Annotated in this window: 109 protein-coding genes, 1 tRNA gene and 4 pseudogenes (1 of these 114 running past the window's edge); 100 read left to right on the forward strand and 14 right to left on the reverse strand. The window is 39.1% G+C overall.

Annotated elements, in window-relative coordinates; genetic code table 11:
* Positions 1-135: 135 nt before the first annotated feature.
* From GKE48_RS08540 to GKE48_RS14820, 4 genes are all read left to right on the forward strand, one after another.
* Positions 136-408: an AbrB/MazE/SpoVT family DNA-binding domain-containing protein gene (locus GKE48_RS08540; RefSeq protein ID WP_206671574.1), complete on the forward strand. Its 273-nt coding sequence runs from the start codon at positions 136-138 to the stop codon at positions 406-408.
* Positions 409-418: 10 nt separating this feature from the next.
* Positions 419-634, forward strand: a complete 216-nt coding sequence (locus GKE48_RS08545; protein ID WP_154300860.1) for a PF20097 family protein — start codon at positions 419-421, stop codon at positions 632-634.
* A gap of 373 nt (positions 635-1,007) precedes the next feature.
* Positions 1,008-1,634, forward strand: coding sequence for a M15 family metallopeptidase (locus GKE48_RS08550; protein WP_154300861.1), 627 nt, complete (start codon positions 1,008-1,010; stop codon positions 1,632-1,634).
* 388 nt (positions 1,635-2,022) lie between these two features.
* Entirely contained in the window at positions 2,023-3,549 is a 1,527-nt protein-coding gene (locus tag GKE48_RS14820) for a right-handed parallel beta-helix repeat-containing protein (protein ID WP_243138480.1), read from the forward strand.
* A gap of 126 nt (positions 3,550-3,675) precedes the next feature.
* Here GKE48_RS14820 and GKE48_RS08560 read toward each other — a convergent pair whose 3' ends face one another.
* Entirely contained in the window at positions 3,676-5,025 is a 1,350-nt protein-coding gene (locus GKE48_RS08560) for an MATE family efflux transporter (RefSeq protein WP_154300862.1), read from the reverse strand.
* A gap of 181 nt (positions 5,026-5,206) precedes the next feature.
* Between GKE48_RS08560 and GKE48_RS08565 the strand changes: the two genes are divergently transcribed.
* From GKE48_RS08565 to GKE48_RS08575, 3 genes are all read left to right on the forward strand, one after another.
* Positions 5,207-5,277: transfer RNA gene (locus tag GKE48_RS08565), tRNA-Gly, on the forward strand.
* A gap of 274 nt (positions 5,278-5,551) precedes the next feature.
* Entirely contained in the window at positions 5,552-6,784 is a 1,233-nt protein-coding gene (locus GKE48_RS14825) for a hypothetical protein (protein ID WP_243138481.1), read from the forward strand.
* Positions 6,785-6,815: 31 nt separating this feature from the next.
* A complete protein-coding gene (locus GKE48_RS08575; protein ID WP_154300863.1) occupies positions 6,816-8,171 on the forward strand; it encodes an MATE family efflux transporter in 1,356 nt (451 codons plus the stop codon).
* 38 nt (positions 8,172-8,209) lie between these two features.
* On the opposite strand, the gene GKE48_RS08580 is transcribed toward GKE48_RS08575, so the two are convergent.
* Positions 8,210-8,734, reverse strand: coding sequence for a TetR/AcrR family transcriptional regulator (locus GKE48_RS08580; protein WP_154300864.1), 525 nt, complete (start codon positions 8,732-8,734; stop codon positions 8,210-8,212).
* Positions 8,735-8,864: 130 nt separating this feature from the next.
* On the opposite strand from GKE48_RS08580, the gene GKE48_RS08585 reads away from it, so the two are divergent.
* From GKE48_RS08585 to GKE48_RS08665, 17 genes are all read left to right on the forward strand, one after another.
* The gene (locus tag GKE48_RS08585; RefSeq protein ID WP_012739953.1) at positions 8,865-9,692 is read left to right on the forward strand and encodes a DegV family protein; all 828 of its coding nucleotides are present in this window, start codon (positions 8,865-8,867) and stop codon (positions 9,690-9,692) included.
* A 110-nt stretch (positions 9,693-9,802) separates the two neighbouring features.
* Complete coding sequence (gene acpP / locus GKE48_RS08590; protein ID WP_012739952.1) at positions 9,803-10,033, forward strand: acyl carrier protein; 231 nt, start codon at positions 9,803-9,805, stop codon at positions 10,031-10,033.
* A 29-nt stretch (positions 10,034-10,062) separates the two neighbouring features.
* Positions 10,063-10,515, forward strand: coding sequence for an acetyl-CoA carboxylase biotin carboxyl carrier protein (accB, locus tag GKE48_RS08595; RefSeq protein WP_055286670.1), 453 nt, complete (start codon positions 10,063-10,065; stop codon positions 10,513-10,515).
* Positions 10,516-10,529: 14 nt separating this feature from the next.
* Positions 10,530-11,885, forward strand: coding sequence for an acetyl-CoA carboxylase biotin carboxylase subunit (gene accC, locus GKE48_RS08600; RefSeq protein WP_330583109.1), 1,356 nt, complete (start codon positions 10,530-10,532; stop codon positions 11,883-11,885).
* Entirely contained in the window at positions 11,882-12,655 is a 774-nt protein-coding gene (locus GKE48_RS08605; RefSeq protein WP_022097949.1) for an acetyl-CoA carboxylase carboxyltransferase subunit beta, read from the forward strand. Before accC ends, GKE48_RS08605 begins: the two co-directional genes overlap by 4 nt.
* On the forward strand, positions 12,652-13,443 hold the full coding sequence (gene accA, locus GKE48_RS08610) for a carboxyltransferase subunit alpha (protein WP_055286674.1): 792 nt from the start codon (positions 12,652-12,654) through the stop codon (positions 13,441-13,443). Before GKE48_RS08605 ends, accA begins: the two co-directional genes overlap by 4 nt.
* Complete coding sequence (locus GKE48_RS08615) at positions 13,440-14,375, forward strand: beta-ketoacyl-ACP synthase III (protein ID WP_055286677.1); 936 nt, start codon at positions 13,440-13,442, stop codon at positions 14,373-14,375. Before accA ends, GKE48_RS08615 begins: the two co-directional genes overlap by 4 nt.
* 14 nt (positions 14,376-14,389) lie before the next feature.
* Complete coding sequence (locus tag GKE48_RS08620; protein WP_012739946.1) at positions 14,390-15,319, forward strand: nitronate monooxygenase; 930 nt, start codon at positions 14,390-14,392, stop codon at positions 15,317-15,319.
* Positions 15,276-16,382, forward strand: a complete 1,107-nt coding sequence (locus GKE48_RS08625; RefSeq protein WP_330583110.1) for an NAD(P)H-dependent flavin oxidoreductase — start codon at positions 15,276-15,278, stop codon at positions 16,380-16,382. The genes GKE48_RS08620 and GKE48_RS08625 overlap by 44 nt, the downstream gene beginning before the upstream one ends.
* Before the next feature lie 44 nt (positions 16,383-16,426).
* On the forward strand, positions 16,427-17,170 hold the full coding sequence (fabG, locus tag GKE48_RS08630) for a 3-oxoacyl-[acyl-carrier-protein] reductase (RefSeq protein ID WP_154300866.1): 744 nt from the start codon (positions 16,427-16,429) through the stop codon (positions 17,168-17,170).
* Positions 17,167-18,399 carry a beta-ketoacyl-ACP synthase II gene (fabF, locus tag GKE48_RS08635; RefSeq protein WP_154300867.1) on the forward strand — a complete coding sequence of 411 codons (1,233 nt, stop codon included), beginning with the start codon at positions 17,167-17,169 and terminating at the stop codon, positions 18,397-18,399. The genes fabG and fabF overlap by 4 nt, the downstream gene beginning before the upstream one ends.
* 2 nt (positions 18,400-18,401) lie before the next feature.
* Positions 18,402-18,827, forward strand: a complete 426-nt coding sequence (gene fabZ, locus GKE48_RS08640) for a 3-hydroxyacyl-ACP dehydratase FabZ (protein ID WP_055215868.1) — start codon at positions 18,402-18,404, stop codon at positions 18,825-18,827.
* Positions 18,828-18,878: 51 nt separating this feature from the next.
* Positions 18,879-19,316: a MarR family winged helix-turn-helix transcriptional regulator gene (locus tag GKE48_RS08645; protein ID WP_012739941.1), complete on the forward strand. Its 438-nt coding sequence runs from the start codon at positions 18,879-18,881 to the stop codon at positions 19,314-19,316.
* A gap of 96 nt (positions 19,317-19,412) precedes the next feature.
* The gene (locus GKE48_RS08650; RefSeq protein ID WP_154300868.1) at positions 19,413-20,342 is read left to right on the forward strand and encodes an AEC family transporter; all 930 of its coding nucleotides are present in this window, start codon (positions 19,413-19,415) and stop codon (positions 20,340-20,342) included.
* Between the two features lie 24 nt (positions 20,343-20,366).
* Positions 20,367-20,792: a DUF2752 domain-containing protein gene (locus GKE48_RS08655; RefSeq protein WP_154300869.1), complete on the forward strand. Its 426-nt coding sequence runs from the start codon at positions 20,367-20,369 to the stop codon at positions 20,790-20,792.
* A gap of 15 nt (positions 20,793-20,807) precedes the next feature.
* Complete coding sequence (locus GKE48_RS08660) at positions 20,808-21,476, forward strand: DUF4234 domain-containing protein (RefSeq protein WP_055286690.1); 669 nt, start codon at positions 20,808-20,810, stop codon at positions 21,474-21,476.
* A 143-nt stretch (positions 21,477-21,619) separates the two neighbouring features.
* Positions 21,620-22,663 (forward strand): ATP-binding protein, encoded by a 1,044-nt coding sequence (locus GKE48_RS08665; RefSeq protein ID WP_055215872.1) that lies wholly within the window; start codon positions 21,620-21,622, stop codon positions 22,661-22,663.
* 7 nt (positions 22,664-22,670) lie between these two features.
* Here GKE48_RS08665 and GKE48_RS08670 read toward each other — a convergent pair whose 3' ends face one another.
* On the reverse strand, positions 22,671-23,546 hold the full coding sequence (locus GKE48_RS08670) for a helix-turn-helix transcriptional regulator (RefSeq protein WP_055286692.1): 876 nt from the start codon (positions 23,544-23,546) through the stop codon (positions 22,671-22,673).
* A gap of 112 nt (positions 23,547-23,658) precedes the next feature.
* Here GKE48_RS08670 and GKE48_RS08675 point away from each other — a divergent pair, with 112 nt between their 5' ends.
* The 13 genes from GKE48_RS08675 to truA all read left to right on the forward strand — a co-directional run bounded on the left by GKE48_RS08675 (position 23,659) and on the right by truA (position 42,203).
* Positions 23,659-25,938, forward strand: a complete 2,280-nt coding sequence (locus GKE48_RS08675; RefSeq protein WP_243138482.1) for a glycogen/starch/alpha-glucan phosphorylase — start codon at positions 23,659-23,661, stop codon at positions 25,936-25,938.
* 92 nt (positions 25,939-26,030) lie between these two features.
* Positions 26,031-27,575, forward strand: a complete 1,545-nt coding sequence (locus tag GKE48_RS08680) for a response regulator transcription factor (protein ID WP_012739935.1) — start codon at positions 26,031-26,033, stop codon at positions 27,573-27,575.
* Positions 27,572-29,329 carry a sensor histidine kinase gene (locus tag GKE48_RS08685; protein ID WP_154300871.1) on the forward strand — a complete coding sequence of 586 codons (1,758 nt, stop codon included), beginning with the start codon at positions 27,572-27,574 and terminating at the stop codon, positions 29,327-29,329. Before GKE48_RS08680 ends, GKE48_RS08685 begins: the two co-directional genes overlap by 4 nt.
* A gap of 114 nt (positions 29,330-29,443) precedes the next feature.
* A complete protein-coding gene (locus GKE48_RS08690) occupies positions 29,444-30,697 on the forward strand; it encodes an extracellular solute-binding protein (RefSeq protein ID WP_022097964.1) in 1,254 nt (417 codons plus the stop codon).
* A 36-nt stretch (positions 30,698-30,733) separates the two neighbouring features.
* Positions 30,734-32,071, forward strand: coding sequence for a carbohydrate ABC transporter permease (locus tag GKE48_RS08695; protein ID WP_055215877.1), 1,338 nt, complete (start codon positions 30,734-30,736; stop codon positions 32,069-32,071).
* Positions 32,068-32,916: a sugar ABC transporter permease gene (locus GKE48_RS08700; RefSeq protein ID WP_012739931.1), complete on the forward strand. Its 849-nt coding sequence runs from the start codon at positions 32,068-32,070 to the stop codon at positions 32,914-32,916. Before GKE48_RS08695 ends, GKE48_RS08700 begins: the two co-directional genes overlap by 4 nt.
* 4 nt (positions 32,917-32,920) lie before the next feature.
* Positions 32,921-34,621 (forward strand): extracellular solute-binding protein, encoded by a 1,701-nt coding sequence (locus GKE48_RS08705; RefSeq protein ID WP_154300872.1) that lies wholly within the window; start codon positions 32,921-32,923, stop codon positions 34,619-34,621.
* Between the two features lie 73 nt (positions 34,622-34,694).
* Entirely contained in the window at positions 34,695-36,161 is a 1,467-nt protein-coding gene (locus tag GKE48_RS08710; protein WP_012739929.1) for a sodium-dependent transporter, read from the forward strand.
* 3 nt (positions 36,162-36,164) lie between these two features.
* Positions 36,165-36,806, forward strand: coding sequence for an endonuclease III domain-containing protein (locus GKE48_RS08715; RefSeq protein WP_154300873.1), 642 nt, complete (start codon positions 36,165-36,167; stop codon positions 36,804-36,806).
* 74 nt (positions 36,807-36,880) lie between these two features.
* The gene (locus GKE48_RS08720; RefSeq protein ID WP_022097969.1) at positions 36,881-37,930 is read left to right on the forward strand and encodes a type IV pilus twitching motility protein PilT; all 1,050 of its coding nucleotides are present in this window, start codon (positions 36,881-36,883) and stop codon (positions 37,928-37,930) included.
* 154 nt (positions 37,931-38,084) lie between these two features.
* The gene (locus GKE48_RS08725; RefSeq protein WP_154300874.1) at positions 38,085-39,704 is read left to right on the forward strand and encodes a GGDEF domain-containing protein; all 1,620 of its coding nucleotides are present in this window, start codon (positions 38,085-38,087) and stop codon (positions 39,702-39,704) included.
* Complete coding sequence (locus GKE48_RS08730; RefSeq protein WP_154300875.1) at positions 39,697-41,352, forward strand: RecQ family ATP-dependent DNA helicase; 1,656 nt, start codon at positions 39,697-39,699, stop codon at positions 41,350-41,352. Before GKE48_RS08725 ends, GKE48_RS08730 begins: the two co-directional genes overlap by 8 nt.
* Before the next feature lie 101 nt (positions 41,353-41,453).
* Entirely contained in the window at positions 41,454-42,203 is a 750-nt protein-coding gene (gene truA, locus GKE48_RS08735; RefSeq protein WP_055286713.1) for a tRNA pseudouridine(38-40) synthase TruA, read from the forward strand.
* Between the two features lie 739 nt (positions 42,204-42,942).
* On the opposite strand, the gene GKE48_RS08740 is transcribed toward truA, so the two are convergent.
* Together GKE48_RS08740 and GKE48_RS08745 are read right to left on the reverse strand one after the other, a co-directional pair.
* Positions 42,943-43,689, reverse strand: a complete 747-nt coding sequence (locus tag GKE48_RS08740) for an amino acid ABC transporter ATP-binding protein (protein ID WP_118351201.1) — start codon at positions 43,687-43,689, stop codon at positions 42,943-42,945.
* Positions 43,679-45,199 carry an ABC transporter permease subunit gene (locus tag GKE48_RS08745; protein ID WP_173016909.1) on the reverse strand — a complete coding sequence of 507 codons (1,521 nt, stop codon included), beginning with the start codon at positions 45,197-45,199 and terminating at the stop codon, positions 43,679-43,681. Before GKE48_RS08745 ends, GKE48_RS08740 begins: the two co-directional genes overlap by 11 nt.
* A gap of 397 nt (positions 45,200-45,596) precedes the next feature.
* On the opposite strand from GKE48_RS08745, the gene GKE48_RS08750 reads away from it, so the two are divergent.
* Positions 45,597-45,749 carry a hypothetical protein gene (locus tag GKE48_RS08750; protein WP_154300876.1) on the forward strand — a complete coding sequence of 51 codons (153 nt, stop codon included), beginning with the start codon at positions 45,597-45,599 and terminating at the stop codon, positions 45,747-45,749.
* Here the strand turns inward: GKE48_RS08750 and GKE48_RS08755 are convergent.
* Positions 45,742-46,743: a hypothetical protein gene (locus tag GKE48_RS08755; protein ID WP_154300877.1), complete on the reverse strand. Its 1,002-nt coding sequence runs from the start codon at positions 46,741-46,743 to the stop codon at positions 45,742-45,744. The two genes, GKE48_RS08750 and GKE48_RS08755, sit on opposite strands and share 8 nt — an antisense overlap.
* Positions 46,744-46,834: 91 nt before the next feature.
* Here GKE48_RS08755 and GKE48_RS08760 point away from each other — a divergent pair, with 91 nt between their 5' ends.
* From GKE48_RS08760 to GKE48_RS08810, 11 genes are all read left to right on the forward strand, one after another.
* On the forward strand, positions 46,835-47,551 hold the full coding sequence (locus tag GKE48_RS08760; protein WP_154300878.1) for a hypothetical protein: 717 nt from the start codon (positions 46,835-46,837) through the stop codon (positions 47,549-47,551).
* A 52-nt stretch (positions 47,552-47,603) separates the two neighbouring features.
* The gene (locus tag GKE48_RS08765; RefSeq protein WP_022097977.1) at positions 47,604-48,137 is read left to right on the forward strand and encodes a hypothetical protein; all 534 of its coding nucleotides are present in this window, start codon (positions 47,604-47,606) and stop codon (positions 48,135-48,137) included.
* A gap of 93 nt (positions 48,138-48,230) precedes the next feature.
* Positions 48,231-49,403 (forward strand): flagellin lysine-N-methylase, encoded by a 1,173-nt coding sequence (gene fliB, locus GKE48_RS08770; protein ID WP_154300879.1) that lies wholly within the window; start codon positions 48,231-48,233, stop codon positions 49,401-49,403.
* Between the two features lie 16 nt (positions 49,404-49,419).
* A complete protein-coding gene (locus tag GKE48_RS08775; RefSeq protein WP_154300880.1) occupies positions 49,420-51,162 on the forward strand; it encodes an ABC transporter ATP-binding protein in 1,743 nt (580 codons plus the stop codon).
* On the forward strand, positions 51,162-52,913 hold the full coding sequence (locus GKE48_RS08780) for an ABC transporter ATP-binding protein (protein ID WP_154300881.1): 1,752 nt from the start codon (positions 51,162-51,164) through the stop codon (positions 52,911-52,913). Before GKE48_RS08775 ends, GKE48_RS08780 begins: the two co-directional genes overlap by 1 nt.
* Before the next feature lie 15 nt (positions 52,914-52,928).
* On the forward strand, positions 52,929-53,612 hold the full coding sequence (locus GKE48_RS08785; protein WP_154300882.1) for an ABC transporter ATP-binding protein: 684 nt from the start codon (positions 52,929-52,931) through the stop codon (positions 53,610-53,612).
* Positions 53,613-53,630: 18 nt separating this feature from the next.
* On the forward strand, positions 53,631-54,911 hold the full coding sequence (locus tag GKE48_RS08790) for an ABC transporter permease (protein WP_022097982.1): 1,281 nt from the start codon (positions 53,631-53,633) through the stop codon (positions 54,909-54,911).
* Entirely contained in the window at positions 54,911-55,960 is a 1,050-nt protein-coding gene (locus GKE48_RS08795; RefSeq protein ID WP_154300883.1) for a hypothetical protein, read from the forward strand. The genes GKE48_RS08790 and GKE48_RS08795 overlap by 1 nt, the downstream gene beginning before the upstream one ends.
* Before the next feature lie 14 nt (positions 55,961-55,974).
* On the forward strand, positions 55,975-56,946 hold the full coding sequence (locus GKE48_RS08800) for an ion transporter (RefSeq protein ID WP_330583111.1): 972 nt from the start codon (positions 55,975-55,977) through the stop codon (positions 56,944-56,946).
* Between the two features lie 7 nt (positions 56,947-56,953).
* Complete coding sequence (locus tag GKE48_RS08805; RefSeq protein WP_082426002.1) at positions 56,954-57,646, forward strand: 4'-phosphopantetheinyl transferase family protein; 693 nt, start codon at positions 56,954-56,956, stop codon at positions 57,644-57,646.
* A 97-nt stretch (positions 57,647-57,743) separates the two neighbouring features.
* Positions 57,744-58,133, forward strand: coding sequence for a BlaI/MecI/CopY family transcriptional regulator (locus tag GKE48_RS08810; protein ID WP_022097986.1), 390 nt, complete (start codon positions 57,744-57,746; stop codon positions 58,131-58,133).
* 91 nt (positions 58,134-58,224) lie between these two features.
* On the opposite strand, the gene GKE48_RS08815 is transcribed toward GKE48_RS08810, so the two are convergent.
* Positions 58,225-59,838 (reverse strand): CTP synthase, encoded by a 1,614-nt coding sequence (locus tag GKE48_RS08815; protein ID WP_154300884.1) that lies wholly within the window; start codon positions 59,836-59,838, stop codon positions 58,225-58,227.
* A gap of 226 nt (positions 59,839-60,064) precedes the next feature.
* Between GKE48_RS08815 and ftsH the strand changes: the two genes are divergently transcribed.
* The gene (gene ftsH, locus GKE48_RS08820; protein WP_022097988.1) at positions 60,065-62,176 is read left to right on the forward strand and encodes an ATP-dependent zinc metalloprotease FtsH; all 2,112 of its coding nucleotides are present in this window, start codon (positions 60,065-60,067) and stop codon (positions 62,174-62,176) included.
* 39 nt (positions 62,177-62,215) lie between these two features.
* Here ftsH and GKE48_RS08825 read toward each other — a convergent pair whose 3' ends face one another.
* Positions 62,216-62,989 carry a hypothetical protein gene (locus tag GKE48_RS08825; RefSeq protein ID WP_154300885.1) on the reverse strand — a complete coding sequence of 258 codons (774 nt, stop codon included), beginning with the start codon at positions 62,987-62,989 and terminating at the stop codon, positions 62,216-62,218.
* 101 nt (positions 62,990-63,090) lie between these two features.
* Here GKE48_RS08825 and GKE48_RS08830 point away from each other — a divergent pair, with 101 nt between their 5' ends.
* The 16 genes and pseudogenes from GKE48_RS08830 (at position 63,091) to GKE48_RS14565 (ending at position 82,247) form a co-directional block, all read left to right on the forward strand.
* Positions 63,091-66,657, forward strand: a complete 3,567-nt coding sequence (locus GKE48_RS08830) for a DNA polymerase III subunit alpha (protein ID WP_154300886.1) — start codon at positions 63,091-63,093, stop codon at positions 66,655-66,657.
* A 106-nt stretch (positions 66,658-66,763) separates the two neighbouring features.
* Positions 66,764-67,738 carry a 6-phosphofructokinase gene (pfkA, locus tag GKE48_RS08835; RefSeq protein ID WP_022097991.1) on the forward strand — a complete coding sequence of 325 codons (975 nt, stop codon included), beginning with the start codon at positions 66,764-66,766 and terminating at the stop codon, positions 67,736-67,738.
* 25 nt (positions 67,739-67,763) lie between these two features.
* A complete protein-coding gene (locus GKE48_RS08840; RefSeq protein WP_154300887.1) occupies positions 67,764-68,558 on the forward strand; it encodes a TrmH family RNA methyltransferase in 795 nt (264 codons plus the stop codon).
* Between the two features lie 202 nt (positions 68,559-68,760).
* On the forward strand, positions 68,761-69,762 hold the full coding sequence (locus tag GKE48_RS08845; protein ID WP_022097993.1) for a cell wall hydrolase: 1,002 nt from the start codon (positions 68,761-68,763) through the stop codon (positions 69,760-69,762).
* 659 nt (positions 69,763-70,421) lie between these two features.
* Positions 70,422-71,417, forward strand: a complete 996-nt coding sequence (argF, locus tag GKE48_RS08850) for an ornithine carbamoyltransferase (RefSeq protein WP_154300888.1) — start codon at positions 70,422-70,424, stop codon at positions 71,415-71,417.
* A 43-nt stretch (positions 71,418-71,460) separates the two neighbouring features.
* Positions 71,461-71,745 (forward strand): hypothetical protein, encoded by a 285-nt coding sequence (locus tag GKE48_RS08855; protein ID WP_012739900.1) that lies wholly within the window; start codon positions 71,461-71,463, stop codon positions 71,743-71,745.
* The gene (locus GKE48_RS08860; RefSeq protein WP_154300889.1) at positions 71,742-72,755 is read left to right on the forward strand and encodes a biotin--[acetyl-CoA-carboxylase] ligase; all 1,014 of its coding nucleotides are present in this window, start codon (positions 71,742-71,744) and stop codon (positions 72,753-72,755) included. Before GKE48_RS08855 ends, GKE48_RS08860 begins: the two co-directional genes overlap by 4 nt.
* Positions 72,742-73,074, forward strand: a complete 333-nt coding sequence (locus GKE48_RS08865; RefSeq protein ID WP_012739898.1) for a DUF6145 family protein — start codon at positions 72,742-72,744, stop codon at positions 73,072-73,074. The genes GKE48_RS08860 and GKE48_RS08865 overlap by 14 nt, the downstream gene beginning before the upstream one ends.
* Before the next feature lie 2 nt (positions 73,075-73,076).
* Positions 73,077-74,042 carry a tRNA dihydrouridine synthase DusB gene (gene dusB, locus GKE48_RS08870; protein ID WP_055215897.1) on the forward strand — a complete coding sequence of 322 codons (966 nt, stop codon included), beginning with the start codon at positions 73,077-73,079 and terminating at the stop codon, positions 74,040-74,042.
* 108 nt (positions 74,043-74,150) lie between these two features.
* Positions 74,151-74,627, forward strand: a complete 477-nt coding sequence (gene greA, locus GKE48_RS08875) for a transcription elongation factor GreA (protein ID WP_022097996.1) — start codon at positions 74,151-74,153, stop codon at positions 74,625-74,627.
* 44 nt (positions 74,628-74,671) lie between these two features.
* A complete protein-coding gene (gene lysS / locus GKE48_RS08880; RefSeq protein WP_118265593.1) occupies positions 74,672-76,276 on the forward strand; it encodes a lysine--tRNA ligase in 1,605 nt (534 codons plus the stop codon).
* Positions 76,277-76,519: 243 nt separating this feature from the next.
* Positions 76,520-77,080, forward strand: coding sequence for a SpaA isopeptide-forming pilin-related protein (locus GKE48_RS08885; protein ID WP_243080959.1), 561 nt, complete (start codon positions 76,520-76,522; stop codon positions 77,078-77,080).
* 70 nt (positions 77,081-77,150) lie between these two features.
* Positions 77,151-77,498: a helix-turn-helix domain-containing protein gene (locus GKE48_RS08890; RefSeq protein ID WP_055286832.1), complete on the forward strand. Its 348-nt coding sequence runs from the start codon at positions 77,151-77,153 to the stop codon at positions 77,496-77,498.
* A gap of 14 nt (positions 77,499-77,512) precedes the next feature.
* Positions 77,513-77,728: pseudogene (locus GKE48_RS08895) on the forward strand (DUF5688 family protein); the annotation flags it as partial.
* 314 nt (positions 77,729-78,042) lie between these two features.
* Complete coding sequence (locus tag GKE48_RS08900; RefSeq protein ID WP_055286834.1) at positions 78,043-82,071, forward strand: M64 family metallopeptidase; 4,029 nt, start codon at positions 78,043-78,045, stop codon at positions 82,069-82,071.
* Between the two features lie 35 nt (positions 82,072-82,106).
* On the forward strand, positions 82,107-82,247 hold the full coding sequence (locus tag GKE48_RS14565; RefSeq protein WP_156327317.1) for a hypothetical protein: 141 nt from the start codon (positions 82,107-82,109) through the stop codon (positions 82,245-82,247).
* Between the two features lie 153 nt (positions 82,248-82,400).
* Here GKE48_RS14565 and GKE48_RS08905 read toward each other — a convergent pair whose 3' ends face one another.
* Both GKE48_RS08905 and GKE48_RS14830 read right to left on the reverse strand, forming a co-directional pair.
* Positions 82,401-82,601, reverse strand: coding sequence for a helix-turn-helix transcriptional regulator (locus GKE48_RS08905; RefSeq protein ID WP_055286837.1), 201 nt, complete (start codon positions 82,599-82,601; stop codon positions 82,401-82,403).
* Positions 82,602-82,684: 83 nt separating this feature from the next.
* A pseudogene (locus GKE48_RS14830) lies at positions 82,685-82,846 on the reverse strand (S24 family peptidase); the annotation flags it as partial.
* 4 nt (positions 82,847-82,850) lie between these two features.
* Between GKE48_RS14830 and GKE48_RS14835 the strand changes: the two are divergent.
* The 6 genes and pseudogenes from GKE48_RS14835 to GKE48_RS08940 all read left to right on the forward strand — a co-directional run.
* Positions 82,851-82,940 (forward strand): annotated as a pseudogene (locus GKE48_RS14835) (DUF6462 family protein); the annotation flags it as partial.
* Positions 82,941-83,056: 116 nt separating this feature from the next.
* The gene (locus tag GKE48_RS08920; RefSeq protein WP_005609481.1) at positions 83,057-83,770 is read left to right on the forward strand and encodes a lantibiotic protection ABC transporter ATP-binding protein; all 714 of its coding nucleotides are present in this window, start codon (positions 83,057-83,059) and stop codon (positions 83,768-83,770) included.
* The gene (locus GKE48_RS08925; RefSeq protein ID WP_004853398.1) at positions 83,763-84,494 is read left to right on the forward strand and encodes a lantibiotic immunity ABC transporter MutE/EpiE family permease subunit; all 732 of its coding nucleotides are present in this window, start codon (positions 83,763-83,765) and stop codon (positions 84,492-84,494) included. The genes GKE48_RS08920 and GKE48_RS08925 overlap by 8 nt, the downstream gene beginning before the upstream one ends.
* A 1-nt stretch (position 84,495) precedes the next feature.
* Positions 84,496-85,236 carry a lantibiotic immunity ABC transporter MutG family permease subunit gene (locus GKE48_RS08930; protein ID WP_021737750.1) on the forward strand — a complete coding sequence of 247 codons (741 nt, stop codon included), beginning with the start codon at positions 84,496-84,498 and terminating at the stop codon, positions 85,234-85,236.
* A gap of 14 nt (positions 85,237-85,250) precedes the next feature.
* On the forward strand, positions 85,251-85,913 hold the full coding sequence (locus GKE48_RS08935) for a response regulator transcription factor (protein ID WP_006858444.1): 663 nt from the start codon (positions 85,251-85,253) through the stop codon (positions 85,911-85,913).
* A complete protein-coding gene (locus GKE48_RS08940; RefSeq protein ID WP_154300890.1) occupies positions 85,901-87,277 on the forward strand; it encodes a sensor histidine kinase in 1,377 nt (458 codons plus the stop codon). The genes GKE48_RS08935 and GKE48_RS08940 overlap by 13 nt, the downstream gene beginning before the upstream one ends.
* Before the next feature lie 42 nt (positions 87,278-87,319).
* Here GKE48_RS08940 and GKE48_RS08945 read toward each other — a convergent pair whose 3' ends face one another.
* Together GKE48_RS08945 and GKE48_RS08950 are read right to left on the reverse strand one after the other, a co-directional pair.
* Positions 87,320-87,565, reverse strand: a complete 246-nt coding sequence (locus GKE48_RS08945; RefSeq protein ID WP_055286845.1) for a helix-turn-helix transcriptional regulator — start codon at positions 87,563-87,565, stop codon at positions 87,320-87,322.
* A gap of 39 nt (positions 87,566-87,604) precedes the next feature.
* Positions 87,605-88,054 carry a S24 family peptidase gene (locus tag GKE48_RS08950; RefSeq protein ID WP_242854919.1) on the reverse strand — a complete coding sequence of 150 codons (450 nt, stop codon included), beginning with the start codon at positions 88,052-88,054 and terminating at the stop codon, positions 87,605-87,607.
* Positions 88,055-88,320: 266 nt separating this feature from the next.
* Between GKE48_RS08950 and GKE48_RS08955 the strand changes: the two genes are divergently transcribed.
* The 24 genes and pseudogenes from GKE48_RS08955 (at position 88,321) to GKE48_RS09080 (ending at position 109,221) form a co-directional block, all read left to right on the forward strand.
* On the forward strand, positions 88,321-88,530 hold the full coding sequence (locus tag GKE48_RS08955) for a DUF6219 family protein (protein ID WP_118009621.1): 210 nt from the start codon (positions 88,321-88,323) through the stop codon (positions 88,528-88,530).
* A gap of 3 nt (positions 88,531-88,533) precedes the next feature.
* Entirely contained in the window at positions 88,534-88,989 is a 456-nt protein-coding gene (gene bcp, locus GKE48_RS08960; protein WP_055215909.1) for a thioredoxin-dependent thiol peroxidase, read from the forward strand.
* A complete protein-coding gene (gene yaaA, locus GKE48_RS08965) occupies positions 88,989-89,738 on the forward strand; it encodes a peroxide stress protein YaaA (RefSeq protein WP_154300891.1) in 750 nt (249 codons plus the stop codon). Before bcp ends, yaaA begins: the two co-directional genes overlap by 1 nt.
* Positions 89,739-89,866: 128 nt before the next feature.
* Positions 89,867-90,274: a Fur family transcriptional regulator gene (locus GKE48_RS08970; RefSeq protein ID WP_154300892.1), complete on the forward strand. Its 408-nt coding sequence runs from the start codon at positions 89,867-89,869 to the stop codon at positions 90,272-90,274.
* A 66-nt stretch (positions 90,275-90,340) separates the two neighbouring features.
* Positions 90,341-91,291, forward strand: coding sequence for an L-lactate dehydrogenase (locus GKE48_RS08975; RefSeq protein ID WP_055215912.1), 951 nt, complete (start codon positions 90,341-90,343; stop codon positions 91,289-91,291).
* 6 nt (positions 91,292-91,297) lie between these two features.
* Positions 91,298-91,534: pseudogene (locus tag GKE48_RS08980) on the forward strand (desulfoferrodoxin family protein); the annotation flags it as partial.
* 90 nt (positions 91,535-91,624) lie between these two features.
* Entirely contained in the window at positions 91,625-91,780 is a 156-nt protein-coding gene (locus tag GKE48_RS08985) for a rubredoxin (RefSeq protein WP_154300893.1), read from the forward strand.
* The gene (locus tag GKE48_RS08990; protein WP_173016910.1) at positions 91,781-93,037 is read left to right on the forward strand and encodes an HD-GYP domain-containing protein; all 1,257 of its coding nucleotides are present in this window, start codon (positions 91,781-91,783) and stop codon (positions 93,035-93,037) included.
* A 106-nt stretch (positions 93,038-93,143) separates the two neighbouring features.
* Complete coding sequence (locus GKE48_RS08995) at positions 93,144-93,542, forward strand: bacteriohemerythrin (RefSeq protein WP_055288227.1); 399 nt, start codon at positions 93,144-93,146, stop codon at positions 93,540-93,542.
* A gap of 548 nt (positions 93,543-94,090) precedes the next feature.
* A complete protein-coding gene (locus tag GKE48_RS09005) occupies positions 94,091-94,645 on the forward strand; it encodes a DUF5714 domain-containing protein (RefSeq protein WP_119212211.1) in 555 nt (184 codons plus the stop codon).
* On the forward strand, positions 94,638-95,048 hold the full coding sequence (locus GKE48_RS09010; RefSeq protein ID WP_154300895.1) for an arsenate reductase ArsC: 411 nt from the start codon (positions 94,638-94,640) through the stop codon (positions 95,046-95,048). Before GKE48_RS09005 ends, GKE48_RS09010 begins: the two co-directional genes overlap by 8 nt.
* Positions 95,049-95,373: 325 nt before the next feature.
* Entirely contained in the window at positions 95,374-97,431 is a 2,058-nt protein-coding gene (locus GKE48_RS09015; RefSeq protein WP_154300896.1) for a toll/interleukin-1 receptor domain-containing protein, read from the forward strand.
* A 27-nt stretch (positions 97,432-97,458) separates the two neighbouring features.
* Complete coding sequence (locus tag GKE48_RS09020) at positions 97,459-98,418, forward strand: 3-hydroxyacyl-CoA dehydrogenase (RefSeq protein ID WP_022098210.1); 960 nt, start codon at positions 97,459-97,461, stop codon at positions 98,416-98,418.
* A gap of 11 nt (positions 98,419-98,429) precedes the next feature.
* A complete protein-coding gene (locus GKE48_RS09025; protein ID WP_022098209.1) occupies positions 98,430-99,056 on the forward strand; it encodes a methylated-DNA--[protein]-cysteine S-methyltransferase in 627 nt (208 codons plus the stop codon).
* 170 nt (positions 99,057-99,226) lie between these two features.
* Positions 99,227-100,447: a hypothetical protein gene (locus tag GKE48_RS09030; RefSeq protein ID WP_154300897.1), complete on the forward strand. Its 1,221-nt coding sequence runs from the start codon at positions 99,227-99,229 to the stop codon at positions 100,445-100,447.
* Positions 100,448-100,777: 330 nt separating this feature from the next.
* The gene (locus GKE48_RS09040; protein ID WP_012739874.1) at positions 100,778-100,969 is read left to right on the forward strand and encodes a hypothetical protein; all 192 of its coding nucleotides are present in this window, start codon (positions 100,778-100,780) and stop codon (positions 100,967-100,969) included.
* On the forward strand, positions 100,962-102,059 hold the full coding sequence (locus GKE48_RS09045) for an N-acetylmuramoyl-L-alanine amidase family protein (RefSeq protein WP_154300898.1): 1,098 nt from the start codon (positions 100,962-100,964) through the stop codon (positions 102,057-102,059). Before GKE48_RS09040 ends, GKE48_RS09045 begins: the two co-directional genes overlap by 8 nt.
* A 41-nt stretch (positions 102,060-102,100) precedes the next feature.
* Complete coding sequence (locus GKE48_RS09050) at positions 102,101-102,865, forward strand: ATP-binding protein (RefSeq protein ID WP_154300899.1); 765 nt, start codon at positions 102,101-102,103, stop codon at positions 102,863-102,865.
* Positions 102,866-102,877: 12 nt separating this feature from the next.
* A complete protein-coding gene (locus GKE48_RS09055; protein ID WP_118351140.1) occupies positions 102,878-104,071 on the forward strand; it encodes a 2-hydroxyacyl-CoA dehydratase family protein in 1,194 nt (397 codons plus the stop codon).
* Positions 104,072-104,073: 2 nt separating this feature from the next.
* Entirely contained in the window at positions 104,074-105,612 is a 1,539-nt protein-coding gene (locus GKE48_RS09060; RefSeq protein WP_154300900.1) for a 2-hydroxyacyl-CoA dehydratase family protein, read from the forward strand.
* 41 nt (positions 105,613-105,653) lie between these two features.
* Positions 105,654-106,448 carry an acyl-CoA dehydratase activase gene (locus GKE48_RS09065; protein ID WP_041688745.1) on the forward strand — a complete coding sequence of 265 codons (795 nt, stop codon included), beginning with the start codon at positions 105,654-105,656 and terminating at the stop codon, positions 106,446-106,448.
* A complete protein-coding gene (locus GKE48_RS09070) occupies positions 106,445-106,639 on the forward strand; it encodes a hypothetical protein (protein WP_012739868.1) in 195 nt (64 codons plus the stop codon). The genes GKE48_RS09065 and GKE48_RS09070 overlap by 4 nt, the downstream gene beginning before the upstream one ends.
* 48 nt (positions 106,640-106,687) lie before the next feature.
* Positions 106,688-107,401 (forward strand): hypothetical protein, encoded by a 714-nt coding sequence (locus GKE48_RS09075; protein ID WP_012739867.1) that lies wholly within the window; start codon positions 106,688-106,690, stop codon positions 107,399-107,401.
* Positions 107,402-107,511: 110 nt separating this feature from the next.
* Positions 107,512-109,221 (forward strand): HAMP domain-containing methyl-accepting chemotaxis protein, encoded by a 1,710-nt coding sequence (locus tag GKE48_RS09080; protein WP_154300901.1) that lies wholly within the window; start codon positions 107,512-107,514, stop codon positions 109,219-109,221.
* 104 nt (positions 109,222-109,325) lie between these two features.
* Here GKE48_RS09080 and GKE48_RS09085 read toward each other — a convergent pair whose 3' ends face one another.
* Positions 109,326-110,804, reverse strand: a complete 1,479-nt coding sequence (locus GKE48_RS09085) for an AAA family ATPase (protein ID WP_154300902.1) — start codon at positions 110,802-110,804, stop codon at positions 109,326-109,328.
* Between the two features lie 201 nt (positions 110,805-111,005).
* On the opposite strand from GKE48_RS09085, the gene GKE48_RS09090 reads away from it, so the two are divergent.
* Positions 111,006-111,284 carry a helix-turn-helix domain-containing protein gene (locus GKE48_RS09090; RefSeq protein ID WP_154300903.1) on the forward strand — a complete coding sequence of 93 codons (279 nt, stop codon included), beginning with the start codon at positions 111,006-111,008 and terminating at the stop codon, positions 111,282-111,284.
* Positions 111,271-112,398, forward strand: coding sequence for a type II toxin-antitoxin system HipA family toxin (locus tag GKE48_RS09095; RefSeq protein WP_154300904.1), 1,128 nt, complete (start codon positions 111,271-111,273; stop codon positions 112,396-112,398). The genes GKE48_RS09090 and GKE48_RS09095 overlap by 14 nt, the downstream gene beginning before the upstream one ends.
* A gap of 28 nt (positions 112,399-112,426) precedes the next feature.
* Here GKE48_RS09095 and bsh read toward each other — a convergent pair whose 3' ends face one another.
* Positions 112,427-113,422, reverse strand: a complete 996-nt coding sequence (bsh, locus tag GKE48_RS09100) for a choloylglycine hydrolase (protein WP_154300905.1) — start codon at positions 113,420-113,422, stop codon at positions 112,427-112,429.
* A gap of 224 nt (positions 113,423-113,646) precedes the next feature.
* Here bsh and GKE48_RS09105 point away from each other — a divergent pair, with 224 nt between their 5' ends.
* Together GKE48_RS09105 and GKE48_RS09110 are read left to right on the forward strand one after the other, a co-directional pair.
* A complete protein-coding gene (locus GKE48_RS09105; RefSeq protein WP_154300906.1) occupies positions 113,647-115,095 on the forward strand; it encodes an APC family permease in 1,449 nt (482 codons plus the stop codon).
* Positions 115,096-115,343 carry the 5' portion of a Rid family hydrolase gene (locus GKE48_RS09110; protein WP_055287732.1) on the forward strand. It continues 151 nt past the right edge of the window, so the window shows 248 of its 399 coding nt (coding positions 1-248); the start codon lies at positions 115,096-115,098; the stop codon falls past the right edge of the window. It abuts the gene before it with no gap.

The following is a 115,343-nucleotide window of genomic DNA, read 5'->3' on the forward strand; positions in this document are numbered from 1 at the left end:
ATCTACTACCGCTTCATCGGCAAAATCGACTGACCTTTCTTTTTTACCCAACAATATCTTTAATTAAGGGAGACGGGTGAAACAATTCCTGATATTGAAAAATGCGGCAGGCTTGCAGAATTTTATGGCGTGACGATGGATTCCTTAATAAAGGACGATGTGCAGCTTGAAGGGCAGAAGATGGCACCAGCACCGAAAGGCAAACACATGTGGGGTGTTGTCACAGTGAATGACCGCGGTCAGATAGTTATTCCTAAAGAGGCTAGAGAGATTTTTGGACTGGTGAATGGCAGCAGGCTGGTTGTGCTTGGCGATGACAATGAGGGCATAGCGCTTGTTAAAGCGGAGCAGTTTGAAGAAAAACTTAGCATGGCAATGGCAGTTCTTAGCAAAGATATCAAGGAATGAGGTGTTATGTATGATTTGTCCAAAATGTAATAACGAGATGAGAAAAGGTTACCTTTTCAGCAGTAAGGACGGTGCATTCAGCTTTGCCGATGAAGTGCCTGGAGTATTTACAAATGCGAGAACAGCCAAAGGATTTGTTGAAATCACATCGCTTAAGGCGAGCCACAGAACGAAAGTGGAAGCTTGTATATGTGAGAATTGCAGGATAGTTGAATTTGAGTACTAAATACCTGCTGGATTCTGTGCGTATTAATAAGAAAAACCTACGAATTGATGATGCATTGTCAATTTAGTGGGTCAAATCTGAGAAAGATTTCAAGCTTTCAAAAGAAAATGCCTACTATATCGGGAGATTACCTGTTTTTAGTAGGTTTATTTTTTATACTAAATCGACTATTAATATAGATAAGACTTATTGTCAGTGTAAAAAGCCCACTAATACTTCTTTTATATGTAATCTAGTAGGTTTTTCCTGCAGGTTGCTTTTGTAAACATGTTTTATAGACATACTCAATCTTCATTTTGTGACACTTTGGTAGGTCTTATGATAAAATATCTCATATAATGAAGCTATAACCAGAAAAGTAAAGGAGTCACATATGAACACACAATCATTCACAATATCACCAATTCCAGACGACATATTTGCAAAGATGCAGGGGAAATCATTTAAGGACAACTGCACTGTGCCAAGAGAAGATTTGATGTATCTTAAAGTTTTGCATGTCGGATTTGATGGGAAAACGCACACAGGTGAGCTGGTTGTGAACAGGCTGATTGCTGATGCTGTGCTTGATATATTTAAGCAGCTTTACGAGGCTGGCTATGAGATTGAAAAAATCAGACTTATTGATGAATATGATGCTGATGACGAGAAGTCGATGAGGGATAATAATTCTTCAGCGTTTAATTTCAGATACATTTCCTATTCAACGAAGATGTCAAAGCATGCGTTAGGGCTGGCGGTTGACATCAACACGCTTTATAATCCTTATGTGAAATATGTTGATGGCAGAAGAAATGTAGAGCCTGCCAACGCTGAAAAGTATACAGACAGAAGCATTGAATTTCCACACAAAATCGACCATGACGATTTGTGCTATAAGGTGTTTGCAGAACATGGATTTGAGTGGGGCGGCGACTGGGAACATGCAAAAGATTACCAGCATTTTGAGATGCCAGATGAGTGGATTCAGAAAAGTTCATGCAGAAAAAATGTGATATAATATAAAAGTTCGTGCGGAAAAATGTAATGCAACACAAAAATTCGTACATAAAAGTGTGGCAAAATACATTTTTACGTCCATAAAAATGTTGACCTTATCCTCTTAAAGGAATCAAATATTATACATAGGATAACCACTTTCACATCAAGGTAAGTGACAATAAATCAGTTATTAAGTAAAAATGTATTAAGAAAACGGCATATTTCAGAATTAACTATACAAAATGCACAAACACTTGCGTAAATCTTTGTAATTTTAAGCCATTTCATTTTTATCCTTATTATGGTATTTTTAGCATCAGAGGCGATTTATTTTGCATGATATCGGACACTGCCAGCGAAATAACGCCTCTTTTGCTATTTAATCTATAATGTATGGGAGGTTAATAATGATTAAGAAGGCAAGAAGGGTTTTTGCAGCTGTTGTTGCAGTATTATTAGTATGTTTTACAGCGGCACCAGTGTTGTCAGCTAATGCGGCAACACAGAATTCATGGAATTTCAAGAATTCTAATTTTAAGAAGTTAGGAACTATTAAATCAAGTACTACAGTAGACGGACTTGGTCTTATGGCAACAAGCAGTAAGAATATGAAGGTTAAGGCGGAATCTGTAACAGTAGATGGCACAGCATATACATATTGTCTGGCTCTTTCTGGTACAGGCACTACATCATACCGTTCAGTTAAGGTACCAGTGTCAGGTTCTGATACAATAAAGGTAGTGTTAAGAAGCAGTGGAAGCTCTACCCGTAATTTAATCGTAGCTGATTCTAATGGAAAGAAGCTTGGAACTATTGCAGCTAATAAGACAGCTTCTTTAGGAACATATTCATATTCAGGTTCTAAGGGATACATATATCTGTATTCAGAGAACAGCGGAATCAACATTTACAAAGTACAGGTTGATTCTAATGGCAGCTCATCATCTGGTTCTTCATCAGGAAGTTCATCAGGTTCAGGCAGCTCTTCATCAGGAAGCAGCTCATCTTCAGGTTCATCTGTATCAGGTAATTATGTGGTTAAGGCTGGTGGAATGTCTTTAGCAGATGCACTTAAGAAGGCTAAGTCAGGACAGACAGTAGTTATTGATGGAACAGTTAAGTCCGGAGCTGTTTCACTTCCAGCAGGTGTTAATCTTGCAGGAAAGAATAATGCGACAATAGATTTCTCACAGACAAGCGGAAGTTCAGGAAGAGGAATTACATTATCAGGTAATGGAAGCACACTTTCTAACATTACAGTTAAGAATGCTTCTGACAATGGAATCTTTATTTCAGGTTCTAATAATACATTAAAGTATGTAACATGCTGTTATAATGAAGATGCAGGTTTTCAGGTAAGCAACGGAGGAGCTAATAACAAGTTTTATAATTGCAAGTCTCATCATAATGCAGATGCTAAGGGTGAGAATGCTGATGGTTTTGCAGTAAAACTTCATTCAGGTGAAGGCAATTATTTTGAAAACTGTGTAGCTGAATACAATAGTGATGATGGCTGGGATTGTTATGCAGCTCATGGAGCAGTAACACTTGTAAACTGTCAGGCTAACTACAATGGATACTGTGATGGAATATATGGTGATGGTAATGGATTTAAGATGGGTGGAGTAGATAATAAAACACCAGGAAAGGCAGCTCACCTTGATCCTCTTAATCATAAGCTTATAGGTTGTACAGCTAAGGGAAACTATGCTAATGGTTTCGATAGAAACAACCAGAGTGGTGTTGTAACAATGAAGAATTGTATTTCAGATTCTAATAAGGGTAATAATTATCACTGGCCACTTACAGGTAAACCATCTGCACTTGGTTATAAAGTAACATTTGGCAAGGCTATTATTGAAGATTGTACTAATATTAATGGAAAAGTTAATATTACAGGAGCAACTCTTAAGGGTAACTGTAAGGGATTCTAGGATAATGGCTGATTGTAATAATATGGTTTACAATACAATATTATAATTTATAACAAAATAATAAAACGCATGTCCGATTTTTTCAATCTGGCATGCGTTTTTTATCGTTAATCCAATTCGTTAAGATCAGTCAATTATATGATGATTAAGCCATCTGCGGGAGTGGAAACGTATAGTGAACACGATACCGCGCACAGTCCAGTCGGCAAACATTCCAATCCATACAGCAATAGGACCAAAGCCATATACACGGCATAAGAATATAGTAAAGCTTACACGACATAACCACATGCTTGCACATGATGTTATCATTGAAAATTTCACGTCTCCGGCGGCACGCATTCCGTACGCCGGAATGAATGACAATACCCATGATATTGGCTTGGTTATTGTTATGAAAAGAGTCATCTCAAAACACATTCTTGCACTTTCTGCTTCCATTCCACCGAGTATGGTAATCGGCCTGCACAATGCAAATACAACAAGACAGCTTATAATAATGGCAGCTTCAGCCATTTTACTGAGCTTCTTTATATAATATATGGCTTCATCTTTTCTTCCGGCTCCAATGCACTGGCCAACTATAGTCATAAGTCCGATACCTACACCCTGTGCGGCAACTCCGTTAAGGTTTTCAAGAATATTGGTCACAGCATTTGCAGCGATGGCAGCAGTTCCAAGCGTTGAAACTGTTGACTGGATTGCCAGCTTTCCAAACTGGAACATGCTGTTTTCAATACCTGAAGGAATACCAATATATAAGACTCTCTTAATTAAATCCCAGTCGGGACGGATTGTGTAATATCTGTTTACGCAGATAGTCTGAGAAGGGTTTCTTAATTTAATAATTACAACAACTGCACAGAAAACTCTTGATGCAAGTGTTGATAGTGCAGCCCCTGCAACACCCATGCCAAGTCCGAATATAAGAATCGCATTACCACCTATATTAAGGAAGTTGGATATTATTGATATTATCATAGGGCTTTTGCTGTCCTTCTGGGCTCTCATAATGGACGCGCCAGCGTCATACAGACCAATGAATGGAAATGACAACAGGGTAAACAGGAAGTACGCCTGTGAATCAGCCATAACCTCAGCTTCTACCGAACCAAAGATGAACTTAAGCATTGGTACACGAAGAATGAGACATATTGCTGATATGAAAACCGACAGCACTGTCATGACAAGAAATACCTGTCTCGCAGCGCGGTTGGCACCTTTAGGGTTGCTGCTTCCTATGTACTGGGAACACAGGATTGCACCTCCGGCAGCAAGTGCTGACAAGGCCTGTATTACAAGAATATTGATGGAATCAACAAGCGATACTGCTGAAACAGCAGATGCACCTACATTACTTACCATCATAGTATCAACAGTTCCCATAAGTGAAGCCAAGAGATTTTCCAGCATGATAGGAATAAGAAGTTTCCTTATATCTACATTAGAAAAAATGTGGTCAGAATTATTAGTCATTGAAATTACTCCATAATATTTTACAAACTAAAATGCAACTAACATAATTTATTCCTAAGAACAGATAAAGTCAAGTATATATGTTGATAAAACATGTCAGAAAGAACATATTGGCATAAAATACTTGACTTTATAATATAATTATGATATCTTAACAAAGCATTGAGATATCAGTGATTATGCGGGTGTAGTTCAATGGTAGAACACTAGCCTTCCAAGCTAGATACGTGGGTTCGATTCCCATCACCCGCTCTATTTTTTTGTCTAAGTGAATTATTTCAGGGTGATGTGAATCGAACCCACGGGTTCGGTCTCCGCTTCGCTCCGGTCGGTGCCAAGCAGGTGCCACAGGCACCTGGCACCCCATCACCCGCTCTATTTTTTTTTTCAAGTGAATTATTTCAGGGTGATGTGAATCGAACCCTTACTGAATCTTTGCTTTGATTGCTTCATTATATTTGCAGGTCGGGTAAATAAGTGTTATAACAGAAGTGCCAGATATATAAGGGGCAGAAAAGGTGAGTTTATGAAATTAAAGAAAGCAGCGATATGGGGGATTGCAGTGGTTTTGCTTGCAGGAGGTATTGCCGCAGGGGCTGTGGTATTGAATGGCAGACCGGAAACTAAAGATAATCTTATTAATATGGCTAAGATCATAAAACCACGGGGAGATAAAACACATGTAATTGTGAAGGTCTCACAGAATATCGGTACAGAAGATTATACAGAACCTTATGAAGATGATAAGGATTATTCAAATGATACTGTATCAATTGCCTGCTGGGGCGACAGCATGATGGAAGGCTTTGGCTCAGATGATGCTTATATACTTACTAAAGCAGGAAGAGTTGATATAAGTTATTACACTGCACCATATACTTTAGGAAAGCTTACAGGTCTTAATACATTTAATTTTGGTGTATCAGGGGAGACATCAGCGGAGATAGCGAGAAGAGCTGGTGGCCTTAAGATGCATACTGACCGTAATCTTAATCTTAACAAGAATACATATGAAGATGTATGCCTTATGGATGATAAGGGGAATCCTGTTTATATGTATGATTTCAGCGGATATGGTATTGAATATAATGATTATCCTGATACTGTATATATAGATGGCGTATTATGTCAGATTGATAAGAAACGAGATATTGAAGATTACTGGGAAGATATGGAGGATGATGACTATAATATAGAGGATTATATGGTCAGCATCAGAATATGTGATGATACAGGTCTTGAACAGCCTGATTATATGTTTATTCCACAAGGTACTGCTGTTACAACTAAAGCAGCATATGATCATAAGGATGATATTCTTGTGATTGAGATGGGAAGTAACGGTGGATGGGATGACTATGATGAGCTTATTTCCCAGTATCAGGCAGTGATTGATTATACAGGCTGTGAGAATTATATCATAGTTGGGGACACGGATGATCCAGGAACATCTCTTGCAGACAACAGCCAGTCATATCTGGAGGATGGAGATGACTATGTAGGAGCTGATGACACTGCATGGGAAGCAGCGCTAAGAGAAGCATTTGGAGAACATTTCTTTAATACAAGAGTCTATATGATTCAGAACGGGCTGGATGATTGTGGTTTGAAAAAGGAAAAGATAGATGAGTTATATGGAGCGTTTGGGTATATATCTGTGAAACTCCGTTCAGACTGGACACATTTTAATGCGTATGGATATTATTCTAAGGGCGTAGGAATCTATAAAAAAGGTGTTGAACTTGGATATTGGGAATAGTCTGTCCAATGTTTTATAAAGGAAATTTACAATGAGTAAGAATAAATACGAAATAGATATGTGCAATGGCACAATAATGGATAAGTTAATATCGTTCTCAGTGCCATTGATGCTTTCAGGAATATTACAGCTAATGTTTAATGCTGTAGATATAATTGTTGTTGGAAGATTTGCAGGAAGCCAGTCGTTAGCAGCAGTAGGTTCAACGACAGCGCTTATTAATATGTTTGTTAATCTTTTCATAGGAGTTTCTTTGGGAGCAAATGTACTGGCTGCCAGATTCTATGCGTCAGGCAAACATAAAGAGATGTCAGAGACAGTGCATACTGCGATAACATTTGCAGCAATAAGCGGAGTTGTGATGGCGCTGATAGGCGTGCTGATGGCTAAGCCGGCACTTGAGCTTATGGGAACACCGGATGATGTAATTAACCTCTCAACACTGTATATGAGAATATATTTTCTTGGTATGCCATTCTTTATGCTTTATAACTATGGTGCGGCTGTTCTTAGAGCAGTTGGTGATACCAAGAGACCGCTGATGTTTCTTATAGCAGCGGGAATCATAAATGCATGCCTTAATATGGTACTTGTTATTGTGTTTAACTTAGGGGTTGCAGGAGTGGCAATCGCAACAATATTTTCACAGTTTATATCGTGTGTGCTTGTATTAAGATGTCTGAATAAGACAGATGCAAGTTACCAGTTGAGATTCTCAAAGCTAAAGATAAAGGGATACTATCTTAAACAGATATTTCAGGTTGGAATTCCGGCAGGAATACAGAGTACAGTTATTAATTTCTCAAATGCTTTGCTGCAGTCGTCGGTTAATTCATTCGGTTCAACAGCAATGGCAGGATATACAGCAGCCAACAATATTCTTGGCTTTCTATATGCATCAATTAATTCAGTAACACAGGCCTGCATGAGTTTTACAAGTCAGAATTATGGTGTAAGAAAGTTCAAGAGAATGGACAAGGTGCTTATAGATTGTGCAATACTTTCGGTAGGAGCATCACTTGTATTTGGCTGCGGTGCATATATATTTGGTGATAAAGTGCTTATGATATACACTAACAGTGAAGATGTTATCAAATGTGGTGTTGAGATATTATCAATTACTACAGTACCATATTTCTTATGTGGAATAATGGATCTGTTTCCGGGCGCGCTTCGTGGAATGGGGTATTCGCTAGTACCTATGATATTATCGGTTATTGGTACTGTAGGAATGAGAATATTCTGGATATTCGTCATATTCCCAAGTCACAGAACTCTTTATGACCTGTTCATATCATATCCGGCATCATGGACGGCAACGATAATTATGCAGGTTATATGTTTCCTAGTAGTACGTCGAAAAGTGCATTCACAGATTAATAAATGATTATAAAATATTTAAGCCATTCCGGAAGGAGTGGCTTATTAACTATAAAGTTCTTCAAGAGTCCTGGCTATCTCGCCAGCATCACAGTCACATCCGTTTTCTTCCCATTTTAAAAATGTATTAAGCAATCCGCCAGAGTAACAGTATAGTCTGTACTCAGAGTAATTCTTAGGATTCGTAAAATGTTCAGACATAAAATTATTAATACTGTTAATAAGAATAGAATGAAGTCCACATCTTGAAAGAGTAAGAAAATAATCCTTATACCGGTTAAAGAATTCAAGTGCAAAAAGAATGTGGGAATAATCCAGAAAGCTCCCGTTTTCAGGGTTGTTGGCACATTCTTCCAGATATTCAATTATAATAATATTAAGATAGTCGCATAGTGCATCATGGATTGATTCATAATATTTGTAAAAAGTTATGCGTGATACACCGGCACATTTCGCCACACTCGTAATTCGAATCTTATCAAAATCAGTGTTTTTAAGAAGCTTGATTATTGCTTCACCTATGCACATTCGTGTAAATGTATTTTTAGAATCTTTGTTAACTATATTCATAATGTACTCCTGAAATATACAAAAACGCTATTTTTGTATATTGTAACACTATAAGTTATAAAATACAATATGACATAGTATTTAAAACTACATCGAAACGGAGTATATCCGGCAAACAGGAGGATTAATAATGAGATTAGTAGCAGATTCAGCATGCGATATAAAAGAACTTAGGGGAATGGTTTTTAAGGCAGTTCCGCTTACAATATCTACAGATAACGAGGAGTTTTGTGATGATGGGCAGCTTGATATTCACAGAATGCTTGATATTCTTGAAAAACATAAGGGACGTTCATATACTGCGTGCCCTGGAATAGATGCATGGCTTGAAGCTTTTGGTGATGATGATGAGATATTTGTTGTAACAATAACTGCAGGAATGTCAGGAACATATAATTCTGCAATGGCAGCGAGGGCAGTATATTTGGAGGAACATCCACAGGCTAAAGTCAGGGTAATAGATTCTAAAAGCACTGGTCCACAGATGCGTATTATACTGGAACAATTGCAGCAAATGATTGAAGAAGGAAAGAAATTTGAAGAGATAGATGGAGCGATAGATGCATATATGCAGAAAACAAGACTGTTCTGTTCATTAAAATCATTGCATAATCTTGCACAGAATGGTCGTGTAAGCAAGGTTGTAGCATCGGCTGCGGAGGTTCTTGGCATAAGTGTAATAGGAACAGCAAGCAGTCATGGAACATTGGAAGCAATCGGTAAATGCAGAGGTGATAAAAAGCTTCTTGTAAAACTGCAGGCATTACTTGACGATGCAGGATATGAAGGCGGAAAGCTGAGAATATGTCATGTTGAGAATGAAGCTCTTGCAGATAAGATAGCAGATATGATAAAGCAGGCATATGGTACTACGGATGTGTGCGTATATAAAGCAGGAGGATTATGCAGTTATTATGCTGAGCGAGGCGGAATAATACTCAGCTGTGAAACAAAATAAATACTTTGAATATCAAAATAGTATTGACAAACCTGATTTGTGCTCTTATAATTAGCTCAAATATATTAGTTAAATATATTTAGATAAAATTATTTAAGGAGAACAAAACAATGACATTTGAAAAGGTAAAAGAAATTATTATGGATACTATTAACTGCTCAGAGGATAAGATTACATTAGAAGCGAATTTAAAGGATGATCTTGGAATTGATTCACTTGATTCTATGGAACTTATGATGGCAGTTGAAGATGCTTATGGAATTACTGTTCCAGAAGAAGAACTTCCTAATCTTACATCAGTTAAAGCAATTGTTGAGTATGTTGACAAGAATGCAGCTTAATATAAAGATTTTAAGGAAGACAGTTTGTTATGGATATTAATGATATTTATGGGATTATAGATAAGTTTGATGCAAGTGGATGCAGCGAACTGAATCTGGAGATGAATGGCGTATGCCTTGGACTGAAGAAAACAATGCACGAAGCCAAATGTGATGTGCCTGTAAAGAAAGATATTGTTCGCATTAATACAGAACAGGAACAGACCGTTACAACTATTCAGGACGTACAGCCACAGTCAGATGAGCATATTAAAGAAATTAAAGCACCATTGGTTGGAACTTTCTATACAGCAGCAGGTCCTGATGAGGAACCTTTTGTAAAACCAGGGCAGAGCGTTCATGCCGGTGATGTTATTGGAATAATTGAAGCAATGAAGCTGATGAACGAAGTTACAGCAGATTGTGACGGTACGGTTAAGGAAGTGGCAGCAGAGAATGGCACTATGGTTGAGTATGGACAGCCGCTTGTAATCCTTAATTAACGGAGGTAGCAGAAGTGTTTAAGAGAATACTGATAGCAAACCGTGGTGAAATAGCGTTAAGGATAATCAGATGCTGCCGTGAGATGGATGTAGAAACCGTAATTGTATATTCAACAGCCGATAAGGATTCACTTGCTGTTATGGCAGCAGACAAGGCAGTTTGCATTGGACCGGCAAAGGCGGCTGAAAGTTATCTTAATCAGGATGCGATAATAGAAACAGCAATATTGACAGGGTGTGAGGCAGTCCACCCTGGTTATGGTTTTCTGTCTGAGAATGCTGCATTTGCAAGAAAATGTGAGGAGAACAATCTTATATTTATAGGACCATCAGCAGACATAATAAGCAGCATGGGAGATAAACAGTCGGCAAGGCAGCTTATGATTGAATGCGGGGTTCCGGTTGTACCAGGCTCTGATGGTCTGGTTGTAACAGCAGAGGAAGCAGCACACATTGCAGAAAGAATTGGTTATCCGGTACTTATTAAAGCGTCAGCTGGAGGCGGTGGAAAAGGAATGCGCAAGGCATTCAGCAGAGAAGATATAGAAAATGCATTTGAAACCGCTAAGAGTGAAGCTAAAGCTGCATTTGGCAACGATGATATGTACATAGAGAAGCTGATAATCAATCCACGGCATATTGAGATACAGATTCTTGCAGATAAATATGGCAATACAATATATCTTGGAGAACGTGACTGTTCAATCCAGCGTAATAATCAGAAACTTTTAGAGGAAGCTCCGAGTGCAAGATTATGTAAAGATAAGCGGGCAGTCATGGGAGAGACTGCAGTAAGGGCTGCCAGAGCAGCAGGATATTATAGTGCAGGAACTGTTGAATTCGTTGTGAATGAACAGGGTGACTACTATTTTATAGAGATGAATACGAGAATACAGGTTGAACATCCGGTAACTGAGCAGGTTACAGGAATTGACCTTATAAGAGAACAGATAAGAATAGCTGCCGGAATGAAGCTTAATATCACTCAGGAAGATACATGCGTCAATGGGCATGCAATTGAGTGCAGAATAAATGCGGCTACACCGGGAGTTATTAAATTCTTACATTTTCCAGATGGTTATGGAGTAAGAGTTGAGAGCCATCTTTTTGAAGGTTATGAAGTGAGTCCGTTTTATGATTCAATGATTGCCAAGATTATAGTGACTGGAAGCAGCAGACTTGAGGCGGTAAGACGATTAAGAAGAGCTCTTGAGGAACTGATAATTGAAGGAGTTAAGACTAACAGAGAGTTCATGCATCTTCTTACATATCATAAGGATTTTATAAGAGGAAATTACAATACAGGTTTCTGGGAGAAGAATCATACCGAAATTGAAAAGTGGCTTAAGGAAGGAATTACAGTTAAATGAATATCAATGACATTTTCTTAAAGCGTAAGAAAAGGTGGGGTACTATCAACAGATTAAGGGATAGTGAGGAACAGGCAGACGGAAGCCTTACACCATCAAGAAGAATTGCACTTATAAGTGATGACAAAAGTTTCAGGGAATTGTATGCACAGGTTAAGACAGGCAATCCAAACAGCTTTCCGGGATATGAGAAAAAGGTTGAAGCAAACAGATTAAAGACAGGCCAGCAGGATGCAGTAGTTACTGGAACATGCCGAATTGGCGGAGTCAAAACAGCTGTTGCAGTTATGGATAAAAGATTTCTTATGGGAAGCATGGGAATTGCGGTAGGTGAAAAGATTACAAGACTCACAGAATATGCAATGAAAAGAAAACTGCCACTTATAATATTCGCTGCAAGCGGTGGAGCGAGAATGCAGGAAGGTCTTTTCTCGCTTATGCAGATGGCAAAGACAACAGCGGCAATTGAAAAGTTCAAGGATGCTGGTGGATTATTTATATCATATCTCACTAATCCGACAACAGGTGGTGTGAGCGCAAGCTTTGCAAGTCTTGGTGACATTATAATTGCTGAACCAGGAGCACTTATATGCTTTGCCGGGCCAAGAGTTATTGAACAGACTATCGGACAGAAGCTGCCGGAAGGCTTCCAGCATTCAGAGTTTCTGTTAGAACATGGCATGATAGATATGATAGTTGACAGAAAAGATATGAAGCAGACTTTATCAAAGATATTGAAAATGCATGTGAATACCGGAGGAGAAGCATGAACAGTGAAAATGTTTTAACACCATATGAGAAAGTTCTTGCAGCCAGAAAAAGCGACCGTCCGGATATTATGAAATACATAGAAGTGCTTTTTGATGATTTTATAGAAATGCATGGTGACAGATACTATAAAGATGATAAAAGCCTTGTTGCAGGAATTGCTTCATTTAATGGGGAAACGGTAACTGTTATTGGAAACCGTAAAGGAAAGAATATAGAAGAGAATATAAGATATAACTTCGGAATGGCGTCACCTGAAGGGTATAGAAAAGCAGTCCGTGTTATGAAACAGGCTGAAAAATTCAGGAGACCTGTCATAACATTTGTTGACACGCCAGGTGCATATCCAGGCATGGAAGCAGAAAGCAACGGGCAGAGTAATGCGATTGCGGGAAGTATAGCAGCAATGCTTAAGCTTACAGTACCTGTTATATCTGTAATCACAGGCGAAGGCGGAAGTGGCGGTGCATTGGCACTGGCAGCAGCCGACAGAGTGTACATGCTTGAAAATGCAGTATATTCGATTCTGTCTCCGGAAGGGTTTGCGTCAATAATATATAAGGATGCTAAGAAAGCACCACAGGCAAGTGAGATTATGAAGCTTACTGCACAGGAGCTTTTTACTGCCGGACTCGTTGACGGTGTAATAGCAGAAGGAGACAGGTGTTTTTCAGATATAGCAAGAATGTTAGAAAAAGAACTCGGAATTCTTTGCAGGATGAAATCAAAAGAGCTTGTTAATTCAAGATATGACAAATTCAGGAATATAGACAGGGGAGAGATAAAGTGAAAGGCATTCAGATAGTGTCCACAGGGAAAGCACTCCCAGAAGAGATAATTACGAATGATGACTTAAGCCAGATTGTTGATACAAATGATGAATGGATAACAACAAGAACAGGTATTAAGAAAAGATACAGATGTACACAGGAAAATACTACATCACTTGCAGTCAGAGCAGCATATGAAGCGGTAGAAGCATCAGGTGTGGATATTGCAGAAATAGGTGCAGTTATAGTTGCAACTTCAACGGCTGATAATGCATTTCCATCTACTGCAGCAATTGTACAGAAGGAACTCGGATTGGCAGAGAATGTACTTGCATTTGATTTAAGCAGTGCATGTACAGGTTTTCTGCATGCATTAAATGTTGGACAGGCATTGTTTAACAGCACTGATTATAAATACATACTGCTTATTGGCAGTGAACAGATGTCTAAGATATTAGATTATACAGACCGCTCAACATGTGTGCTTTTTGGAGATGGTGCAGGTGCAGTTCTTATAAAAGCGGCTGACAATATGTATAGACAGATTAATTACACAAGAGGCGATACTGATGTACTTGTATGCAGAGGTATAGGTGCACAGGATGCATATGTAAAGATGAATGGAAATGCGGTGTTCCGTTTTGCAGTTGATGTTCTTAAACAGGGAATTGATGAAATATTGAAAAAATCGGACATGACACTTGATGACATAGATTATATTGTGTGCCATCAGGCTAATGAAAGAATTATCAATCATGTAAAGAAAAAATATCCGGGACATGAAGATAAGTTCTATATAAATATAGCGGAATACGGTAATACATCAGCGGCAAGTATCCCAATAGCACTAGATGAGTTAGCACAAAGCGGATGCTTTGACAAAGGCAGAAAGCTGATTCTTGCGGGCTTTGGGGCGGGGCTTAGCTGGAGCAGTGCTTTGATAGAGACATAATAAGGAGCAGCATAATGAGATTAGATAAGATGTTAGGAATAAAATATCCGTTTATACAGGGCGGAATGGCTAATATTGCAACAGGAGAATTTGCAGCTGCAGTTAGTAATGCAGGCGGACTGGGGCTTATTGGAGCTGGTGGAATGAACACGGATATGCTTCGTGAAAACATAAGAAAATGCAGAACACTTACGGATAAACCATTTGGTGTGAATCTTATGCTTATGAATCCGGAAGCTGATGCAATGGCAGAACTGCTTGTGGAAGAAAATGTAAAGATTGTAACAACAGGAGCAGGAAGTCCGGCTAAATATATGGAAAAATGGAAGTCTAATGGAATGATGGTTATACCGGTTGTTTCGAGTGCAGCGCTTGCAATAAGAATGGAGCGTTTCGGAGCTGATGCAGTAGTTGCAGAGGGAACAGAAAGTGGTGGTCATGTCGGCGAGATGACAACTATGACACTTGTCCCAAAGGTAGTTGACAGTGTGAATATTCCGGTTATTGCGGCCGGAGGAATTGCAGATGGCAGACAGCTTGCAGCAGCATTTGCACTTGGTGCGGCAGGTGTACAGATGGGAACTTGTCTTCTGGCAAGTACAGAGTGTCCTATACATGATAATTATAAGCAGGCAATACTTAAAGCAAAGGATAATGACACGATAGTTACAGGAAGAATTGCTGGTACTCCTGTGCGTGTGCTTAAAAATGAGATGTCACGCGAGTATGTAAAGCAGGAGAAGGCAGGTGCTGATAAGATGGAACTTGAGAAATATACATTAGGTTCTCTTCGTAAGGCAGTGTTTGACGGTGACACAATGAATGGCTCACTGATGGCAGGTCAGGTTGCAGGCCAGATTGATAAGATACAGCCAATTGAGAAAATATTTGAACAAATATATGAAGAATATGAGGCTGTGCGAAAGGAATTGTATGCAGATTAAGGACAAGGTACTTGATGTTCCGGTAATTCAGGGCGGTATGGGTGTCGGAGTTTCACTTTCATCCCTTGCAGGTGCAGTTGCAGCAAGCGGGGCATGTGGAGTTATCAGTTCTGTTAATGCAGGTTATGATGAACAGGATTTTGAGAGCAGCCCCTTTAAGGCGAATCTGAGGGCACTTGATTACCATATTAAGAGAGCTAAGCAGATTGCAGCAGAAAGTACAAAGAAGGGACTTGTAGCTGTAAATATTATGACGGCAGTTTCTCATTATGAGGAAAGCTGTAAGACCGCAGTTTCAGCAGGAGCAGATATTATTATCTCAGGTGCAGGACTGCCTCTTAATCTGCCACAGTTTACTAAGGGAACAGATACACTGGCAGCACCCATTGTTTCAAGTGGCAGGGCTGCCAGGATAATTATGAAAACTTATAAGAAGCATTATGATGTGTATCCGGATATGTTCATTATTGAAGGCAGCATGGCAGGAGGACATTTAGGCTTTGGTGCAGATGATATTACACAGGGAAAAACACAGACTAACGATGAAATATTGTCAGATGTACTTGCTGTGATAGAAGAGTCCGGTGCGGATATCCCGGTATTTGTTGCTGGAGGTGTGTTTGATGGCAAAGATATGGCACATTATGTAAATAAAGGTGCTGCCGGGGTACAGATTGCGACAAGATTCATTGCTACCAATGAATGTGATGCTTCAGATACATTTAAACAGGCTGTTGTTAATGCAAAAAGAGAAGACATCCGTATTATTAAAAGTCCTGTTGGAATGCCGGCACGTGCAATTAACAGCCCACTGCTTGAAAGGCTTGATGCAGGAGAAACCTTCACGGCAAGAAAATGTAATGGTTGTCTTACAGCATGTAAGAAGGATGACAGTATACCATATTGCATAAGCAGGGCACTTATAGCAGCAGTTAAGGGTGACTGGGATAATGGACTGTTTTTTGCAGGAAGTAATGCAGACAGAGTTGACCGGATAATGAGCGTACAGGAACTTATTAATGAGATTATGACAGATTATAGATTGAATAAATCGGACATATAAGCTTTGGTTGAGCAAATCTGACATGGATTTGGAAAGGATAGGGAATGACTGAGAGAAGAAAAGCACTTATTACAGGTGCAAGCAGGGGAATAGGAAGGGCTATATGCGTTAAGCTTGCAAGTGAAGGAACGGATATTGTATTCAGTTACCGTTCAGGTGATGAGGCTGCCAGTGAAACAGTTAATTTATGCAGAGAGTATGGAATTGAAATCCATGCAATTAAGGCAGATGTGAGTGATTCAGAGGAATGTGAGCGTTTAATTAGGGAAGCCGTGGATTTACTTGGCGGAAGAATTGATATTCTTGTCAATAATGCAGGAATTACTAAGGACAATCTTATTGGACGTATGAAGGATGAGGATTTCGATGCAGTTATAGATGTGAATCTAAAGGGTACATTTTATATGATGCGTGGTGTCTCAAGACTTATGTTAAGACAGAGAGCAGGAAGAATTATTAATATGAGTTCTGTTGTAGGTGTCATGGGCAATGCAGGGCAGGTTAATTATTCTGCAAGTAAAGCAGGTGTTATTGGCATGACGAAGTCACTTGCAAGAGAGCTTGCGTCAAGACATATTACTGTAAATGCGGTTGCACCGGGAATGATTGAAACTGATATGACCGGAGCAATGTCAGACGCTGTTAAAGAAAAAGTGGTGGAGAATATACCTTTTAAAGAGATGGGAAAGCCGGAAGATATTGCAGAAACAGTAGCATTTCTTGCGGGTGACGGAGCACGATACATAACCGGACAGGTACTTTGTGTAGACGGAGGAATGGCAATATGAGAAGAGTTGTAATAACAGGTATGGGAGCAGTTACTCCTGTCGGAAACAATGTTAATGATATGTGGGAAGCTGTAAAGGCTGGTAAATGTGGTATTGGTAAGATAACACATTTTAATACAGAAAACAGTGCAGTCAAGCTTGCCGGTGAAGTAAAAGGCTTTGACGCAGAGAGTATTGTTGATAAAGCAGAATTAAGGAAGATGGATGATTTCACGATATATGCACTTGCAGCTGCAGATGAAGCAGTGAAAGATTCAGTTATAGATTTTGGCAAAGAAGACACATTAAGATGTGGTGTTATATTATCAAGTGGAATTGGTGGACTTACAACTATACAGAGAGAATGCTTAAGAGGCGAAAGTAAAGGATATGACAGAGTTTCGCCACATTTTGTGCCAATGTCGATAACTAATATGGCGGCAGGACATGTTGCAATCAGATTCGGACTACATGGAATGTGTACATGTGTTGTTACTGCATGTGCCAGTGGAACCAATGCTGTTGGAGATGCATTAAGACAGATCAGGGATGGATATCAGGATGTGATTGTGTGCGGAGGTGCAGAAAGCTGTATAACTGATTTTGGAATTGGTGGTTTTACATCAATGCATGCATTAAGCAAAGCAGAAGATGTCAACAGGGCTTCTATTCCGTTTGATAAAGAAAGAAGCGGATTTGTTATGGGAGAAGGAGCAGGTGTGCTTATTCTTGAAGAGTATGAACATGCACTGAAAAGAGGCGCTAAGATATATTGTGAAATTGCAGGATATGGTTCAACATGTGATGCAAACCACGTTACAGCCCCTCTAGAAGACGGAAGCATGGCGGCACAGGCAATGACTGAGGCTGTTAAGGATGCAGGAATAAAACCAGAGAATATTGATTATATTAATGCGCATGGGACAAGTACAAAGCTTAATGATAAGGGAGAGACTAATGCGATAAAGATGGCATTTGGAGAACATGCGTACAAGCTTGCGGTAAGTTCAACAAAGTCGATGACAGGACATATGTTAGGTGCAAGTGGTGCTGTTGAGGCAATTATATCGGCACTTGCTGTAAAGAATGATATAATTCCACCAACCATTAATTATCAGGTGCCGGATGATGACTGTGATCTTGATATCGTTCCAAATAAGGCAAGAGAGTCAAGAGTTGATTATGCAATGTCTAATTCACTTGGCTTTGGTGGACATAATGCGTCCATCGTGCTTAGAAAGGTGGTGTAATCATGCAGCTTAATTCAGATGAAATACAGCAGATTCTGCCACACAGATATCCATTTCTATTAGTAGACAGGATAACGGAGTGTGAGCCTGGAAAGAAGGCTTGTGGTATTAAATGCGTATCTGCCAATGAAATGCATTTTGTAGGACATTTTCCACAGAAGAAGGTAATGCCGGGAGTACTTATTATTGAGGCACTGGCGCAGACTGGAGCAGTCGCTTTGTTGTCGGAAGAAAAGAATAAGGGGCATATAGCACTTTTTGCAGGAATTAAAAATGCTAAGTTTAAGGCTCAGGTCACACCTGGGGATGTGCTTTCCTTGTCATGCGAGATTATAGCAAGAAAAGGTCCTGTGGGAGTAGGAAAGGCAGAAGCTTATGTTGACGGAAAACTTGCAGTGTCAGCTGAACTTACATTTGCAATAGAATAGAGCTATTGTTATAATAATAAACAATTAAAAAAGCTTTGGAGGTAAAGTAAGGTGCTGCAGGATTCTTTTAGTAAGGTATATACGAAGTTTAAGATGCATTTTTATCAGAAAATGTTTGAAAAGCTACAGGAGAGGGAGACATCTCTTACAACTGTAGAAACTTTCTGCATGGAGATAATATATGCACTTGATAAACCTACTGTGGCACAGTTTGCTGATATGGCAAATATATCATCTCCTAACGCGGCGTATAAGATTAATAACCTTGTTAAGAAGGGATACTTAAAGAAAGTACAGTCTGAGGAAGACAAGAGAGAGTATCATCTCGAGGTAACACAGAAGTATATAGATTATTATAATATCAGCAATACATATCTTAAGACTGTAATGGGCAGGATTGAGGACAGATTTTCTAAAGAAGAGTTAGAGACAATGGAACGTATGCTTAATGTAATAAGTGCAGAGCTTATGCCAGAGATAAAGTATTAGATTTTTACTTGACTTTGCTATTAACATGTTATATATTTCAGAAGATGAAATATATAACATGTTTTTTGCGTGTATGAAAAGGAGGATAAGAGAGCTATGGATTTAGCACTTATTACCGCGAAGCAGGTATTTGAGTTATTCATACTTATACTGTGTGGAGTTGTTATAGGAAAGATTAAGATGGTTAACGAAGAAGGAAAGGGGATGCTTTCTAACCTTCTTATATATTTTGTTGTTCCATTTATGATTATTAATTCTTACATGTCAGGATACAATGCCGAGATTCTTAAGAATATGGGCAGAATGCTTTTTTACAGCATACTTACTATATGCATAGGAATGGCTTTATCGATTGGCATAACATTTTTGATGAAAAAGGAAGTGCGCGGCATTATGAGATTTGCAACTACATTTTCTAATGCGGCTTATATGGGATTTCCACTTATTCAGGCAATGTACGGTTCAGAAGGTGTACTGTATGCGAGCGTATATGTTACTGTATTCAATATTCTTTTATGGACTGTCGGAATTGTGTATGTTTCAGAGAGTATGAGTTTCAAGGAACTTTTAAAGAAGATTGTTACATGCCCACCAATTATATCGGTTGTGGTGGGTCTTGTCATATTCCTTGCAAGAATTCCGGTTGCGGATGTTTTAAAGGATACATTTAATGTTGTAGGAGGCATGAATACCCCGTTGTCTATGATAATAACAGGAATTACTATTTCACAGTTCCCATTATTGAGTATCTTAAAGGATAAAAGAGTGTATTTTACGGTTATTCTCAGGATGTTTATTATACCGGTAATCTGCACTCTGGTTATGTATCTGATACATGCCCGTGGAATGGTTGCTGTTATTACAATTATACTTGAGGCATGCCCATGTGCGGCTATTACAACACTTTTTGCGATTAAGTTCGGTCACGACCAGAAGCTCGCAGTTGGTGCAGTTACTTTGTCTACATTGATTAGCATAATTACGCTTCCTTGTCTTGCATTGCTTGCAGGAGAGATTATAATGTAATAAAAAGCATTATCAGGGGGAATAATGAGCGGAGGCAATGCATATAAAAGAAAATCGCATAGAAGAATAGAAGTGATAACATCAGTTGCGGCAGTTGTTGTGCTGTATGTGATACTAGAAAGCTTCGGGGTTACATGCCCTATAAAATACATAACAGGAATATCATGTGCAGGCTGTGGAATGTCAAGGGCATGGATATCTTTACTGCATTTTAATATTCATGATGCGTTCATGTATCATCCACTTTTTTTCCTGCCACCGGTTGTTGTGATAGTTATGCTTCTTAAATCTAAAATAAATATTAAATTTTATAAAATTTTTATGTTTACAATAGCAGGGGCATTTGTTATAGTTTACTTGTATAGAATGTTTATTGGAGATGGCAATGTAGTGGTTTTTGAGCCACAGAACAATATTGTATTCCGAATCATTCGCAAACTAAACTTATAAGGGGGAGGAAATAATATGTTTTGTACAAAATGTGGAAAACAGATTCCAGATTCAACTAAGTTCTGCCCATATTGTGGAGCAAATTGTTCACCGGAGCAGGATATTGCTGGTCAGGCAGGTCAGGTCTTCAATAAGGTTGAGAAAGAGTTAGGAAGTGCTTTTGATGAAGTAAAGCAGAGTTTCAATGGAAACAGCAATAACCAGAATTATAATCAGGGTTACAATGCTAATCAGAATTACAGCAATGGTTATAATAATGGCACAATTCCACCATACTCAGGTACAAGATTAAAGGATGACAGAGGTCTTGCCTCATACATAATTCTTTCAATTATCACATGTGGAATATACAGCTATTATTTCATTTACAAGATGGCACATGATGTTAATATTGCATGTGATGGAGATGGAGAGAATACATCAGGGCTTGTTGCATTTATCCTGTTATCATTCATAACATGTGGCATATATGCGTGGTTCTGGTACTATAATCTTGGTAACAGACTTGCAGCTAACGGACCTCGTTATGGACTTTCAATCCAGGAGAATGGTACAACTGTTCTTTTATGGCAGATATTTGGTGCTTTTATCTGTGGAATTGGACCATTTGTTGCAATGCATATTCTTATCAAGAATTCTAATAAGATATGTAATGCTTACAACAGAGCACAAGGCTTAATGTAATCTGTTAATAATTAAAATGTTAATCCTGCTTTCAGGTGGTTTGGGCTGCCAGAGAGCAGGATTTTTTATTTCACAATTGATAAAAGTTATAAAAGGTTATATAATAAATAAAAAGTTATAAAAACTTATATAGGAGGCTGCGCATGAATAATCCGTTTACATTATCATTTGGGAAAAAACCAGTGCAGTATATTTCGAGAATTGCACAGACAGAGAGAATAATTGGAGATTTTACAGCGGAAGAATCGCCTAATCAGATATATATGATTACAGGAGTAAGAGGTTCAGGAAAAACTGTAATGATGACTAACATTGCGTCAGAGATACGGAAACGGTCAGATGAATGGATAGTAGTTGAGCTTAATCCTAACCGTGATCTTTTACAGAGTCTGGCAGCAAAGATATATGCAATTCCAGAAATGCATGCAGTATTTGTTAAAGCAAAGCTTGACTTTTCAGTATTTGGACTGGGGGTAACAGTAGAGAATGCTGTTCCTGTTACTGATATTGAAAATGTTATTGAGATAATGCTTTCTCACATAAAACGTCTGGGGAAAAGGTTGCTTATAACAATTGATGAGGTTATTAATTCAGAGAATATTAAAATATTTGCAAGTTCATTTCAGATATTTTTAAGAGAAGAATATCCTATATATCTTTTGATGACAGGATTGTATGAGAATATATATGATTTACAGAATGAAAAGTCACTTACATTTTTATACAGAGCACCTAAGATTATATTAGAGCCGCTTAATTATACAGCTATTAAAAGCCATTACATGAGAATATTTGATATAAATGATGAAATGGCTGACAAGATGACACTTCTTACAAGAGGATATCCATTTGCGTTTCAGGTGCTTGGATATCTTTACTGGGATAATAGAAAAGATCATACACTTGAAGATATTATGCCAGAGTATGATCAGTATTTAGATGAATATGTATACAGTAAGATATGGGCAGAGTTATCATCTAAAGATAAGGAAATACTTAGCGTTATATCTGAGAGCGGTTATCAGTCAGTAAAAGATATTCGTGAAAAGCTTGACATGAAGCCAGAATTATTCTCTGTGTACCGTGACCGTTTAAAGCGAAAGGGCGTTATAGATACAAGACAGTATGGAAAAATAGCAATGGCACTGCCAAGATTTGAAGAATATGTAAAAAACAGATTATATTAATAACACCTTATTTCCTGAATTCCCTCGGAGAAACACCATATTTTTCTTTGAATTTTCTATTAAAGTAAGATATATTATCAAAACCACAATCCGAAGCCACTATAATAACCGGCTGGGTTGTGGTTTTTAATATTCTTGCAGCAATAATAAGCCGGTAGTCGTTTAAGTAAGTGATAAAAGATGTGCCGGTGCAGTTCTTAAAAAACTTCATAAAATGCGACTGGCTGAAATGACACCACTGCGCCATCTCTTCAATGGATATTGCATGCGCGAAGTTCTTTTCAATATAATTAAGTACCAGTTTCAGCTTATCCATCTTATCATCAGACAAGTGTACAGGCATATCCGTATGCGTGTAAAAATGTGCATTAAGCTCAAAAAAGAAATTAAAAAGACATGCACGGATTTTCAGCCTGTACCCGTCAGGGAAATACTTGCATATATTATCAGCTTCATCAATATAATGAATTAAATCAGAATAGTGTGGCGCAGTTTTACTGATAACAGGAGGGCAATACCCATTAAAGCCGGCAATTCCGTTAAAAAAGCTTACGGTATCATAATCACACTGCCTGCTAACAAGCATATCAAGATTAAAAAGAATATTTTCGTATTCGCATGAATCACTTTCGTTCTGGATGATAGAATGGATATGTCCAGGCATGACAACAACAATATCTCCAGCATTTACAACAGAATACTCAAGGTCAACGCTTACGATCATGCGTCCCTTCTTGATGTATATAAGCTCCATCTCATTATGCCAGTGAAGCGGAACTTCCGCAAAATCAAGCGGGATAGAGCATGGGTAAGTGTTATATAAAAAATCTGAATCAAAATGAGATTTGGTTTCTTTCAGTGGTCTGTAATCTGTTATATTCATAAGGTTCTCCTTAAATATGATAGAATAGTACAAGTTTATCCCATTATAAAGCAAGAGAATTTTTCCAGCAACCCTATAATAAAATATAAATACAAGAATGGAGGGCAACGATATGCTTAACACTATATGTTTGGAAGAATATGGAAAAGACTTGCACTTATGCAGCAACGAGGAGTGCTTTCATGCACTTATGAAGCTGGTTGCACAAAAAGGACGTGATAGAATAGTGAAAGACAATGGCAGAAAGGTATACTACATTTCTGCAGAGTTCCTTATAGGAAAGCTTTTATCCAATAATCTTATTAACTTAGGAATTTATGATGAAGTTAAGGAAGAACTTACACAGGCAGGAAAGAATCTTTCAGATATTGAAGAACTGGAAGTAGAGCCGTCACTTGGTAATGGCGGACTTGGAAGACTTGCAGCATGCTTCCTTGATTCAATTGCTAACCTTGGTCTTAATGGTGACGGAATCGGACTTAATTATCATCTTGGACTTTTTAAGCAGGTGTTTGAGAATGGGAAGCAGAAGGAAGTGCCTAATCCATGGATTGGTAAGGACAGCTGGCTTGTTCCGACAGATGTGGCATACACTATCAATTTCGGAGAAATCAGTGTGGTTTCAAGAATGTATGATATCAATGTGTACGGAGAAAAGAGAACGAATAAGCTTCATCTGTTTGATGTGGAGACAGTTGATGAGAGCATCGTAAAAGGTGACAGCATAGACTTTGATAAGTCAGATATTGCCAAGAACCTTACACTGTTTCTTTATCCTGATGACAGTGACGAACAGGGAAGGCTTCTTAGAATCTATCAGCAGTATTTCATGGTAAGCAATGGAGCAAGGCTTATATTAGACGAGTGCAGGGACAAATGTATTAACACCGGAAAAACATTTAAGAATCTGCCAGACCTTGCAGTAATCCAGATTAACGATACGCATCCGACAATGGTAATCCCGGAGCTTATAAGACTTCTTACAGAAAATGGAGATATAGATGGAAGTCCGATAACAATGGACGAAGCAATTGATATTGTATCAAAAAGCTGTGCGTATACTAATCACACAATCCTTGCCGAAGCCCTTGAAAAATGGCCTGTGGATTATCTTAACAAGGTTGTGCCACAGCTTATGCCGATTATAAAAGAACTTGACAGAAGAGTGCGTGAGAAGTACACAGATAAATCAGTGTATATAATTGACGATAATAATCTCGTTCACATGGCACACATCGATATTCATTATGGAATGAGCGTCAACGGAGTAGCAAAGCTTCATACTGAGATATTAGAGAATACAGAGCTTAATAATTTCTACAGGATATATCCAGAGAAGTTCAATAACAAAACTAACGGAATCACATTCAGAAGGTGGCTTATCCACTGTAATAATGGACTTGCGAAATACATTGAGACACTTATCGGAAGTGAATACAGACATGACGCAGAAAAGTTAAAAGACCTTTTAAAGTTTGCCGGTGATAAAAATGTTTACGATAATCTTCTTGAGATTAAGACAGACAACAAGAGAAATCTTGCAGAATACCTTAAGCAGACACAGGGAATAGAGATTAATCCACAGTCAATATACGATATACAGATAAAGCGACTGCATGAGTATAAAAGACAGCAGATGAACGCACTGTATATAATATATAAATATTTTGACATCAAGGCAGGCAACATTCCAAAGACTCCTGTTACAGTGATATTTGGCGCAAAGGCTGCACCTGCATACACAATTGCGAAGGATATAATTCATCTGATACTTACATTGAGTAGGGTTATTGAGGCCGATAAAGATGTAAGTCCTTACCTTAAGGTTGTGCTTGTCCAGAACTACAATGTAACACTGGCAGAGAAGCTGATTCCTGCATGTGATATATCAGAGCAGATATCACTTGCATCTAAAGAAGCATCAGGAACAGGCAACATGAAATTCATGCTTAACGGTGCTGTGACATTAGGAACAATGGATGGTGCTAATGTTGAGATTGCAGAGCTTGTAGGTAAAGATAATATATATACATTTGGCGCAACAAGTGATGAAGTTATTGCACATTATGAAAAATGTGACTATAACGCAAAGAAGCTTTATGAGACAGATGCTCTTATAAAAAAATGTGTGGATTTTATAATATCGGATGCTATGCTTCAGGCAGGTGATTCACATAGTCTTAACAGACTGTATAATGAGATTGTAGGAAAAGACTGGTTTATGGCATTGCTTGACTTACGAAGCTATATAGAAACCAAAGAAAAGGCTCTCACAGATTATGATGACAGATATGCGTGGGCAGAAAAAATGCTTGTTAATATTGCAAATGCCGGATTTTTCTCATCAGACAGAACAATCAAACAGTACAATGAAGATATATGGCATCTTTAATATAACTAAATAAGTTGATAATAATTGCCCCGGAAGCTATAATCATTATAAGAGCAAAAGTTCGTGAATGAGGAAGGTTTCGGGGTAGATTTATGTATAATATACTTATAGTGGATGATGAAAAGATTGAAAGAAGCGGAATAAGAATGCTTCTTAAGAGAATGGGAATTGAGCTTGGAGTATTTGAGGCGTGCAACGGAAAGCAGGCACTGGAATATCTGACATCTGACAAGAATACAGGAATTGGACATATAGATATACTGCTTACAGATGTTAAGATGCCGTTTATGGACGGAATAGAGCTTATTAAGAATGTGATGCACAACGACATCAGTTTAAAGACAATTATATTCTCAGGCTATAACGAGTTTGAGTATGCCAAGCTGGCAGTTAAATTAGGAGTTAAAGATTATATATTAAAGCCGGTTGATCCGTCAGAATTCAGTTCGACAATTACAGGGGTTATAACAGAGCTTGACGAGGAACACAAGAAGGACGAGGACTATAACCGGCAGGCTAACTTTATAAAACAGTACTACATGTATACGCTGCTCAACTCCGGTGATGCATCAGGAATACTTGATAATGGGGATTTTCTGGCAGGGTATAACAGACTTGCACTTATAGAATTCAATACTGATTTCTTTGGGAAATATGATACAGGTGAAGACATATTTAAAGAGATAACCGGGGAACTGGATTATCAGTACCTTAATCTTAACCCGTTACAGTCAGTTATCATATTTTCTGATAAATCATTCACAGCAGATGGTAATATTGATAAGAACATTGAAGAAATGTTTACAAATATTCATGACTATATATATAGAAAGACGGGGCAGTTTATGTATATTGCTGTGTCCGGTTTATTCAACGATTATCATGAGCTTCCACAGGTAATGGATGCAGTTGATACACTGATGAATAATAAGTTTTATGAGACAGGAAGATATATTTTTTCTGATAATATCAGTGAAGATACACCTGTGCTTGTACAGATTGATGATGATGCACTTATGAAGCAGATGAAGCAGGATATCAAGATGAAGGATATCACATTTTTACGGATACATTTTGATGCATTGTGTAAGAAATACAGGGGGCAGTCGAACTTCTCACATATATACATCAAGTTTGTATTTTCCAATCTGTTAAAAGATTTCTATGACAATATTCCGGGTGCTGATGAGGCGGAATTTGGCAGGGAGATTGACAGACTGTATAAGTCGGAGGATTTCTCATGCATTATGGATATAGTGAATAACTATATTGATTTGTTGGAAAAGAGTTTCGGAAAAGAGCCGGCCACGTCACACCGGGAGATTGAGACCGTAAAGAATTATATACATAACCATTATGGTGAGGAGATTGGCGCACAGCAGCTTGCGGATATGGTTTATCTTGCACCAAGCTATTTAAGTTCACTTTTTAAGAAGGAAACAGGACAGAATCTGAGCAAATATATTAAACAGTACAGAATGGAGAAGGCTAAGGAACTGCTTACCGGTACGAACATGAAGATTGTGAATATAAGTGAACAGGTGGGTTATCCAAATGTTTCATATTTTGTACAGAGCTTCAGGGAGTACTTTGGTATAAGTCCTCAGAAATTCAGGGATCAGGGAGAATTGAGTTGAAAAAGATTAAGCAGAAAATCAATGATATAAGATTACAGAACAAGCTTGTCATCATATATGTAGTGACCGGACTTATTCCCCTGATTGTACTTTTTGTTTTTGCATACTGTCAGATGAGAAACATTCTTATGGACAGAGATTTAAAGAGCATCAAAGGGGCAATTGAGCAGTCTGTTACAACGGTGGATGGGCAGATAGAGGTGTATGACAACCTGTCTAATTATATAACATTTAATGATACGCTGTCGGGAGTGCTTTCATACGATTACAAAAGCACATATGAGATGTATAACCAGATTGTCACTACATTTGACCCTATGCTTTCATCATTAAAGTATTTTCACAATGATATTAACAGGGTAACAATATATGTGGATAAAGCTATTAAACATGATACAACTATAGCTCCAATAGAAGAGATAAAAGACAGACCTTTTTATAATTCTGCTGCTGAAAGCACTAAGATACAGTGGTTTGTTGATGAAGACAGCAGGACACTTGTTTCAGCACGAAAAATGTCAACGCTTGACCAGCTAGGGATTCTTGGAATCATGTACATAGATGTTGATTATGACAGCATGATGAGTTCATTTACAGGTGGTCTTGAGCAGAACTGCGGAATGGTGGTGCTTGACGCTGATGGAAAAGTTATATGCAGCAGTGACACATTTGAAAACAATAACACCAGATACAGATTAAACAGTAAGAAACTGCTTTCACTAATCGACGGGGCAGAATGGGATAATAATACATGTGGAAATACAGAGGGTTATTCTGTAGTAAAGAAGGAAAGCCCTGTTACCGGATGGACAGTATATGTCTATGAACCAAGAAAACTTGTGCTCAGGTCAGCTAATTCAATGATTACAATGATTGTAGTTGCATTTGTGGTAGCAGTTGCAGGTGCCGCTGCGGCGAGTATATTTACAACAGGCTTCATTACAAGAAGAATTAATAAATTAAAAAACAGTATGGCAAAGGTTGAAAATGGAGACTTTGATGCGGTAATTAATACACAGGACAAAGATGAAATAGGTGACCTTATTCATAGCTTTAACAGCATGACAACCCAGATTAAGAATCTTATCACGCAGGTATATGAAGGACGTATAAGCCAGAAAGAATCAGAGATGCGGGCATTAAGGGCACAGATTAATCCGCATTTCCTCTACAATTCATTATCGCTTATCAATTGGAAAGCAATAGAATATGAACAGGAGGATATAAGTGAGATAACACTTGCATTGTCTAACTACTACCGTACATCGCTTAATAAGGGAAAGAATATACTAAGCTTTGAGCAGGAATTAAGCAACATGCAGTCGTATCTTAAGATTCAGCAGATAATGCATGACAACTCATTTGATGTGGTGATAAATGTATCAGAGGAAGTTATGCCATGCGAATCTTTAAACCTTATACTCCAGCCATTGGTAGAAAATGCAATAGACCACGGTATAGATCTGCTGACAGACAGGAAAGGTGTAATAACAGTAGAGGCCAAGATGCAGACGGATGAAGAAGGTAAAAAGCTTGTATGTGTAACAGTGTCTGATAACGGTGTAGGAATGGACAAAGAAACTGCACAAAACTTCTTAACAGTCCAGTCAAAAGGGTATGGTGCAAGAAATGTTAATGACAGAATAAGACTTTATTACGGCGAAAGCTATCATCTGGAAGTGCAGAGCATGCCTGATGAGGGAACAACAATAACAATAAAATTCCCGGCAAAACCATACAACACAAAAAACTGATATGTTTCTAAAATATCTTATATTTTAATATTAACCCCTCCTTAATATAATTAGATTATCAAAAGAGGACAGTAATCAAAGCTGTCTCGGATAATTATTAAGGAGGGTTTTTTTATGAAGTTTAAGAGATTAGCGGCTGCGGTGATGGCAGCAACAATGTGTGGGTCACTTTTTGTGGGTTGTGGCAATGCTAAAAAGGATGACACAGCAGCAGGCGAGGAAAAAATCACAGCTACAATCAAGGTATGGGGCTGTGCAGAAGATCAGGCAGATGAGAACGGCAAATGGCTTCAGACAATGTGTGACCAGTTTAATTCAGAGCATCCTGACTGGGATTTAACATTTGAATACGGTGTATGCTCAGAGCAGGACGCAGGAAAGATAGTTCCACAGGATCCAGAGAATTCAGGAGATGTATACTTCTTTGCTAACGACCAGCTTCAGACACTTGTTGATGCTAACGCTATTGCAAAGCTTGGTGGAGAGACAGCAGATTATGTTAAGAAAACTAACTCAGATGCAATTGTGGATTCAGTATCAGTAGATGGGGCTGTATACGGAGTACCATTTACAACTAATACATGGTTTATGTACTATGACAAGAGCAAATTCACAGACAGTGATGTAAAGAGCCTTGATAAGATGCTTGAGAAGAATAAGGTGGCTTTCAATATTACAGAGGGCTGGTATATGTCATCATTCTTCCTTGCTAATGGATGTAAATATTTTGGAAAAGACGGAAAAGATAATTCAGCAGGTGTTGATATCTCAGGAGATAAGGGAACACAGGCAACACAGGCAATGGTTTCACTTGTAAATAATCCTAACTTTGTCAATGACCTTCAGGGTGTTGGTATCGCTGGCTTAAGAGATGGTTCAGTTGGAGCTTACTTCTCAGGATCATGGGATTATAAGAGTGTTAAAGAGATTCTTGGAGACAATTTTGGAGCAGTTTCACTTCCTACAGTAAAGATTGGTGGAAAAGACAAGCAGATGTTAGCATTTGCAGGTTCTAAGGCAATCGCAGTTAATCCTAACTGCAAGTATCAGCAGGTAGCAGTTGCACTTGCAAAGTATCTTGGAAGCAAGGATGCACAGAAGAAGCACTATGAATTAAGAGGTGTTATTCCTTGTAATACAGAGCTTCTTGCAACTGATGAAGTAAAGAAGGATGCCCTTGTAACAGCACAGAATGATACATTTAACAAGACATCAGTAATCCAGCCAACAGTAACAGGCATGAATGATTACTGGGCACCTGCACAGAACTTTGCTAAGGCAATCGTAAATGGTGAAATAACAGCAGATAATGCAGCAGCTAAGACACAGGATTTCTATAAGCAGATTAATACATCAATCGCAAAATAATTGATGGGGATTAAATGCTGAAAGGAGTGGCGCATAATGGCAGTTAAGTTCACTGAATCATTTAGAAAAGGAAATATATTTACGAAGTTAAGCATTCTGATTCCAGGACTTGGTAATCTTGTAGGAAAGCAGATTATAAAGGGAATTATGTATATAGCTATAGAAGCAGCCTTTGTATGCTTTATGATTATGAATGGAATTAACTGCCTTGCGATGCTTCCAGGTCTTGGAAGCAGACCGCAGCAGGAGGTCTGGAATGAGAAGCTTGGAATATATGAGTATGTTGCAGGTGATAATTCACTTCTTATACTTCTGTATGGAATAGCAACAATATTCATTATTATAGCTTATATAATAGTTGCAGCTAGTGCTGTAAAAAGCTCATATAAGCTGGAGCTGTTAAAGGAAAAAGGAAAGCATATAAACACATTTGCAGAAGACGTGAAGTCGCTGTTTAATGAGAATCTTCATAAGCTGCTGCTTACACTCCCGGTATCAGGTGTGCTTATATTCACAATACTTCCGCTTATTTTCATGATAAGCATGGCATTCACTAATTATAGTAAGGTTGACAGCCATCTGGTGCTTTTCGACTGGGTAGGACTTGAGAATTTCAAGCAGATATTCGATTCAGGAAGCATGATAGGACAGTCTTTCTGGTCAGTATTTGGCTGGACTATAGTGTGGGCAATATTTGCAACATTTCTTAATTACATATTCGGAATACTTGTTGCACTGCTTATCAACAGAAAAGGTACGAAATTCAAGGCTTTCTGGAGATTTATATTTATACTTTCAATCGCAATTCCACAGTTTGTTTCACTTCTTATTGTCAGAAGCATGCTGGCACAGGATGGAATTGTAAATGTTGTTTTAAAGAATGCAGGATGGATAACAAAATCACTGCCATTCTTTACAAATGCGACTTGGGCAAGAATCACAGTAATCGTGGTTAATCTGTGGATAGGTATTCCATATACTATTCTGCAGGTTACAGGTATATTACAGAATATACCTATGGAGCTGTATGAGGCAGCAGATGTAGATGGAGCTAATGGATTTGTCAAGTTTATTAAGATAACAATGCCATATATGTTATTTGTAACGGCACCATATCTTATCACGACATTTACTGCTAATATTAACAACTTTAATATTGTTTATCTGCTGACTAAGGGAGATCCGGTTATGGCAGGTGCAACGGCAGGAAAGACAGACCTTCTGGTAACATGGCTGTACAAGATGACAATAGATTATCAGTATTATAATCTTGGTGCTGTTATCGGTATTATGACATTCATATTCTTAGCGATTGGTTCACTGCTTGTATACAGAAGAACGAAAGCGTATAAAGATGAGGAGGGATTCCAGTGAAAAAGAAAAAGACTATTAAAAATATACTGGCACATACAGTGCTTACAATATTAGCGATAGTGTGGGTAAGTCCTCTTTTCTGGATACTCCTCACAAGCTTCAGGGCTCAGAAGGGTGCTTATACAAGCTCCTTCTTCCCAAAGCAGTATTCACTTGATAATTATGTAAAGCTTTTTACAGATACAGGAATACTTAATTTTCCACGAATGTTTACCAATACTCTGATAGTAGCAGTATTCTCATGTATTATATCAACATTTTTTGTACTGTCAGTAGCCTACTGTATGTCAAGGCTTAAGTTTAAGATGAGAAAAGCAATGATGAATATCGCAATGATACTTGGACTTTTCCCTGCATTTATGGCGATGGTTGCCGTATATTATATACTTAAAGCAGTAGGACTTTCAGAAGGAGCAATGATAAGAGTTGCGCTTGTGCTTGTATATTCAGCATCATCAGGAATACAGTTTTACATTGCAAAGGGATTCTTTGATACTATCCCTAAGACAATAGATGAGGCTGCTATGATAGATGGAGCAACGAAGTGGCAGGTATTTACTAAGATAACAATACCTCTCAGTAAACCAATTATAGTGTATACAATACTTACATCATTCATAGCACCTTGGGTAGATTTCATATTTGCAAGAGTAATCTGCAGGGCAAATGCGAAGTATTATACTGTTGCAATCGGCTTGTGGCAGATGCTTGAAAAGGAGTATGTTGATGTATGGTACACAAGATTTGCAGCAGGAGCAGTTCTTATATCAATTCCAATTGCAGCCTTGTTTATGATAATGCAAAGATGTTATAATGAAAGCATGACAGGTGCAGTGAAGGGTTAGATATATGAATAGATTAAAGCAAACATTAAAAAAATGTGTGGCATTTGGTGTCACAGGAATAATGCTTATATTAGCCGGGTGTAAAAGCCCGGCTGGTTTTGTGTCTAATGATAATGAAGAATACAATGCGAGAATGGAAGAAGCGAGGACAACGCCATTCGGAGCTTACCCCGAGACTATAGAATATACACTTGGAAAGATGACAAGTGTTAATAATTCCAATATGCCGGAGAATGACACTTATACGGATAATGCGTACACACGCTATATTAAGTCTGTGATAAATGTGCAGAATGTTGATGTATTTGAAGCAAACGACAGCCAGTATGACACTAATGTTTCAATGGTAATCTCAATGGGAAGCCTTCCGGATATTATGGTTGTATCAAGTCAGGATGAGGTTGAACAGTTAGTGGAAGCAGGACTTATAGAGGACCTTACAGAAAGCTACAATAACTGTATAAGTGACAGAATCAGGAAAATGTATGAAAGCTATGGCGATTCACTTAAGGATATGGTTACATATGATGGAAAGATAATGGCACTGCCGGAGACTAATATAACAGATGGACCTAATCTTGTGTGGTTAAGAAAAGACTGGATGGATAAGCTTGGATTGTCAGAGCCACACACTATTGATGATGTTGTTAATATAGTGAAGCATTTTATATCAGAAGACCCTGGAAATAATGGCGTGGATGCGTCCGGAAAACCTAATACAGTGGGGCTTGCAGTGGATACAGATGTGACAGGTGAATGTGGTTACAGCAGTGAATTTCTGCTGGATATAATATTTGCCTGCTTTGGAGCGTATCCAAAGCAGTGGATAATGAACGATGATGGTGAGATTGTATATGGTTCGGTTACAAATGAGGCAAAAGAAGCACTTTCATATATAAGCAGTCTGTACAATCAGGGCGTTATAGATAATGATTTTCTTCTGCGTACATCAACCAATATATGTGAGCTTATAGAGAATGGTCTGTGTGGCTCGTTTTTCGGACCATGGTGGGCACCGAATAATCCGCTTGCTAATGCAGTAAGCAGGAATCCGGATGCAGACTGGCAGCCATATTTAATAGCAACAGATTCGGATGGGACAACGAGTTATCACAGTCAGAATCCGTGTTACAAATATGTTGTTGTAAGAAAGGGCTATGAACATCCTGAGATTGCAGCAAAGATGATAAGCGTCATGTTCGATAAGGTAAGATTTGACTGTACAGACTCAGAAGAATTCAAGAATTACTATCAGCTTAATGTTGAACCTACGGCAAGACCTTTATCAATAAATGTTGATTACAATAATGCACTTTCAATATGTTACAGGAATATAGATGCCACAATTTCAGGAAGAAAGAATCCTGACAGTCTGGAACTTCTTGAACGCTCATTTTATGATGCGTGTAGTGAGTATATCAAGAATGCTAACAAAACAAGTACGCAATGGGCAGCGTATATGTCAAGAATTAAGGCATGCAGTCTGATTGCACAGGATAATATAAAGGTAGTTGACTCGCTTTATTTTAAGACCACAGACACAATGAAGAGCCATTGGTGGAGACTTAAGGCTAAAGAAAAAGAGGCATATTTAAAGATTATAAGCGGAGAAGAAGATATATCTTACTTCGATAGATTTGTAAAAGAATGGAATGAACAGGGCGGTCAGACTATTACATCAGAAGTCAGTCAGAGTATGAAATAATTGGCTGTGAAAATATAGTAATATATGATACAATCTTAATTAATGTAAATATATTAACTATGGAGGTTTTATTTTGAAAGAGAGAGAAAAATTCGGCTCGCGACTCGGCTTTATCTTAGTGTCTGCTGGCTGTGCGGTGGGACTTGGTAATGTGTGGAAATTTCCATACATATGCGGGGAAAATGGTGGTGCGGCATTCGTGCTTATCTATCTTGTATTTCTTGCAATTCTTGGATTTCCTATTATGTGTGCGGAGTTCACAGTAGGACGAGGAAGCGGTAAAGGTGCTGCAAGGGCATTTGAAGAACTGGAGACTAAGGGAAGTAAATGGCATCATTTCAAATGGGTATCGGTAGTAGGAAGCTACGTATTAATGGCTTTCTATACTATGGTTGCAGGATGGATGCTTTATTATGCATGGCGTGAGGCAAGAGGTTCGTTAGCAGGTTTAGAGCCAGATGAGGTTTCAGGAGCATTTGGAACTATGCTTTCACAGCCTGGTACAATGACAATCTGGATGATTGTTGCAGTTTTACTTTCGTTTGGTGTATGTGTATTAGGATTACAGAAGGGCGTTGAGAAGATTACTAAGGTTATGATGTTACTTCTTCTTATCCTTATTGTGGTACTGGCAGTTCATTCACTTGTACTTCCTAATGCATCAGAAGGTGTTAAATTCTATATGGTGCCTAATCTGGATGCTATTAAATCAAGAGGTTTAGGACCGGTTATATTTGATGCCATGACACATGCATTCTTTACACTTAGTGTAGGCATTGGCGCAATGGAGATATTCGGAAGCTACTTAAAGAAAGACAGAACAATAGGTGGAGAGGCTGTTAATATCATTCTGATTGATACATTTGTTGCTCTTATGGCAGGATTTATAATTATTCCTGCATGCTTTGCATATGGTGTTGCTCCGGGTGCCGGTCCATCACTTTTATTTATAACACTGCCTAACATATTTAATCATATGGCGGGAGGAAGAATATGGGGAACAGCATTCTTTGTATTCATGTCATTTGCAGCATTATCAACTGTAATTGCTGTATTTGAGAACATTATTGCTTTTTATATTGACCTTAAGGGATTTTCAAGGAAAAAGGTTGTTGCAGGTAATGTTATATTCATGATACTGCTTTCACTTCCTGCTGTATTAGGCTTTAACAAGCTTGCAGCTTTCCAGCCTATTGGTCCGGGAAGTTCAATTATGGATCTGGAGGATTTCCTTGTTTCATATAATCTGCTTCCTCTTGGAAGCATGATATTTGTATTATTCTGTACCAAGAAGAACGGCTGGGGCTGGGAAGGCTTCAGAAAAGAAGCTAATGAAGGAAAAGGTCCTAAGCTTCCTGAATGGTTAAGATTCTATATGAGTTATATACTTCCGGCTATTATAGTGGTTGTATACCTTAAGGGTTATTATGATACATTTAAACCAAGGGGAACAGGTTATCTTGTTGGCTGGATGATATTTGCGTGTGTATTGCTTCTTGCAATATTCGGAATTGCTAATTATAAGAAGAAAGATGCGTAATCTATGACTAAGAAAGAACTTGTTTTAGAGGTTATAAGAAGATTAAAGGCAGAATATCCGGATTCGGAGTGCAGTCTTGATTACGATGATGCCTGGAAACTGCTTGTAAGCGTAAGACTTGCGGCACAATGCACTGATGCAAGAGTAAATGTTGTGGTTAAGGGGCTGTATGAAAAATATCCTGATATAGCATCACTTGCTGCAGCATCTCCAGAAGAGATTGAAAAGATTATAAGACCTTGCGGTCTTGGAAAAAGCAAGGCAAGGGATATATGTGCATGTATGCGCATGCTTCATGAACAGTATAATGATAAAGTTCCTGACAGCATGGAAGAATTATTAAAGCTTCCTGGAGTTGGAAGGAAGAGTGCCAATCTTATTATGGGTGATGTGTTCGGAAAGCCGGCAATTGTTACAGATACACACTGTATAAGGCTTTGTAACAGAATAGGTCTTGTAAAAGACGAGAAAGAGCCTAAGAAGGTTGAGATGGCATTGTGGAAGCTAGTCCCGCCAGAAGAAGGAAGTGGATTATGCCACCGGTTTGTAGACCACGGAAGAGAGGTATGTACGGCGCGTACTACGCCACACTGTGAAAGATGCTGCCTTAATGATATATGTAAGAAAAATGGGATAAAAGTGTGATTGAATATGCATTTTTATTATGGTAGTATTTTATTGTGGTTCATACTAATGAACAAAATGTATGGGAGGGGAACATGGAATTAAAAGAATTAATTAAATACGCAAGAGATAACAGGTGTTCAGATCTGCATATTACTGCAGGAGAAGCGGTTGCAGTAAGAAAATATGGTGAACTTGAGCTTCTTGATATAACACCTTCGATAGAAGAAACAGAAGATATGATATTCTCAATTCTTGGTGATGAAGATATACAGAATGTTCAGGCAGGAAAAGATATTGATGTGGCATCTACTGATGAGTCTGGTGGACGATTAAGGATTAATATATATCATCAGAGAAGAAATCTTGCAGCAAGTATCCGTCTTCTTGATTCTGTTATACCGTCGTTTGAAGAATTGGGACATTCAGGAAAACTTTTTTCTAAGCTTGTTGAGAAAAGGTCTGGTCTTATTCTTGTAACAGGTCCTACAGGAAGTGGTAAGTCTACAACACTTGCAGCTATGATTGATTATATTAACAACAATATGTCAAGACATATTATAACAGTAGAAGATCCTATAGAGTATGTATATGGGTTTAAGAAATCTATGATACATCAGAGACAGGTAGGAAGAGATGTACCTGATTTTGCGACAGCACTTCGTTCAGCACTTCGTGAAGACCCGGATGTTATTCTTGTAGGAGAGATGAGAGATTATGAGACTATCAATGCAGCAATTACAGCTGCTGAAACAGGACATCTTGTATTATCAACACTTCATACAAGAAGCGCTACACAGACAGTTGAGCGTATAATCAGTGCATGCCCTATTGAGGCGCAGTCTGCACTTATAATACAGATTGCATCTGTATTAACTGGAGTTATAACACAGACACTTGTACCTCGTGCAGAGCAGGAAGGACGAATTGCTGCAACAGAGATTATGCTTAATAATACAGCAGTATCTAATCTTATTAAAGAGAAGAAGACTAATCAGATTCAGACCGTTCTTCAGTCAAATATGCAGACAGGTATGCACACAATGAATTATTCGCTTGCTAATCTTGTTAAGACAAGAGTTATTTCAAGGGATGTAGCTTTGAAGTATTCAGAGAATCCAACTGAACTTGCTAAAAGTATATAATAGTAACTTGTAGTGCTATGCAGTTTTAAAACTTTGCGAATAGTGTACAAAATACAGAACAACAAAAAATAATTTGAAAATAAAGCCATTCTACTGTATTATAGGGTTAGATTCATTACGGATAACACTATAGTACGGCTGAAAGGCTTTTTTTATGAAAAGAATTAAATTAATTAACAGGATTTTTTACTGTATATTTTTATTAGGATTTCTGCTTTTTATGGCTTCAGGATTTATATTCAGCACTGTAGATGAAGTGACACCGGCAGATAAAAGAACGAGTGTCGTAGTTAAACCAGAGGATACAAGATATATTGGAGATGACACAATTGAATATTATGTGAAGATTAGAGCAGGTGCAGGAAATAATAATGCACTGGCATTTGTAAGCAGGCATCAGGAAGTAGAAGTATATGCAGGTGGAAGACTTATATATTATATAAAAGCGCATAGTTCTATATATGGAACAACCACTGGAACTAATTATACGATTGTGAACCTTCCGCCATATACAACAGATATAACTGTAAGGCTTACTAATGTATATGCTGGTCATAAGATAAGAGGAACAACATTTGAATATGGCGACGAGACAAAACTTGTAAAAGAGCTTATTGCGAAATCTTTACCATCAGCAGTACTTAGTTCGTTTATAATAATAGTTGGATTTGCTATGATTATATTATGGATTTTCTGTAGAAAGAAGATTGCACAGACACAAGCACTGTTTTATTTTGGTATATTTGCAATGATTATAGGTGCATGGGCTCTTAATGAGACTGATATTGCAACGATTCTTGTGCAGGACAGGAAGATAGGTTCACTGATAGGATATGTACTGCTTATGATGATACCTATTCCTTTTATGCAGGCAGAGAAGAATTTTTTCCAGATAGGGAAAAGTGCTGCGAATAATATCTTGTGTGCCATATATGCTGCAACAGCTGTAATACTGCTTGTATGTCATATGACAGGTGTGTGTGAGTTTAAGAACAGCGTGTACATTATACATATGATGCTTGTTATGTCACTTGTATATTTCTGTGCAATTCTTATTAAAAGAGTATGGGTTAAAGGCTTTGACAGGAAAGTAAAAGCTAATATTATAGGTGCAGCTGCACTTGGAATTTCTATGATTGTTGATCTTATTGCATATTATAAGGGAATGCAGCAGACAGATCTTATAGGAAAACTGGGTATTCTTGTATTTATTATTGTGCTTGGTTATGAGAGCATATCAGAAGCATTTGAGAAGATTAAGGAAGGACAGAAGGCAGATTTCTACAAAGAGATGGCTGTAACTGATACTATGACAGGGGTTTATAATCGCTCTGCATTTGAGGAGTGGGAATATGAAACCTCTGATTATGAAGGGTATTCTATAGTGACATTTGACCTTAATAACCTTAAGTGGTGTAATGATAATCTGGGGCATGCAGCAGGGGATGCCTATATACAGGCATCAGCCAGAATTATTAAAGAGATATTTGGCAGACATGGTAAATGTTATCGTATAGGTGGGGATGAATTCTGTACTGTAATTAATCAGAAGCAAAAAAGCTTTGATATTGGAAGACATGTAAAGCAGCTAAGGGAACTTGAAAAGTATACTGAAGAAGAACTTGGAATCAAAGACCTTAATGTGCAGATTGCATGTGGTTATGCTGAATATGATATAAAGACAGATAAGAACTTTGAAGATACAAGAAGTAGAGCAGATAAGAGAATGTACGAAAGTAAGAGAAGATTGAAAAAGAGAGTGATATATGGATAAATACGGAATTTTAAAGCATTATTTTGGGTATGATTCATTTCGTCCGGGTCAGGAAAAGTTAGTTGATGCTATTCTTGCAGGGCAGGATGTGTTAGGAATTATGCCTACAGGTGCGGGAAAATCATTATGTTATCAGGTGCCGGCATTGTTAATGTCCGGCATTACTCTTGTTGTATCTCCACTTATATCGCTAATGAAGGATCAGGTTGGAGCACTTAATCAGGCAGGTGTACATGCAGCTTATATTAACAGTTCTCTTACAGATAATCAGATAGCTAAGGCACTCGCATTTGCAAAGCAGGGACGGTATAAAATTATATATGTTGCACCTGAAAGGCTGGAAACCTGGGGCTTTCTTGATTTTGCCACGCATGTAGAGATATCTATGATTACTGTAGATGAAGCTCACTGTATATCACAGTGGGGGCAGGATTTCAGACCAAGTTATCTGAATATATTGTCATTTGTGAAGAAGCTGGCAAGACGCCCGATAATAAGCGCATTTACAGCTACAGCAACAAGTAAGGTAAGGGACGATATTCTGCAGATTCTTTCTCTTGAAAGACCGGTTATACTCACTACTGGATTTGACAGAAGTAATCTGACATTCAAGGTAAAGCATATCAAGGACAAGGATTCTTATATACTTGATTATCTTGTAAGTCACAGACAGGACAGCGGAATTATATATTGTGCTACAAGGAAAAATGTTGAGAAAGTCTATGACATGCTTAATGCCAACGGACTATCTGTAACTAAGTATCACGCTGGGCTTTCGGCAGAAGAGAGAAAAGAGAATCAGGATTCATTTATATATGATATCAAGCCTGTTGTTGTGGCAACCAACGCATTTGGAATGGGAATAGACAAGTCCAATGTAAGATTCGTAATTCATTATAATATGCCACAGTGCATAGAGAATTATTATCAGGAGGCAGGACGCGCAGGAAGAGACGGCGAGGATTCAGAATGTGTACTGCTCTATTCACCGCAGGACATTATGATCAACAAGTTCTTCATAGAACACAGAGAGCCTAATCCTGATATTGATGCAGAAGAACAGGCAAGGCTGATGATTCTTGATAAAAGAAGACTTAATGCAATGGTTGATTATTGTAAGACAACAGGCTGTTTAAGAGAGTATATACTTAAATATTTTGGAGAAAGACCAGACAATCCAAAGGGTGGAAGATACAACTGCCATAACTGTTCTAACTGTGTTGTTGATGAGGCAGAGCAGGAAGCAGACGAAGCTTATATGTATCCGGGCAACCGTTTTAGTGCACCTGTATCAAGGAATGCTGCAATGGTGGCAGACAGGATGAAGCGTTCTGCAGCAGCTGCAAAATCAGCATATGCAACGTCTAAATCAAAGAAGCCTGAGGATGCACTTAATGACAGAGGCGTTATGTTGTTTAACAGACTGCGCGAGTTAAGAAAACAGATAGCTGTTTCAGTAGGCGTTCCGCCATATGTAATATTTTCAGATAGGACGCTTATAGACATGTGTATTAAAGTACCATTCAGTGAAGAAGAAATGTTGTCAGTAAGCGGTGTCGGCGAAAATAAATATGAGCGTTATGGTAAGGTATTTATGGATGAGATATATGATTTCCTTGATGGAATGAAGCAGAATCTGGCAAGATGATATAAAAGTGTTTATGGACAGTATTTTGCGAGATGAGATTACAGATGTTAATTGTATGAAATTATGTGGGTTCAAATCAGAAGAATGAATGGGAGATATGAATGAAGAATTATAAGATGATAATAACTTATGATGGTACAAGGTATTATGGTTGGGAACATCAGCCAACTACAGATATGACAATTCAGGGCAAGTTAGAATCAGTGCTTTCTGCCATGACAGGAACTGATGTTGAGGTTATAGGTGCAGGAAGAACAGATGCCGGAGTGCATGCAAAAGGAATGGTTGCCAATGTACATATGGAAACTAAGATGAAGGAAGATGAGATATGCGATTATATGAACAGATATCTTCCAGAAGATATCTGTGTGCAGGAGGTCCGTGTTGCATCTGACAGATTCCACAGCCGTTACAATGCGCAGGGGAAAACTTATTGCTATACATGTTATGTTGGGGATAAGAAGCCTGTATTTAACAGAAAATATGTCAACATAATTGAGGGTAAGCTGGATGTTGAAGCCATGAAGAGGGCAGCAGACATACTTACTGGAGAACATGATTTTGCATCATTTTGTGGTAATCCCAAGATGAAGAAATCGACAGTCCGTGAGATATATTCAATAGATGTTTCTTTAAAGGGCTCGTTCCTTAATCTTACATATCATGGAAGTGGATTCCTACAGTATATGGTAAGAATATTAAGTGGTACACTTCTTGAAGTTGGACAGGGAAAGAGAACACCGGAGAGTATGTATGAACTTTTAGAGGCACGAAACAGAAGTCTTGCAGGTGCAACTGCGCCGGCGAAGGGGCTGTGTCTTTTGAAGGTTGACTACTCGAAGGAGGCTTGATAGGCCGGACACCGTACAGTGTGCTGTGGAAGGGTGTGTGGTGTCCTTAGGCATCTGCCCTCAGGATTCTTATGTCTAGTGAAACTAAATGCCGCAATCTGCTAAGTTTATAATGGGACTTGTAATCAAACGCGTTTCGCTTGAACGAGATTACAAGTCCCAACCTTTAGCAGATTGCGGCATTAACTTTCACACGACATAAGAATATTCGGGCATACACCTAAGGACACCACACACCTATCCCACAGCATACTGTACGGCTGACTTCTTCTTCACCAAGTAGTCAGCCTACGGACGAATGCTCGCCTGCGGCATTGCATTTTGGGTGTGGATATGTTTGTTTTGATGGACTTGAACAAAATTTTTCATAACATTTTGCATATAGTGCAGGGATCTATTGCAGATAATGCAGAAGAAATATGGAATGAACATATGGGAATACCAATAGAGATGTAATGTATACTGTACTGCATGTCTGCACTTATTTTGGCTGCCTAGTAGCGGGGTGGTGGCTTTGAGATTGGGAGATGTTATGCAAGACCGATTTATGCCGAACCGTGTGTAAGTTAATGCCGTTATATACAAAAAGTGCTGTGTAAAAATCTCGTTCAAGCGAAGCGCGTTTGATTTTTACACAGCTAAAAAACATTGTATATGACGGCATTTACTTACACTAGGTGCAGGCATCCATGAGGGCTTGTATAACATCTCCCTATTTCAATGCCCACCTTTGTACTAATTAAAGCACCTTCGACAAGAAATCCTTCAATCGCTCACTCTTAGGATTGCCAAAGAATTCTTCCGGAGCCCCCTCTTCATTGATGACTCCATCATAGAAGAACATGCATCTGTTGGCAACTTCTTTTGCAAATCCCATCTCATGAGTTACGACAATCATTGTCATTCCTGATGCAGCAAGTTCCTTCATTATTGCGAGAACCTCACCAACCATTTCAGGATCAAGTGCGGATGTCGGCTCGTCGAAAAGCATTATCTCAGGATTCATTGCGAGTGCTCTTGCAATAGCAACTCGCTGCTTCTGACCACCACTTAACTGGTTAGGATAAGCATCGGCTTTGTCAGAAAGTCCCACTCTTGCAAGAAGCTCATCAGCTTTCTTATCAGCTTCTTCCTTACTCATAAGTCCCAGCTTAGTAGGAGCAAGAGTTATGTTTCTTCTTATAGTCATATTAGGGAAAAGGTTAAAATGCTGGAACACCATTCCAATCTTCTCTCTTAATTCATCCACATTTACACTCTTATCTGTAAGATCCTGCTCATGGAATAATACATGACCTTCTGTAGGAGTTTCAAGAAGGTTAAGTGAACGCAAAAATGTTGATTTACCGCAGCCAGATGGTCCGATAATTGCAATAACCTCTCCTTTGCGGACTGTTGTATTGATTGATTCTAATACAACATGGTCGCCAAAAGATTTCTTCAAATCCTTAACTTCAAGTATGATTTCGTTAGTATTATCGCTCATTGTTTCTTAACCTCCTCTCAAGTTTCTTAACAAGCTGTGAAAGTCCCATAACCATTACAAGGTAGATGATGGCAACACCAATAAGTGGAAGCATTGGATCATAAGTTATGCTTCGGATAATATCGCCGCCTCTTGTAAGGTCGTTAAGACCGATATAACCGCTGATAGATGTTTCCTTTAACAGAACAATGAACTCATTAGCAAGTGCTGGGAGAACATTCTTGAATGCCTGTGGAAGAATAACACTTATCATAGTTGTTTTATAAGAAAGACCAAGGCTTCGTGCTGCTTCAAACTGTCCGTTATCAATAGACATAATACCTGAACGGAATATTTCGGCAACATAAGCACCTGAGTTGATACCAAATGCAAGTATCGCAACAATAAGCTTGTCAATATGTACAGAACTGAATATTACATAGTAGATAATAAGCAGCTGTACCATAGTTGGTGTTCCTCTGATTACAGTAAGATAAATGTTGCAAATGAAGTTAAGAACCTTCATGTGTCCTGTCTTATCATGGTTAGAACGGACAACTGCAATAAGGAAACCAATAACAACACCCATAAGTGCTGCAAAGAATGCAATAATTACTGTGTTTAACAGACCTTTTAGAAGATAAGTGTATCTTGCTTCTTTGATGAAGTCTGTCTTGAACTTCTCAGCAAAACTCATGCCTGATGCAGAAGCATTGTCGTCACGGACAATAATAACCTGCTTAGAAGTTGTATAAGTAGTTGTGAAATCGATATTTTTCTTACGCTCATCAGTAACTGTCATACCAGCCATACCGAAATCAGCTTTACCAGAAGATACGGCAGTGATAATTGAATCAAATTCCATATCCTCAATTTTTAAATTCATTCCGAGGTAATCAGCAATAGCCTGTGCAATATCAGCGTCAATACCAATAATAGAACCCCCTTCATAGTACTCGTATGGCTTGAAGTAAGCATTTGTAGCCATAACAAGAGTTCCATTAGTACGGCTTATACCGTCTGGTGATTTGTAACCAGAAAATGTAGCATTATCGCCAACATAATCGTCAATAAGCTTCTGGATAGTTCCATCTGCCATAAGTACTTCAATAGCCTCATTGAGCTTTGCAGTAAGGGAATTGCCCTTAGCAACACAGATGGCATAATCCTCATTTGCAAATTCTTCTTCAAGAATTGTAAGGTCTGGATTAGCTTTAACAAATGCTAAAGCAGGTTGTTCATCAATAACAACAGCATCAGCTTTACCTTGCTTTAAAGCCTGTATAGCATCAGAACCTTTGTTGTATCTTGATACTGTTGTGCCAGAACCATCAGTTTCGTAATCACTTACGAGAGTATCACCAGTTGTTCCTAACTGAACACCAATAGTCTTGCCTGCAAGATCATCTACAGAAAATACAGTGTTCTTAATCTTTTTGCCCTGACATGAAGTAAGAAGAACAGAAGAGAACAAGAGAGTGAGGGTCGCAAAAACCAAAAGGAATTTCGACCTGTACTTTTTAAAATTCATTAGTAACTCCTTTCCATGCGAACTGTGGTGTATACGGACGCTGCAAAGCGAATATATTTAGCTGCGGAGCACGCTTTCGCTTCTTGTCGCTAGCAACGGACACTAAGTTCACCGCAATTAGGCTTTTTTCAAAAGCCGCTTGCGGTTTACCAAGTGCCGGCTACTCCGAAGAGCATCCACAGCTAAATATATTCACTTTACGACTGTGTATACAACAGTTTAATATAATATATTTCATTAATTATACACACATAGTAGGGAAATTAGCAATTAAAATATTTGCGATGGAAGAAAATGTGAGCGTATAGATTGGGATTGGATGTTGAAGCAGAGGAATGCACAGAGGAAGTCCAAAAGGGAAGAAGCGGCGTGGTGGATTGGACGTTGAAGCGGAGGAATGCACGGAGAAAGTCCAAAAGGAACGAAGCGGCGTGGTGGATTGGACGTTGAAGCAGAGGAATGCACAGAGGAAGTCCAAAAGAAGAAAATATGTACATGGAAACAGCCGCCAGGCAGGCGTCTGTTCCCACAGATTGAGGTTATTAGTTAGTCTTGCTGCATATGCCATTGCAAGGTCCGGTGCATGCACCAGAGGAAGTCTGGCTGTTATTGCCATTATTACATGCGCTCTGGCAGGCTGTGTTGTTAGTGTTAAGAGTGTCGGTGCAGTCATTCATGCAAGGCTTCTTGCAGTCTTTCTTTAAGTTACCTTCGCATGAAGGTGGACTTAAATCGAGAGGCTTGATGGCTCTGTCTAAGAGGTTTCCGCAAACAAACTTGATGCAGTCAGATTCTTCACCGGAAACAATGCTTCCCTTAGGCGTTGAGATTCTGCCGGCACTTGTTACGCGGTATCCACAGAAGTAAAGGCTCTGTAAGATGAGAGTGAGACCTACAGTAACCTCGTCATCTGTAGTATCAAGACCTAAAAGCTTAGGTATTGCATAAAGGTTGAGTCCCTGGGTTACAACATTGGCAGATGACAAGAAACCTATACTGTTAAGTGCAGGCGTATAAACAGGTGGAGTTGCGTTATTCGAGTTGTAGGAAACTCCGTAAGGAGCGAATATTTCAAGGGTGACAGATGTCGGATTGGTATCTTCATCATAAGTTGCAGCAGTAGTTGAGTTAGGAAGGTAGACTGCCGTTGGGGTAAGAGTTGCTAATGCCCTGCATGACTCATCATAAAGCGTTACTGCAAATGTTACAGTAAGGTTGGCAAGTTTCACAGAGTAGCAGTTAGGCCTTCCGGCTATCTGGGTGATTTCAACATTTTCATCACCATAAGTGTAGGCTATATCTATAACACTGACTGATGCGTTGGTAGCTGTTGGATAAGTCGTTGAAATATCTGTGCCGACAGCGAATGTGGTACACAGATTAATACCTATCTCATCATAGATAAGAGGGGCAAGAATACTGAGTTCATCGGGGGAACCGCATATCGGGTTCGTGCATACATCAAAGCAGCCATTAGGCATGTTCTGCACGATATTGCTTACAATGCGGGTAGAACCACATTTGCTGCATTTACATTTAGCCATTATCTTTTCCTTCTTCGTTTCTTTACTACATTATATGTTCTATCTACATTCACGTGACCATATAATAATATAAAAACGGGAGTGTCCTTTTATGGCAAATGTATACACGGCAGGCAGTGACAGACGGCTTATAATCTATAGCATATCACGATATATATTTTTGAGAACGGCGTACATAGACGGTATAGAACGCCCGATAATGCTTGTGTCAGACTTTTTGGACGGACTTTCAGATGTAGTGTTGGGAGACACAATATATTATGCATATCAGAACCAGAACGGAGATATTCTTGTTAAAAATGTGATGAACAACGAAGCGCTTTTTCGTGTGAAAAGCAGCGAGAACCCAGATATGCACTGTCCACAGCTTGTAGTAAATAAAGACAGGTTAATGCTGTTTTATATGGTGACAAACCCGCTTACGGACAGACTGTCGCTGCGAGCTGTCTACCCACTGGAAGAAGGTGACAGTCTTAATATTCCTGTTGATTGTGAAAATGTTGATATGTATGAAGTGTTTGGAATGCAGGGAAAAGCATTTTTGTATGTAGACAGTTTCTACGAAATAACATCAGATGGGAAATTCATTAAATGTCAGGATACAGACATGCTGATGCAGAGTGAACAGAAAATATCAGAGTACGAAAACCAGCTTAATACATATATGCAGGAAAACAGACAGGCAATACAGACAATAAGCCAGCTTGAGGCAACAATAGAAAGTGTAAAGGCACAGTATAATGAACTTATGGAGACGGCAATTGCGTATAGGGATGAGGCAATTAAGTGGCGCAGTAAGTTTATATAAATTACTTGAAATCTTCCTCCATAATTGCGATAATAATGCAAATGGAGGAATTATGGATAACAGGAAGCTAAACAGAAGGAATTTTTTACTATTATTATTTGTTGTGGCGGCATGTATTATGGGTGGCCGCTCTATATTTGGGTTCTTTGCACTGCTTACAGGATATGAGACTGCGACAACAGAAGTGTCTGCATTTGCAGCTTCTGAGATGTATATGATGTTTCTTTTATTTCTTGTATGTATAATTGGAGGCATTGTTATGAGCTGTCTTAGTAAAGCTAAGGTGAGCAGGACATTTTTTCTGATACGCAATACGGTGCTGATTGTGGCACTTGTGCTTGGTAATATGTCTTTTCCTAATATAACAATCATGAGTACGGTTGTTATGTCTAAATATATAGGTGATACGGGAATGTATGATTTTGCAGTCAGCTCACCGCTTCTTGTGTCAGCGTTAAGACAGCCATATCTGTTCTATACATACATGGCAGCAGAGGGACTTATGATTATTCTTGCGTGTGTCACAGTGTATAAGTATATTGTAGACAAGAAAAAGAACAGTAATTATAATAATATGTACATGTAAATGTGTCTGCTACACTAATAAGGTGTGGCAGACAATTTTTGCGTAGTTAACAGATGCACTTAACATGCCGGTTTATATGCGGGAGATAATAAAATGAAAGTAATGACACCACATTATTATAAGGATTTCAGATGCATTGCGGGAGCCTGTACAGATACATGCTGTGCCGGGTGGGATGTCGATGTTGATAAGGATTCTTACAAATATTATAAAACAGTTAAAGGTGCTTTTGGAAAGCGCCTGAAGAGTGTAATGGTACCATCCCAGGACGGAGAATGTACATTTACACTGAAAGAAGGAGGACGATGTCCTTTTCTTAATGATGATAATCTGTGCGATTTATATATAGAACTTGGAGAGGATAAGCTGTGTGAAACATGTGCAGAGTTTCCAAGATTTATTAACGATTATGGCAATATAAGAGAAATTGGAATAGCCCACTCGTGTAAGACGGCTGGTGAGCTGATGTTTTCTTACAAAGATGAACTTACATTTGATACGATTGAGGATAACAGTCTTACGCTGGAGCCTAATGATATAGATGCATATACATATATGCAGCTTCGGCAGGCAAGAATAGTGGCTTTTGGAATAATATCAGACAGGGATATAAGTATATTTGAGAGGCTGATGCTCTATCTTGATTATGCAAAGCGTATCCAGAAGCATCTTGATGCTGAAAGGGACGAGCTTATAGCTGGTGTTGCAAAGCGGTTCTGTGGAGCTGATTACAGAGAGGAGCTGATTGACAGACTAAAAAGCCGGGATGAGAAGCTGCATGGCAAAAGGCTGATAAAGGGATTGAGACATTTCTTTGATGACTTTAAAGGAATGGAGGTAATCAATCCTGACTGGAATATTCATGTGGCGAGAGTAAGACGGTTCCTAGACGGGCTGGCGGATGATTCTGGGCTTGCAGCGGTAATGAAAACTTACCATGCGGGAAGTGAAGCATATGCACATGAATATGAGCAGCTTGCAATGTACTATGTGTATAGATACATGCTTGACGCAGTGAATGATTACGATATCCTGCTTAAAGCAAAGAATGCGGTTATAGGCATACTTGCAGTGGACATTATGGCAGCAGCTAATCAGGCGTCCGGCTGTATGCCAGATTTTACAATGCGCGTTGATATAGCACATTTGTATTCAAGACAGTTTGAACATTCATATTACAATTATGAAGTTTATAGAGAGTACTTTGGCACTAAGAGATGCTATTCGTATGAGTTTCTTATGGATGCTTTAGTGTCACTGAATTAATGGAGGAAGTTTTCTTATGAAAATGATTATGAGATTCCTTAAAGATTACAAGAAGGAATGCGTTCTGGCACCGCTTTTTAAGATGCTCGAAGCAATATTTGAGTTGTTTGTGCCGCTGGTAGTATCATCAGTTATCGATAAGGGTATTGTTAATGCAGACAAGGGATACATTATGCAGATGTGTTTTATGCTTATACTTCTTGCAATCATAGGACTTGTATGTGCCATCACAGCACAGTATTTCAGTGCCAAGGCTGCAGTTGGTGCAGCAACAGGAATGAGACACAGTTTATTTGCACATATCCAGACATTCTCATTCACAGAGATGGATACACTTGGTACATCGACACTTGTAACAAGAATGACAAGTGATATTAATCAGGTACAGAATGGTATCAACATGGTACTGCGACTGTTCCTTCGTTCACCATTTATTGTATTTGGTGCGATGATTATGGCATTTACTATTGATGTGAAGGCAGCCCTTGTATTTGTTGCGGCAATCCCGGTACTTGCACTTATCGTATTCGGTATCATGCTTGCAACAAGACCTATGTACAAAAATGTACAGTCAGGACTTGATAAGATTCTTGGAATAACAAGAGAGAACCTTACCGGTGTGAGAGTTATCAGAGCATTCAATAAGGAACAGGATGAGGTTAAGCGTTTCAAAAATGATAACGAAAGCCTTAACAGATTACAGAAATATGTTGGTAAGATATCAGGACTTATGAATCCGCTTACTTATGTTGTTGTAAATGTATCAATAATTGCACTTATATGGATTGGTGGAGTAAGAGTTAACGCCGGTGCGCTTACACAGGGACAGGTCGTTGCACTTTACAATTATATGTCACAGATATTAGTTGAACTTATCAAGCTTGCCAATCTTATCATTACAATAACTAAGGCACTTGCATGTGCAGGAAGAATTGAGTCTGTATTCGATGTAACATCTGGAATGGCAGATGGCAGCGTTAAGGAAGCTGTAGCTAAGGAAGAACAGCCAGGTGTTGAATTTAAGAATGTTTCACTTACATACAGTGGTTCAGGTGCACCTTCAGTTGAAGGAATTAATTTCAAGGCTATGAAAGGCCAGACAATCGGTGTTATAGGTGGCACAGGTTCAGGTAAATCCAGTCTTGTTAATCTTATTCCGAGACTGTATGACGCTACACAGGGTGAAGTACTTGTTGATGGTGTAAATGTTAAAGATTATGATATTGAGGCTTTAAGAAATAAGGTCGGTATCGTTATGCAGAAAGCAGTACTTTTTAAAGGTACTATAAGAGAGAATATGTGGATGGGAAAGAAGGGTGCTACTGATGAGCAGATAGATGAAGCACTTGAGATTTCACAGTCTAAGGAATTCGTAGATTCTAAGCAGGGACGTCTGGATTATGTTATAGAGCAGGGAGGTAAGAACCTTTCAGGTGGCCAGAGACAGAGACTTACTATTGCAAGAGCAATCGTAAGAAAGCCGGATGTGCTTATTCTTGATGACAGTGCATCAGCTCTTGATTTTGCAACTGATGCAGCACTTCGAAAAGCTATAAGGGGAATGAACAATTCTCCCACTGTGTTCATAGTTTCACAGAGAGCGGCATCACTTATGTATGCTGATCTCATTATCGTATTAGATGACGGACAGGTTGCAGGAATGGGAACACATGACGAGCTTCTTGCAAATTGTGAGGTTTATAAAGAAATATATGAATCACAGTTTAAGAAAGCAGATTCAGAAGGGGGTGTAGCATAATGAAGAAGAATAAATCAACATTTGTAAAACTCCTTAAAAGAATTAAGAAGCACAGCTTTTTTATAATACTATCGCTTATTATGGCAGCAGTAACTGTTGCAACTACACTTTATGTGCCAATTCTTGTGGGTCGTGGAATTGACTGCATTATCGGTGTGAATAATGTGGATTTTGCAAAGATTGTGAATATACTTATAAGAATTGGTATATTTGTTGGAATTACAGCACTTTCACAGTGGCTTATGAACATATGTAACAACAGAATCACATATGAAGTAACAAGAGATATAAGAAATGAGGCTATAGAAAAAATTCAGGTGCTTCCACTCAAGTACATTGACGGACATTCATATGGTGAGATTGTGAGCCGTGTAATAGCTGATGTTGACCAGTTTGCAGATGGTCTGCTTATGGGATTCACACAGTTTTTTACAGGTGTCATGACTATACTTGGAACACTTATATTTATGATTACAATCAATGCTAAGATTACACTTGCTGTTGTTGTTATCACGCCACTTTCGTTTTTAGTTGCAAGCTTTATTGCCAAGAAGACCTTCAGCATGTTCAAACTCCAGTCTGAGACAAGAGGCGAGCAGACAGCACTTATTGATGAAATGATTGGCGGACAGAAGGTAGTTAAGGCTTACGGATATGAAGATGAGGCGGTAAGAAAATTTGATGAGATTAATGAAAGACTTCAGAAGTATTCCTTAAAGGCAATCTTTTTCTCATCTATTACTAACCCTTCAACAAGATTCGTAAACAGCCTTGTATATGCTAGCGTTGCGATTGTTGGTGCATTTTCAGCTATAAATGGCGGTATCACAGTTGGTCAGTTATCAAGTTTCTTAAGTTATGCCAACCAGTATACTAAGCCTTTTAATGAGATATCAGGCGTTGTTACTGAACTTCAGAATGCTCTTGCATGTGCAGCCAGAATATTTGAACTTATTGAAGAAGACCCTGAGATTCCTGATGCAAAAGATGCAAAGGTTGTTGAAGAGGTTGACGGAACAGTTGATCTTAATGATGTATGCTTTTCCTATGTACCTGACAGGAAGCTTATTGAGAACTTCAATCTTCATGTCAAGAAGGGACAGAGAATAGCGATTGTCGGACCTACGGGTTGTGGAAAGACAACAGTTATTAATCTTCTTATGAGATTCTATGATGTTAACAGCGGAAGTATTGATGTATCAGGAACGGATATAAGACAGATGACCAGAAAGTCTTTAAGACAGGGTTTTGGTATGGTTCTTCAGGAGACATGGCTAAAGTCAGGAACTATAAGAGAGAATATCGTAATGGGTAAGCCTGATGCTACAGAGGAAGAGATTATTGCAGCAGCCAAGGCAGCACATTCATATGGATTCATCAAGAGAATGTCTAACGGATTCGACACAGTTATAGGCGAGGATGGTGGAAGCCTTTCACAGGGACAGAAGCAGCTTTTATGTATAACAAGAATTATGCTTGCAAAGCCGCCAATGCTTATTCTTGATGAGGCTACATCTTCTATTGATACAAGAACAGAGATAAAGATACAGAATGCATTTGCAAAGCTGATGGAGGGAAGAACAAGCTTTATTGTAGCCCACAGACTTTCAACTATCCAGTCTGCGGATGTTATTCTTGTTATGAAAGACGGACATATTATAGAGCAGGGTAATCATGAAGAATTACTGGCTAAGAACGGATTCTATCACAAGCTGTATTACAGCCAGTTTGATACAGCAGCCCAGAATTAATGTGGAGATATATGTATGTTTATAGAGGTGGAAAATATTAGAAAATCATATGGCAGGAAAACGATAGTGCTTAACGGCGCTTCGTTTCATGCTGCCAGCGGAGAGTATATTGCCATAGTCGGTGCCAACGGCTGTGGCAAATCTACTCTTCTGGAGATACTGGCAGGAAGTCTTAAGGCAGATGGAGGAAGTCTTAAGATAGATGGCATTGACGCATTTGCAGATGCGTTGGTGTTTCAGAAATATATTGGTTTTGTGCCACAGGAGAATCCACTTATGGAGAAGCTGTCGGCAAGAGATAATCTTAAATTCTGGTACTGTGATACAGGAAGAAACATGGACGCAGACTTACAGGGCGGTGTTCCTGCAGTGTTAGGAGTGTCAGAATATCTTGACAAACGTGTTGATAAGCTGTCAGGAGGCATGAAGAAGCGCTTAAGCATATGCTGTGCACTGGCTAAGAATCCACCCGTACTTATATTAGATGAGCCGGGAGCTTCATTAGATATTGTGTGTAAACAGGATATTATGAATTATCTGTCTGCTTACACGAAAAGCGGAGGTACAGTCATCATAACAAGCCACGAAGAAGGTGAATTAAAGCTTGCTGACAGAATGTATCTTTTAAAGAATGGTAAGCTTAATGAACTTGACCATCCGGTTACCGGCAATGAGCTTTTAGAGATTATTCACAGATAGATTTAATTGGGGGATTAGATGAGAAGGAAACTGGAATTATTAAAATTGCAGATTAAATCCGCATTTTTATCTATACCGAAGATAATTCTGGGTACGATAGTGACGGCAGTGCTTGTTATTGCAATAAGTACATGCATAGGCATTGCAACGGCACAGGACAGCGACATGAGGATGAAGGTTGCTGTTGTGTATCCTGATTATGATGACACAGAAAACTCTGATTCGGCAGATAATAATAAGGAGTTTCGATATATTAAGATGGCATTCAATTATGTCAGCGAGATAGACACAATTAAGAATGTCTGTACATTTGAATATACTGACAGACAGCAGGCTATAGATGGATTAAGAAATAATTATTATGTTATGGCTATTATTGTGCCAGAGAATATGATAAGTGATATTATGTCGGGCGAGAATACACCTGTTGAGGTTGTGTGTCAGTCAGAGGGTGTTAATAATACTTCGATGATATTCCGTGAGATGGTGAGGGCAGGAGGCTCAGACCTTGCAACTGCAGAGGCGGGGATATATACATTTGACGATTTGTTCAATGGTGTGCTTAAGAATTACAGGGGCTTGCGGGGTACACATGAGAATGAGCTTAATGACATATATCTTTCGTATGCACTTAACAGAAGCATATACTTTAAGACAAGAGATATATCGGTTAAAGAAGGCTTGAGTACAGTACAGTTTTATGTATGCACAGCAATTGTGATGCTGCTTTTACTTAGCACAATAACATGTGCCGGCAATATGAAGGGGGAGAGCAGGTCGCTTGCAAAGAGCCTTAAAGGTGCGGGAATATCAGCATTTGATACCGGAATTGCAAGAACTACCGGAGTTGGCATTGTGTATATAATGATATTTGAAGTGCTTTTTATTATAATTAATGTAATGAGGCTGGGGGTGCCTGCAATATCAGGAGTTCTGGCAGTTTCGACAGTTGGAGAATTCATTGCTTCCATACTGGGGATTGTGGTGCTTGTGTATGCGGCAGTTTCATTTATAAACTGTATATTCTCAGTAGTTGACGACACGGTGTATTCAGTTATTACGGTGTGTATCCTTGGAATGGCGTGCATGTATGCATCCGGATGTATTGTTTCATCAGCATTTCTTGCGCCGGGTGTGAGGGTTATTGGCATGTATCTTCCGACTAACGGCTTATTCACACTTGCATGTCAGATAATCAAGGGAACTGTGGATATCAGTACCATTATGACAAATGTTATGTGGATAATTATATTTCAGGCAGCAGGGGCATTGGCGGTTAAGATAAGGAGAGACAGATAATGAAGAGATTGTTATACTGGCTGTATCTGCTTGTTAAAAGGCAGTTAAAGAATCCTGTGATTGTCGTGGTGCTTATTGCAATGCCTGTTGCAGCGTTAATAATTACGAATACAGCGTCTCTTAAGGAGACAGAGCCTGTAAGGGTTGGAATAGTGCTTGAAGATGACGATAAGATTGCCATAATGACAAGAGATTATCTTGTAAATGGCGATTATTCAGTTCAATTTTACGAAGCAGAATCGCAGGAAAAGCTTGAACAGGATATAATGAATAAATACACAGAGTGTGGCTATGTGGTTGGTACCGGGCTTAAGGATAAGCTTGACAGTGGCAGCTACAGAGACATTATAGAGCTTATCATATGCAGGTCAGATTTTGTCAGCTCAATGACTGATGAGATATTCTTTTCTGCTATGTTTAAGGCATATTCGCCTGAGGTTGCAGTTAATTATGTTAATTCTGTAGACATATTTAAAAAGCATTCAGAAAAGGCAGAGGAAGAGATAAGAAAAGGGTACGAGAAATACATATCCGGAGATGACACATTCAGAATTGATTTTAAGGTGCTAGATGGTGTACAGGATAATGGGACACAGCTTGAAGATAAGACAGGAGAGTTTCCGTTAAGGGCATTACTTATAATTCTTGTATATATAGGCGGACTTTTTGGAATCGTGGAATATTATCTTGATAAGAATTCCGGAACATTTATAACACTGCCTCGTATGTACCGTGTGGCAGGAAAGCCGTTGTATGCATTTATATCATGTGTACTTTTTGCAGTATCAGCAATGTTAACACTTGCGGTGGCAGGACAACTTAAGGGGGCAGCAGATATACTTCATATGGTTGTGTATGTAATAGCGGTTACTTTATTTGCATGGCTTGTGGCAATACCTGTAAGGAGAGCCAATGCAATGATTTCAATAATACCGGTGCTTCTTATAGCGTGTCTTATATTATGTCCGGTATTCATTAACATAACGGCATATGTGCCATTTGCAAAATATATAAGAGCATTGCTGCTTCCGTGGTATATGCTTAAGTAGGAGGATGGGATACGGTGAATAATAAGAAAAAACGTATATTTGACATTATCCAGATTGGATATGTGGGTGATGTTGCAAGCCGTACATTTGATATTGCGATAACTGCTGCAATTATAATCAACCTGTTCATTGCGATATTTGATACATTTGAACAGTCAATTCCGTACCAGCCTGTGTTAGATGTTATAGAGTGGATTACAGTTATCGGCTTTACAATTGAATACATACTGCGTGTATGGACGGCAGAATATCTGTATCCTAATAAATGTACAGGTATTGCGAGAATAAAATACATCTTCTCAGGAAGCGGTATTGTTGACCTTTTATCGTTCCTGCCCAATTATCTGCCTGTATTTTTTCCGGCAGGAGCAGTTGCTTTCCGTATGTTCAGGGTTATAAGAATCCTAAGGATATTCCGTGTCAATTCATATTATGATGCGTTAAATGTTATAACAGAGGTAATAAGGCGAAAAAGGGACCAGATATTATCCTCTGTATTCATCATTGTGATGCTTATCATAGCATCATCACTGTGCATGTACAGTTTAGAGCATGAGGCACAGCCGGAAGTGTTTAAGAATGCATTTTCAGGAATATGGTGGTCGGTATCAACACTTCTTACAGTAGGTTACGGCGATATCTATCCTGTGACAGTGCTTGGAAAAATGTTCAGTATTATCATTACATTTCTTGGCGTCGGAATGGTCGCTATTCCAACAGGTATCTTATCTGCAGGTTTCGTTGAGCAGTACAGCCTTATTAAGAAGTCTACAGATTACCTTATGGAGAAGGAACTTAAGTTTATTAAGCTTATTATAACTAAGGACCACAACTGGAATGAAAAGAAGGTATGCGAGCTTAGTCTTCCAAGAGGACTTATTCTTGCAGCAGTATTAAGAAATGGTGAGACATTGATTAAATCAGGTGATATAGTATTCGTGTTCTCAAAGCGTTATATGGCAGATGCACAGACAATAAGTGTATAGATGGTGAATGATTATGATGATATTTGTGACAACGACAGATGCATTAACTGATGAAAAGTTATATGAAAAGGCCTATTCGCTTATTCCGGAATACAGGAAAACTAAGGCTGATAAGATGAAAATGTATGAAAATAAGCTGCAAACCGTGACGGCAGGCCTACTTCTTAATTATGCGGTAGGAAAATGGTCTATAAAAACAGGAGAAAGAGATTATAAAACAGATGAAAATCTATATGAGAAGGTGGATATTATTTCTGTGATTGAAGCGAATAATCAGTACTTTGATTATGAAATAGCATATAATTCGCAAGGAAAACCTTATTTTTTGTCAAATCGTGAAATTTTTTTCAATATCTCACATTCGTCTAATTATGTAGCATGCGTGATAGGCGACAGACCGGTAGGAATTGATATTGAAAAAGCCCGCAAAGGTAGACAGAATCTGGCAAAACGCTTCTTTGACATATCTGAAGCAGAATGGATTAAAGAGTGCGATAGTGATCAAAGATTCTTCAGAATATGGACATTAAAAGAGGCTTATGGCAAGGCTACAGGTCAAGGTGTGCTTGACATTTTGGACAAAATAGTTTATAGATTAGAGAAAGGGAAAATGAAAGCATATATGTGCGGACTTCCCCAGAATTTCACTATTGTAGAAAAGGAAGTTGATGGATTCAGTTTATCGGTAATACAATTGTGAAATCCATATCCGACTATTCATTATACAGTTGAAAAATATTAATAATGGCAGTATAATATAGAATATGTATATCTATGGAAGAGCCTAAGGAGGGTTTATGAGCAGAAATCATTTTAATGAATTAAGTCCATGTGAAGCATTAATTATGAAGCTTATATGGGAAGCACCACAGGATATTCCTGTACAGGAACTTATTGATCAGTTAAGAGACGATTATGGTAAGGATTACGCAAGAACAACAGTTGTTACTTTCGTAGGTAAGTTGAAGGACAAGAGATTTGTTGATACATACCGTAAAGGAAAGGCAGCTTTCATTCATCCACTTCGTTCAGAAGAAGAATATAGAAGACAGCTTTTAAAGGAAGAAGCTGATTTCTGGTTCAACGGAAAGGCTGTTGATATGGTTGCTTCTATTTGTGAATCACAGAAGTTAGAAGACGATGAAGTTAAGAGAATTAAGAAGATTCTTAATGGTCTTAATAAATAATAATTTTATAAGCAAAAGCAATAAAAAACATCACCTGATACGAAAGTCGGATTCGTCAGGTGATGTTTTTTGTTATGCATATATAATATAATTAATGGTTTTTATTCTGATATTCAAGTGCTGCTGTTATGAAGCCTCTGAATAATGGATGTGGACGATTAGGTCTTGACTTTAACTCTGGATGAGCCTGTGTGGCAATAAACCATGGGTGATTCTTTAATTCTATCATCTCAACAATTCTTCCGTCAGGAGATATTCCTGAAAGCATCATACCATTCTCAGTAAGAACTTTTCTGTAATCATTATTAACTTCATATCTGTGTCTGTGACGTTCATGTATAAGCTCTTCGCCATAGAGTTCATAAGCCTTGCTTGTTTTATCAAGTACACAAGGATAAGAACCAAGTCTTAATGTACCGCCGATATCATCAATGCCTTCCTGGTCTGGCATAAGATGTATAACAGGGTGAGTTGTGTAAGGATTAAGTTCAACACTGTGTGCGTCGTCATATCCTATAACATTTCTTGCAAATTCAACAATTGAAAGCTGCATTCCCAGACACAATCCTAAGAATGGAATATTATGTTCTCTGGCATAACGGATAGCTTCAATCTTTCCTTCTGTACCTCTGTCACCGAATCCACCTGGAACTAATATGCCAGATACGTCAGAGAGAAGCTCATCAGCAGTTTCAGGAGTTACAGTTTCTGAATCAATCCATTTGATAGTTACATCACATGAATTATATACACCACCATGCTTTAATGCTTCTACAACACTGATATAAGCATCATGAAGCTGGATATATTTACCGACTAATGCAACAGTTACCTTCTTAGTAGGATTCTTCCAGGCCTTGCACATCGCTCTCCATTCATCAAGGTCTGGTTCTGGACAGTCAAGGTGTAAACATTCACATGCTACCTGTGCAAGATGTTCTTCTTCCATCGCAAGAGGTGCATCATAAAGAATCTCAACATCTAAGTTCTGAAGTACATGAGACTTAGGTACATTACAGAAAAGTGCTATCTTATCCTTGATACCAGCCTCAAGTGGATGTTCGGTACGGCACACAAGAATATCCGGACGGATTCCCATTCCCTGAAGTTCCTTAACACTTGCCTGAGTTGGCTTAGTCTTCATCTCACCAGATGCTTTAAGATAAGGAATAAGTGTTACGTGAATAAGAATTGCGTTCTCATGTCCGACTTCATGCTGGAACTGTCTGATTGCCTCAAGGAAAGGCTGACTCTCGATATCTCCAACAGTACCACCAACTTCTATAATTGCAATCTTAGTTTCATCAGTTGAATAATCTCTGAAAAAACGGCTCTTTATTTCATTAGTAATATGAGGGATTACCTGGACTGTGCCTCCACCGAAATCTCCACGGCGTTCCTTCTGTAATACAGACCAGTATACTTTACCGGTAGTTACATTAGAATTCTTATTAAGGCTCTCATCAATAAATCTTTCATAGTGACCAAGGTCAAGGTCTGTCTCAGCACCATCGTCAGTTACGAAAACTTCTCCGTGCTGGATAGGGTTCATAGTACCTGGATCAATATTAATATAAGGGTCAAACTTCTGCATGGTTACAGAAAAACCACGGGCTTTAAGCAGTCTGCCTAAAGATGCGGCAGTGATACCTTTTCCTAAACCGGAAACAACACCACCTGTTACAAATACATATTTAACAGCCATCTTTTCCTCCAATCTGAATGTGTAATCAAAAAAATATGCAATATTATACAGCCCTGTATTACAAATTTCCATAGTTTAAAGAAAAAAACTAAGAATATAAAGTAAATATAAACATCTTATTAAACACTTAGATTTTGGTTGATTTATATTTTTTCCTTCTTTATAATGAAAACAGACTTATTTGGAAATGCTTAAGATAAGTACAGTATCATATCAGGAGAAGAGTATGGATAATTATAACAACAACGGTTATGACAATGGTTATAATAATAACGATAACCGCAACAATAATCATAATAACAACAATAATAACAAGAAGCCAAAGAATGTTAACCTTATAATATTCATTATTATAGCGGCAGTTGTAACATTTATCGGACTTACGCTTCTTAGCAATATGTTTAGGAATGCAACTTACAAGGAGATAAGCTACGACCAGTTCATGCAGATGATTGATGAAGATAAGGTAAAGAAAGTAGCATTAGAGCAGGACAGAATTCTTATTACACCTGTTGAAGAGGAGAAACAGTCTGGCATAGCAGGAGTTTCATACACATATTATACAGGGTATGTTAATGATGATACTCTTGTACCACTTCTTAAGAGAAAGGGTATTGAGTTTGAAGGATATATTCCGGATTCGAGTTCTTCAATTGTAGAATTTCTGCTTGCATATGTACTGCCATTTTTATTCATATATATAATCTTTGCATTTGTATATAGAAGAATTGCTAAGAATGGTGGAATGATGGGCGGAATGGGCGTTGGAAAGAGCAACGCCAAAGTATATGTCCAGAAAAAGACAGGTGTTACATTCAAGGATGTTGCAGGTCAGGATGAAGCTAAGGAATCACTTACAGAGATTGTTGATTTCTTACATTACCCTGAGAAATATGCCAAGATTGGTGCAAAGCTTCCTAAGGGTGCACTTTTAGTAGGACCTCCGGGAACAGGTAAGACGCTTCTTGCTAAGGCTGTAGCCGGTGAGGCAGATGTACCGTTCTTCTCACTTGCAGGTTCTGATTTTGTAGAGATGTTCGTTGGTGTTGGTGCATCACGAGTAAGAGATTTGTTCAAGGAAGCAACTAAGCAGGCTCCATGTATTATATTTATTGATGAGATTGATGCTATTGGTAAGAGCAGAGATTCCAAGTATGGCGGTGGCAATGACGAGCGTGAGCAGACATTGAACCAGTTACTTGCAGAGATGGATGGTTTTGATTCATCTAAGGGAATATTCATTCTGGCAGCAACTAACAGACCGGAAGTACTTGATAAGGCTTTACTTAGACCAGGTCGTCTCGACAGAAGAATTACCGTTGACAGACCTGATAAGAAGGGAAGAATTGAGACTCTTAAGGTACATTCTAAGGATGTGCTTATGGACGATACAGTTGATTTTGATGAGATTGCAATGGCAACAAGCGGTCTTGTTGGTTCAGACCTTGCCAATATCATTAATGAAGCTGCTATTGCGGCAGTTAAGAATGGAAGAAATGTTGTTACCCAGAAGGACCTTCTTGGTGCTTTTGATACAGTTGTAGCAGGTAAGGAGAAGAAGGAAAGAGTTCTTAGCAAGAAGGAAAAGCAGGTTGTTGCTTACCATGAGATTGGACATGCCCTTATAAGAGCTATCAAGAATAATTCTGATCCGGTCCAGAAGATTACTATTATACCTCATACTAATGGTTCACTTGGTTATGTGCTTAACTTCCCAGAGGAAGAGAAGCATCTTGAGACTAAGGATGAACTTATGACAGACCTTATATCACTTGTTGGTGGACGTGCTGCAGAAGAAGTTGTATTTGGTTCAGTTACTAATGGTGCTTATGATGATATCAAGAAAGCAACTAACCTTGCCAAGACAATGATTACAAGATATGGTATGTCAGACAGATTCGGACTTGTTGCATTATCAACAGTTGAAGATGAATATCTTAGCGGAAGAGCATCTATGAACTGTGCACAGGCAACTGAGGCAGAGGTTGATGACGAGGTAAAGAAGCTTATTGCGTCATGTTATGAAGAGGCTAAGCAGATTATAAGAGAGAACAGAGAAGTAATGGATCAGCTTGCAAGATATCTGTATGACCATGAGACTATCACAGGCAAGGAATTCATGAAGATATTCAGAGAGGCAAAGGGAATACCTGAACCGGTTGATACTTCATTATTCTCAACATCAGAGAAAGTGGCAGAAAGCGTAACATTTAATGAAGATGGAAGCTATTCATCGACAGTTAGTGGTGAGCCGGAAAGCGATATATGGAAGAACATTGGTAGTCATTCAGACGATAATGAATCTGATGATACAGCTAAAGAAAAAGAAGATGATTAATAATAAAGGGGCATATCACATTGTGATATGCCCCTTATATCAACGCTTATTCTTTTCAGATATGTGTGAATGATATCCTGACGAAGTGCTTTCAATAGATTGTGAAGCAACGTCAGCAGCATCTTTAAGAGCGGTCTGTTCAGACTGTTCTTTAGCAGAACTGATTCTGAATTCAATTTTTTTAAGAAAAACATATGTAAGATATTCACGGGACGGAGTTGGGATAATACATCCATAAATGTAGCGTTCTCCATACAACTGGCTGCGTATGATAAAACATTTAAAATGAAAGTTAAACTGCTTTCCGTTTGCCTGATCTGAAAATGTTATATACGTATTATTATAGTTATATAATAGTTCGTTGCTGGTCGAAAATGAAAGTCCTTTATCACTGACATCAATTAACGTTACCGGAATATCAGCTTCTGTGGTATCTGATGAGATATGTCCCAAAGCCATGGTTGAAATGCGCTGATTAAATCTTCTGTCGCATTCAGAGGCAATGCTGGCAAAAACATTGGTCGAGATTTTGTAGTAAGCAGATGCGAAACCGGTTGATTTATAAGTGATAGTTTCTATGTTAATATTCTTCCAGACTACACGGTTCTTTGTTGCTGGGTCTATGGTATAAAGATTAAATAAAATATCCTTATAAGAAGAAAAATCTATTACAGCACCTTTTGATGTAAAAGGCGCTAAGAGAATGTAGCCATTCTTGGATGCAACAACAGAGGAAGGCATCTCGTAGCTGACATTATCTATGGATATTTCAATTGAAATTGGCCCGCCTACGGGAATATCAGATATTAACATAATACAACTCCCTTACATTAATAATTAAATATAGAATATCATAAAATTGCTGATTAATAAACGAAAATATGTTATATTTTTTTACATAGGGAGGAGATGCTATGAGTTTTACACATTTGCATGTGCATACTGAATATTCATTGCTGGATGGCTCCAGTAAGATAAAAGAGATTACTAAACGGGCAAAGGAACTTGGCATGGACAGCCTTGCAATAACAGACCATGGTGTGATGTATGGTGTTATTGAATTTTACGAGGCGGCTAAGAAGGCAGGAATCAAGCCTGTTCTTGGCTGTGAGGTGTATGTAGCGCCGGGGTCAAGGTTTGATAAAGGCGCAGGACAGAGTGAGGATAAATATAATCACCTTGTATTGCTGGCAGAGAATAACACCGGATATCAGAATCTTATGAAGATAGTCTCAAAGGGGTTTACAGAAGGCTTTTACTATAAGCCGAGAGTAGACAAGGAAGTCTTAAGAGAATATCACGAGGGAATTATTGCTACGAGTGCGTGTCTTGCAGGTGAGGTGCAGAGATATCTGTCAAGAGGCATGTATGAGACTGCAAGAGATGCTGCCCTTGAACTTCAGGATATATTCGGAAAGGGAAATTTCTTTCTTGAATTACAGGATCACGGAATAGCAGAACAGCATTATGTCAATCCACAGCTTATGCGTATGCATAATGAGACCGGAATTGAACTGGTATGTACGAATGATGTTCATTATACCTATGCAGATGATGTAGATGCACATGATATATTATTATGTATACAGACAGGTAAGAAGCTTTCTGATGAAAACAGGATGCGATATGAGGGTGGACAGTTCTATTTAAAGTCAGAGGAAGAGATGGCGGAATTGTTCAAATACGTACCGGAAGCAGTTGAGAACACTCATAAGATAGCAGAAAGATGTAATGTTGAGATAGAATTCGGAGTTACAAAGCTGCCAGCATTTGATGTGCCTGAAGAATATGGAAAGAATTCATGGGTGTATCTTAATGCTTTATGTTATGAGGGATTAAAGAAGAGATATCCGGACAAGACCGCAGATGTATGCATTGAAGATATTATAGAGCAGGCAAAAGCATCAATAGTTGCAGACAGAAAAGATGTTGTTATAAAAAGGGCAGAGGATTCGAATGATATATTCCAGAGACTTTCTTACGAGCTGTCAGTTATCTATTCAATGGGATATGTCGATTATTTCCTGATTGTGTGGGATTACATTAATTATGCCAAGACACATGATATTCCGGTTGGACCCGGACGAGGCTCGGCGGCAGGAAGTCTTGTGTCATACTGTCTTGGAATAACAACGCTTGACCCTGTTAAATACAATCTTGTATTTGAACGATTCCTGAATCCTGAGCGTGTGTCCATGCCCGATATTGACGTGGACTTTGCACCAGAAGGCAGACAGAAGGTTATTGATTATGTTATAGAAAAATATGGTAAAGAATGTGTGTGCCAGATAATCACATTTGGAACTATGGCAGCAAGAGCCGTTATTAAAGATGTCGGAAGGGTTATGGATCTTCCATATGCGATGGTTGATAACATTGCGAAGATGATACCACAGAAGGTTGGTGTTACGATTGACAGTGCAATGAATGGTGACGCAGACAGGGACATTAAGCCAAATGCTGAGTTTAAGGCATTGTATGAAGCTGATGAGACAGTGAGGGATCTTATAGATAAAGCAAAGAGACTTGAAGGACTGCCAAGGCATGCTTCAGTGCATGCATCAGGTGTTCTTATCAGTCAGAAGGATGTTGGAGAGTATGTTCCGGTTGCAGTTGGAGCAGATAATGTTAAGGTTACGCAGTTTGAAGGTCCTACTTTGGAACATTTGGGACTGTTAAAATTTGACTTTTTAGGTCTTAGAAACTTAACTGTAATCCAACAGACTGAAAAATGTGAACAGCAGATTGACCCTGCATTTTCGGTGGATAATATACCATATAACGATAAGGCTGTATTTGAATGTATAAGTCAGGGCAAATGTGCAGGTATATTCCAGTTAGAGAGTGGCGGAATGAAAAACTTCATGAAAGAGTTAAAACCGGATTGTTTAGAGGATTTAATTGCCGGTATATCGCTTTACAGACCGGGACCAATGGATTTCATACCACAGTATATTAAAGGAAAAGAGAACGCGGGAAACATAACCTATGAATGCCCGCAGTTAGAGTCAATCTTAGAGCCGACATATGGCTGTATGGTTTATCAGGAGCAGGTTATGCAGATTGTCCGTGACCTTGCCGGATATTCGTGGGGCGGTAGTGATAATGTGCGAAGAGCAATGGCTAAGAAAAAGCTTGATGTAATGGAGCAGGAACGTCAGAATTTTGTATACGGTAATGAGGCTAACGGAGTACCAGGCTGTATTAAGAATGGCATAAGTGAACAGACTGCCAATAAGATATATGATGAGATGAAGGACTTTGCAAAATATGCATTTAACAAATCACATGCGGCATGCTATGCGGTTGTGGCATACCAGACTGCATATCTGAAAGTACATTTTCCTGTACAGTATATGGCATGGCTGATATCAAGTGTAACTGATAAAACAAGTAAGGTCGCAGAATATATTCTTGCAGCAAGAGAGATGGGAATTAGTATTCTTCCTGTTGATGTCAATAAATCGGTTGCTGAGTTCGGTGTTGAAGGTAAGAACATAAGGTTTGGATTTAATGCGGTAAAGAGTATGGGAAGACCTACAATTACTGCGATTATTGAAGAAAGAACCAATAATGGCGATTTTCACTCCATGCAGGATTTTATTACAAGGATGGCAGGGGTAATTAATAAGAGAACAGTGGAACATCTTATACTTGCAGGTGCATTTGACACATTTGGTAATACAAGACGGGGCATGATGAATGTCTATGAGAGAATGATTGATAGTGCTGTTAAGCAGAATAAAGATGCTATTTCAGGACAAATGTCACTATTTGATTTCGTAAGTGAAGAGGATAAACAGAGCCTTGAAATGAAAGTGCCTGATATTCAGGAGTTTGAAAAGGAGGATCTGCTTGAACGGGAAAAAGAAGTTCTCGGTGTATATGTAACAGGACATCCGCTGGATGAATATACTGGTATGTGGGAGAAGCATATTTCTGCGAGAAGTACAGATTTTCTTATTGATGAGGAAACTGGGCAGGCAAAGCTTATGAACGGATCAAAGCAGACAATAGGTGGCCTTATAAGTAATATTAAGGTCATTACTACCGGCTCAGGCCAGCAGATGGCGTACCTTACAATAGAAGATTTTGTTGGAAGCGTTGAGGTAATCATGTTTGCAAGAAATTATCAAAAATATAAAAGACTTTTTGATACGACCAACAAAGTATTTGTTACGGGAAGAATACAGGCAGATGCCGACAAACCAGCAAGACTTACGGCAGACAGTGTTGTGAGCTTTGACAGTGTTCCAAGAAGATTGTGGCTTAGGTTTGACAGTCTTGCTGAGTATGAGACACACAGGGATGAGCTTACTGATATTTTCAAAGAATCGGACGGTAAAGACACAGTCACAATATATTGTGTGGCAGAAAAACAGAGAATAGCGCTTCCACAGAGTCAGTGCGTGAAGGTGACATCAGACCTGCTTTATATTCTTAAGAGTAAATATGGTGAGAAAAATGTTGCTACAACATAAATTTTAATTAACATTGGTAAAAAATTATCAAAAAAAGAAGATTTTTCTTTTATAATGTGGTAACATAAAGCAGAAAATAATATTAAGAGATAAGAAAGGGGAAGTTATGGCAAAGGAAATTAAAACAATCGGCGTATTAACAAGTGGTGGAGATGCTCCAGGCATGAATGCTGCTATCCGTGCAGTTGTAAGAACTGCTTTGAATAAGGGACTTAAGGTCAAGGGTATTCAGAAGGGCTATAACGGACTTCTTAATGATGAGATAATTGATATGGACAAGCGAAGCGTTGCTGATATTATCCAGCGTGGTGGAACAGTCCTCTATACAGCACGATGCATGGAATTCATGACTGAAGAAGGTCAGAAGAGAGGTGCTGAAGTATGCAGAAAGCATGGAATTGACGGTATAGTTGTAATCGGTGGAGATGGTTCTTTCAGAGGTGCACAGAAGCTTGCAGCACAGGGAATTAATACTATCGGACTTCCGGGAACAATTGATCTTGATATTGCATGTACAGATTATACTATTGGATTTGATACTGCTGTTAATACAGCAATGGAAGCTATTGATAAGATAAGAGATACATCTACATCACATGAAAGATGCAGTATTATTGAGGTTATGGGAAGAAATGCAGGATATATTGCATTGTGGTGTGGTATTGCCAATGGAGCAGAGGATATCCTTCTTCCGGAAAGATATGACAATGATGAGCAGGCTCTTATTAATCATATTATAGAAGGAAGAAAGAAGGGCAAGAAACACCATCTTATTATTAATGCTGAAGGTATCGGACATTCTACAGGAATGGCAAGAAGAATTGAAGCTGCAACAGGTATTGAGACAAGAGCTACTATTTTAGGATACATGCAGCGTGGTGGTTCACCAACATGTAAGGACAGAATGTATGCGTCTATTATGGGTGCTTATGCGGTTGATCTTCTTGCTGAAGGAAAGAGTAACAGACTTGTAGCATACAAGGATGGTAAGTTTGTTGATTATGATATTGATGAAGCACTTGCCATGACTAAGGATATTAATGATTATGAATTTAATATAAGTGCATTACTTTCTAAGTAATGCATGGCAGAAAGGTAACCTCATAATGATAACCAGTACGAGCAGTTCACAGGTAAAGCATGTTATATCATTGCTTTCTAAGGCCAGGGAAAGAAAGAAGAATAAAGAATATGTTGTAGAGGGAGTCCGCATGGTATCTGAGGTGCCGGCAGATTTACTTGTAAAGATATATATGTCTGAAAGATTTCATAGTAACAATCCTGAGTATGTGCATGAGCTGGTTAAGAAGCAGGGGATTTCTTCTGACAGTATTGAGATTGTCGCCGATAATGTATTTGACAGAATGTCACAGACACAGACACCACAGGGAATTATGGCGGTTGTAAGAATGAAGGACAGCAGTATTTCAGATATGCTTACCGACAATCCGTTGCTGATTCTTGTTGAGAATCTTCAGGATCCGGGTAATCTGGGAACTATATTAAGGATGGGTGAAGGTGCAGGTGTTACCGGAGTTGTTATGAGTTCTAATACTGTGGATATATATAATCCTAAGACAATAAGGTCAACAATGGGTTCTATATTCAGAGTGCCATTTGTATATGTGCAGGATTTTAGCGATGCAGTTTCACAGTGTCAGAATGCTGGAATTAAGGTATATGCTGCACATCTTGGCGGAAAGAATACATATCTTGGTGAAGATTACAGGGAAGGAACCGCATTTCTAATAGGTAATGAGGGGAATGGACTTACAGATGATATCACTAAGCAGGCAGATACACTTATAAGAATTCCGATGCAGGGAGAGGTTGAATCTCTTAACGCGGCAATAGCATGTACAATTCTTACATACGAAGCTGTCAGACAGAGAAGTGTGTAGATAACCAACTATATATATGGTCATATACTATATTTTGCAAAATGAATTTAATAAACAAACCCGCAAACCCGCTCTATGAGCGGGTTTTAACATATTTGACAAATTACTGTAACTTTGCTATTATATTTCCGTAATAAATTGTAACATTTCTGTAACAATTTACAGGCGAAGCTAAATAAGCCGCCGGAAAGGGAAGTATAATATGAAACTTAGAAGTAGCAAAGCTGCTTGCTATGTGGGAGCTGCAATTGTGTTATTTATGACACCGGTTCTTCCAGCAGTGGCAACTACCTATGAGAAAACACAGAATACTGACACGGGAATTAAGGTTGCATCTTATTCAGCTAATACAGAAGAGGTTCTTGTGACTGGGTATGAAGAAACAGGAACATACAAGAACAAGGCAGTAGCAATTACTGATCCTTATCTTGATGTTTATGACACTTCTGACGAAGAGACAGCGCAGGTTGTGGGAAGATTATATACTAACACACTTGTGGATGTTGATATGGTCGGAAAGGAATGGACTAAAGTTAGTTCAGGAAACTGCGAAGGTTATGTACAGACACAGTGCTTATGTTTTGGAGAAGAAGCAGAGGCTATAGCAGAACAGATTGGAACAGATAATCTTCTTGCAGGATATACAATAGCAGAGATTGAAGCTATTGAAGCAGAAGAAGAGGCTGAAAGACTTGCAGAAGAAGCAAGACTTGAGGCAGAGGCAGAAGCTGAAAGAGCGGCTGCTGCAGCAGAGGAAGCAAGACGACAGAAGATAATTGCTAATACAATATCAGGAACAGATATAACATATAACCCAACTATGAGCGTATCAGATGATGATATATGGCTTATGGCATGTATCATAGACTGGGAGGCTGCATATCAGCCATATGCAGGAAAGCTCGCTGTTGCAAATGTTATTCTTAACAGAGTGCGAAGCGGACATTATCCGGGTACAGTTTCGGGTGTTGTTTATCAGAGATCACAGTTCTCTGGTGTATCAGATGGCGCTGGTAATCCATCAGACAGATTTGCAGCAAGACTTGCAAATGGTCCGAGAAACACAGAATGCATGCAGGCAGCACTTGAAGCATTATCAGGCGTTAATAATATAGGTGGTTATACATCATTCAGGGCATTATATACTGTAGATGTTAACAACTATTCAGATTTTGTAATAATTGGAGATCATATATTCCATTAAGGGATAAAAAAGGTGGTGTGGTTTTCTTCCGTACAAACTACGCTACATAATAATAAGCATTGGGCGTGGAAGGCTGTTTAAGTTCTCGTTACGCTGTCAACGTGCATCTATGCACGAGACAGCTCGCGCGTCCGTCCGTGGACGCGCGTACACTTAGGTAGTGACTTTGCTCAATGCTTTTATTATGTGCATAGTTTGCAGTCAGAAAAGCCACACCACCTTTTTATTGGCGGACGGAAGGTGAACCAGTCCGGAGAGGTGTAGGAGAGGAAAGCTACTCTGACCTGAATTTGGAGAAGTGTGGAGGAAGGGAGGTTGTGGGGGATGGCGGAGAGCTGACTTTAAACTGAACGCATAATAAAGGTACTGGGCATGTAGAAGGAACGAGTGTACACGCGTCCATGGACGGACGCGTGAGCTGGCACGCACAAGGATGTGCGTTGCCAGCGTTAACGGTCGGGGACGAAGCATGGAACGCCCAGTGCCTATTATTATGCAGAGAAGTTTAACGGAAGCTATCTGCTATCTCCCACAACCGACCGTTTTGCAACTACACAAATTAAACAACGCATTTGACGAAGTACTATAATTGCGATAGAATGAACAAAGTTATTAATTATTCAATGTATGTGAATTTGCCATACAGACAGGAGGATGTTATGGATTTAAAGGGACGCGACTTTTTAACACTCAAGGATTACACACCTGAGGAGATTTTATATTTGATAGACTTAGCAGCAGAGCTTAAGGATAAGAAGAAAAAGGGTATTGTAGAACAGCCACTTATCGGAAAGAATGTTGCACTTATATTCGAGAAGACAAGTACAAGAACACGCTGCTCATTTGAGGTAGCAGCCCATGACCTTGGTATGGGTGTCACATATCTTGACCCTACAGGTTCACAGATTGGCAAGAAGGAGAGCATTGCTGATACAGCAAGAGTTCTCTGTACAATGTTTGAAGGAATCGAATACAGAGGATTCGGTCAGGAGATAGTTGAAGACCTTGCAAAATATTCAAGCGTGCCTGTATGGAACGGACTTACTAACGAATACCATCCAACACAGATGATTGCAGATATGCTTACAATCAAGGAAAAGCTTGGCAGATTAAAGGGCGTTAAGTTCGTATACATGGGTGATGCAAGATACAACATGGGTAATTCACTTATGATTGTCTGCGCTAAGTTAGGACTTCATTATACAGCCTGCACAGCTAAGGAATATTTCCCAGACAAGGAACTTGTTGCACAGTGTGAGGAATGGGCAAAGATAAGCGGTGGTTCTGTAACACTTACAGAAGATGTTAAGGCAGGAACTAAGGACGCAGATGTATTATACACAGATGTATGGGTATCAATGGGCGAGCCTGATGAAGTATGGGCTGAAAGAATCAAGGCACTTCTTCCATATCAGGTTAACAAGGCAGTTATGGACAATGCTTCTAAGGACGCAATATTTATGCACTGTCTTCCTGCATTCCATGACCTTAAGACTAAGATTGGTAAAGAGATTCATGACAAATTCGGTCTTGACGAGATGGAAGTTACTGATGAAGTATTTGAGTCAGAGCAGTCAGTTGTATTCGACGAGGCAGAGAACAGAATGCATACAATCAAGGCTGTAATGGCAGCTACACTTGGAGCTTATAAGTAAAAATGTAATTCGCAACGGTTAATTCGTAAGGTATGGAGGCGTTATGTATTATACAACGAGTGGCGCGTACAGAAAGAGCAAGATGCTCATAGACTATGCCAATATAGCACTCACATTTGCAATAGGAGTGGTATTCATAATTATACTTTTCCTGCGCAGTGGAAGCGGAATATTATTTGCTGTGGAATTCATGCTTGGAGCATTAGTTAACGGACTTACAGCAGCTAAGAATTTCATGAGTGACAGAACGGTGTCAGGTGTTATTCTTACAGTTGTTACGTTAGGACTTCTGCTTATGGCAGTAATAGCATGGCGGGTAATGGTATGAAGACTAAGATTTTAAATGTTTTGAGAAAATCAGATGGATATGTGTCAGGGCAGGCACTGTGCAATATGCTGGGAGTTTCAAGAACGGCTGTCTGGAAGGTGATAAACCAGTTAAAAGAAGAAGGCTATGTTATAGAGGCAGTCCAGAATAAGGGATATCATATAACACAGTATCCTGATATTCTTACATCAAGTGAGATAATGAGTCAGCTTACATGTGTGGATACAGGCAGTACAACCGGGATTATCCGCGAAGTAGTGTATTATGACGAGACAGATTCTACCAACAACGAAGCTAAGAGAGCGGCAGAAAGAGATAATGCAACTGATGGAACACTTTATATAACAGAGAGCCAGACAGGCGGCCGCGGAAGACGTGGCAGGAATTGGGTGTCTCCTGCAGGAAGCGGGATATGGATGTCACTTCTTTTAAGACCGGATATAGCACCAGTCAATGCGTCAATGCTTACAATAGTGGCAGCCATGGCTGTTCAGGAGGCAATACACAAGGTTCTTACAGAGGATGGACATGACGCAGAGTGCCGTATAAAGTGGCCTAATGATATAGTTCTTAATAAGAAGAAGGTATGTGGAATATTAACAGAGATGAGTGCTGAGATGGATTACATACATTATGTGGTTATCGGCATGGGAATTAATGTTAATACGACAGAATTTGATGATTCAATCAAGGCAATAGCTTCTTCACTGTATCTTGAGACTGGCGACCATCTGAAAAGAAGCCGTATAGTAGCCGCATTTTCAGAGAGCTTTGCAAAGTACTATGATACATTTGTTAAGACACAGAATCTGGCTGGACTTAAAGAAGACTATAATTCAATGCTTGTCAATAAGGGCGGCGACGTCAAGGCAATATATGCTGACAAGGAAATTGTTGGAAAAGCACTTGGAATCAATGATGAGGGCGAGCTTATCATTAAGACAGACGAGGGCGAGAAGATTATCAGAACCGGAGAGGTTTCTGTGAGAGGATTATATGGATATGTTTGATGAAAATGTAGTTTTATGTGTATCTAATTCTTATGAGAAGAAATACTATTTTAACCCTGATTTCGATAAGCTTCCTGATGATGTAAAGAACGAGTTAAAGATTATGTGCGTTCTTTTCACAGAGGAAGTAGGCGGAATACTTGATATGGAATTTGATGAGGAGGGCAATCTTTTGTTCAAATCATCAGCAGACGAGGGTGATTTACTGTATGACGAGATAGCATGCGGTATGCTTGTCAAGAAGTATCAGTATGAGAAGAGAGAACTTCTTGAATCACTTGAGATGTTCTTCAAGGTATTCTTCTTAGGCATGGAGTAATTATGAGAATTGGAAATGTTGAGATAAAGAACAATATTGCATTGGCACCGATGGCAGGAGTAACAGACCTGCCATTTCGACTTTTATGCAAGGAGCAGGGCTGTGGGCTTATGTGTACAGAGATGGTCAGCGCCAAAGCAGTGCTGTATAACAATAAGAATACAGAAGACCTGATGAAGACGGTGCCGGGGGAGCGTCCGCTTGCATTGCAGCTTTTCGGTTCAGACCCTGATATCATGGCTGATATAGCGAAGAGACTTTCTGAAAGAGAGTTCGATATAATTGATGTCAATATGGGATGTCCTGTTCCAAAGGTAGTCAATAACGGTGAGGGTTCGGCACTTATGAAGGATCCTGTGCTTGTCGGAAGAATAGTCGAGAAGATGGCTGATGCACTTGATAAGCCGCTTACAATCAAGATAAGGGCAGGATTTGATGAGAATAGTATAAATGCGCCTGAGATAGCACATGTTATTGAGGAGTCTGGTGGGGCTGCCGTTGCAGTCCATGCAAGAACAAGGCAGCAGTATTATTCAGGACATGCAGACTGGGATATAATAAGACAGGTCAAAGAAGCAGTATCAATTCCTGTTATTGGCAATGGCGATATTAAAAGCGGCGAAGATGCTGTTAATATGATGAAGCAGACAGGCTGTGACGGAATAATGATTGGAAGGGCAGCAAGAGGAAATCCATGGATATTCAGACAGGTTTCTGAATATATGAATAATGGTACAATAATTGCACCTCCATCTGTTGAAGAAATATGCCAGATGATTAAGAGACATGCCAAAGGACTGTGTGAGATAAAAGGCGAGTTTACAGGAATCCGCGAGATGAGGAAACATTTTGCATGGTATACAGCAGGAATCAAGCACGCAGCGGCATTAAGAAATGAAGCTAATCAGGTTACTAATCTGGAGCAGTTTGATGGGCTTGTAGACAGGATACTGGAAGGGCTGCATTGACAGACAGGAACTGATAGTTTATAATATTGTGACGCTTGTGGGGTTTTATTCTCTAGTAGAGCAGAAGCATATTAGTGTAGCATATATATATAGAAAGGTGATAAGAACATGGCAGAGAAACAGTTTCTTACTAAAAAGGGGTATGACGAAAGAGTAGCAAGACTTGAGGAGCTTAAGGTTGTCAGAAGAAAGGAAGTTGCCCAGAAGTTAAAGGAAGCAAGAGAGCAGGGTGATTTATCAGAGAACGCTGAGTACGATGCAGCTAAGGACGAGCAGAGAGATATCGAAACAGAAATTGCAGAACTTGAAGCAATTCTTGCTAACTGTGAGGTTATTCAGGATAACGATAAGAATAAAGATGTAGTTAAGATGGAGAGCGTTGTTGTACTTCACGATGTAGAATTCGATGAGGATATCGAGTATACAATCGTTGGTTCATCAGAGGCAGACAGCCTTAATAACAAGATTTCTAATGAGTCACCACTTGGTGCAGCTCTTATTGGAAAGAAGAAGGGTGATACTGTTAAGGTAGAAGCACCTGTTGGAGAGATTGAATATACAGTTGTATCTGTAAAGAACGACTAATAAAGATATATTTCAGTAACGTATAGAAAAGGAGATACTCATTCATGGGAGATAATAAATCTGCACAGCAGCCTGACGTTAACGAGCAGATTAAGGTTCGTATGGAAAAGTTAAAGAACCTTCAGGACGCAGGTAAGGATCCATTTCAGATAACAAAGTATGATGTAACACATCACACAGACGAAATAAGAACTATCTATGAAGCACATGAGAAGGAACTTCTCGGTGACAGACCAGCAGTTAATACTGAAGGTTTAGATGAGCAGCAGGCAAGAGAAGCAGTTACTGCTGATTACAATGAGAGAAGAGCTATTATGGATGCTTCTCCAATCAATGTAAGCTTTGCTGGACGTATGATGTTCAAGAGAGTAATGGGAAAGGCATCTTTCTGTAACATTGCTGATCTTAAGGGCAGAATGCAGGCATATATTTCAAGAGATGCAATTGGCGAAGAAGCATATGCAGACTTCAAGAAGTCTGATATCGGTGATATCTTCGGTATCAAGGGATTTATCTTCAGAACTAAGACAGGAGAGATATCAGTTCATGCTGAGGAGATTACTCTTCTTTCTAAGAGCTTACAGGTACTTCCAGAAAAGTTCCACGGAATCACAGATACTGATATGAGATACCGTCAGAGATATGTTGATTTAATAATGAATCCTGATGTTAAGGAAACATTTGTAAAGAGATCAAAGATTATCAAGGAAATCAGAAAGTTCCTTGATGGCAGAGACTTCATGGAAGTTGAGACACCAACACTTGTATCTAATGCTGGTGGTGCTGCTGCAAGACCATTTGAGACTCATTACAACGCACTTGACGAGGACGTTAAGCTTCGTATTTCATTAGAGCTTTATCTTAAGAGACTTATCGTTGGTGGTCTTGAGAGAGTTTACGAAATCGGACGAGTATACCGTAACGAGGGTGTTGATACAAGACACAACCCTGAGTTCACACTTATGGAACTTTACCAGGCATACACAGATTACGAAGGTATGATGGAACTTACAGAGAGCATGTTCAGACACCTTGCCGAGACTGTATGCGGTACAACTAAGATTACTTACAACGGCACTGAGATTGACCTTGGAAAGCCATTCAGAAGACTTACTATGAATGACGCAATTAAGGAATATGCCGGTGTTGATTTTGATACAATTAAGACTGACGAAGAAGCTAAGGCTCTTGCTAAGGAGAGAGGAATTGAGTTCGAGGAGCGTCACACTAAGGGCGACATCATCAACCTCTTCTTTGAGGAGTACTGCGAGGAGAATTTAATCCAGCCTACATTCATTATGGATCATCCTCTTGCAATATCTCCACTTACTAAGAAGAAGCCATCTGATCCAGAGAAGGTTGAGCGTTTCGAGCTTTTCATTAACACATGGGAAATGTGTAATGCGTACTCAGAGCTTAACGACCCAATCGACCAGAGAGAGCGTTTTGCACAGCAGGATAAGAACGCAGAGAACGGTGATGAGGAAGCACAGCACACAGATGAGGACTTCCTTAACGCACTTGCAGTAGGTATGCCACCAACAGGCGGTATCGGTTATGGTATCGACAGACTTGTTATGTTGCTTACAGATTCACCTGCGATTAGGGATGTGCTGCTCTTCCCGACAATGAAGTCTATTGATAAGTAGGAATGCAGGAAAATCAAGGGTTTCAGAGCTTGGATGTACTAAAATATATAGTTGGTCAAGGGGTTTTGACCAAGATTTGACCAATTTTTGGCATAGTCAAAAAAAGATTAGTACAGGTTAGTATAGATTGCTTAGTCTGAAAAATTAAAGATTGTATTACTTAGAGGACATTTTCTAAAGAAATTTAGAAGATGTCCTCTTTTTGCGTTATAGGAACAATTGAAATACCGAAAGGAGAATAGCATGGAACACACAAAGGCATATCAGGAATTTAAGAAGAATGGTAATACAAAGTTTGTAAGATATAGCGAAGGAGCAGAAATCCAGAAGGTATCCATGAAGGACGAGCAGGCAGTCGGAAAGATTGTCATTGAGAAAACTGACAAAGTAACCGGAAAGCCGATCGATGGTGTTGTATTTGAAGTAAGAGATAAGGACGGAAAGGTGCTTGACACACTCACTACTGACAAGAATGGTCATGCAGAGAGCAAGGAGCTTCCTATCTGTACTTACAACGAGGATGGATCATTCAAGGAAGATATCCATTATACAGTAGTTGAGACAAAAGCAGCTGACGGATATATCCTCGATGAGACAGCTCACGATGTAACTCTTCGATACGATGACAATGCACCGGATGTTGTTGTAACAACTCTTAAGCTTATCAATGTACCGACAGAGCCTAAGCTTCCACAGACAGGCGACAATGCAAATCCGCTTCTTTATCTTGGAATTGGTGCACTTGCACTTATTACAGGTGTTGGAGTAGGACTTCGTGGAAGAAAGAAAAAGAATAAACAGTAACAATTAACCTTGCGGGGAATGTAAGCCAGTGACTTATGTTCCCTGCTTTTTTTGATTTGGAGGACAAACAGTGGTAGGAGAAAGAATCAGATATTACAGAAAACGACAAAAAATGACACTCAGGGAACTGGGCGAGAAAAGTGGTTTTGAAAATAGAGGTGATGTAAGAATTGCCCAATACGAAAATGGTTCAAGAGTTCCAAGGATGGGAACGTTGAACAGGATTGCAAAGGCACTTGGCATTCCGCCGGAAGAATTATTCTGTGAGGACTGTAGAAAGTGCATGTTTCTCAAGAATTATTACAGAAAGAAAAGAAAATCTCATACCACTTTTGATATGGGAATCGAAGAAGACAACAGTTACAGAGAACACAAAAATCCCGAGGATGAAGGGATTTTGTATGACAATTTAGATTAAGGAGGAACCGTAATGTGATGAATTACGAGATTTTTAAGGAAGTAGTAAAAGAAAAGTTTATGGATTATATGCCTGAGAAGTTCAAAGGAATGGAGCTTGTGGCAGAACCCGTGGAAAAGGTGAATGTGACTCTTGATGGCATCATCTTACGAGAGGAAGGCAGGAATATTTCGCCTACGATTTATATCAATGACATGTATAAGAAGTATCAGGACTGTGGTGATCTTGAGGTGTCACATCATTGACAAATGTACATCGCCATGATATGGTTTGAGAAATATATATATTTTTTGTCGGAAGTGTAGAGTTTTTTGTCGGATACTTTTCTAAAATAAATAAGCTATTACATCTTTATGAAGGTGTTTCAGCATTTGGCACAAGGGGTTATCGCAGAAAGACCTATTTTTTGCAATAACTCAAGTAGAAATGAGGTGAATATCGATGATGCAGCAATTGTATAAATTGACATATGTCAAAAATGGGGGGGGTAGAAGCCTACTGACCGTGAATGACGCTCAGGAGAGAATGACAAAAGGAGGACTTTATGAATATTATCAAACATAAATATGGCAAACGAACGGTATCTCTGCTGCTTGCGGTAATTTTGGTGCTATGCCCTTTGCAGGTTAGGGCGGCAGATAACAAGCCAACCATCGAGGCAGATAACAAGCCAACCATCGAAATTGGTAACTACATTCAGATGGGTACTTATGGGGGAGTGCCAATTGTGTGGCGTTGTGTAGCGAAGGATAGCAATGGGCCATTGATGCTTTCGGATAGAGTATTGTGTGATTACATGCCCTATGATGCAAAAACCAACAAAAATGCCGAAACAGGCTCGCACCGGCGCAATAGCTGGAGAGATAATTTTGGTTCTAACCACTGGAGAGACAGCAACATACGTTCTTGGCTCAATTCCAACGCTGAAGCAGGAAAAGTGAAATGGCTTTGCGGAAATCCGCCAACAGAGGATTCTGTCTATCCTAAAACGGCAGCATATGACCAAAAGGAGGGCTTCCTTCGCAGCTTTCGTTCGGATGAGCTGGGAGCGATTCGAACGGTGAAGCAGCGTTCTATCGTTTCCCATCCGGAGTATACGGCAGGTTATATCGACGCAGCCGGTGTTGATCTTCCCTATAACACCACAATTGATACGGTAGCGGATGGGTATGACAGTGCCCATTATGAATATATTTGGGATAGAGTTTTTCTGCTGGATGTTCAGCAGCTCAAAACGGTTAATGATAACCTGAACGGCTACCATATCGCAAAAAACAGAAGCGGTGTAGCATGGAACTATTGGCTGCGTACACCGATTACAACCTGTAACCATGATATGCGATTTGTGACCCCTCAAGGGAATATTTTGCGTGACGCACCCTATAAGGGATATTACGGCGTTCGTCCTGCCTTCTATCTGAATACGGAAAATTACACCGTATCATCCGGCACAGGACAGAGCGCACAGGACCCCTATGTTGTTTCCGCACCGGATGCGCCGGATGACAGCATTGGCATATCCGGCGCTGTGCGAGAGGATGTGAATGGTGACTGGAATGTGAACACGGATGAGTATCTACAGCTGGAGATGAGTACCCTCTACACTGAGGATCCTGCATATGCAAATGTAACCGTACCGGTGTATACAATCCAGAAGCCTCGCAGCGATAAGGAGAACATGGTGATTGTGTACTGCGCCGAGGGCTACACCAAAAGCCAGCAAAAGCAGTTTGTCGAGGATGTAAAAAAGCTGTGGGGGGAGGTATTGCAGATAGAGCCATATCGCAGCATGGCGGATCGCTTTAATGTCTATGCACTCTGCACGGCATCGGTGGATGGCTATGGCGGTACCAGCACATTTTTTGCTGCGACCGCCAAAGGAGGAATTTCTACTAACAAAGGGAACTGGCGCAACCATGTTTTGGAGCGCATCATAGGCCCTGCGTTTATTGAGAAGATTCATGACGCACATATTCCTAATGAAACGCATCCAAACGAAAACACGATGGATCATAATTATAGACAGTATGATTATGTGTATGAAAATATCAACCAATTCGTTGTGTTGGCGAATAGCGGTGAGTATTTCGGTGGCTCTCATGATAATAAACAATATGGTATTCACTATATTGTTGCGTCAGCGAGAAACGCATATTCTGCGTTTACCCAGCGGCATGAACTGGGACACGGTCTGTTCCATCTGGGAGATGAATATAATTATAGCACTGTTCCTGTAGATGAGTGGAATTACACTACATCACTGAATATGACTGCAACAAAAGATCCCACGAAAGTGAAGTGGAAGCAGCTGCTTGGCTTCCGTAATACCTATACCTGCCCGCATCTTGACTACTATCCTTATACCTATAATTCCAGCAGGGATTGTCTGATGCGAGAGACCTTTCAGAATGATTTTTGCGATGTGTGCAAGCTACAGGGCATAAAGGTCATGAGTCAGCTCATTACAAATCCCCCTGCGCTTTATGTGGCTGTTCCTGAGGTGAAAAAGTATATCGGCGATTACAGAAATCCCACAAAAGATCCTTCTGCCTTTGAGGCAGCGAATTCCTCCGCATATGCGAGCTATCAAAATGACAGGAATAGCCGTCTATTAAGCGGCGGCAGTAAAAACAGCTTTGATTATAGCAGCATGAAGGGGCAGCAGGTTGAGCTGCGCACCATTATACAAAATCTTTCGAATACCCAAGCGAAGACTGTGACCCTGCGCCTGTGGGTGGAACATTCCAACGGCGAAAAAGCGGTCACGACAGATGGGGAGCAGGTTTTCACTACGCAGGAGTTTGACATCCCTGTTTGGAAAGAGAAAAGCAAATTCTGGACAAAGGGTGCGTTGGATTACGAGGGCAGCGACTTTAATTCCGGCCTTGTCAACTGCTCTCTGGTTTACACGATTCCGGAGAATGCCATTCTGCAATCCGGCGATACCATCGGCTTTGAGATTGTAGATCATGCGACAGGCGAGGTATTGGCTGATGATGATACGGAGCAGCAGTGCTATGTCAATGTCACCATCCAATATCAGCTGGAGGATGGCACAGATGTTCCAAACACCATGCCGACTACCTTTACTGTTCCGGTAGGCAAAAAGGTTGATTGGCAGCCGCCGCAGGAACTGCACGGCTACACTTTTGTTAAAGCGGAGGGGATGGAAAATGCTGTCCCGAACAGTGGTATGACGATTCGTTATATTTATAAAAGGTCTGAGGAACGCCCCGAGCCGCCGGTGACAAAAAATTATACGGTGCAATACAATTGGGGCTCTGTATTCCCGACAGGCGCAACGCTGCCGCTAAATAGCAGCTCCTATTCGAGTGTGCAACAGGCGAAGGCGGCTGTGGATAAGAAATATACCTCCACAACACGCATTCAGGCACAAAAGGATGGTAAAAACGGCACATGGGCTTTTTCGGGCTGGGATGCCGGCAACCTAAACGGCACAACCGTGGTATTCCGTGGAAGTTGGAGTTTTACGGCGGATACAGCGCCGATAACGCCTCCGAACGGTACAGCAAGCTACAAGATTACCGCAACGGCAGGTATCGGTGGAACAATCTCTCCCGGTGGCACGACAACGGTATCTGCCGCAGGTCAGCTTACATATACAATCAAGGCGAACGAAGGATATTATATTGCGGACGTAAAGGTGGATGGTTCGGAAGTGACAGCAACCACAAGCTACACCTTTAGTGATGTGAATACTGATCACACCATAGAAGTTACCTTTAAACAGGAAAGCCAGACACCGGATGTGCCGGATGTGATTGCACCAAGCATAACCACACAGCCTGGAAATGCGACAGTGAAGGTAGGTGAGACTGCGTCCTTTACCATAGCAGCAAGCGGTACAGATCTTACCTATCAGTGGCAGATAGACAGAAATGATGGGAAAGGATGGGTAAACATTGACGGTGCAACGGCAACAAGCTATACCACATCCACAGTCAATATAAGCTGCAACGGATTTAAGTATAAGTGTGTTGTTTCAAACAGCGCAGGAAACGTAGAGAGTAATTCTGCAACATTGACCGTACAGGATGCGGGCGGTTCCGATAATCCTGACACACCGAATAACACCTATCAGATTATTGATGGAGCAAACAGTAGTTGGACGCATGACAGTGATGGTAATATCACCATCCGGGGTAACGGAGACTTCTCCAAGTTTACCGGAGTTAAGGTGGACGGAAATTTGATAGACAAGAGCAACTACACTGCAAAGGAAGGCTCTACCATTATCACACTGAAAGCTTCCTACCTGAATACACTTTCGGCAGGAAACCATACAGTTGAAATCCTTTGGACGGATGGTTCTGCAAGCACAACATTTACCACCAAAGCAAATATCTCTGATAACAGTAATAACAACCAGAATGATAATAACAATAGCAATTCCTCTGATGACAAGCCATCGAGTGGAACTGATAAGAAGGATGTGACTGCACCTAAAACCGGAGACAACACACCGAGTGTATGGCTGTTTATACTATCAATTCTTTCCGGAACGGGATTGATTATTACCGTAAAGAAACGCAGAGAAAATTTGAATTCATAGAAACGATCGTTAAAAAATGAAACGAAAAAATAACCATGGAGAAGGCGGGCATGTATGTCCGTCTTTTCTTCAAAGAAAACACAACAGGGAGTGTACGCTGCGGAAGAGGCGAAAGAAAAGACACAGACGGAATCAAAGCAGAAGGCGTGTATGGGAATGGAAATGGAAATGCCTGACTCTGCAACTTTTATTAGCGGTGATATTTGTTTTTTCTGTGGCGGGGCTTCTTGGATATGGCATCTTCTATCTGTGTCAGAATGAGAGTAGCAGAAACACGCAAAAAGAATTACAAGGCATACGAGGAGAATCAAAAAAATTGCTGCTCCGACTCAATCTTCCACATGGAATACATCTTCCACCAGCATATTAAAGTACTTTGATATCTGCAGCATAAATTCGGCAGATGGGGTACTGTCCCCACGCTCTATCCTGCCGACAGTTTTGGTGCTGTATCCGATAGCAGCGGCAAGGTCGTTCTGGTAAATGCCACGCTGCTCCCGGATTTCTCTGATATTATTGGTAACCGCCATAAAAATCCCTTCTTTCAGTTCTATAGATATTTTCTTATTGTCATTATGCAAAATAATGTGTCCGATAAAAAGGACTTGCAATTTTATCGGCAATGTCCTGTAATAGCAGAAGCATCAGATTTTCCAAGAACTTTTCCAAATATGTCTAAGCGGTCGTTTTCACTAACCTTGATAGGTGCATACTTTTCATTGAGTGAGATAAGGAAAATTCCGTCTTTATCGTTTTGTAATTTCTTAATATAGGCTTATAAAATTGGTCAGCTTGTACTTGTTAATACAGAAATATTGGATAAGTATCTTGAAACTTTTCATATTACAGATTCTGAGTTTTATAAGTAGGTGATATTCAATTGATGGTTTATTCCATACAGGAATAAATCTTCATCAAATCTTTATTTTTTCCTGTTAGGTTATATTTCAGTAAGAAATGAAATATAGAAGGAAGGATAGTAAAGATGGAAATGATGTTACAGACACAAAATCTATGTAAATATTTTAGAAAACAGAAAGCGGTAAATAATGTTTCACTTAATATCGAAAAGGGACAGATTTATGGACTGCTTGGACCGAATGGCGCTGGTAAATCTACCACATTGAAAATGCTGACCGGTATGATGAAACCAACTGCAGGAAAGATTTACTTTGATGGAAAACTTTTGGATAGGAAAGATTTATCAAAAATAGGAGCGTTAATTGAAAATCCGCCTATTTATGAAAATCTTTCCGCCAGAGAGAATTTGAAGGTAAGACAATTATTGCTTGGTACAGATGAAAACAGAATTGATGAGGTCTTGCAGATTGTATCACTTACAAACACCGGAAAGAAGAAAGCAGGACAGTTTTCTTTGGGGATGAAGCAAAGACTAGGCATTGCAATGGCATTGCTTGGAGAACCGGAACTTTTGATATTGGATGAACCTACGAATGGATTAGATCCAATAGGCATCGAGGAATTACGAGAGCTGATCCGGTCTTTTCCGGAACAGGGAATCACTGTAATTCTCTCCAGTCATATTCTCTCAGAGGTACAGTTACTTGCAGATAAAGTCGGGATTATTTCAGGTGGAATCTTAGGATACGAAGGAGCATTAAAGCAGGGAGATAATCTTGAAGATTTGTTTATGAATGTGGTAAGAAAAAACCAGAAAGCAGGTGAAATCCATGGTTAATATTATAAAAGCAGAACATCAAAAAGCCAAAAGAACCATGCGAAAAAAGTTTATCTGGGGATTTCCTCTTCTTACATTTGTCATGGCATTTATATTTACTCTTGGGATGACAAATGCTTATGCAGAAAGTGTTTGGAACTGGTGGTATACACTTTTGCTGCCGGGGATGATTGCTCTATTTTGTTATCTTTCTGTGGCGCAGGAGAAAAAGATAAAATACTATCATTTAATGACTATTCCCACAGACAGAAGAAAATTGTTGCTGGGGAAAATTATTTATATTGGGTACATGATTTTGTTTTCTAATGTGATTGTGTTTGCAGGAGCAACGCTTGGAGGCTTTCTTCTAACGACACATGTTCCAGTTGGAGGAGCGTTGATTGCAGTATTGTTTCTGACGGTTTCTGAGTTATGGGAGATTCCTGTAGCTTTATTTTTAAGTGAACGATTTGGAATGATTGTAAACCTGTTCGTCTGCCTATTTATTACCGTCAGCGGTGTGGTAATATCACAAACCAGAATCTGGTATGTACTTGTTTCTGCAATCCCTATGCGAATGATGTGCCCGTTGCTTCATGTTTTACCAAATGGACTTGCCGCAGAAGCAGGGAATCCTCTTTTGGATACGGGAGTCATTGTTCCGGGAATGTGTCTCTCAATCATCTGGTTTGTTTTTGTAACGGTTCTGTTTTTGAAATGGTTTGAGAGAAGAGAGGTGAAATAAGATGATTGGAAGATCTCTTAATGCAGACTTGCGAAAGATGAAAGGAACATCTGTGATTCTGGCACACTTACTGATTCCGATTATAACCAGCGTTATATTTTTAATATATTACTTTTTTTCACCATGGAATGAAAATATGAAAGTGATTGCATTTTATCAGGCAATAGGAGCAGGACTTCCGGTACTTATTGGAATTTTTACAGCAAGTGTGATGGAACAAGAACAAAATGCAGGTAATTTTCAAAACCTGTTGTCTTTACCGGATAAACTTACAGCATTTTTATCGAAACTGTTGATGCTACTGGTTTTGTGTCTGTGCTCTATCCTATTGACAGCAATCATATTCGGAATTGGATTTGGAAGAATCGCATCAAGCGATATCGAAATCATGAAAGGATGTATATTTGCAGCATTGCTGCTGTGGGGAAGCAGTGTTCCACTTTATCTGTGGCAGCTGATTCTGGCTTTTCAGTTTGGAAAAGGGGTATCCATTGGAGCAGGGATTATATCAGGACTAATTAGTGCATTGATGCTTACCGGACTTGGAGATTATGTGTGGAAATATGTATTTGTCTGCTGGACGGGTAGAGTACCATATACTTATCTGCAATCTGTATTGGGAGAAACTAGTGTAGGTGAATGGTTGTCATTCATACCAGGTTGCTTAATATTTACAGGGATTAGTATGGTATACTATTTTTGGTGGGTAAACCACTGGGAAGGAAACAGAATATCGGAATAGAATCGAGGGAAACTATGGCAAAAATACTGGCAGTTGATGATGAACCGGCAATTTTGGAAATGATAGAAAGCATTTTGAATAAGGATGGACATCTGGTTACCAAAGTAAGTAATCCACTAAAAATTAATATGGAAGAATTACATCGTTATGACCTGATTTTACTGGACATTATGATGCCTGGAATTGATGGCTTCGAATTATGCAAAAGAATCAGGGCACTTGTGGATTGTCCGATTTTGTTTCTTACGGCAAAAACGGAGGAAAACAGTCTGGTAAACGGACTTTCTTTAGGAGCAGATGATTATATTTCAAAGCCATTTGGAGTGATGGAACTTCGGGCAAGGATCAATGCACATCTTAGAAGAGAGCACAGGGAACATTCTGTCCGGATGGTTTTGGGGAGGGTCTGTATTCAAATATCTCAAAAGAAACTATTGGTTGATGATAAGGAACTTCCTCTTACGAAAGCGGAGTACGAAATCTGTGAATTTCTGGCTAAAAACAGAGGACAGGTTTTCTCGAAGGAACAGATATTGGAAGCGGTCTTTGGCTTTGACAATGAGAGTAATGACAGTACTATAATCACGCATATCAAAAATATAAGAGCAAAATTTGCGGATTATGATTATACACCGATAAAAACAGTCTGGGGGATTGGATATAAATGGGAAGAGTAAAGAGAAGCAATGCACTCAGCAGGATTTTTATGAGATATGTACTGGTCATGCTTGGATCATTAGTTGGTTTGGTGATTGTTGCTTATCTGCTGCTGTACCTTTTGATTAGTGTGGGCTGTATTTATCCGGCAAATTATGCAGAGCAAAAGATTAATGAAGCATATGATACGATTCTACGTGCAGATAAAGTGACTGCTGAGATGATTCCCGCACTTTGTGATTATGTAATCTTTTCAGAGAATGGAGAGAAAATAGGTGGAGATCTGTCAGAACAATACGAACAGATAGCATGGAATGTTGCAAAGTACGGAAACGCATCCGGGAAATATTTTTATAAAGTAATTGTAAGGGAAAATGAATATGTTGTATTGCAATATCGCCTGAAACCTCAATATCATTCAGCTTTTTTGAGGGAGCATTTTATAGGACCACAGAATGTGATGATTATTATGTCTGTGATTGGAGCGGTAGCGATTATCATCATTCCGTCCATACGTTTTGGAAAAAGAATCAAAAAGCAGATGCAGCCTGTATTAGACGCAATCGGACAAATAAAGGATCAAAATCTGGAATATGAGACATCCTGTTCCGGTATCAAAGAGTTTGATGACTGTTTATCGGCAATTGATGATATGCGAGATGCATTGCGAGAATCTTTAGAAAAGCAGTGGAAAACAGAGCAGCAAAAGAAACAGCAGATGTCTGCTTTGGCGCATGATATTAAAACACCTCTTACGATTGTACGGGGAAATGCAGAACTACTTTCAGAGACTGAACTGACCACAGAACAGAAGAAAAATATCACTTATGTTTTGAATGGCACAACACAGATACAAAGTTATGTAAAACAGTTGATAGATGTCACAAAATCATGGAATTGCAGTGATGTTACCTATACAACGGTGAGGTTAGAAGATTTTTTCGCAGATATAAAGGAACAGGCACTCGGACTGGTAGAAATCTATCACCAGAAAATAGATTGGAAGGCGGGACAAAGTGATAAAAAGGTAACGATTGCTTATGATCCAATGTTCCGGGCCGTAATGAATGTGATTCAGAATGCAGTGGAGCATACAAAAGAAAATGGAATCATTTATATTGACGCAAAGGAGCAGGATGACCGGCTGACATTCATTGTGGAGGATAGCGGATCAGGATTTACAAAAGAAGCATTATTGCATGGCACAGAGCAGTTTTTTATGGATGACACAAGTAGAAATGGCGAAGCCCATTATGGGATTGGGCTTTTTTTCGCAAAAACTGTGGCTGAAAAATATGGCGGAGGGATTAAACTTTCAAGTTCTGAAAATACAGGTGGGGCGAGGGTAGAAATATTTTTCCTGAGTAGACAGGAAACAAGCTAAATAGACCGCAATTAAGCTATGTAAAAGAAATTTTACATGCATTTATCTAATATGTAAAAGCTTTTTGATAGACGTTACTACTACATTTGCTGTAATCTCATGGAAGACATCTTCTACCAATAAATTAAAGTATTTAGAAATCCGTAGCATAAACTCGGCAGATGGGGTGCTGTCCCCACGTTCTATCCTGCCGACAGTTTTGGTGCTGAATCCGATAGCAGCGGCAAGGTCATCTTGGTAAATGCCACGCTGCTCCCGGATTTCTCTGATATTATTGGTAACCGCCATAAAAATCCCTTCTTTCAGTTCTATAGAATTTTCTTATTGTCAATTATGCAAAATGATGTGTCCGATAAAAAGGACTTGCAATTTTTTAATATAGGCTTCTCCGTTTAGAGCGAAGATGCCGATTTCTCCATTAGCAACAGATTCCTGCTGTAATACCCATGCAATCTGACCATCGTGGAATTCAGGTTCCATACTGTCACCACTAATACGGACACCGAAAGTAGTATCTTCCGGTAAGATAGATTCATCTATACATACAGTCTCTTTCGGTCTGTCTACAAGGAAGTTACCGGTTCCGGCTGATACAGCATTTTCAAAAATATCAATGCTTCGAAATGGAATTATCTTAGCAGTCTGCTTTTCATACATTCCGGATGCGTGGAGCAGATTAATATAATCCATAGCTTTTTCCCTGCCTTCATCAGTAAGTGATGAAAAAGGATCAGCAGGATTTACTCCAAAATATGCTTCATCGTTTATACTTTTCATAATGAGAAACAGAATAAAGATGTTTACATGGTGGCACTCAGAGATGAGGGTAAGCTGATAGGATATTATGAGAAACATGAATATCGAAATTTAGAAACCATGAAACCATACGATTTGTGGTGATGATATGACGAAGGATGAATGGTATAGATGGAGAGATAATCTTATGTGATTTGTTAAATAAAAGAAAACTATGAAAAATGCTGGTGTTGAAAAATAATAAATTGATGTATTATGATGTTGATAATAAAATATGGAGGTGTATCATGAAAGCACATAAATATTGGTCAATCGGAGCAATAGTTACAATGGTTGGAACTTTTTATACAGGATATAAAGGGTTAAAAGCAGCACACAAATACTTTGCATTTGGCTCTCTGATATGCATGATTATGGCAGTCTATTCTGGTCATAAAATGATTTCAGGTAATAAAAGTACAAGAAAACAGGTGGAAAATACAAAAGCGGAGGAATAGTAAATGTTAGAGTTAGGAATAAAAGCACCGGATTTTGAATTGCCGGATCAGAACGGAGAAGTGCATAAATTAAGTGATTATTTAGGTAAAAAAATAATTTTATATTTTTATCCAAAGGATAATACGCCAGGATGTACGAAGCAGGCATGTGGCTTTTCTGAGCGTTATCCACAGTTTACTGAGAAGGGAGCTGTTATTCTCGGAGTAAGCAAGGACTCTGTAGCGTCTCACAAGAGATTTGAAGAAAAATACGGACTGGCATTTACACTATTAGCAGATCCGGAGCGTAAAGTTATTGAAGCATATGATGTCTGGAAAGAAAAGAAAAATTATGGAAAAATATCTATGGGTGTAGTAAGAACTACATATCTTATTGATGAGCAGGGAATCATTATAAAGGCAAATGATAAAGTCAAGGCGGCAGATGATCCTGAAAATATGCTTAAGGAATTGGCATAATGAAGATTATTTTATCACCTGCAAAAAAGATGATTGTAGATACCGATAACTTAGCACCGCTTGAATTGCCTGTCTATATTGATAAGACAGCAGAAGTATTAAACTGGATGAAAAGCAAATCAAAAGAAGAACTGAAAGCTATCTGGAAATGTAATGACAAGATTGCAGAGCAGAACTTTAACAGATTGGAAAATATGAATCTTTATAACAGGCTTACTCCGGCTGTTTTAGCATATGAAGGGATTGCATTTCAATATATGGCACCATCTGTGTTTGAAATCCAGCAGTTTGAGTATTTGCAAAATCATTTAAGAATCTTGTCTGCGTTTTATGGCATTTTAAAACCAATGGATGGTGTGACTCCTTATCGTCTTGAAATGCAGGCAAAGGTTGGAATTGGAGATGCAAAAAATCTGTATGAGTATTGGGGAGAATTGTTATACCGCTCAGTAATCGATGACAGTAGGATTATCATTAATCTTGCATCAAAAGAATACTCAAAATGTATAGAAAAGTATCTGACACCACAGGACAGATATATTACGATTGTATTTTGTGAGTTATCCGGAGATAAATTGGTAACAAAAGGTACCTATGCCAAGATGGCTCGTGGTGAAATGGTCAGATTCATAGCGGAAAATAATATTGAAAATCCTGCGGAGATTCAGAAATTTGACAGACTCGGATATTCGTTTAGATCTGATTTATCTTCAGATTCAGAATATGTATTTGAACGTAAAATAAAATAGTTATTCAGGTAAAAGATGCTCAGTTTGGCATCTTTTATAATAATGAGAATTATTACTATTTTTTATTGACAACAGGATGATAGTGGTATATAATCCTTATTAAGAATTAATCCTAATAAGGAGGACTAATGACAAGTAGGAGAAATACCATTCAAAAAGATCTTGTAAGAAATACCGTATACGAAATGAGAAGACACGTTACGGCAAATGAAGTGTATGAATTTATAAAAGAAGCATATCCAACAATTGGAAAAGGAACTGTATATAGAAATCTTGATATATTGGTAGAGGAAGGTGCATTAAGAAAGGTTGAAGTTCCGGATGGACCGAACCGATTTGATTTTACATTGAAAAATCATTACCATGTAAGATGTATAAAGTGCGGTGAAGTTTTTGATGTGGATATGGATCAAATACCGGATTTGCTGGAAAGAATTCATAACACTCATGGAATTGAATTTGTGGATTATGATATTTCATTTAAAGGCATTTGCTCGAAATGCAGGGAGAAGGTAAAGGAGGAACAGCATGGATAGGAAAGCAATGTATAAGTTGAGTTAGGGACTGTTTATATTGATTAAGGAGATGAGATTATTACGAAGATGAAAGTTATTAATTCAAAAAAAGCAGTAATGATAGGCTGTGGCTTTGTTGGTTCTGCATCGGTATTTGCTCTGATGCAGAGTGGCTTGTTTACAGAGATTGTCCTTATCGATGCAGATAAGAACAAGGCAGAAGGAGAAGCGATGGATATCAGTCATGGTATTCCATTTGCGAGTCCGATGAAAATATATGCCGGAGATTATGATGATGTGGCTGATGCTGCAATTGTTGTCATATCTGCCGGAGCGGGACAGAAACCGGGAGAGACAAGGCTTGATCTCGTAAATAAAAATGTAGCAATATTTAAGTCAATCATTCCTGAAATAGCAAAGAGAAATTTTGCGGGTATCATGCTTGTAGTTGCGAATCCGGTAGATATCCTGACTCAGGTAGCCATAAAGTTATCAGGACTTCCAGAAAACAGGGTTATTGGATCGGGTACTGTGTTAGATAGTGCAAGATTAAGATATAAGCTTGGAGAGCATTTATCTGTGGACAGCAGGAGTGTTCATGCATTTATAGTAGGTGAGCATGGAGACAGCGAAGTAGTAGTATGGTCATCAGCCAATGTATCTGGTGTTCCATTAAGTGAAATGTGTGAAATGCGTGGACATTACAAGCACAAGGAAAACACGGCAGAAATAGCTACAGCAGTCAAGAACAGTGCTTATGAGATTATAAACAAAAAGCACGCTACATATTATGGAATTGCAATGTCTGTAAAAAGAATCTGCGAAGTGATTATGAGAGATGAAAAATCAATACTTCCTGTATCACACATGATTCATGGAGTATATGATATTGACGGAGTATCGTTAAGTATGCCAGCTATTGTAGGTGCAGATGGTATTGAGTCTGATATACCTATTAATTTAAGTGGCGAGGAAGCGTTAAAGCTTAAGGAATCTGCAGATTCATTGAAAAAGATTATGGAGACAATTGAATTATAAATTTTACACATGGAAGTATATACAGTGGAAGGCAGTCATGTTTATGTTGTGGTTGGAGAGACAAAACATCCAATGCTTGAAGAGCATTTCATTGAGTGGATTACATTAAATACAAACCAGGGAATATACAGAAAACAGTTAAATCCAGTGCAGGAGCCGGTAGCAGATTTTTGTCTTTGCGATGGTGAACAGGTAGAAGAAGTATATGCATATTGTAACCTGCATGGATTATGGAAATGCTAAAAGCATTTATACATATTAAGATTACAGAACAACACAAATATAACAGTAATATAGGCTGTGTATTAATATATTTACAAGGAGGAACAACGAATGAAATACGTATGTGATGTTTGCGGATGGGAATACGATGAGGAGAAGGGCTATCCAGAAGGTGGTATTGCACCTGGTACAAAGTGGGAGGATATTCCAGAAGATTTTGAATGTCCGTTATGCTCTGTTGGAAAAGAGCAGTTCTCAGAAGCATAAATGTATTATGATAGGATTATAACAATGAAAGAAGAACTAAGTATAGATATCATCGGACTTGCAGGAGCCTGTTCTTATGCTTTGGACTGTATAGAAGCAGAGTTGGTAAATATCAAAAACAAACATGGAAAAAGAGTGGCTTATATAAGTATATGCATGGCTGAATATTGGAAAATTGAAGGTGATGAATTACAAGATTTAGCCATGTGTGCTTTACTGCATGATAATGCTTTGACACAATATATTTCGGAAGAACTGAAAAAGGATTCCGTCATTAATTGTAAAAAAGATTTATCCGAGAAAAAAACAAATCTTCATTGTATTTATGGTGAAAAAAATATTACTAAAATTCCATTTAAAACAGATGTGTCAAATGTGATTTTGTATCATCATGAACATGCCGATGGAACTGGTCCTTTTCAAAAAAAGTGGAATGAAATTCCATTGTTTGCAAGGATTATTCATCTTGCAGATACCATTGATATTATAGGAAATAACATGGAATCTGGTAATAACAGTTGGAATTTTATATGTCAATTTCTTTTAAAAAATAAGGACGGATTATTTGATTCAGAATGTGTGAATGCTTTTCTTCATGCATTCACACATTCCGAATCTTTTATGTGTTTAAATGATGGTTCTTTTGAAACGAAGTTATGGGAGATTATCCCAAGACAAAAACAGGTTTTTGATTGGAAAACGTGTAAAAATGTCGCAGATTTTTTTGCAAAGATTGTAGATTATAAATCTTCTTTTACAAGCAGACATTCTATAGGAGTGGCTGAAAAAGCAGCTTTTTTTGCTCAATATATCGGATATGATTCTATTAATGTGCAAAAAATGTATCTGGCTGGTGCACTGCATGATATTGGGAAGATGGCAGTAGGCAATGAAATTTTGGAAAAACCGGATAAGCTTACGGATGATGAATTTTCAAAAATGAAGAATCATGCTGGCTATACATACCTTATATTATCAGAGGTTAATGATTTTGAAGAAATACGAGACTGGGCAGCTTTCCATCATGAAAAATTAAATGGAAAAGGGTATCCTTTTGGAAAAACCGCAGCTGAATTAAATGAGCCGGAACGTATAATGGCATGTATTGATATTTATCAGGCATTAACCGAGGACAGACCATATAAGAAAGGTTTATCGCACGAAAAAACGTGTGAGATGCTTGATGACATGGCGCAGAAAGGTTTTGTTGATTCTGATATTTCCAAGAAAATTAGGGAATGTTTTGGTGGAATCTAACATTAAAAACGAGAAAGTATAGAAAATTCATGAGAAATGCATTTGCCTATTATGAATAGTATTGAACAGGTTCATAAAACAAATAAACTGAAAGTAGGATTAATTTATGTATGAAATGAAACCAGAATATTATATCGGTATAGATATGATAGACGAAGAACACAAGCAGTTATTTAAATATGCAGATGAGGCATATGAACTGCTTCATGATGAGTTTACACCGGATAAATATGATAGGATTGATATAATATTAGAAAATCTCCGAAATTATACAGTAAAACACTTTAGTGATGAAGAGCAGTATATGGAATCTATTAATTATAAGAAGATATTTACACAGAAAGTTCAACATCAGGAATTTATACATAAACTTGATGAATTTATGGAACATCACAATGATGAGGTAGAAGATCAAGATGAACAGATTATGGGGATTTTAAAATATCTCACAGAGTGGTTAGTTAATCACATTCTGTATGTCGATGGTCAAATTCCAAAAGGCTGATATAGTAAGAAAGGCTGTTATTTTTTAGAAAGTAGCAGCCTTTTTTATTTTGAATATAAAATATGACACATACACTTGACAATATGCATACATGGATGAAATAGGACATTTCTTCCTAAAAACAGTATGTTTATGGTATACTAGCTAATAATAATGCAGTTTCAATCGACATTACATATTATGAAGAGAAATTAATGCAAAGGAGTTACAATCAAATGGATAACAATGAAGTAGTAACAGAAGAAGTGGCAGCAGTTGTTGAAAATAATACAGGTATTGAAAAATAGATAGTGGCGAAAGAGACGCGACTTTGTTTTCTTAGCAGTTTTATCGACAAAGAAAAAAATGAATTATACAATAGACCTTCTTATCACTATGGTGACAGATTAGATTGCAGAAGAAACGGGCAAGGACAGAAAAGAGATATTGGCTGTTTGACGTGTGAGTCATGCTGTGACAAAAAAGATAGCTGCTGTTAGAGGGGAAATGCTAAGTCCTGTAATGCTTATGCTTGTAAGAATTGCAAATAAGACGAAAGGAAGGTTTCTATGACAGTAAAAGAAAAAGCAGAGCTGATTGTAAAAGATATAAAGAAAGAACGGGGAACAAATCCGGTTGTCATTTTTAAGCAGATTGCAGAGAAGGAATATGTCAGTATTCATGGACCGGAACACCATATATTAGATGGTGCAAGTTTGCTTGTAGCCTACAAAAACGCAGGTGGAGAGATAGACTTAGAACAAGCGTTGGACAGGCTGATGGCAGAGGGCCTTAGGATGCCGGGGGCAATGTGCGGTTTATGGGGAATATGCGGAGCAATCACATCTATAGGTGCTGCACTAGCAATCATTGACGGAACAGGTCCGCTTTCAACCGATGGAACATGGGGAAATCATATGCAGTTTACCTCGAAAGCAATTGGAGAATTAGGAACCATAAACGGGCCAAGATGCTGCAAGAGAGATGCAATGATAGCATTTAAGAATGGTATTGATTATGTAAATGCTCATTATGGAGTAACATTGCAATATGAACAAATGCAATGCGGATTCACAGATTTTAATGAGCAATGTATAAAGGAGAGGTGTCCATTTTATGAGTAAGATAAAAGTAGCTTTTATTTGTGTCCATAATTCCTGCCGAAGTCAGATTGCTGAGGCTTTTGGAAGACATCTGGCATCAGATGTGTTTCAAAGTTATTCGGCGGGGACAGAAACAAAACCACAGATTAATCAGGATGCTGTCCGTATTATGAAGGAATTATATAATATAGATATGGAAGCAGAAGGACAGCTCAGTAAGCTGGTTAGTGATATTCCAGAACCGGATATTGCAATATCAATGGGATGTAATGTAGGGTGTCCATTTATAGGCAGACCATTTGATGATAATTGGGGACTTGAAGATCCAACTGGGAAAAGCGATGAGGAATTTAAGATAGTCATTGAACAAATAAAGCATGATATTTTGGAGTTAAAAAGTCGATTGAACTATAATGAGATTTAATAAACTTTTTGTCTGACTGAGAAAATTAATAATAAACTTACACAGCACTTTAGCCAGAACAGGTTAGAGTGCTTTTTTCATACCATAAAAGGAGGCGGTTGAAGCACAACGCATACCGAGCAGTGATTTACATGTAAGGAATATAAGGATGGAGTAGTTATTTCGAAAACGATGTACTAGGAATTGATGAATTCACATGGCTGCCTGAAACGGAATCCGAAATTGACACCCCAATAACTAAATATTATAATATTCTATACGGCTTTAATAGTATTGTATTATATGCGCGATTAAGTGAAATACGTTAATGATAAGGAGAATGCAAATGGGGGGCTTAAAGTGCAAAATGTGCGGAAGTAATCTGGACATAGGGGATTCGATTACTGTCTGTAAATGCGAAAAATGTGGAACGAGCCAGACAGTTCCGGATATAGAGGACGATAAAGAACTTAAGCTGTTTGAGCGTGCCGGGAGACTGCGTTTTAACTGCGATTTTGATAAAGCAGCAGGAATATATAATACAATAACTGACAGTTACACAGAGGAAGCAGAAGGATACTGGGGATTAATCCTTTGCAAATATGGTATTGAATATGCGGATAATGCGAGTGGGAAAAAGGTACCTGTTTGTCACAGAATCTCTTATGATAGTGTAATGGATGATGAAGATTTTGAACTTGTTATGGAGAATTCAGATTCAGAGTCAAGAGCAATATTCAGGGAAGAAGCGAAGATAATAGAGGAAAATCGTAAGAAATATATTCAGATTGCTGAAAGTGAACAGCCATACGATATATATATAAGCTACAGGGCAAAAGATGATAATGGAGATAAGACGGCTGTTAGTGAAATAGCAGGACATTTATATAACAAGCTGACATCAGCCAGATACAGGGTATTTTTATCAGAAGCCGCACTTAAAGGAAAAAAGCAATCAGACTGTGAACCATACATATATTCAGCTCTTAATTCAGCAAATGTTATGCTTGCACTTGGTACATCATATGATGATTATAACAATGTCTGGGTTAAGAATGAATGGAACAGATATCTTGAGATAGCAGAAAAGAATAAGAACAAATGTCTTATTCCATGTTATAAAGATGTTGATGAATATGATATTCCTAAAGAATTTGCAGGTCTGAAGGTGTGCCAGCTTGGAAACGATGATACATTTAATAATATAATGGCTGAGATTGCAAATGTGGTGAAGCAGGAATCAGTTAACCAGCCAGCACCAGAACCAGAAAAGGCTGAACCAGCGGAAGAGATTGAACTTGAAGAAATAGAAATCATCGAACCAGTGGATATCAATAAGCTGCTTGATGAAGGATTTTCTGCAATTTCAGATAAGAACTGGAAAAAAGCCAATAAGCTTTTCTTTCATGTCCTTGATGAAGAACCTGATAATTCAAAGGCATACTGGGGACAGCTTCTTGTGCAGCAGGAATGCACTAATGCAAGAGAAATGGCAGATAATCTGTATCTTCAGGTAATTGGAAATACATCAGATAATACATATGAACTGGAAATCAGAGACAGGCGTCAGGAGATAAAGGACAAGTATCCTGTTGCTAATCTGTTCTCAGAAGAAGAGTATGCGAATCTGTTTGATGTACATTTTAACTATCAGTCAGGTGTTGAGAATACAAAGAGTGCTATTGCAGCTAATAATGAGCATTACATATTAAGTGATAATGAGCTTTTCAAGAGGGCAAAGCAGAATGCCGATGCTGAGGTGGCAGCCGGAATAGAAGAATTTGTTGCTAATGTAAACAGTCATCTTGACGAGATATTAAAGAATGTCACAGAACAGGAACAACAGGAGATAGATGCAGCCAGACAGCAGGAGACAGCATATTTTTCAAAGCTTGAGGATGCATTTAAGAAGGCAGACGATATGGCAAATGCTAATCTTTCCAACAATGAAGCAGAATACCAGAAAGACCATGATTCGTGGGAGTATGAGAGAGATAATCTTGAGGAAGCCAGACAGCAGTGGGTTAAGGATGTTGAAGAGAAGCAGAAGGAACATGATGAGTGGCTGGCTGTAAATGGCGCAGCTATTGAAGAATGGAATGCCAAGAAGAAAGAATATAATGACAACAAGCAGAAACTTGAATATGAGTTAAAGAGACTTCAGGAAGATAAAGGATTTATAGAAGGTTTTATGGCTGGGGCAAAAGCAGCCAAGAAGGATAAGGAAATAATGAATGTAAGGATTGAATTATCACGGCTGGCATTGCCTAAAGAACCGATAATGCCTAAAGAACCGGTTATTCCACCGGAACCGGCATTGAGAAGAGAGCCAGAAAAGCCTGATTATGACATAATGATTGGACGAAATGATGTACTTGATACATTTAGAAGTCTTATGGCGTAGTGAGTATTTATAAGAAAGGGGATAAGTATGAAATATTCAAATGTTGTTGTTGCCGGAGGCGGAGTGCTTGGAAGCCAGATTGCTTTTCAGGCAGCATATTGTGGATTTAATGTAACTATCTGGTTAAGAAGCGAGGGGTCTATTGGAAGAACACAGCCTAAGATTGACCATCTTAAGCAGACTTATATTGAAGCTATTGAGAAGATGGCAGAGGATAAGAATGCGTGGTGTGCAGGACTTGCGGATGAAGATACATTTGACAAGGAAGAGTGTCTTAAGAAGGTTGAAAATGCATACGCTAATCTCAAGCTTGAACTTGATATGGCTAAGGCTGTGGCAGATGCAGACCTTGTGATTGAGTCTATGGCTGAGAACGAAAAGGATAAGATTGCTTTCTATGAAAAGCTTTCACCACTTCTTCCAGAAAAGACTGTGATTGTAACTAATTCATCGACACTTCTTCCATCAATGTTTGCAAAATATACTGGCAGACCAGACAAATATTTGTCATTACATTTTGCTAATTCTATATGGAAGAATAATACTGCAGAAATTATGACACAGGCTCAGACTGATGAGAAGTATTTTAACGAAGTTATGCAGTTTGCTAACGATATACGAATGATTGGACTTCCTGTAAGAAAGGAAAAGAGCGGATATCTGCTTAATTCTATGCTGGTTCCATTCCTTCTTAGCGGACTTGATCTGTATGCTGCAGGAGTGTCTGATCCTGAAAGCATTGATATTGCATGGACAAGAGGAACAGGTGCACCTAAAGGCCCTTTCCAGATATTTGATACAGTAGGGCTTAATACTGCATATAATATTGTTCACCAGTATCAGAGTGTTCCGGGAATATTCTCACCACTTCTTAAGAAGATGATGATGCCATATAATTTCAAGAAGATGGAAGCTATTCTCAAGAAGTATATTGATGAGGGAAAGCTTGGAATGTCTTCAGGTGAAGGCTTTTATAAATACAACTAAGGAATGATAATATGACGACTAGGGAAGAAGCACTTGCATATGGACTTTCTTTTCCTGATACTTATCAGGAAGCGCCTTTTCATGATGAGAACTGGCAGCTTGTAAGAGTTAAAGGATGTAAGAAAGTATTTTTATGGACATATGAGCGCAATGGATATATTAATCTTAATGTGAAGGTTTCACCTGAGTGGCGCGACCTATGGAGAAGTACATATTCATCGGTGATTGCGGGCTGGCATCAGAATAAGGAACACTGGAATACTATTATTCTTGATGGAACTGTTCCTGATGAAGATATCAGACGCATGATTGCGGAAAGTTATGACCTTGTATCTGACAGTCCGACTAAGAGGATATACGAAGCTGTTAAGAAGATTCCTAGAGGACAGGTTGCAACATATGGACAGATTGCAGAGCTTGCAGGCGATAAGAAGATGGCGCGTGCGGTTGGCAATGCACTTCATAAGAACCCGGATCCATTACATATTCCGTGCTACAGAGTAGTTAATTCGAAGGGAGAGCTTGCCGGGGAATTCGCATTTGGAGGAGCCGGAAAGCAGGCAGAGCTTCTTATGGCAGATGGAATTGAGGTTGTTAATGGCAGGGTTGACCTGAAAAAATATGGAATGAAATTCTGAATTACTATAATGATATATGAAATAATGCCGATATATATTAGGCATGGAAGGCGCATTTATTCAATGGATTGAAGCTGTTGGATGAATGCGTTTTTTATTATTTGCCACTTGGACCTTTCTGGAAAGTGGCGCGGCTGCGACTGACTGAGCGGCTGCAGAAAGGAGAATACATGAATATTAACACACAAATGAGGTATGGTGCTTATTCAGAGTACAGTTTCAGAACAACCAAAACTGGCAAAGGTGACACCGGTTTTGAAGAATCTATGAAGCCGGACAATAATATCCAGTACAAATCATTAGGAATTGGCTTCTTAAATGTGGGGGATACCGGCTACGGAATGAGGGCAACCCAGATTATTAATCCGGACAGTGAGGACACGATCGTAAGAGTAAGCATTGCACTGGGTGGAAATGAATTCAGGGATTATGATGTTAATCTTTCCGAGATAGATCCATCCAATGCAAGTGCTGTGGAAATGTTTGCATACTGCCAGTATGCAGATTCAACCAGTGAAGGTTCATACAAATGGGGAAGCTGGAATGCCTTAAAACATTTGACAGATGATATGGCATATTCATACAATTCACTGGATGAAGCTTTAACTGAAAAGAAAAACTGGAATGCTGCACTGGCTGGCTCAGGTATTGAACTTGAAAATGAGGCAACGGGTAAAAGATATTTTGTAGGAGATCTCATTGAAATGCTCAAACAGCAGTATGAGCTTACAGCAGACGATCTTGAGGAAAAGGACTGGCGGGATATGTCAGACAAAGAATGGGAAAAGCTTTTAAACAGTTTTGACCAGAATATTGATGCAATCAAGGATAAAATCAGAAAGCTTAAGGAAGTTCAGGATGAAGCAGCTTCTAAGGCAGCAGCTAATGCACCGGCAGGGCAGAAGGCAAATGCGGCTTCAAGCGCAGCACAGAGTGCAGCAGCCAATGGATTCGCATCCGATGTAAAGACTGAGGATGAAGAATGGATAGAAGAAAACAGTTGGACATATGATATGAAAACAGAGGATCAGACAATTCTTCATAAAGCAGCTATTGCCAATGAAAAAGCACAGGACAGCCTTAGCAAGTCTCAGGAGCTTATGCTTACAGGAGACACAACAGAAGGTGTAAGCAAGACAGAAGGTGCAACAGAAAGTGCATCATGTGATGATGAATCAGGAGAGAAAGTGTGGACAGTTACTGCATATACCGAGCAGGGAATTACATGTAAGGAATTTAAGGACGGAGTAGGCACACTTTTGTGGCAGATTGATTTTAAAAATCCGACAGATTACAACAAGGTTATGGATTACCTCGATAACGAAAAAGAAGAGGATATATTAAAGTATGCCAGGGATAAGGAATTCTGGGAGAAGCTTATCTGGGGGTAAGATAAACTGAAATAAAAGTAAAATGGACTTTCTGCACGGTAAATCCGTGGGAAGGTCCGTTTTATTATTACTTTATCACCAGCACCCTGTCGGTATCATCACCATCAACTTTAGCGAATTTCTTAGCAGTGAATGAATCGGCGGAGCATTTGCCAATGTAACTTTTTACGCCAGTGACAGGACTTATCCACCACATGTCTCGTCCCAGTTACATACAACACCATAGCTTACACCATCATGTCCTCCGTACTTTCATAATGGATATATTATAGCATATTTTGTAAAAATGTTTTATAATAAAAACATTAAGTATTTGAAACGGAGATTGTTATGTGGAAGATAAAACAGATATTTGACGGAGATTATGGGTGTGAAGAACTTGCAGAAGGGCAGACACCCAGGGTTTCTGTTATGCTTGTTGATGAAGCTGGCGCTAAGAAATATATTACAGTAGAAGATAAATGGCTTACTGATAACGGACTTGATGAAGGTTCAGTGTGGCCGGAGGATACAGATGAATAGATTGACAAATGCTGCTAAATATGCAGCTATTATAATGTCGCTGATAGTTACTGTGACGATGGTGTCAGGCTGTAAAAAGAATAATACTGATGTTTCATCGGAATTGAATAAATCGGACATTGAAGAAACAAGTCAGGATATGACTGGAAGCGGAATCGAGGATTCAGATGCAGGCAGTCAGTCTGCTGAGGAGACAGCAGAAACAGAAAGCACAGAGCAGACAGGAAGCGATTTTGAAGGGAATACAGAACAGATTGAAACAGATGCAGGGCAGGAGGAGACGCAGAATCCATATATAAGACAGAAAGAACCATATACCGGAGTCCCTGTATATGAGAATCTGGAACACATTTATATGAATACAACATGGGAATATGCGGACCATTCTGCTATAAGTGATGGATATGCTGTTCTTTATAAAGCGTCAGGTCAGAGAAAGAACATTGTTGTCGGAGTTAATGCCGGGCATGGAACGGCAGGAGGTTCGGCGGTCAGAACATTGTGCCATCCGGATGGTTCTCTTAAGAGTACAGGAGGCAGTACGGCGGCTGGCGCTGCGACAGCAACGGCGGTGTCAGGCGGAATGACATTTTATGATGGGACACCAGAGAGCGAAGTAACACTTAAGATGGCAGAGATTTTAAGAGATAAACTTCTGTTAGAAGGATATGATGTGCTGATGATAAGGGATTCATCAGATGTACAGCTTGATAATGTGGCAAGAACTGTAATATGTAACAATGTTGCAGACTGTCATATATCATTGCACTGGGATGGTGATGGACTTTCATACGATAAGGGATGCTTTTATATAGCAGTTCCCGATGCAATTAAGAATATGAGTCCTGTGGCAGACCACTGGCAGCAGCATGATTCACTTGGGGCATCACTTGTTGACGGACTTCGTGGACAAGGTGCAAAGATTCATGGTTCTGGAAGCATGGCGATAGATCTGACACAGACATCATACAGTACAGTTCCGTCAGTTGATATGGAACTTGGGAATGCAAGCTCAGACCATAGTGATGAAACATTAGAAATGCTTGCCAATGGACTTGTGAATGGCGTTGGTGCATTTTTTGGATACTGATAATTAAGAATTAAATTCGACATATTTTAAGGAGAACAATAATGGATAAGAAAACACAGATTATAGCAGTAGCAGGAAAAGGAGGCGTTGGTAAGACTTCGCTGGCGGGAGTTATTGTAAAGCTTCTTGTTGAGGCACACCCAGATAAGAAGATACTTGCGATTGACGCTGACCCGGCGGTCGGACTTTCTACAGTGCTTAATGTTGAGGTTGATAAGACTATAGATGATATAAGAAAAGAAGTAATCAAGAATGTTGAAGGCGGAGATACCAAGACTGCTGTGGAGTTACTTGGAGAAGCCAAATACGAGATAATGGATGCAGTTGTTGAACAGGACGGATATGCATTTATCGCAATAGGAAGACCTGAGACAGCGGGCTGTTACTGCAAGATTAATTCATATCTTAAAGAAGTTATCACAATGCTTTCAGATAAGTTTGATTATGTTGTAATTGATGGAGAAGCAGGAATAGAGCAGATTAACAGAAGAGTTATGGAGAAGGTTACACATCTGCTGCTTGTTACTGACGCAAGCAAGAAGGGATGCCAGGTTGTGCAGACAATCAAGAAAGTTGCAGATGAGCTTGTGATGTATGACAGAATCGGAGTTATCGCTAACAGAATACCGGATATGGAGGTTGCGAAGCTTATGGATATCGGCGGCCTTGAGCTGCTTTCAGTAATACAGAGCGATTCCAAGCTTGCGCAGGCAGATGTTCTTGGTGAAAATGTATTCAATCTCCCTGATGATGCGATTATTGTTGAGGGTGCAAAGAAAGCCCTTGTTAATATGGGAATATTGTAAGAGGAGGCAAATGTGAAGGATTTAGCTAATCTGTATTATTTTGAGAAGCTTTTGGAGGACGTGAATAACGACCTTGTAAGGCAGGCACAGGCTAAAGGTGATATTGCAATCGGTGCAGTCTGTTTTCAGATACCGGAGCCGCTTATTAATCTGCCGGGCAGTTTTTCGGTAAGGCTGCGTGCACCCCGTACAGGTTCTATAGAGATGGGTACATATTACATGAGCAGTATGCTATGTGAGGGATGTCGTGCGATATTAGAGAGAGCAATTGAGGGTGGATTTAACTTTCTTGACTGTATAATTGCGCCGGATGCATGTGCGCAGATGAACAGGTGCGTAGAGAATATTGAGAGACAGCACCTTATAGAGAAGGAAAAATTCTTTGTGGAATATTCAGATGTTCCGATGAAGAATGATGAGACGGCGTTAAGACATTTTGTTAAGCAGATGAGACTTCATGTGCTTGAACCGCTTAATAATACATATGGAATAGACATATCAGATGATGCACTTAGAAAGTCAGTAGAATTGCAGAATAAGATAAGCCGGCTTATAAGAAGCATCGGTGATTACAGAAAAGAAGATAATCCAAGAATTACTGGGTATGAATTCGCGGTTCTGTGTCTTGCAACCTACTGCTGCCCGAAAGAGGCACTTATAGAAAAGCTCGAAGAAACACTTGAGGAACTTAAGACACGTGAACCTGATAAAAAATGTAATTACAGGGCAAGGGTCGTAATGGTTGGTTCAGAGATTGATAACCCTGAGCTTATAAAGCTTGCTGAGGAGGCAGGTGCACTGGTTGTGGCTGACAGATTCTGTTTTGGTTCACTTCCGGGAAGAGATGAGATTATTCTTAACGATACAGAGGATGTTCTTACACAGATATGCAGACAGTATATGAAGTGGGGACAGTGTCCAAGATTCATGAATACAGAAAAGATTATCGAGAGACAGGAGTATGTTGACGCAATAGCTAAAGAGTATAAGGCGGATGGTCTTATATATCAGCAGATTAAATTCTGTGATTACTGGGGCTATGAGAGGGCTTCGGCATTCCATGTCATGAAAGAAAAATACGGCTATCCTGTTCTTTCAATTGACAGACCTTATGCTGTCGGAACTTCTGGACAGTTAAGAACAAGGATACAGGCATTTGTTGAGAGCCTTGAGATTAAGCGTATCAATGCAGGAAGGAAATTATAAATATGTCTAAGAATATAGGAAGCGAGCCACTTGGCAGATTCTATACAGGCAAAAAGCCGAAGAGAAGAAGAGAATGGCGCGGATTGAAGGATACATGGTATGACTATGTAAGGTGGCTTGGATACTGGAAGACTTTAATCACATTTATAATAAAACCTAATAACATGAAGGGCTTCTTCAGATACCGCTGGATGATTAATTATCTTGCATTGCCTGATTTCATGGACAGGCATACCGAGGGCATGAGAGGAACTCAGCTTAGAATGGCGCATCAGGCACTGGGACTTATCGTTACTGATATATGCGGGATGCTTGGACAGATATTTAAGGCAGACCCAGCTATCGGCAATGACAAGAAGCTAAACAGCAAGATTGTCCTTTTTGATGAAAATATGATGAGTACCCTGATGGGAGGTTTTCCGAACCTTACATGGTTGTCAGTGGAAGTTCCTGCTGTGTATACAAGCTCAATGATGTCACAGGATGGAGTGAGCTATTATGTTGATGTTACACACCAGTATGGTGTTCCGTCAGATGTCTGTCCTATGCCGGCGGCGGAGCTTGGTGTTGCACTGGCTGATGATTTCCCACTTATAGGCTGCTGTGCCGTGCAGTGTAATACGACATGTGACGGAAGCCTTATGGGTAACGGGATTGAAGCAAGGTCATTTAAGATTCCTACATTTCAGCTTGCTGTGCCTATAAGACACAGGCAGGAAAGTGTACAGGAGTATGCGGCAGAAGAGGTTGTCAATGCAATCCATTTCATAGAGGAACAGACAGGCGAGAAGTTCGACTGGAATGCGTTCTTTAAGAGTATGAAGCGGTTTAATGCAGAGACAGAGGAATTCTTAGAGTGGATGGAGATTTCCAAGACAGATTATCCGCAGGTTATGGGCGTAACGCTCGCACTTTACAGATATGGTGTGTATCAGGCTGCCGGTGGAAGAAATCAGGCATTTCTTGATATGGATAAAAAGCTTACGAAGATGGCGCTTGACGCATATAAGAATAAAGAAATGGCGGCGAAGGAGTACCGCCACAGAGCAATGACATGGGGCGTTCAGGCTGCGTATTACACAGCACTTCCAATCTGGCTTCTTAACTGCTGGGGCGTTGTGACTATTGCGGATATGTTAAGTATGGTGTCTACAGAGATGGTCAATACAGAGGATAAGCATCAGGCAATGTTAGACCTTGCATATCTGTATGAGAATATGATTATGCGAAACCGTTCTAACGGCGGTTATGAGACAGGCGTAGAGGCACTCTGGCGCTTCTGCGAAATGTTTAATATTGATATTGTAATCATGTATGTGCATATGGGCTGCAAATCAATGTCGGGATATCACGGCTTATTTGAAGAAGAAGCAAGAAAACATGGAATTCATTTAATATGGGTAACACACAATCTTATGTGTCCTGAGGATGGAACAAGAAGAGACATGAGAACGGAGATTAACAGATACATGAGAACTGTTTTCAGGGAAGAACCGCTCGACCCGTCACTTGAGGATTTTGACGATTCTAAGAGCTGGTAAGAAGTGTGTATGCTGCATATGTGGCAGGAAAGGATAACAGAATGAAATATTTCGGTGGTTGTGACGCAGGAAGTACATATACCAAATGTGTAATTATAGATGAGAATGGAAAAATCGCAGCTGCGGTTACTAAGAGAAGCAGGATTAATCCTGTGCTTAGTGCGAAGGATGCGCTTGACGAGGCTGTAAGCCAGGTTGACGGTTTAAACAGCGCAGAGGAGCTTACATATCTGATTGGTACCGGTTACGGAAGAAATAAAGTGCCATTTGCAGATGAGAATATATCAGAGATAAGCTGTCATGCTATGGGAGTTCATGTGACTGACCCTTCGGTTAAGGCGATTATTGATATCGGAGGTCAGGATGTTAAGGGAATTGCAATTGACACCGACGGAACTGTACTTAATTTTGCAATGAATGACAAATGTGCAGCAGGAACGGGAAGATTCTTTGAATCTATGGCAAGAGCATTTGAGATGTCTTTAGATGAATTTTCTAATCTGTCTCTTACAGCGAAGAATGTGATTCCAATAACAGCACAGTGCGCGGTATTTGCAGAGAGCGAGGTTATTTCGTTAGTAGGTGAGGGTAAGCCTATGGAAGAGATTGCAGCAGGAATACAGTTATCAGTTGCCAAGAGATGCTTTGTCATGGCTAAAAAAGCTGGTGCGGCTGACAGCGTTACACTTACAGGTGGATGTGCCAAGAATGAAGGCTTGAAGAAAGCAATAGAGAAGGTTCTTAAGATAAATGTAGTGGATCTGCCGACAGACCCACAGCTTATGGGAGCATTAGGTGCTGCAGAATATGCAAGACAGAAGGGAAGTAATGTATGATAGTATTAAAAGTGCTGGCAATTATAGCAATCGTGCTTGTTGTGCTTTTTTTTCTCACTCTTGTTATATATTTCTTTAATCTTGATATGAAGTTTGCGGCATCTTTAATCAAGCCGCTTACAGCATATTATAACTGGTCAAAGAACAGGCGCGAGGCGAAGAAGCATAAGCAGGAAGAGCAGAAAGAGTGACAACAGAGGCAGTATCAGAAAGAATGACAGGAAGGGCAGAAACAGCCGATGGATTTATATGATGGTGAGATAAAGAAGCTGACATCAATGCTTGAAAATCATGGAGCAAAGAGACTTCCATTACAGAGAGTGTGGGAGATGACTGATAAAGAGAATCTTATCCTTAAAAGTGAGATGGTTTATGAGCTTGGCGGTGGGAGCAATGCAGCGGTAAGTGCCATTGCATTTACACAGGATGAGGAACTTGTGCCGGAAGATGCTGTGTATCTTGTGGGTGATGACCTGTGTGATATTAAGAATGATATTTCATATGCAAGAATTACTGTAATCAGGCTGGATGGTGAATATATTAAGAATCATGATGATAATGCACTGTATGCTTCAATGAGGGCAACTGATTATGTAAGATACCATGCATTTCCTAAAGGATATATGATGAGAATATCAGCAGTCAGGGAAAGAGAACCTGTGAGAGTGAGTAAGGAAGCAGTTTCGCATGGGATTAATTTTGCAGCGGTAGGACAGGGGCTTATCAATGCCTACAGGAAGCGTCCTGAGGTTGAGGCTGTAAGCATATATTTTGTCACGGAGCAGGATATTGATTACATATTTTTAAAAAGTGAAGCACACAGATGTGAACAGATAACTGACTCGTTAAACAATATATTTAACGGTCTTACAATGGATTGTTCAACTTGCTCAAGCAGGGAATTGTGTGATGAAATAGACGGACTCAGACAATTACATATGAGTATTTTGTGAAAATACCTTGAAAAAAATTAAAATTAGGAATAATATGTTAATTGAATGAAATAGGGAACAATTAAATACATTGTACAAATGATGCATATGGAAAGGCAGGTAGTTATAAGATGTTTAAGAAAATGAATAACAAGAAGATAAAGGGGCGTTTGGACTATGTATTCAGACTGATAATTATATCATTTTCCGTAGTTGCAGTTGTTATATGTGTAATGATGATTTATATGTCTATGGATTACCGCAGGGTGCTGACGCGTTATGCGTTCCCTCAGGGAGATATTGCTACAGCTATGTCTGAGGCAGCAGAGATAAGAGGCGCTTCAAGAGGAGTTGTAGGATATGATTCAGTAAGTCTTATCAACTCAATGAAACAGCAGCATGATGAGCATGTCGAAGCATTTGAAGACAAGCTTGAACAGATAAGACCTTTAATGTCTAGTAAGGCTGGCAAGGAATGTATGGACAAGATTGATAAGGCATGGGCTGAATATAAGGAGATTGATGAGCAGGTTATAAAGCTGGGAGCTACAACAGATGCTAATCAGTCAATGAAGGCACAGACGATGATGCAGAAAGAGATGGCACCTAAGTATGAGGCACTTGATAATGCACTTAATGAACTTATGGACACTAATGTTGCTAAAGGTAATGCAGAAAAATTAAAGCTTGAAATATTACTTAAAATAGCAATTGTTGCGGCAGTTGGAATTATAGCTGCGGTAGTTGTTGTTGCTTCTAAATCAGCACGTGCGATTGCAAAGAGTATAGAAGCTCCATTAGATGGAATGATGGCCAGATTCGAGACATTTGCACAGGGAGATCTGGATTCACCATTCCCAGAAGTTGAGACTAATGATGAGATATCTGATCTTATAGACAGTGCACATGCTATGGCAGAAAGATTACATAATATTATCAGTGATGCCGGAAAACTTATGGGAGAGATGGCAGATGGTAATTTCGCTATCGCAACCGAACATGAAGATCAGTATACAGGTGCATTCAATGCATTGTTACTTGGAATTCGTAACATGAACCGTCAGATGAATTCAACATTAAAGGGTGTTGAAGATGCTTCTAAACAGGTGGCAGAAGGTTCTGCTAATCTTTCAGATGCTGCACAGTCGCTTGCAGAAGGTGCAACAGATCAGGCTGCAACAGTCGAAGAGATGCAGGCAACCATTAATGATCTTAATGAAGGTATACAGAAGACAGCAGAACAGCTGGAAAATTCATATAAAGAAGCAGAGAGATATGCTGATACAGCAGAAAACAGCAGAGAAAGCATGGAAGCTCTTATGGGGGCAATGGCTCGTATCAGTGAGGCTTCTGAGAAGATTGGCAATATCATTTCAGAGATTGAAAGTATTGCAAGCCAGACTAACCTTCTTTCACTTAATGCTTCCATTGAGGCTGCAAGAGCAGGTGATGCAGGCAGAGGATTTGCAGTAGTTGCTGACCAGATTCGTACACTTGCAGAGCAGAGTGCTAAGTCAGCGGTAGATTCAAGAAATCTTATAGAAGCTTCTATCTACGAGGTTGGAGAGGGGAATAAGATTGCTACTAAGGCATCTGATTCACTTAAGGAAGTTGTTGATGGTGTTCAGTCTATCGCAGAGAGTGCCAAGAAGATGAGAGATGTATCTACAAGTCAGGCTGCAGGTATGGAGCAGGCGGATGTTGAAATTGCAAGAATTGCAGAAGTTGTACAGGCTAATTCAGCAACATCACAGGAGACATCAGCTACAAGTGAAGAGCTTACAGCACAGGCTACAACTCTTAGTGAGATGGTTGCACAGTTTAAGTTAAGAAATGACTGATAATTACAATTACATATGTAAAGATTATTTAAGGAGCTGTTATCGTAGTGATATCAGCTCCTTATTGTATATCATGTATTTGTTATCGGGTTTGAATAATTTAATTAAAAGAGTTCATTTACCATGTCTGCTGTGTATGAAACGCTTGTGGCATGCTCAACCTCGATCATATAAAGAGCATGTGCTGCTAAATGTTCTGCTGCCTGTTCAAGGTCTCTGATACCTGTAGTATCCTTGCAGTAATCAAGAACAGCGTCAAGTCCGTCATCAAACACCAGGCACTCATCCTCGTGAAGTCCGATTCTTTTAAGAACCTTTGGGAGTGAATATTTAAGGAAAATTGTCTTTTTCTCTTCTCTTGTGTAATCAGGAATATCAATTACTGCAAATCTTGAAAGAAGCGGTGCACTTATCTTATCCTTATCATTAGCTGTGGCGATAGGATATACGCCTGAAGTTGGGATGAGACACTCCATGTAATTATCAGTGAATCCAAGATTATCAAGGAGTGTAAGGAGTACATCCGCAGGGTTGGCGTTACCATTACTTGAAGTTGCCTTATCAAGCTCGTTGATAATGAATACAAGGTTAGATTCACCAGCCATGTTGAATGCTTCCATGATAATACCAGGCTTTGCATTGGAGTATATTCTTGAACTTCCTGTAAGCTGTTCTGCGTCATTAATAGAACTCATATCAAGTGTTGTCCAAGGCATTTTAAGAATCTTGGCAACAAGGTAGGCAATCTGTGATTTACCTGTTCCGGCAGGACCTACAAGAAGGATACCGTATGCAGGAAGAGTGTGTGTTCTGTTAATCTGAATAACAGTTTCAATGATTCTCTGCTTAACACTCTCCATACCGAAAAGCTCTTCGTCAAGAATTCTTCTTGCTTCCACAGGGTCAATTGATTCGAAGTAATTGCTCTTCCACTTAATATTAAGCATGATAGAAAGTGCTCTCTGTGCATGTCTTTTCTCTTCAGGAGTTACCTCACTTGAACGGGCAACAACAAGATTGCGTCTTGCCCATAAACGGATATTTTCAGGAAGTGTACTTCCTGCACAGTTAAGAAAATCTGATATGCTTGTAAGGCTTGTAAGCTTCATATCATCAGCAGATTCATCAGGTTCTTCATTATTTTCCTCTGCAATGGCACTGCTCTCTAATAATCTTTCAATCATAAACTGAAGAAAACCGTCTTCGGCAGATAACTTGTTACCATTGCCAAATGCAACCTCCTGAATCTTGTATACATTGTATCCTTCAGATGTGTTAGCACCTGTAAGCTTTACTTTAACTCTGTTCTCGCCAAGCCATTTAATAAGGCTTGTAAATCTTGAATCAATCTTTAAGATATTGCTTGTAAAAGACTCACCATCAATCTGAAAATCAAATGCCGTTTTCTTATAAGGGTTAGTGAATAAACCATAAGATGTCTCATCCCACTTTTTCTCAGAATTATCCAGAACAAGGATTGGGTTCTCTGGTGAAGCTGTAGAATGGTCTGATTTAAAAGTTGTATAAGTACACTCAAAACCGGCAGTGTTGCCAGAATTGGCATTAGCATCATAAACTAACATAAATTCCTCTTTCTGTGCTTTAAACACTTGTAATAATCTATCATATAATAACATATTTTGGGAAGTTGGCAAGGAGAGGATTGAATATATTAAGCTATGTGCTATAATAACTATAGATAAAATATTAGCTATAAATGCATATATATCAGAAAACTAGCTAATATATTATATATATGTTTACACATAAGGAGGGATCAATATATGAATGAATATGTCTGGGAGACATGTGAAGAACTGGATAAAAAAATAGCTGACAGGGTAAGACTAATAAGAAAAAGACGCGCCATTTCACAAGAGAAGCTTTCTAAGATTAGCAATGTCAGTCTTGGCTCGATAAAAAGATTTGAAACAACAGGACAGATTTCACTGTTATCGCTGACTAAGATAGCTGTAGCACTTAATATCGCTGATGATTTAAGAAACATTTTTACGGAGATTCCTTATAACAGTATTGAGGAGGTAATAAATGAAAGAAGATAGAGTTATAAATGTTTTTTATCATGACAGGCTTGTTGGAACTCTTGCTATGACGAACGAAAGAAAGGCTGCATTTGAATATGCAGATGAATGGCTGGAGAACGGATTTTCAATAAGTCCGTTTTCATTGCCCCTTGAAAAGAAAGTATGTGTCCCTGTTAAAGAATATTTTAATGGCTTATGGGGAGTATTTGCAGACAGTCTGCCTGATGCATGGGGACAGCTGCTGCTTGACAGGATGTTAAAAGAAAAGGGATGTAATATAGACAATGTGAGTATGTTGGACAGGCTTGCAATTGTTGGAGAATCAGGAATGGGAGCATTAACATACAGACCGGAATGGGATATGCCAAAGCAGGAAAAACTCAGCAGTCTTGATGAATTATCTGAACAGTGTCAGAAAATTCTTAATACTGAATATTCTGACAAGCTTGATGAATTATACAGGCTTGGTGGAACAAGTGGTGGAGCAAGACCTAAAATTATGACTAAGATAGATGGCGAGGATTGGATTATCAAGTTTCCTGCTCATGTTGATGGAAAGAATGCGGGGCTGATGGAATACCGATATTCACAGTGTGCAAAGCAGTGTGGAATTGATATGGAAGAGACCAGACTTTTTCCATCTGATATATGTGATGGATACTTTGGAATTAAAAGATTTGATCGTAAGAATGATTCATTTGGAGAACACAGAATCCATATGCTTACAGCAGCAGCGCTTCTTGAACTGGATTTCAGGCAGCCCAATATGGATTATCACCAACTTATGAAATTAACAAAAATATTAACAAGGGACAATAAGCATGATATAGAGAATATGTACCGACGAATGTGTTTTAATGTGTTTGCACATAACAGAGATGACCATTCAAAGAATTTTACATTTATATATGATGAAAATAATGATGGCTGGAGACTGAGCCCGGCATATGACCTGACTTATAGTACGACATATTATGGAGAACATACTACTACAGTAGACGGCAATGGAAGAAATCCAGGAATTAAGGAGCTGGCTGCTGTTGGAACAGCAGCTGGAATGGAAAAAGATATATGCACTGAGGTTGCGTACGACATAGAAAAATGTGTTAAAAACGAGCTGGATGGTAATTAAACGTCCAGCTCGTTTTGTCAGGTATATATTAATTAACAGCCCTTATCTCGCCATCAGTAATAAGTGGATAGCGAACCAGCTTATCACCGTCAAGGTTCTCCTTATGCATATCAACAGCACATATCTGATGGTTGTCATATGCTGTGTAATAATAGATGCCTTTAGTTGTATTGCAGCAGCAGGTATATATTGTTATCTCATATTTGTCATCGTCTAGCTGGCAGCAGCCACGCTGCTGGTCTACGCTGCCTAATATATGAAAGAACTGGCTTACGCTTGATTTTTCATCGTCACCTGAAACAGAATTCATCTTAGTAAAAGCAACTTTTACGAATCTTGACTGAGATGACAGATCCCCAGGAAGTCCGAGTGCACCCATACCACGGCTGTATCTGTTGAATTCGAGCTTGTCCGAGAAATTGCTCTCAGGCTGTTTTGTAGATAATCCCATGTAATTGTTAAGATTAAACATCTGTATGTTAAATGGCGGATTATTAGTAAGCACGCCAACAGGGTTATCATATATATGAAGTCCGTCTGACATGGATTCAACAGTTATGCAGCTTTCCTTGTCAGCGATAATCCAGTGAAGATTAGCACATGGAAACATTTCATTAAACTGAGTGTTGGTAAGATTAATAAATTTAAGTCTTTTTTTAGCTTCATCAACTGTCGCACACTGTGATAATATCCACGGAATGAATTCGAATACGGCAACATTTTCAATATTACTCTCTCCGTTAAGACCTTTTAGGTCCGGTTCGCTGTAAGCTGCATTGCCAACAAAGTTAAGACCGGCCATGCCAAGCCCTTTTTCGTTAAATGCTTCATAATATAAAGGATAATCGTCAGCCACATGTGCCATTCCAATCATCGCATAGTGGTTATTCCTGACGCCCATAAATCTGAAATTAATAGGATAATTTCTAGGTGTGACAGTTACCTCATCACCATAAGAAAATTCATAATCTAGTGTTCTTCCCATATAGAAATCTTTAGTTTTATAAGTAGCTGCTGTACACATAAGCCCTCCTGTATGTCTTGGATTATAGTAATATTCTGATTATTTATTAAGAAATAATACATTACAGTTCTTTTTTTTACAATACAATTTCATGAAAACACTGTAGTATCCATATCATAAACTTAATAAATCAAAGACAAAGGCGTCGTACATCTAGTGTGCGGCGCCTTTATTGTTTATTTTGTTAATAATTAATCATGCAAAAAAGGAAGGGAGCTGGTTTTATGAAGAAAAAGTTAGGATTAGGAAGTGGCGTGGCAATATGTGTAGGACTTATTGTTGCCACAAGCTGTCTTGTTTCTTTGGGAACAGGAATGGGTTCGATAGGCCGATGGTTTATCATTCCGCTATTTGCAGTAATGGTGCTGAACTGGTTTATTGGCATATCATTTGCAGAACTGAATGGACTTATGCCAAGAGTTCAGGGAGGTACAGGACAGTATCTTCTGGCTGGTATGGGACCACTTCCATCATTAATTGGTAATCTGTCAGCCTATGTAATTACAGAAATATTAAGCATGACAGCAGAGATTACACTTTGCGGACTTGTTTTAAAAGGTCTGTTTCTGCCACATGTAGATAACAGGATAATATCAATTATAATAATGGCTTTGTTTCTCGTGGTTAATCTTTTTGGTGTAGATATATTTTCAAAGGTACAGAACATAGTAGTATTCCTGCTTATCGGTTCAATGGTTCTTATTGGATTAATAGGTGTATGTAAATTAGGAATAAGCTCAAATGTTGTTGATTATGCAGCAAATGCACCAACATTTGAACAGATAGGCGGATTTAAGGGACTTTGCTCATATGCCGCACTTGCATTCTGGCTGTTTATAGGTGTTGAGTTTATTATTCCGGTAGCAAAGGATTTGAAGAATCCAAGAAGAGATGTACTTCTTTCTATGACAATAGGTCTGGTTTTACTGTTTTTTGTACAGAGCATTCTTGGTATAGGAATGACTAACTATGTAAGCCTTGATATTCTTGCCAATGACCCTGCAGGTACTCCTCATATGACATATGCTACGAACCTTTTAGGCAATGCAGGACGTATATGGATGGGAATTATAACCATACTTGCAGCAGCTTCGACAATTAATACAGTATATGCCTCTGTTTCAAGAATTGTACAGGGTATGGGCGAGGAAGGCATGATGCCATCTGTATTTGCTAAGACAAACAAGAGAGGTGCAGCATGGGTCGGACTTGTAGTGCTATTTGTATTCGTTGCAGGAATAATTGCTTCAGGACTTGGAGCAACAGAGGGCGTAAGTTTTCTGTTATTGTCAGGTTCATGCTTCTGGTTATTAACATACTGCCTTGTACATGTAACAGTGCTTATACTCAGAAAGAGAAATCCTGAATATCCAAGAAAGAAGTGGCTTACATTAGGCGGAATACCTCAGATAATAGGTATTCTTGGAAATGTATACATGATATGGAATATATCAACAGGAGAAACCAGAATTAAGATATTTGAGTTGTGTGGAGTTTTATTTGCTGGACTTGTAGTTTATTCAATAATCTGGGTATGTGGAGTTATGAAAGCAAGCCCATTCCAGCCGGTACCGGTTGAAGTGATAAATGATGCTTCTGTCAAGTTCAATGAACTTGTAAAGAAGGAAAATGAAGAAAAGGCACTTGTAGGTGCAGAAGGAGAGGTAAACTAAATGGCAGAGAAGAGAGTAAATTATTCATCAGGAGCTCCATTAGAAGAAAAAGTAGGATACAGCAGAATGGTAAAGGTTGGTGACCATATATATGTTGGTGGAACAACGTCGGTACAGCCAGATGGTACAGTGTATGGGGAAAATGCCTATGAGCAGACCAGATATGTACTTGAGAAGCAGGTAAAGCTTATTGAACAGGCTGGTGCAGGTGTTGGAGATGTTATTAAAGTAGATGTGTTTGCTGTAGA

Origin of the sequence: Lachnospira eligens, from assembly GCF_009680455.1 — a bacterium.
Classification (GTDB): Bacteria; Bacillota; Clostridia; order Lachnospirales; family Lachnospiraceae; genus Lachnospira; species Lachnospira eligens_A.

Bases quoted from the DNA above. Each gene is read 5' to 3' on its own strand.
- GKE48_RS08540 (WP_206671574.1), top strand. From the start codon at position 136: ATGGATTCCTTAATAAAGGACGATGTGCAGCTTGAAGGGCAGAAGATG.
- GKE48_RS08545 (WP_154300860.1), top strand. From the start codon at position 419: ATGATTTGTCCAAAATGTAATAACGAGATGAGAAAAGGTTACCTTTTC.
- GKE48_RS08550 (WP_154300861.1), top strand. From the start codon at position 1,008: ATGAACACACAATCATTCACAATATCACCAATTCCAGACGACATATTT.
- GKE48_RS14820 (WP_243138480.1), top strand. From the start codon at position 2,023: ATGATTAAGAAGGCAAGAAGGGTTTTTGCAGCTGTTGTTGCAGTATTA.
- GKE48_RS08560 (WP_154300862.1), bottom strand. From the start codon at position 5,025: ATGACTAATAATTCTGACCACATTTTTTCTAATGTAGATATAAGGAAA.
- GKE48_RS14825 (WP_243138481.1), top strand. From the start codon at position 5,552: ATGAAATTAAAGAAAGCAGCGATATGGGGGATTGCAGTGGTTTTGCTT.
- GKE48_RS08575 (WP_154300863.1), top strand. From the start codon at position 6,816: ATGAGTAAGAATAAATACGAAATAGATATGTGCAATGGCACAATAATG.
- GKE48_RS08580 (WP_154300864.1), bottom strand. From the start codon at position 8,734: ATGAATATAGTTAACAAAGATTCTAAAAATACATTTACACGAATGTGC.
- GKE48_RS08585 (WP_012739953.1), top strand. From the start codon at position 8,865: ATGAGATTAGTAGCAGATTCAGCATGCGATATAAAAGAACTTAGGGGA.
- acpP (WP_012739952.1), top strand. From the start codon at position 9,803: ATGACATTTGAAAAGGTAAAAGAAATTATTATGGATACTATTAACTGC.
- accB (WP_055286670.1), top strand. From the start codon at position 10,063: ATGGATATTAATGATATTTATGGGATTATAGATAAGTTTGATGCAAGT.
- GKE48_RS08605 (WP_022097949.1), top strand. From the start codon at position 11,882: ATGAATATCAATGACATTTTCTTAAAGCGTAAGAAAAGGTGGGGTACT.
- accA (WP_055286674.1), top strand. From the start codon at position 12,652: ATGAACAGTGAAAATGTTTTAACACCATATGAGAAAGTTCTTGCAGCC.
- GKE48_RS08620 (WP_012739946.1), top strand. From the start codon at position 14,390: ATGAGATTAGATAAGATGTTAGGAATAAAATATCCGTTTATACAGGGC.
- GKE48_RS08625 (WP_330583110.1), top strand. From the start codon at position 15,276: ATGAAGAATATGAGGCTGTGCGAAAGGAATTGTATGCAGATTAAGGAC.
- fabG (WP_154300866.1), top strand. From the start codon at position 16,427: ATGACTGAGAGAAGAAAAGCACTTATTACAGGTGCAAGCAGGGGAATA.
- fabF (WP_154300867.1), top strand. From the start codon at position 17,167: ATGAGAAGAGTTGTAATAACAGGTATGGGAGCAGTTACTCCTGTCGGA.
- fabZ (WP_055215868.1), top strand. From the start codon at position 18,402: ATGCAGCTTAATTCAGATGAAATACAGCAGATTCTGCCACACAGATAT.
- GKE48_RS08650 (WP_154300868.1), top strand. From the start codon at position 19,413: ATGGATTTAGCACTTATTACCGCGAAGCAGGTATTTGAGTTATTCATA.
- GKE48_RS08655 (WP_154300869.1), top strand. From the start codon at position 20,367: ATGAGCGGAGGCAATGCATATAAAAGAAAATCGCATAGAAGAATAGAA.
- GKE48_RS08660 (WP_055286690.1), top strand. From the start codon at position 20,808: ATGTTTTGTACAAAATGTGGAAAACAGATTCCAGATTCAACTAAGTTC.
- GKE48_RS08665 (WP_055215872.1), top strand. From the start codon at position 21,620: ATGAATAATCCGTTTACATTATCATTTGGGAAAAAACCAGTGCAGTAT.
- GKE48_RS08670 (WP_055286692.1), bottom strand. From the start codon at position 23,546: ATGAATATAACAGATTACAGACCACTGAAAGAAACCAAATCTCATTTT.
- GKE48_RS08675 (WP_243138482.1), top strand. From the start codon at position 23,659: ATGCTTAACACTATATGTTTGGAAGAATATGGAAAAGACTTGCACTTA.
- GKE48_RS08680 (WP_012739935.1), top strand. From the start codon at position 26,031: ATGTATAATATACTTATAGTGGATGATGAAAAGATTGAAAGAAGCGGA.
- GKE48_RS08690 (WP_022097964.1), top strand. From the start codon at position 29,444: ATGAAGTTTAAGAGATTAGCGGCTGCGGTGATGGCAGCAACAATGTGT.
- GKE48_RS08695 (WP_055215877.1), top strand. From the start codon at position 30,734: ATGGCAGTTAAGTTCACTGAATCATTTAGAAAAGGAAATATATTTACG.
- GKE48_RS08705 (WP_154300872.1), top strand. From the start codon at position 32,921: ATGAATAGATTAAAGCAAACATTAAAAAAATGTGTGGCATTTGGTGTC.
- GKE48_RS08715 (WP_154300873.1), top strand. From the start codon at position 36,165: ATGACTAAGAAAGAACTTGTTTTAGAGGTTATAAGAAGATTAAAGGCA.
- GKE48_RS08720 (WP_022097969.1), top strand. From the start codon at position 36,881: ATGGAATTAAAAGAATTAATTAAATACGCAAGAGATAACAGGTGTTCA.
- GKE48_RS08725 (WP_154300874.1), top strand. From the start codon at position 38,085: ATGAAAAGAATTAAATTAATTAACAGGATTTTTTACTGTATATTTTTA.
- GKE48_RS08730 (WP_154300875.1), top strand. From the start codon at position 39,697: ATGGATAAATACGGAATTTTAAAGCATTATTTTGGGTATGATTCATTT.
- truA (WP_055286713.1), top strand. From the start codon at position 41,454: ATGAAGAATTATAAGATGATAATAACTTATGATGGTACAAGGTATTAT.
- GKE48_RS08740 (WP_118351201.1), bottom strand. From the start codon at position 43,689: ATGAGCGATAATACTAACGAAATCATACTTGAAGTTAAGGATTTGAAG.
- GKE48_RS08745 (WP_173016909.1), bottom strand. From the start codon at position 45,199: ATGAATTTTAAAAAGTACAGGTCGAAATTCCTTTTGGTTTTTGCGACC.
- GKE48_RS08750 (WP_154300876.1), top strand. From the start codon at position 45,597: ATGCACGGAGAAAGTCCAAAAGGAACGAAGCGGCGTGGTGGATTGGAC.
- GKE48_RS08755 (WP_154300877.1), bottom strand. From the start codon at position 46,743: ATGGCTAAATGTAAATGCAGCAAATGTGGTTCTACCCGCATTGTAAGC.
- GKE48_RS08760 (WP_154300878.1), top strand. From the start codon at position 46,835: ATGGCAAATGTATACACGGCAGGCAGTGACAGACGGCTTATAATCTAT.
- GKE48_RS08765 (WP_022097977.1), top strand. From the start codon at position 47,604: ATGGATAACAGGAAGCTAAACAGAAGGAATTTTTTACTATTATTATTT.
- fliB (WP_154300879.1), top strand. From the start codon at position 48,231: ATGAAAGTAATGACACCACATTATTATAAGGATTTCAGATGCATTGCG.
- GKE48_RS08775 (WP_154300880.1), top strand. From the start codon at position 49,420: ATGAAAATGATTATGAGATTCCTTAAAGATTACAAGAAGGAATGCGTT.
- GKE48_RS08780 (WP_154300881.1), top strand. From the start codon at position 51,162: ATGAAGAAGAATAAATCAACATTTGTAAAACTCCTTAAAAGAATTAAG.
- GKE48_RS08785 (WP_154300882.1), top strand. From the start codon at position 52,929: ATGTTTATAGAGGTGGAAAATATTAGAAAATCATATGGCAGGAAAACG.
- GKE48_RS08790 (WP_022097982.1), top strand. From the start codon at position 53,631: ATGAGAAGGAAACTGGAATTATTAAAATTGCAGATTAAATCCGCATTT.
- GKE48_RS08795 (WP_154300883.1), top strand. From the start codon at position 54,911: ATGAAGAGATTGTTATACTGGCTGTATCTGCTTGTTAAAAGGCAGTTA.
- GKE48_RS08805 (WP_082426002.1), top strand. From the start codon at position 56,954: ATGATTATGATGATATTTGTGACAACGACAGATGCATTAACTGATGAA.
- GKE48_RS08810 (WP_022097986.1), top strand. From the start codon at position 57,744: ATGAGCAGAAATCATTTTAATGAATTAAGTCCATGTGAAGCATTAATT.
- GKE48_RS08815 (WP_154300884.1), bottom strand. From the start codon at position 59,838: ATGGCTGTTAAATATGTATTTGTAACAGGTGGTGTTGTTTCCGGTTTA.
- ftsH (WP_022097988.1), top strand. From the start codon at position 60,065: ATGGATAATTATAACAACAACGGTTATGACAATGGTTATAATAATAAC.
- GKE48_RS08825 (WP_154300885.1), bottom strand. From the start codon at position 62,989: ATGTTAATATCTGATATTCCCGTAGGCGGGCCAATTTCAATTGAAATA.
- GKE48_RS08830 (WP_154300886.1), top strand. From the start codon at position 63,091: ATGAGTTTTACACATTTGCATGTGCATACTGAATATTCATTGCTGGAT.
- pfkA (WP_022097991.1), top strand. From the start codon at position 66,764: ATGGCAAAGGAAATTAAAACAATCGGCGTATTAACAAGTGGTGGAGAT.
- GKE48_RS08840 (WP_154300887.1), top strand. From the start codon at position 67,764: ATGATAACCAGTACGAGCAGTTCACAGGTAAAGCATGTTATATCATTG.
- GKE48_RS08845 (WP_022097993.1), top strand. From the start codon at position 68,761: ATGAAACTTAGAAGTAGCAAAGCTGCTTGCTATGTGGGAGCTGCAATT.
- argF (WP_154300888.1), top strand. From the start codon at position 70,422: ATGGATTTAAAGGGACGCGACTTTTTAACACTCAAGGATTACACACCT.
- GKE48_RS08855 (WP_012739900.1), top strand. From the start codon at position 71,461: ATGTATTATACAACGAGTGGCGCGTACAGAAAGAGCAAGATGCTCATA.
- GKE48_RS08860 (WP_154300889.1), top strand. From the start codon at position 71,742: ATGAAGACTAAGATTTTAAATGTTTTGAGAAAATCAGATGGATATGTG.
- GKE48_RS08865 (WP_012739898.1), top strand. From the start codon at position 72,742: ATGGATATGTTTGATGAAAATGTAGTTTTATGTGTATCTAATTCTTAT.
- dusB (WP_055215897.1), top strand. From the start codon at position 73,077: ATGAGAATTGGAAATGTTGAGATAAAGAACAATATTGCATTGGCACCG.
- greA (WP_022097996.1), top strand. From the start codon at position 74,151: ATGGCAGAGAAACAGTTTCTTACTAAAAAGGGGTATGACGAAAGAGTA.
- lysS (WP_118265593.1), top strand. From the start codon at position 74,672: ATGGGAGATAATAAATCTGCACAGCAGCCTGACGTTAACGAGCAGATT.
- GKE48_RS08885 (WP_243080959.1), top strand. From the start codon at position 76,520: ATGGAACACACAAAGGCATATCAGGAATTTAAGAAGAATGGTAATACA.
- GKE48_RS08900 (WP_055286834.1), top strand. From the start codon at position 78,043: ATGAATATTATCAAACATAAATATGGCAAACGAACGGTATCTCTGCTG.
- GKE48_RS14565 (WP_156327317.1), top strand. From the start codon at position 82,107: ATGGAGAAGGCGGGCATGTATGTCCGTCTTTTCTTCAAAGAAAACACA.
- GKE48_RS08905 (WP_055286837.1), bottom strand. From the start codon at position 82,601: ATGGCGGTTACCAATAATATCAGAGAAATCCGGGAGCAGCGTGGCATT.
- GKE48_RS08920 (WP_005609481.1), top strand. From the start codon at position 83,057: ATGGAAATGATGTTACAGACACAAAATCTATGTAAATATTTTAGAAAA.
- GKE48_RS08925 (WP_004853398.1), top strand. From the start codon at position 83,763: ATGGTTAATATTATAAAAGCAGAACATCAAAAAGCCAAAAGAACCATG.
- GKE48_RS08930 (WP_021737750.1), top strand. From the start codon at position 84,496: ATGATTGGAAGATCTCTTAATGCAGACTTGCGAAAGATGAAAGGAACA.
- GKE48_RS08935 (WP_006858444.1), top strand. From the start codon at position 85,251: ATGGCAAAAATACTGGCAGTTGATGATGAACCGGCAATTTTGGAAATG.
- GKE48_RS08940 (WP_154300890.1), top strand. From the start codon at position 85,901: ATGGGAAGAGTAAAGAGAAGCAATGCACTCAGCAGGATTTTTATGAGA.
- GKE48_RS08945 (WP_055286845.1), bottom strand. From the start codon at position 87,565: ATGGCGGTTACCAATAATATCAGAGAAATCCGGGAGCAGCGTGGCATT.
- GKE48_RS08950 (WP_242854919.1), bottom strand. From the start codon at position 88,054: ATGAAAAGTATAAACGATGAAGCATATTTTGGAGTAAATCCTGCTGAT.
- GKE48_RS08955 (WP_118009621.1), top strand. From the start codon at position 88,321: ATGAAAGCACATAAATATTGGTCAATCGGAGCAATAGTTACAATGGTT.
- bcp (WP_055215909.1), top strand. From the start codon at position 88,534: ATGTTAGAGTTAGGAATAAAAGCACCGGATTTTGAATTGCCGGATCAG.
- yaaA (WP_154300891.1), top strand. From the start codon at position 88,989: ATGAAGATTATTTTATCACCTGCAAAAAAGATGATTGTAGATACCGAT.
- GKE48_RS08970 (WP_154300892.1), top strand. From the start codon at position 89,867: ATGACAAGTAGGAGAAATACCATTCAAAAAGATCTTGTAAGAAATACC.
- GKE48_RS08975 (WP_055215912.1), top strand. From the start codon at position 90,341: ATGAAAGTTATTAATTCAAAAAAAGCAGTAATGATAGGCTGTGGCTTT.
- GKE48_RS08985 (WP_154300893.1), top strand. From the start codon at position 91,625: ATGAAATACGTATGTGATGTTTGCGGATGGGAATACGATGAGGAGAAG.
- GKE48_RS08990 (WP_173016910.1), top strand. From the start codon at position 91,781: ATGTATTATGATAGGATTATAACAATGAAAGAAGAACTAAGTATAGAT.
- GKE48_RS08995 (WP_055288227.1), top strand. From the start codon at position 93,144: ATGTATGAAATGAAACCAGAATATTATATCGGTATAGATATGATAGAC.
- GKE48_RS09005 (WP_119212211.1), top strand. From the start codon at position 94,091: ATGACAGTAAAAGAAAAAGCAGAGCTGATTGTAAAAGATATAAAGAAA.
- GKE48_RS09010 (WP_154300895.1), top strand. From the start codon at position 94,638: ATGAGTAAGATAAAAGTAGCTTTTATTTGTGTCCATAATTCCTGCCGA.
- GKE48_RS09015 (WP_154300896.1), top strand. From the start codon at position 95,374: ATGGGGGGCTTAAAGTGCAAAATGTGCGGAAGTAATCTGGACATAGGG.
- GKE48_RS09020 (WP_022098210.1), top strand. From the start codon at position 97,459: ATGAAATATTCAAATGTTGTTGTTGCCGGAGGCGGAGTGCTTGGAAGC.
- GKE48_RS09025 (WP_022098209.1), top strand. From the start codon at position 98,430: ATGACGACTAGGGAAGAAGCACTTGCATATGGACTTTCTTTTCCTGAT.
- GKE48_RS09030 (WP_154300897.1), top strand. From the start codon at position 99,227: ATGAATATTAACACACAAATGAGGTATGGTGCTTATTCAGAGTACAGT.
- GKE48_RS09040 (WP_012739874.1), top strand. From the start codon at position 100,778: ATGTGGAAGATAAAACAGATATTTGACGGAGATTATGGGTGTGAAGAA.
- GKE48_RS09045 (WP_154300898.1), top strand. From the start codon at position 100,962: ATGAATAGATTGACAAATGCTGCTAAATATGCAGCTATTATAATGTCG.
- GKE48_RS09050 (WP_154300899.1), top strand. From the start codon at position 102,101: ATGGATAAGAAAACACAGATTATAGCAGTAGCAGGAAAAGGAGGCGTT.
- GKE48_RS09060 (WP_154300900.1), top strand. From the start codon at position 104,074: ATGTCTAAGAATATAGGAAGCGAGCCACTTGGCAGATTCTATACAGGC.
- GKE48_RS09065 (WP_041688745.1), top strand. From the start codon at position 105,654: ATGAAATATTTCGGTGGTTGTGACGCAGGAAGTACATATACCAAATGT.
- GKE48_RS09070 (WP_012739868.1), top strand. From the start codon at position 106,445: ATGATAGTATTAAAAGTGCTGGCAATTATAGCAATCGTGCTTGTTGTG.
- GKE48_RS09075 (WP_012739867.1), top strand. From the start codon at position 106,688: ATGGATTTATATGATGGTGAGATAAAGAAGCTGACATCAATGCTTGAA.
- GKE48_RS09080 (WP_154300901.1), top strand. From the start codon at position 107,512: ATGTTTAAGAAAATGAATAACAAGAAGATAAAGGGGCGTTTGGACTAT.
- GKE48_RS09085 (WP_154300902.1), bottom strand. From the start codon at position 110,804: ATGTTAGTTTATGATGCTAATGCCAATTCTGGCAACACTGCCGGTTTT.
- GKE48_RS09090 (WP_154300903.1), top strand. From the start codon at position 111,006: ATGAATGAATATGTCTGGGAGACATGTGAAGAACTGGATAAAAAAATA.
- GKE48_RS09095 (WP_154300904.1), top strand. From the start codon at position 111,271: ATGAAAGAAGATAGAGTTATAAATGTTTTTTATCATGACAGGCTTGTT.
- bsh (WP_154300905.1), bottom strand. From the start codon at position 113,422: ATGTGTACAGCAGCTACTTATAAAACTAAAGATTTCTATATGGGAAGA.
- GKE48_RS09105 (WP_154300906.1), top strand. From the start codon at position 113,647: ATGAAGAAAAAGTTAGGATTAGGAAGTGGCGTGGCAATATGTGTAGGA.